Source organism: Mycolicibacterium sp. XJ879 (assembly GCF_053483935.1).
On sequence record NZ_JBEFTH010000010.1, the window covers coordinates 1 to 115343 of the forward strand.

Annotated in this window: 98 protein-coding genes, 4 tRNA genes and 3 pseudogenes (1 of these 105 running past the window's edge); 66 read left to right on the forward strand and 39 right to left on the reverse strand. The window is 64.1% G+C overall.

Features of this window, described 5'->3' with window-relative positions; genetic code table 11:
- Nucleotides 1-1388: 1388 nt before the first annotated feature.
- The 4 genes from ABQF13_RS19875 to ABQF13_RS19890 form a co-directional block, all read right to left on the reverse strand.
- Nucleotides 1389-2315: a hypothetical protein gene (locus ABQF13_RS19875; RefSeq protein ID WP_448394508.1), complete on the reverse strand. Its 927-nt coding sequence runs from the start codon at nucleotides 2313-2315 to the stop codon at nucleotides 1389-1391.
- Nucleotides 2316-2882: 567 nt separating this feature from the next.
- Entirely contained in the window at nucleotides 2883-3395 is a 513-nt protein-coding gene (locus ABQF13_RS19880) for an SHOCT domain-containing protein (RefSeq protein WP_448394670.1), read from the reverse strand.
- On the reverse strand, nucleotides 3299-3772 hold the full coding sequence (locus tag ABQF13_RS19885; protein ID WP_448394509.1) for a hypothetical protein: 474 nt from the start codon (nucleotides 3770-3772) through the stop codon (nucleotides 3299-3301). The genes ABQF13_RS19880 and ABQF13_RS19885 overlap by 97 nt, the downstream gene beginning before the upstream one ends.
- Before the next feature lie 22 nt (nucleotides 3773-3794).
- Nucleotides 3795-4292 (reverse strand): LppP/LprE family lipoprotein, encoded by a 498-nt coding sequence (locus tag ABQF13_RS19890; RefSeq protein WP_448394510.1) that lies wholly within the window; start codon nucleotides 4290-4292, stop codon nucleotides 3795-3797.
- A 525-nt stretch (nucleotides 4293-4817) separates the two neighbouring features.
- On the opposite strand from ABQF13_RS19890, the gene ABQF13_RS19895 reads away from it, so the two are divergent.
- The 6 genes from ABQF13_RS19895 to ABQF13_RS19920 all read left to right on the forward strand — a co-directional run bounded on the left by ABQF13_RS19895 (nucleotide 4818) and on the right by ABQF13_RS19920 (nucleotide 13368).
- Entirely contained in the window at nucleotides 4818-5123 is a 306-nt protein-coding gene (locus ABQF13_RS19895) for a DUF732 domain-containing protein (protein ID WP_448394511.1), read from the forward strand.
- Between the two features lie 460 nt (nucleotides 5124-5583).
- On the forward strand, nucleotides 5584-5964 hold the full coding sequence (locus ABQF13_RS19900) for a hypothetical protein (RefSeq protein WP_448394512.1): 381 nt from the start codon (nucleotides 5584-5586) through the stop codon (nucleotides 5962-5964).
- Between the two features lie 2016 nt (nucleotides 5965-7980).
- A complete protein-coding gene (locus ABQF13_RS19905; protein WP_448394513.1) occupies nucleotides 7981-8682 on the forward strand; it encodes a hypothetical protein in 702 nt (233 codons plus the stop codon).
- A gap of 1442 nt (nucleotides 8683-10124) precedes the next feature.
- Complete coding sequence (locus ABQF13_RS19910; protein ID WP_448394514.1) at nucleotides 10125-10334, forward strand: type II toxin-antitoxin system RelB family anti-toxin; 210 nt, start codon at nucleotides 10125-10127, stop codon at nucleotides 10332-10334.
- A gap of 386 nt (nucleotides 10335-10720) precedes the next feature.
- On the forward strand, nucleotides 10721-12631 hold the full coding sequence (locus tag ABQF13_RS19915) for an ATP-dependent nuclease (protein WP_448394515.1): 1911 nt from the start codon (nucleotides 10721-10723) through the stop codon (nucleotides 12629-12631).
- 185 nt (nucleotides 12632-12816) lie between these two features.
- Nucleotides 12817-13368, forward strand: coding sequence for a recombinase family protein (locus ABQF13_RS19920; protein ID WP_448394671.1), 552 nt, complete (start codon nucleotides 12817-12819; stop codon nucleotides 13366-13368).
- A gap of 67 nt (nucleotides 13369-13435) precedes the next feature.
- On the opposite strand, the gene ABQF13_RS19925 is transcribed toward ABQF13_RS19920, so the two are convergent.
- The 5 genes from ABQF13_RS19925 to orn form a co-directional block, all read right to left on the reverse strand.
- Nucleotides 13436-15352, reverse strand: coding sequence for an AAA family ATPase (locus ABQF13_RS19925; protein WP_448394516.1), 1917 nt, complete (start codon nucleotides 15350-15352; stop codon nucleotides 13436-13438).
- A 241-nt stretch (nucleotides 15353-15593) separates the two neighbouring features.
- Nucleotides 15594-16022 carry a hypothetical protein gene (locus tag ABQF13_RS19930; RefSeq protein WP_448394517.1) on the reverse strand — a complete coding sequence of 143 codons (429 nt, stop codon included), beginning with the start codon at nucleotides 16020-16022 and terminating at the stop codon, nucleotides 15594-15596.
- 89 nt (nucleotides 16023-16111) lie between these two features.
- Nucleotides 16112-16483: a hypothetical protein gene (locus tag ABQF13_RS19935; RefSeq protein ID WP_448394518.1), complete on the reverse strand. Its 372-nt coding sequence runs from the start codon at nucleotides 16481-16483 to the stop codon at nucleotides 16112-16114.
- A 231-nt stretch (nucleotides 16484-16714) separates the two neighbouring features.
- Nucleotides 16715-16787: transfer RNA gene (locus tag ABQF13_RS19940), tRNA-His, on the reverse strand.
- A gap of 34 nt (nucleotides 16788-16821) precedes the next feature.
- On the reverse strand, nucleotides 16822-17469 hold the full coding sequence (orn, locus tag ABQF13_RS19945) for an oligoribonuclease (protein WP_448394519.1): 648 nt from the start codon (nucleotides 17467-17469) through the stop codon (nucleotides 16822-16824).
- 25 nt (nucleotides 17470-17494) lie between these two features.
- On the opposite strand from orn, the gene ABQF13_RS19950 reads away from it, so the two are divergent.
- Entirely contained in the window at nucleotides 17495-19069 is a 1575-nt protein-coding gene (locus tag ABQF13_RS19950) for a helicase HerA-like domain-containing protein (RefSeq protein WP_448394520.1), read from the forward strand.
- Here the strand turns inward: ABQF13_RS19950 and cmrA are convergent.
- The gene (cmrA, locus tag ABQF13_RS19955) at nucleotides 19066-19872 is read right to left on the reverse strand and encodes a mycolate reductase (RefSeq protein ID WP_448394521.1); all 807 of its coding nucleotides are present in this window, start codon (nucleotides 19870-19872) and stop codon (nucleotides 19066-19068) included. The genes ABQF13_RS19950 and cmrA overlap by 4 nt on opposite strands.
- A 25-nt stretch (nucleotides 19873-19897) precedes the next feature.
- Here cmrA and ABQF13_RS19960 point away from each other — a divergent pair, with 25 nt between their 5' ends.
- The gene (locus ABQF13_RS19960) at nucleotides 19898-21223 is read left to right on the forward strand and encodes an MFS transporter (protein WP_448394522.1); all 1326 of its coding nucleotides are present in this window, start codon (nucleotides 19898-19900) and stop codon (nucleotides 21221-21223) included.
- Here ABQF13_RS19960 and ABQF13_RS19965 read toward each other — a convergent pair.
- The gene (locus tag ABQF13_RS19965) at nucleotides 21220-21981 is read right to left on the reverse strand and encodes an MmpS family transport accessory protein (protein WP_448394523.1); all 762 of its coding nucleotides are present in this window, start codon (nucleotides 21979-21981) and stop codon (nucleotides 21220-21222) included. The genes ABQF13_RS19960 and ABQF13_RS19965 overlap by 4 nt on opposite strands.
- 189 nt (nucleotides 21982-22170) lie before the next feature.
- On the opposite strand from ABQF13_RS19965, the gene ABQF13_RS19970 reads away from it, so the two are divergent.
- The 3 genes from ABQF13_RS19970 to ABQF13_RS19980 all read left to right on the forward strand — a co-directional run bounded on the left by ABQF13_RS19970 (nucleotide 22171) and on the right by ABQF13_RS19980 (nucleotide 24516).
- Nucleotides 22171-24012: an alpha/beta hydrolase family protein gene (locus ABQF13_RS19970; RefSeq protein WP_448394524.1), complete on the forward strand. Its 1842-nt coding sequence runs from the start codon at nucleotides 22171-22173 to the stop codon at nucleotides 24010-24012.
- Between the two features lie 92 nt (nucleotides 24013-24104).
- Entirely contained in the window at nucleotides 24105-24332 is a 228-nt protein-coding gene (locus ABQF13_RS19975) for a hypothetical protein (protein WP_163903270.1), read from the forward strand.
- A 31-nt stretch (nucleotides 24333-24363) separates the two neighbouring features.
- Complete coding sequence (locus tag ABQF13_RS19980) at nucleotides 24364-24516, forward strand: DUF6131 family protein (RefSeq protein WP_448394525.1); 153 nt, start codon at nucleotides 24364-24366, stop codon at nucleotides 24514-24516.
- Nucleotides 24517-24582: 66 nt separating this feature from the next.
- Here the strand turns inward: ABQF13_RS19980 and ABQF13_RS19985 are convergent, their stop codons facing one another.
- A complete protein-coding gene (locus ABQF13_RS19985; protein WP_448394526.1) occupies nucleotides 24583-25182 on the reverse strand; it encodes an SACE_7040 family transcriptional regulator in 600 nt (199 codons plus the stop codon).
- A 69-nt stretch (nucleotides 25183-25251) separates the two neighbouring features.
- On the opposite strand from ABQF13_RS19985, the gene ABQF13_RS19990 reads away from it, so the two are divergent.
- The 8 genes from ABQF13_RS19990 (at nucleotide 25252) to ABQF13_RS20025 (ending at nucleotide 34570) form a co-directional block, all read left to right on the forward strand.
- Complete coding sequence (locus ABQF13_RS19990) at nucleotides 25252-26802, forward strand: carboxyl transferase domain-containing protein (protein WP_448394527.1); 1551 nt, start codon at nucleotides 25252-25254, stop codon at nucleotides 26800-26802.
- A gap of 5 nt (nucleotides 26803-26807) precedes the next feature.
- Nucleotides 26808-28802 carry an acetyl/propionyl/methylcrotonyl-CoA carboxylase subunit alpha gene (locus ABQF13_RS19995; protein ID WP_448394528.1) on the forward strand — a complete coding sequence of 665 codons (1995 nt, stop codon included), beginning with the start codon at nucleotides 26808-26810 and terminating at the stop codon, nucleotides 28800-28802.
- A complete protein-coding gene (locus tag ABQF13_RS20000) occupies nucleotides 28799-29959 on the forward strand; it encodes an acyl-CoA dehydrogenase family protein (protein WP_448394529.1) in 1161 nt (386 codons plus the stop codon). Before ABQF13_RS19995 ends, ABQF13_RS20000 begins: the two co-directional genes overlap by 4 nt.
- Entirely contained in the window at nucleotides 29956-30444 is a 489-nt protein-coding gene (locus ABQF13_RS20005; RefSeq protein ID WP_448394530.1) for a MaoC family dehydratase, read from the forward strand. The genes ABQF13_RS20000 and ABQF13_RS20005 overlap by 4 nt, the downstream gene beginning before the upstream one ends.
- Nucleotides 30444-31262 carry an HpcH/HpaI aldolase/citrate lyase family protein gene (locus ABQF13_RS20010; RefSeq protein ID WP_448394531.1) on the forward strand — a complete coding sequence of 273 codons (819 nt, stop codon included), beginning with the start codon at nucleotides 30444-30446 and terminating at the stop codon, nucleotides 31260-31262. Before ABQF13_RS20005 ends, ABQF13_RS20010 begins: the two co-directional genes overlap by 1 nt.
- A 101-nt stretch (nucleotides 31263-31363) precedes the next feature.
- Nucleotides 31364-32431 carry a pyruvate dehydrogenase (acetyl-transferring) E1 component subunit alpha gene (pdhA, locus tag ABQF13_RS20015; RefSeq protein ID WP_448394532.1) on the forward strand — a complete coding sequence of 356 codons (1068 nt, stop codon included), beginning with the start codon at nucleotides 31364-31366 and terminating at the stop codon, nucleotides 32429-32431.
- A 1-nt stretch (nucleotide 32432) separates the two neighbouring features.
- Nucleotides 32433-33491, forward strand: coding sequence for an alpha-ketoacid dehydrogenase subunit beta (locus ABQF13_RS20020; RefSeq protein ID WP_448394533.1), 1059 nt, complete (start codon nucleotides 32433-32435; stop codon nucleotides 33489-33491).
- Nucleotides 33488-34570, forward strand: a complete 1083-nt coding sequence (locus tag ABQF13_RS20025) for a dihydrolipoamide acetyltransferase family protein (protein ID WP_448394534.1) — start codon at nucleotides 33488-33490, stop codon at nucleotides 34568-34570. The genes ABQF13_RS20020 and ABQF13_RS20025 overlap by 4 nt, the downstream gene beginning before the upstream one ends.
- 59 nt (nucleotides 34571-34629) lie before the next feature.
- Here the strand turns inward: ABQF13_RS20025 and ABQF13_RS20030 are convergent, their stop codons facing one another.
- From ABQF13_RS20030 to ABQF13_RS20045, 4 genes are all read right to left on the reverse strand, one after another.
- Nucleotides 34630-35382 carry an enoyl-CoA hydratase gene (locus tag ABQF13_RS20030; protein ID WP_448394535.1) on the reverse strand — a complete coding sequence of 251 codons (753 nt, stop codon included), beginning with the start codon at nucleotides 35380-35382 and terminating at the stop codon, nucleotides 34630-34632.
- 31 nt (nucleotides 35383-35413) lie between these two features.
- A complete protein-coding gene (locus ABQF13_RS20035; RefSeq protein WP_448394672.1) occupies nucleotides 35414-35764 on the reverse strand; it encodes a hypothetical protein in 351 nt (116 codons plus the stop codon).
- A gap of 70 nt (nucleotides 35765-35834) precedes the next feature.
- A complete protein-coding gene (locus tag ABQF13_RS20040) occupies nucleotides 35835-37307 on the reverse strand; it encodes a PE-PPE domain-containing protein (RefSeq protein ID WP_448394536.1) in 1473 nt (490 codons plus the stop codon).
- Nucleotides 37308-37346: 39 nt separating this feature from the next.
- Nucleotides 37347-37419: transfer RNA gene (locus tag ABQF13_RS20045), tRNA-Arg, on the reverse strand.
- 127 nt (nucleotides 37420-37546) lie between these two features.
- Here ABQF13_RS20045 and ABQF13_RS20050 point away from each other — a divergent pair.
- The 11 genes from ABQF13_RS20050 (at nucleotide 37547) to ABQF13_RS20100 (ending at nucleotide 56347) form a co-directional block, all read left to right on the forward strand.
- Entirely contained in the window at nucleotides 37547-39031 is a 1485-nt protein-coding gene (locus tag ABQF13_RS20050; protein ID WP_448394537.1) for a wax ester/triacylglycerol synthase family O-acyltransferase, read from the forward strand.
- Complete coding sequence (locus tag ABQF13_RS20055) at nucleotides 39028-40632, forward strand: HAD-IB family hydrolase (RefSeq protein WP_448394538.1); 1605 nt, start codon at nucleotides 39028-39030, stop codon at nucleotides 40630-40632. Before ABQF13_RS20050 ends, ABQF13_RS20055 begins: the two co-directional genes overlap by 4 nt.
- Nucleotides 40629-42977, forward strand: coding sequence for a glycerol-3-phosphate 1-O-acyltransferase (locus tag ABQF13_RS20060; protein WP_448394539.1), 2349 nt, complete (start codon nucleotides 40629-40631; stop codon nucleotides 42975-42977). Before ABQF13_RS20055 ends, ABQF13_RS20060 begins: the two co-directional genes overlap by 4 nt.
- A 22-nt stretch (nucleotides 42978-42999) precedes the next feature.
- Nucleotides 43000-45012 carry a bifunctional copper resistance protein CopD/cytochrome c oxidase assembly protein gene (locus ABQF13_RS20065; protein ID WP_448394540.1) on the forward strand — a complete coding sequence of 671 codons (2013 nt, stop codon included), beginning with the start codon at nucleotides 43000-43002 and terminating at the stop codon, nucleotides 45010-45012.
- Nucleotides 45013-45102: 90 nt separating this feature from the next.
- Nucleotides 45103-45960, forward strand: a complete 858-nt coding sequence (locus tag ABQF13_RS20070) for a type IV toxin-antitoxin system AbiEi family antitoxin (RefSeq protein ID WP_448394541.1) — start codon at nucleotides 45103-45105, stop codon at nucleotides 45958-45960.
- 247 nt (nucleotides 45961-46207) lie between these two features.
- Nucleotides 46208-46681, forward strand: coding sequence for a single-stranded DNA-binding protein (gene ssb, locus ABQF13_RS20075; RefSeq protein WP_448394542.1), 474 nt, complete (start codon nucleotides 46208-46210; stop codon nucleotides 46679-46681).
- Nucleotides 46682-46745: 64 nt separating this feature from the next.
- The gene (gene ettA / locus ABQF13_RS20080; protein ID WP_448394543.1) at nucleotides 46746-48419 is read left to right on the forward strand and encodes an energy-dependent translational throttle protein EttA; all 1674 of its coding nucleotides are present in this window, start codon (nucleotides 46746-46748) and stop codon (nucleotides 48417-48419) included.
- A gap of 122 nt (nucleotides 48420-48541) precedes the next feature.
- On the forward strand, nucleotides 48542-53404 hold the full coding sequence (locus ABQF13_RS20085; RefSeq protein WP_448394544.1) for an NAD-glutamate dehydrogenase: 4863 nt from the start codon (nucleotides 48542-48544) through the stop codon (nucleotides 53402-53404).
- 44 nt (nucleotides 53405-53448) lie between these two features.
- Complete coding sequence (locus ABQF13_RS20090) at nucleotides 53449-53811, forward strand: acyl-CoA thioesterase (RefSeq protein WP_448394673.1); 363 nt, start codon at nucleotides 53449-53451, stop codon at nucleotides 53809-53811.
- On the forward strand, nucleotides 53808-54458 hold the full coding sequence (locus ABQF13_RS20095; protein WP_448394545.1) for a DUF8010 domain-containing protein: 651 nt from the start codon (nucleotides 53808-53810) through the stop codon (nucleotides 54456-54458). The genes ABQF13_RS20090 and ABQF13_RS20095 overlap by 4 nt, the downstream gene beginning before the upstream one ends.
- 173 nt (nucleotides 54459-54631) lie before the next feature.
- Nucleotides 54632-56347, forward strand: a complete 1716-nt coding sequence (locus ABQF13_RS20100) for a flavin reductase (protein ID WP_448394546.1) — start codon at nucleotides 54632-54634, stop codon at nucleotides 56345-56347.
- Between the two features lie 20 nt (nucleotides 56348-56367).
- On the opposite strand, the gene ABQF13_RS20105 is transcribed toward ABQF13_RS20100, so the two are convergent.
- Nucleotides 56368-57474: an AraC family transcriptional regulator gene (locus ABQF13_RS20105; protein ID WP_448394547.1), complete on the reverse strand. Its 1107-nt coding sequence runs from the start codon at nucleotides 57472-57474 to the stop codon at nucleotides 56368-56370.
- Between the two features lie 118 nt (nucleotides 57475-57592).
- Here ABQF13_RS20105 and ABQF13_RS20110 point away from each other — a divergent pair, with 118 nt between their 5' ends.
- Nucleotides 57593-58369 carry an SDR family NAD(P)-dependent oxidoreductase gene (locus tag ABQF13_RS20110; protein ID WP_448394548.1) on the forward strand — a complete coding sequence of 259 codons (777 nt, stop codon included), beginning with the start codon at nucleotides 57593-57595 and terminating at the stop codon, nucleotides 58367-58369.
- Nucleotides 58370-58372: 3 nt separating this feature from the next.
- Here the strand turns inward: ABQF13_RS20110 and ABQF13_RS20115 are convergent, their stop codons facing one another.
- The 12 genes from ABQF13_RS20115 to ABQF13_RS20170 all read right to left on the reverse strand — a co-directional run bounded on the left by ABQF13_RS20115 (nucleotide 58373) and on the right by ABQF13_RS20170 (nucleotide 69422).
- Nucleotides 58373-59041, reverse strand: coding sequence for a GntR family transcriptional regulator (locus tag ABQF13_RS20115; RefSeq protein WP_448394549.1), 669 nt, complete (start codon nucleotides 59039-59041; stop codon nucleotides 58373-58375).
- A gap of 42 nt (nucleotides 59042-59083) precedes the next feature.
- Complete coding sequence (locus ABQF13_RS20120) at nucleotides 59084-59557, reverse strand: VOC family protein (protein WP_448394550.1); 474 nt, start codon at nucleotides 59555-59557, stop codon at nucleotides 59084-59086.
- On the reverse strand, nucleotides 59554-61161 hold the full coding sequence (locus tag ABQF13_RS20125; RefSeq protein WP_448394551.1) for an FAD-dependent monooxygenase: 1608 nt from the start codon (nucleotides 61159-61161) through the stop codon (nucleotides 59554-59556). Before ABQF13_RS20125 ends, ABQF13_RS20120 begins: the two co-directional genes overlap by 4 nt.
- A 39-nt stretch (nucleotides 61162-61200) precedes the next feature.
- Nucleotides 61201-62799, reverse strand: coding sequence for a phytoene desaturase family protein (locus tag ABQF13_RS20130; RefSeq protein WP_448394552.1), 1599 nt, complete (start codon nucleotides 62797-62799; stop codon nucleotides 61201-61203).
- A 22-nt stretch (nucleotides 62800-62821) separates the two neighbouring features.
- Nucleotides 62822-63268 (reverse strand): SRPBCC domain-containing protein, encoded by a 447-nt coding sequence (locus ABQF13_RS20135; protein WP_448394553.1) that lies wholly within the window; start codon nucleotides 63266-63268, stop codon nucleotides 62822-62824.
- On the reverse strand, nucleotides 63265-65730 hold the full coding sequence (locus ABQF13_RS20140) for a xanthine dehydrogenase family protein molybdopterin-binding subunit (RefSeq protein WP_448394554.1): 2466 nt from the start codon (nucleotides 65728-65730) through the stop codon (nucleotides 63265-63267). The genes ABQF13_RS20135 and ABQF13_RS20140 overlap by 4 nt, the downstream gene beginning before the upstream one ends.
- On the reverse strand, nucleotides 65723-66214 hold the full coding sequence (locus tag ABQF13_RS20145; protein WP_448394555.1) for a (2Fe-2S)-binding protein: 492 nt from the start codon (nucleotides 66212-66214) through the stop codon (nucleotides 65723-65725). The genes ABQF13_RS20140 and ABQF13_RS20145 overlap by 8 nt, the downstream gene beginning before the upstream one ends.
- Complete coding sequence (locus tag ABQF13_RS20150; protein ID WP_448394556.1) at nucleotides 66215-67036, reverse strand: FAD binding domain-containing protein; 822 nt, start codon at nucleotides 67034-67036, stop codon at nucleotides 66215-66217.
- 86 nt (nucleotides 67037-67122) lie between these two features.
- The gene (locus tag ABQF13_RS20155) at nucleotides 67123-67998 is read right to left on the reverse strand and encodes a fumarylacetoacetate hydrolase family protein (RefSeq protein ID WP_448394557.1); all 876 of its coding nucleotides are present in this window, start codon (nucleotides 67996-67998) and stop codon (nucleotides 67123-67125) included.
- Between the two features lies 1 nt (nucleotide 67999).
- A complete protein-coding gene (locus tag ABQF13_RS20160; RefSeq protein WP_448394558.1) occupies nucleotides 68000-68407 on the reverse strand; it encodes a RidA family protein in 408 nt (135 codons plus the stop codon).
- 2 nt (nucleotides 68408-68409) lie between these two features.
- Entirely contained in the window at nucleotides 68410-68796 is a 387-nt protein-coding gene (locus ABQF13_RS20165) for a cupin domain-containing protein (protein ID WP_448394559.1), read from the reverse strand.
- A complete protein-coding gene (locus tag ABQF13_RS20170) occupies nucleotides 68793-69422 on the reverse strand; it encodes a GntR family transcriptional regulator (RefSeq protein WP_448394560.1) in 630 nt (209 codons plus the stop codon). The genes ABQF13_RS20165 and ABQF13_RS20170 overlap by 4 nt, the downstream gene beginning before the upstream one ends.
- A 446-nt stretch (nucleotides 69423-69868) precedes the next feature.
- Here ABQF13_RS20170 and ABQF13_RS20175 point away from each other — a divergent pair, with 446 nt between their 5' ends.
- From ABQF13_RS20175 to ABQF13_RS20235, 13 genes are all read left to right on the forward strand, one after another.
- Nucleotides 69869-71140 carry a styrene monooxygenase/indole monooxygenase family protein gene (locus ABQF13_RS20175; protein ID WP_448394561.1) on the forward strand — a complete coding sequence of 424 codons (1272 nt, stop codon included), beginning with the start codon at nucleotides 69869-69871 and terminating at the stop codon, nucleotides 71138-71140.
- Between the two features lie 83 nt (nucleotides 71141-71223).
- Nucleotides 71224-72207, forward strand: a complete 984-nt coding sequence (locus ABQF13_RS20180) for an NAD(P)H-dependent flavin oxidoreductase (RefSeq protein ID WP_448394562.1) — start codon at nucleotides 71224-71226, stop codon at nucleotides 72205-72207.
- A gap of 257 nt (nucleotides 72208-72464) precedes the next feature.
- Nucleotides 72465-74210: a CocE/NonD family hydrolase gene (locus ABQF13_RS20185; RefSeq protein WP_448394563.1), complete on the forward strand. Its 1746-nt coding sequence runs from the start codon at nucleotides 72465-72467 to the stop codon at nucleotides 74208-74210.
- Nucleotides 74191-75072, forward strand: coding sequence for a VOC family protein (locus tag ABQF13_RS20190; RefSeq protein ID WP_448394564.1), 882 nt, complete (start codon nucleotides 74191-74193; stop codon nucleotides 75070-75072). The genes ABQF13_RS20185 and ABQF13_RS20190 overlap by 20 nt, the downstream gene beginning before the upstream one ends.
- 413 nt (nucleotides 75073-75485) lie before the next feature.
- Nucleotides 75486-77084, forward strand: a complete 1599-nt coding sequence (locus ABQF13_RS20195; protein ID WP_448394674.1) for an acyl-CoA synthetase — start codon at nucleotides 75486-75488, stop codon at nucleotides 77082-77084.
- Nucleotides 77085-77249: 165 nt separating this feature from the next.
- Complete coding sequence (locus ABQF13_RS20200; protein ID WP_448394565.1) at nucleotides 77250-77996, forward strand: MlaE family ABC transporter permease; 747 nt, start codon at nucleotides 77250-77252, stop codon at nucleotides 77994-77996.
- On the forward strand, nucleotides 77993-78850 hold the full coding sequence (locus ABQF13_RS20205) for an ABC transporter permease (RefSeq protein WP_448394566.1): 858 nt from the start codon (nucleotides 77993-77995) through the stop codon (nucleotides 78848-78850). The genes ABQF13_RS20200 and ABQF13_RS20205 overlap by 4 nt, the downstream gene beginning before the upstream one ends.
- Before the next feature lie 4 nt (nucleotides 78851-78854).
- A complete protein-coding gene (locus tag ABQF13_RS20210; protein WP_448394567.1) occupies nucleotides 78855-80225 on the forward strand; it encodes an MCE family protein in 1371 nt (456 codons plus the stop codon).
- 48 nt (nucleotides 80226-80273) lie between these two features.
- Nucleotides 80274-81302 carry an MCE family protein gene (locus ABQF13_RS20215; RefSeq protein WP_448394568.1) on the forward strand — a complete coding sequence of 343 codons (1029 nt, stop codon included), beginning with the start codon at nucleotides 80274-80276 and terminating at the stop codon, nucleotides 81300-81302.
- Entirely contained in the window at nucleotides 81299-82549 is a 1251-nt protein-coding gene (locus tag ABQF13_RS20220) for an MCE family protein (RefSeq protein ID WP_448394569.1), read from the forward strand. The genes ABQF13_RS20215 and ABQF13_RS20220 overlap by 4 nt, the downstream gene beginning before the upstream one ends.
- Nucleotides 82546-83874 (forward strand): MCE family protein, encoded by a 1329-nt coding sequence (locus ABQF13_RS20225; RefSeq protein ID WP_448394570.1) that lies wholly within the window; start codon nucleotides 82546-82548, stop codon nucleotides 83872-83874. The genes ABQF13_RS20220 and ABQF13_RS20225 overlap by 4 nt, the downstream gene beginning before the upstream one ends.
- Nucleotides 83871-85010 carry an MCE family protein gene (locus ABQF13_RS20230; protein WP_448394571.1) on the forward strand — a complete coding sequence of 380 codons (1140 nt, stop codon included), beginning with the start codon at nucleotides 83871-83873 and terminating at the stop codon, nucleotides 85008-85010. The genes ABQF13_RS20225 and ABQF13_RS20230 overlap by 4 nt, the downstream gene beginning before the upstream one ends.
- 1 nt (nucleotide 85011) lies before the next feature.
- Entirely contained in the window at nucleotides 85012-86439 is a 1428-nt protein-coding gene (locus ABQF13_RS20235) for an MCE family protein (RefSeq protein ID WP_448394572.1), read from the forward strand.
- A gap of 73 nt (nucleotides 86440-86512) precedes the next feature.
- On the opposite strand, the gene ABQF13_RS20240 is transcribed toward ABQF13_RS20235, so the two are convergent.
- Together ABQF13_RS20240 and ABQF13_RS20245 are read right to left on the reverse strand one after the other, a co-directional pair.
- Nucleotides 86513-88084, reverse strand: a complete 1572-nt coding sequence (locus tag ABQF13_RS20240; RefSeq protein ID WP_448394573.1) for a glycoside hydrolase family 13 protein — start codon at nucleotides 88082-88084, stop codon at nucleotides 86513-86515.
- Nucleotides 88084-88479 carry a globin gene (locus ABQF13_RS20245; RefSeq protein ID WP_448394574.1) on the reverse strand — a complete coding sequence of 132 codons (396 nt, stop codon included), beginning with the start codon at nucleotides 88477-88479 and terminating at the stop codon, nucleotides 88084-88086. The genes ABQF13_RS20240 and ABQF13_RS20245 overlap by 1 nt, the downstream gene beginning before the upstream one ends.
- Nucleotides 88480-88617: 138 nt before the next feature.
- Here ABQF13_RS20245 and ABQF13_RS20250 point away from each other — a divergent pair, with 138 nt between their 5' ends.
- The 3 genes and pseudogenes from ABQF13_RS20250 to ABQF13_RS20260 form a co-directional block, all read left to right on the forward strand.
- On the forward strand, nucleotides 88618-89259 hold the full coding sequence (locus tag ABQF13_RS20250) for an HNH endonuclease (RefSeq protein ID WP_448394575.1): 642 nt from the start codon (nucleotides 88618-88620) through the stop codon (nucleotides 89257-89259).
- A gap of 25 nt (nucleotides 89260-89284) precedes the next feature.
- Nucleotides 89285-89521: an aa3-type cytochrome oxidase subunit CtaJ gene (gene ctaJ, locus ABQF13_RS20255; protein WP_448394576.1), complete on the forward strand. Its 237-nt coding sequence runs from the start codon at nucleotides 89285-89287 to the stop codon at nucleotides 89519-89521.
- Nucleotides 89522-89606: 85 nt separating this feature from the next.
- Nucleotides 89607-89975, forward strand: a pseudogene (locus ABQF13_RS20260) (DUF5130 family protein); the annotation flags it as partial.
- 61 nt (nucleotides 89976-90036) lie between these two features.
- On the opposite strand, the gene ABQF13_RS20265 reads toward ABQF13_RS20260, so the two are convergent.
- The 3 genes from ABQF13_RS20265 to ABQF13_RS20275 all read right to left on the reverse strand — a co-directional run bounded on the left by ABQF13_RS20265 (nucleotide 90037) and on the right by ABQF13_RS20275 (nucleotide 93496).
- The gene (locus ABQF13_RS20265; RefSeq protein ID WP_448394577.1) at nucleotides 90037-90387 is read right to left on the reverse strand and encodes an HNH endonuclease; all 351 of its coding nucleotides are present in this window, start codon (nucleotides 90385-90387) and stop codon (nucleotides 90037-90039) included.
- Between the two features lie 91 nt (nucleotides 90388-90478).
- Nucleotides 90479-93070, reverse strand: coding sequence for an aminopeptidase N (pepN, locus tag ABQF13_RS20270; RefSeq protein WP_448394578.1), 2592 nt, complete (start codon nucleotides 93068-93070; stop codon nucleotides 90479-90481).
- A 42-nt stretch (nucleotides 93071-93112) separates the two neighbouring features.
- Nucleotides 93113-93496 carry a DUF732 domain-containing protein gene (locus ABQF13_RS20275; protein WP_448394579.1) on the reverse strand — a complete coding sequence of 128 codons (384 nt, stop codon included), beginning with the start codon at nucleotides 93494-93496 and terminating at the stop codon, nucleotides 93113-93115.
- Nucleotides 93497-93663: 167 nt separating this feature from the next.
- Between ABQF13_RS20275 and ABQF13_RS20280 the strand changes: the two genes are divergently transcribed.
- The 3 genes from ABQF13_RS20280 to ABQF13_RS20290 all read left to right on the forward strand — a co-directional run bounded on the left by ABQF13_RS20280 (nucleotide 93664) and on the right by ABQF13_RS20290 (nucleotide 95660).
- Nucleotides 93664-94284, forward strand: a complete 621-nt coding sequence (locus ABQF13_RS20280) for a mycothiol-dependent nitroreductase Rv2466c family protein (RefSeq protein ID WP_448394580.1) — start codon at nucleotides 93664-93666, stop codon at nucleotides 94282-94284.
- 105 nt (nucleotides 94285-94389) lie between these two features.
- Nucleotides 94390-94863, forward strand: a complete 474-nt coding sequence (locus ABQF13_RS20285) for a ribose-5-phosphate isomerase (RefSeq protein ID WP_448394581.1) — start codon at nucleotides 94390-94392, stop codon at nucleotides 94861-94863.
- A gap of 2 nt (nucleotides 94864-94865) precedes the next feature.
- Complete coding sequence (locus ABQF13_RS20290; RefSeq protein WP_448394582.1) at nucleotides 94866-95660, forward strand: Fpg/Nei family DNA glycosylase; 795 nt, start codon at nucleotides 94866-94868, stop codon at nucleotides 95658-95660.
- An 8-nt stretch (nucleotides 95661-95668) separates the two neighbouring features.
- On the opposite strand, the gene ABQF13_RS20295 is transcribed toward ABQF13_RS20290, so the two are convergent.
- Together ABQF13_RS20295 and ABQF13_RS20300 are read right to left on the reverse strand one after the other, a co-directional pair.
- Nucleotides 95669-96412, reverse strand: coding sequence for a DUF1542 domain-containing protein (locus tag ABQF13_RS20295; RefSeq protein WP_448394583.1), 744 nt, complete (start codon nucleotides 96410-96412; stop codon nucleotides 95669-95671).
- A 91-nt stretch (nucleotides 96413-96503) separates the two neighbouring features.
- Nucleotides 96504-96574 (reverse strand) — tRNA-Gly (locus ABQF13_RS20300).
- Between the two features lie 122 nt (nucleotides 96575-96696).
- Here ABQF13_RS20300 and ABQF13_RS20305 point away from each other — a divergent pair.
- From ABQF13_RS20305 to clpX, 6 genes and pseudogenes are all read left to right on the forward strand, one after another.
- Nucleotides 96697-96770 (forward strand) — tRNA-Pro (locus tag ABQF13_RS20305).
- Nucleotides 96771-96809: 39 nt separating this feature from the next.
- Entirely contained in the window at nucleotides 96810-98246 is a 1437-nt protein-coding gene (gene tig, locus ABQF13_RS20310; RefSeq protein ID WP_448394584.1) for a trigger factor, read from the forward strand.
- Between the two features lie 94 nt (nucleotides 98247-98340).
- Nucleotides 98341-98955: pseudogene (locus ABQF13_RS20315) on the forward strand (ATP-dependent Clp protease proteolytic subunit); the annotation flags it as partial.
- Nucleotides 98952-99611 (forward strand): ATP-dependent Clp protease proteolytic subunit, encoded by a 660-nt coding sequence (locus ABQF13_RS20320; RefSeq protein WP_448394585.1) that lies wholly within the window; start codon nucleotides 98952-98954, stop codon nucleotides 99609-99611. The pseudogene ABQF13_RS20315 and the gene ABQF13_RS20320, both read left to right, overlap by 4 nt.
- A 92-nt stretch (nucleotides 99612-99703) precedes the next feature.
- A complete protein-coding gene (locus ABQF13_RS20325; protein ID WP_448394586.1) occupies nucleotides 99704-100030 on the forward strand; it encodes a hypothetical protein in 327 nt (108 codons plus the stop codon).
- Between the two features lie 287 nt (nucleotides 100031-100317).
- Nucleotides 100318-101598: an ATP-dependent Clp protease ATP-binding subunit ClpX gene (gene clpX, locus ABQF13_RS20330; protein WP_448394587.1), complete on the forward strand. Its 1281-nt coding sequence runs from the start codon at nucleotides 100318-100320 to the stop codon at nucleotides 101596-101598.
- Nucleotides 101599-101611: 13 nt separating this feature from the next.
- Here clpX and fdhD read toward each other — a convergent pair whose 3' ends face one another.
- Complete coding sequence (fdhD, locus tag ABQF13_RS20335; RefSeq protein ID WP_448394588.1) at nucleotides 101612-102448, reverse strand: formate dehydrogenase accessory sulfurtransferase FdhD; 837 nt, start codon at nucleotides 102446-102448, stop codon at nucleotides 101612-101614.
- Between the two features lie 130 nt (nucleotides 102449-102578).
- Between fdhD and ABQF13_RS20340 the strand changes: the two genes are divergently transcribed.
- The 6 genes from ABQF13_RS20340 (at nucleotide 102579) to ABQF13_RS20365 (ending at nucleotide 108699) form a co-directional block, all read left to right on the forward strand.
- Entirely contained in the window at nucleotides 102579-102725 is a 147-nt protein-coding gene (locus ABQF13_RS20340; protein WP_448394589.1) for a hypothetical protein, read from the forward strand.
- A 331-nt stretch (nucleotides 102726-103056) separates the two neighbouring features.
- Nucleotides 103057-105012, forward strand: a complete 1956-nt coding sequence (locus ABQF13_RS20345; protein WP_448394590.1) for a 2-oxoacid:acceptor oxidoreductase subunit alpha — start codon at nucleotides 103057-103059, stop codon at nucleotides 105010-105012.
- The gene (locus ABQF13_RS20350) at nucleotides 105009-106079 is read left to right on the forward strand and encodes a 2-oxoacid:ferredoxin oxidoreductase subunit beta (protein WP_448394591.1); all 1071 of its coding nucleotides are present in this window, start codon (nucleotides 105009-105011) and stop codon (nucleotides 106077-106079) included. The genes ABQF13_RS20345 and ABQF13_RS20350 overlap by 4 nt, the downstream gene beginning before the upstream one ends.
- A gap of 10 nt (nucleotides 106080-106089) precedes the next feature.
- Entirely contained in the window at nucleotides 106090-106680 is a 591-nt protein-coding gene (gene mobA / locus ABQF13_RS20355) for a molybdenum cofactor guanylyltransferase (RefSeq protein WP_448394592.1), read from the forward strand.
- Between the two features lie 975 nt (nucleotides 106681-107655).
- Nucleotides 107656-107976 carry a transglycosylase family protein gene (locus tag ABQF13_RS20360; RefSeq protein WP_448394593.1) on the forward strand — a complete coding sequence of 107 codons (321 nt, stop codon included), beginning with the start codon at nucleotides 107656-107658 and terminating at the stop codon, nucleotides 107974-107976.
- Nucleotides 107977-108201: 225 nt separating this feature from the next.
- A complete protein-coding gene (locus tag ABQF13_RS20365; protein ID WP_448394594.1) occupies nucleotides 108202-108699 on the forward strand; it encodes a transglycosylase family protein in 498 nt (165 codons plus the stop codon).
- Here the strand turns inward: ABQF13_RS20365 and ABQF13_RS20370 are convergent.
- Both ABQF13_RS20370 and ABQF13_RS20375 read right to left on the reverse strand, forming a co-directional pair.
- On the reverse strand, nucleotides 108665-109276 hold the full coding sequence (locus tag ABQF13_RS20370) for a VOC family protein (RefSeq protein ID WP_448394595.1): 612 nt from the start codon (nucleotides 109274-109276) through the stop codon (nucleotides 108665-108667). The genes ABQF13_RS20365 and ABQF13_RS20370 overlap by 35 nt on opposite strands.
- The gene (locus tag ABQF13_RS20375) at nucleotides 109273-110424 is read right to left on the reverse strand and encodes an FAD-dependent oxidoreductase (RefSeq protein WP_448394596.1); all 1152 of its coding nucleotides are present in this window, start codon (nucleotides 110422-110424) and stop codon (nucleotides 109273-109275) included. The genes ABQF13_RS20370 and ABQF13_RS20375 overlap by 4 nt, the downstream gene beginning before the upstream one ends.
- A gap of 135 nt (nucleotides 110425-110559) precedes the next feature.
- On the opposite strand from ABQF13_RS20375, the gene ABQF13_RS20380 reads away from it, so the two are divergent.
- From ABQF13_RS20380 to ABQF13_RS20395, 4 genes and pseudogenes are all read left to right on the forward strand, one after another.
- A complete protein-coding gene (locus tag ABQF13_RS20380) occupies nucleotides 110560-112545 on the forward strand; it encodes a S9 family peptidase (protein WP_448394597.1) in 1986 nt (661 codons plus the stop codon).
- 10 nt (nucleotides 112546-112555) lie between these two features.
- Nucleotides 112556-113842, forward strand: coding sequence for a saccharopine dehydrogenase family protein (locus ABQF13_RS20385; RefSeq protein ID WP_448394598.1), 1287 nt, complete (start codon nucleotides 112556-112558; stop codon nucleotides 113840-113842).
- 260 nt (nucleotides 113843-114102) lie between these two features.
- A pseudogene (locus ABQF13_RS20390) lies at nucleotides 114103-114918 on the forward strand (RNA-guided endonuclease InsQ/TnpB family protein); the annotation flags it as partial.
- 73 nt (nucleotides 114919-114991) lie between these two features.
- Nucleotides 114992-115343, forward strand: partial view of a valine--tRNA ligase gene (locus ABQF13_RS20395; RefSeq protein ID WP_448394599.1) — the 5' end (the start) only. The gene runs 2312 nt beyond the window's last position; the window shows 352 of its 2664 coding nt (coding positions 1-352); its start codon is at nucleotides 114992-114994; its stop codon lies beyond the right edge, outside the window.

Below are 115343 nucleotides of genomic sequence, written 5' to 3' on the forward strand. Positions count from 1 at the left end.
CCACTCCGGCCAACTTCAAGACCGCATCAACGCACTCTGAATCAGGAAGAGCCAAGAGGGCACAACGTAGTCGAGGGTGTGGTGTCCGCCAGCACGGACGGGAAATAGGTGGTCGAGACACAGCTCGACTACTGGGATGTTGCCGCAAGCCATAGCGCGAAGGGCGTAGCTTCGTTCGCAATCGTACATAGACCGGCAAACACCACACATGTTCCGGCGACCATTTGGTCCATCAGTGTTCGGCGCAAACTTGGTCAGGGGCTTCCACTTTCCTCACCGATAACATTGCCTAGGTAAATCGAATGGCAGGATTCCGAGAGCATGGCCCAGCGGGAGAGCCGGATTGAGATTGCAGACGATGCCCGTCATCGGTCGCCAGCCTTGGTACACCCGTCCAGAGGCTCTCTGAAGCGGCTCATGTCGAAATCTTCACCGTGTTCAGGTATTTCGTGACAACGCACGGATTCTCTTTGACGCAGCCATTCCTCAAGAGACGACGCACGGTAATAGACCTTCGCACCAATCTTCAAGCTCGGAGGCCAGCACGGATTGTTCTTGCGATGACGCCGCTCAGTACTGTCCGATATCCCGCAGATGCGGAGGAATTCTGTACGGCTGAGTAATTCGGCAGTTTCTAGCATGTAGAGTCCTCAGAGCCACGAGATAGGCTGGCCCACAACCAGACGAGGATCTACTTCCCCATCTGCCCTTTATGAACTGCGGTGGCGCTGTTGACAGGACGAGAGTGGTGCTAACAGCCGCTGGGCGCGAGAGCTGCGCTTCGACGTATTACTTGTGGGGTGGTGTGAAACCCAATGATAGACTGAATGCTATTGCTACAAAGCATCGTTCGATGACGCTCGTCGATGGCCAGTACCGGTCGATCACGGCAGGTAAGTTCGATGAAATCCAACAAATTCGAGCGTAAGGAAGTCGAATAGGTCTCACGCCAAGCCTGGCGTAGTGGCAAGAGCCGACAAGAGGGATGACATAATCAACGTATGCCTGAGGCAGCCGAGGAGTCACCGCACAACGTGGCCGAGTATCAGGCTCCCGTGACACGGCTGAACCTGCGCTATCGGCATCTCAAAAACCGCCCTAGGGTCGGCGGGCGAGGTGATGAGATTCATTGTACGGCCGACAATACGGGTGAAACTATCCCGCTAAAAGTTGCCTCCCGATACACGTCGGGGCGACCACGCTAGCGCTACAGTCGTTGGCTGCATTCCGCTTCGTCATAGCCTTCCAGCGCCTGGTTTCACCCGAATACTCAGAATGACCTTTGGGATGCTCTTGGGAACTCCGGGGCTCACGCGGAGCGATTTGGGTGGCGATACCTCGGCGAGAACCGTTCTGGGGCGCTCCTACGAGGATCGGTCGGGACATGATCAGACCGGGTAGACGTTTTCGACGCTCACAAACATGCCTCTGCCACTTTGGTCGTTTGTTATGCGGGTGCCATCAATAGTCGGCCAGATCGTCCATCCGAGGAACTTGTAAGTCGTGCCGTAGTTGAGGACAACATCTCGCGCCATTGCCTCGCTGTCACCAGGAATGTTCCCGTTACGCCATTCAAAAGCCCCTACATCGGTGACCTTGGCGATATTCCAGTGGTATTGGCGGTCCCCGTACGTTTCGACGGGTGCCTGCGGGAAGCCCTGAGGGTACTGGCAGCTGACCGTCGCTTCCTCGATGATGCAACGGACCTTGCCAGATGCGGTTCGTACCAGCGCATTAGCAGGTGTGGTGACTCGGGGCAGCGAGTCTACTGGTGGCGGTGCTGTCCGAGGCGTGGGCATCGGCAATGCCGGAACTGTTGAAGGGGCTGTCGGGGTTCTGTATGGATTTGAAGACGTTATCGAGCATCGATATTCGGTGAGTGGCTGAAGTGCCTGGTCGGTGAGGCGAGTGGCGACCTCTTTATTTCCAAAGCCTGATACGTCCGACACAAAGACCGTGATGCTTCCGTCGCCTGCTGTGCACGACGCGTAGCTATACCTACCGGTCAGATACTGCGGGTACGCACGCATCTGGCTCTGCGAGGTGAACTGGAAGATAAAGAAGTGCGTCGAGAATCCACCGCCTTCGGGGTAGCCCCTGCACCCCCATTGAGGCACGGGGTATTCGAAAGCCTTCGTGAAGCCAACGCTGCAGACTGACCTAACCCAATCATTCATTGAGCCAATCGATGCCTGGATACTGTCATCGTCGGAAGCCCGCCGCTCATCAGAGGTGCCTGCGCTAGGAGAGCTTGAGCATCCCGCAACGAGCGCGACAAGAACGGCACCGGCGATCTCTTGGAGGATTGTCTTCACGTGGTCCGCCCTCAACTCTCACACACAAACGCGTTCACGTAGCCAACAAATGCGGCGGAACCTTCGTCCGTTATCGCCTGTGTCACGGTCTGGCTGCCGACGTCGTAATTCGCGCTCAAAGTCCAGATCAAGACCCAGCTTCTGGCACGTCGCAAGGGCGGTGGCTAGCAGTTGTGTGTCATCGCAGAAGTACGACGCTACGCCGTTTTCGTGCGCGGCCTGGATGAAGCCCATCTCGTCAGGCCCTGATGCCGCGGCCACTGAAATTGCGGTGTCGGTGCTCTCTTGTTGACTGCAACCGAGGGCCTGCCACACTGCGATGGCCTGACTAAAAGCATGCATGCGCTTCATCTAGCGACCCCGTTCATCCGCAGCACGACTGTACGAAAGCAGAAGTCCGTTGTCTCGCTTACATCAAATTTCCGAAGTTGGGAACCTCCAGGTGGTGGAAAGGCGCTGTACTCGACGGAGTACAGGCAGTTCTGTTCTGTGCGACATTGTGTGAACTCCGGCAGAAGCTTGGACTTACTCAAACCAAGGTGCCTAAGCGGATACAGGTGCCAGCAGTCAGGCAGATGTCAACACCAGGCGAATGGTGCTGCTGATCGCGGTGCTGAACCGTCCGGCAGGGGGCCACCACCCAAGTTCAATACTTTGAGGCCACCAGACAGGCTTGGTAAGGCCATTCGTTGGCCTGTTGTGTATGCGGCGGATTTCCTCCGCACTGGTGCCTGGGGGAATCGGTGCCCGCAGTTCGCCGACACGTGTGTCATCGACGATGACCGCCACATAGGTGCCGTCAGTCGGCTGAGGAGCCGAGCCTCGGCGTGCAGTCCTTGTCCCGTTAGCCCCTTGGCGGGCAAGGAGTCGAGCCTTCAAGTCTTGAAACTCCGTGTCGGTTAGGACGCCGCTGTCGCGAAGCTCGGCAAGCTTTTTCAGCTCGTCCGCGATGGCGCAGTGGCTACACTTCGCGAGTCGATCGCTTAAAAGGAGTAGACGTTTTCGATACTGACGAACATGCCGTGGCCGGTTTGGTCGTTGGTAAATCGCGTACCTTCGAACGCGGGTGTGATCGTCCAGCCGTTGACGTGGTAGGTCTGCCCGTAATGCAAGACGATGTCCTTGGACATCGCTTGGGTCGATCCTCCGATGTTTCCAACATCCCAGTTGAGCTGGCCGTTACCTCTGACTACTGCGAGGTTCCAGTGAATCCCCGTGCTCGGGGCGGGTGCTTGGGGAAAGCCGGGGTTGTACTCGCACACGACCAGCGGGCCGCCACCGTGGGCCGTGTCATTCGCGTAGACAAGGCAGCGCACCTTCCCCGACTGCGTTCGGACAGATTGGGCATCGTCGGCGCGTGCAGGCGCAACTACTCCAGGAAGCAAGGCAATCGCTGAGGTGGAAATGGCTAGCGCCACGAATGATCGGCAGGTCTTCAAAGGTGCGTTCCTGATCATCTGATGGAAAGTAATGCTGGAGTTACCACTTCGGCGGAGGAGCGTCGAGCATGGCGACATGATCGCCTTGCCACCGATAACGGACGTTGTTAATAGCTGCGGGCGGGCACGCGTTACATTGGCCCGGTGTTTTGTAGCTAAGCACCACGGTGTCGTCAGTGGTCTGCGCTGCATTTAGCGATGTGTAGCTGTATGCCTCTGATGTCGCTTTCCCGATGTAGGTCCCTTTGTGGAACATCAGCGCAGTAACTGGGGAGCCACCCGTCGCACCCTCGACGGTGACAAGTGCAGTCGACAGCGTTGCGCAGGGGCTGAAGTTGCCCTCCATTGTTCGTGGATCGGTGCTCCACCGCCACCCAGTGCCGGGGTAGGGCGGCAGTTGCGCGGTCGCCGCGATCACCTGGGGTGCGGACAAGTTGACCCCGCACTCACTTGGCGGCGCAGCGATTGCTGTCCCGCTAACGGCGACCCCAGTCCACAACACGGCACATGTAAGCGACGTTGCCGCCGGTCGCCGCATTTGACTGCCTCCTCAAGAAGTTTGGTTGATGACCAAGCACTAAGCGTCGGACGTTAGCATGGCGACAAGTAACTCTGCAGCGAAACTGGCAAATGCACTCTAGTATTTACGTTTACGTCAACACCTAGTCTCCGGCTATTTGTGAGGAGAAGTTGGTAAACTCAGCAACCATCGCGTAAGGGCCTATCGGGATGTGCAGCCCAGCAACGCGGGCCGCTCCGAACATTCGGAATCTGGGTTCAGTGTGCACGCAAGGAGTTAAAAATCGCCATGATGATTCGGTTGGGCGAGGTCATCCTCGCGGCAGTGTTGGGCATGATGCGGCAGCTCGGGTCGCAAGCGCGGATGAAAGCTTCTACCTCAATCAAAGCTCCTCCAACGCCGAGATGGAAACGCTGGCGCACGTGGCGGTCGACAACCTGCGCCCCGAGGTCGGTTACCCATTACTCAGCGACTCGCAGCGCGCCGCGACACGGGGGCTCGATATACGTGAGAATCCCCCTAACCGCACTCTTGGTAGCAGGAGTGTCCATACTCGCGGCTGCACCAGCATCCGCAGAATCCGATAGAGAGGGTTACGTTCGCGCGCTCGATGCAGCAGGCCTCATCGATCACGACGGTGATCCGTGCAACATTGTCAACGGGCTGTGCCACGGCCAGTTTCCGAATGCGGCGGCCTCAATTAAGACCGGGTTGTGGGTCTGTGGACAGGCCGCGAAGGGCAGGTCGCGTGCATCGATCGTGTACGACCTCAGCCACGGCGAAGGTTTGATGCCGTCGTCCTACAACGCGCCAATTATCCACGACGCCGCCATCACTTACCTCTGCTGACGACCCGACAGATTGGACGCAACTATGACTACGATCAGGATCTCCGTGGCGTGGCCGGGTTCTCAGGGAGGTTAGTGAATTTGAGGGTTTCTCTCCGTCCACTCGCGTTGCTATTCGCCGCCACGGGGGTTTCGATATGCGCATTAGCCTCACCCGCCGTCGGCTCGGCGCAGTCAGGTGGCTCCACAATCTCAGGGCCCGAGATAGAACAGCTGCTTCGCCGCGGCCTGGAGGCAACTCCCGGAAGTCCGGCGGATGCGAGCCAGATCCGCTGTCCGGTCACCCGCGAATACGGCGACGGCGATGTTGCCAGATGCACGGTGCCCGTAGGCGATGGGAACGTCGAGGTACTACTCGTAACCCTGTTCCAAGAGGGTGCCAAATGGCGATTCGCGATCGATATCCAATGAAGGTCGCCACCATCGGGTGTAGGCGCGTCGGACGGGAGGTAACCCACGGCATGAAGATCAAGTACGGCCTAACCGCCGGACTTTTCGTAGTGACGGCCTTCGTCAGTATGCCTGCCGCCTTCGCCGACAACGTGAACGATGAGGTGCGCCGCGCTGGTGCCGGGGTCTGCCCAGTGTTGGCAGAAGAGCCGTACATCAACGGATTTCGGACGTTAGCCGGGATCGCCGCCCAGTCTCCAAAGCTGACCAACGACCGCGAAGTGGTCCGATTCCTGGTCCAATCGGTGGACACATATTGCCCGCAGTACAACTACGTCGCGAACGCCTACCTCACAGCCGTTCTGAAGTACGGTCTGCCACCGGCCTGGTGCGTCCCCTCTACCGTAGAGCCGATCCCGCAGGTCGGCGGGCGGGTCATGGCATGCCCTTAGCGCCGAGATTGCCGTGCTGCTGCCCGAAGCGCAGCGGCCGACCTTGTCGAAATCCTTGAGTCTCATGTACGTGGGCTGCGTCGTGGGAACGGCAATAGGCAGATTCATCGACATGACGGAGTTAAAGCGTTGTCCGTGAGGAAGCTGAGCGCCTGTAGCCGTCGCACGTCCAGCCGGGGGAGGGATACTAATGGCGAGGAAGTCTGCAAGTAAGAGCAAGTGTCTCGACTGCGGAAAGATCGTCAGCTTCCAGGAGCGCGGCGACTTCCTTATGTGCACGTATTGCGGCTACAAATACCCAATCAAGACGGACCCAGCGTCAAGAGACAATGAAAATCACACGAAAAATCGCATCATCCACGTACCTTCGGCCGGTCTGACCAGGCACGTACTTGACGGCAAGAAAAAGCGCGCCACACCGGCATTACGCGCTGGCGGCGCGCGCCTTGTGGTGATGGAGGAACTTCCAGAGCTAGGACACTTGAACGTCAGGCGGCTTAAACAACTCTTCGGTACGCGGTCGATGTCTGCACGTTACTGTGGTAAGGATACCGTGACGTGGGAGCAATCGCATTCGGTAATCGTGACGACGAACTATCTTCCGCGGGTCGATGAGTCGGACGCGGGAACCTGGAGACGCTTGGCGCTAGTGGAGTTCAGATACCGCTTCTCTAAGGGGGAGGCGCGGGGACCTAATGAGCGCGTCGGAGATCCTAACCTCAGAACCCGCCTGCGTGACGGCGAAGATGGGCAGCACGAGGCGATCGTTGCTTGGTTAGTCGATGGTGCGCGTCGTTGGTACAAGTTGGATCGAGTGATGCCTGAGTTACCGCAAAGCGTCGAGACATCGACTGCCGACTGGCGCAAGCGGGCTGATCTTTTGTTGAGGTACATCGGTGATCGATTGGAATTCGATCCGTCGGCACACGTTTTGCGCACAGAACTATTCGCAGACTTCAGTGAGTGGCTAAAGACCACGGGGCACCGGTCCTGGAGTGACCAGACTTTCGGTGACCGTCTATTAGAGCAGCCCGACGTGAAAGCTCATGATGTTGTGAAGAAGCGAGTCACTAGGCGTGAAGGGCTCAGTCGGTCACCAGACGGTGGAGGTGCAGCAGCACCGGGTAAGTACATGGCGTACCTGGGGATCCGGTTCCAGAGGAGCCAGCTAGGCACAGGGTCGAGGTAGCTCTCGACAGGGAAGGACAGGGGAAAGCGTGGAGCTTGCTAGTGTTAGAGAAATTCTCGTTTTATATACCCTTGTCTACCTGTGCCATGGTATTAAACGACAAGTCAGACAATAAGTTTCAAATCGAGAACTCGATCACCGCGGTTGGTTTCAACCCTGTGGTCCCGCCTCGCGGGCGATCGCACGCCCTCAAACGGGACGAGCGTAGATGTCTTCGCGAGGGTCTCGGATCGAGGCGACCGAGCGGTCGATAAGTCGACATGTCTCGGTGGCGAGCAGCCCACGAAGCTACCAGCCGCTAGTCGATCCTTTGCGTAGATGTCTCGGCGTCGTGCTGAGATCGCCAAAACCCGCACAAAGGTTGAGGCAAACAGTGAGAATGGCATGCAAGTCCTAACGTAGTGCACTGAGGTTGAAGCGAAGGGCGCGGAAATGTGTAGGCCCAAATGGATTCGTAGCTTTGGTCGCCAAGTTGGTTTGTCCGGGGCCTTCGAACTGGTTGGCTTGCTAATCGTCGCAGGCAGCTTCTTCTTTACCGAAGACACTGACACCGGGTGGGCAGTGATCACCATTCGTGAACAGATAGGTGTGATCATTCTGGGAATCGGACTTATCGTTATTGGTATATCACTAGATGAACGCTGGTCTAAGGCTCCCAATAAATCCGAAGAGCGCACTTCGGGAAGACCAGAACGAGACCAACATAATCCTTCGGGTGGCCAAGATCCATGAGTCCACTCGCGCGACTGTTACCAAAGCGATCCCCACGTCCAAACCGATTCCCTAGTCGGTTCGTAGCCCGTTTTATACAAGGTGTCATCTTTGCATTGCTGATCGCAAGTGGCATCTACACATGGATCCTCTATACCAGCACGATCGACCGCGAAGCCTTGGATCTAGAATTCGTGAAGGCGCTGCTGACATTCATGACGATCACTGTGCTTGGTGGCGCAATTACTTTTCTTCTACACGACGGTGAAAAGCTACGTGACGTACGCGAGGCGCAACGGTCAGCCCGTGCACGAATGCGCGAAGATATTTTCAAGAAGCTCATGGAAGCGTATCACGAGTTGCATTTTTTTTGGAGCGAGTTGAATGCTGCAGGGCTAAACACTGAGACCAATTCGCATCCGTTTTTGAGTATAAAGCAACTGGCGGTACTCCAGACCGAGATGGGTAGGCTGCGAAGATATGTCTACTTGATGGACGATATCCGTCGCGAAGTTCATATCGAGGCTGGCGAAAGTGCTGACACGTTTGATCGCAAGAATAGCCAGATCATCGTCGGAGTTATGAAGTATTTTACGGAAGAGCTTCTTGGGCCAATCGTTAAGGAATGGCAGGAAAACGGCAACTACTTTTTTTATCGCGATAGGCCAGAAATGCCAACAAGTAGTCTCGATACACTATTGCCGAAGCTTCAAGAATATCTGAGAATGACAGCCGAAAGCGCGAAGGGCGAGGAGATGCTCGAAAAAATAGGGCAGTTGGAGGAGATTATATACCGCGAAATAGTTGATGGTAGGTGAGCGATTCCGCGCGGCCGTAACGTCGAATACATCAGACCATAGCGGGGCTCGCCTTCTTAGTGGAGAGTTCGGCGGGGGACCGCGCATCCCTTGCGAGGTAGAGAACGGAGCCCCGGATCACGCATACGCGTTGTGCTGCAATGCATTTCTCATGCCGTCGATCGCAGAGTTAGTGGCTCAGCTGACTTCGGCTAGCAGCGCAGATTCGACCTTCGCCGGTTGAATGGATCTAGACGCCCGTATCATGGCTGACGGAAAACTCTCAAATCGGAGGCCTGTAAGCATCGGCCTTTCGTCGGAGTATTAGCATCGCGGCGTCAGGCCACCGTGCAAATGCGCCGTTGGAAGGGCCGTGATTCCGGAAGAGCTGGCCAGCCACAGGGTAGGGGAAGGTTGGGCATTCGTGGACAGGGTTTATTCGCTATTTCTATATAGACCAATTACTCGTATGCATGAACAACCCCTGTCTTCCCTGTCGACTAACCCGTAAAATACCTGGAGAGCGTCTCTGCCCTGTGGCGTCGTTCAAGGAACTGACCCCTTGTTCGCGTGCGCCAGCCCGGACAATGAAGGCCAACACATTGGGTCCGAAAAGCGTTGTACTTGCGAATCATTCGCGCTCATAGCAGCAATCTGATGGGCAGGGTCCTGGGTGGGATTTCCCGCAGGTGTTGGAGGAATCCGGTACCACCGGAGCGATTTGCGTGGTCGATACCTCGACGAGAACCGTTCTGGGGCGCTCTTATGAGGGTCGGTCGGGACATGATCAGACCCGGGTACACCGCATTGCCCTTGCGGGCCACGGCGATGACGTCGGCGCGGAACTCGGCGGGAAACGGTGTCGGCACGAGGTTGATCCTTTCAGCAAGGACGAATCCTCACAGGTCAGGAGTCAACCAATCTGGGGGTGGACCCACACCTTGTCTCGTACGTGGAGATCATGGAGCTCTCCAAACGATGCTGGCTTACAAATTTGTCCGCATCATCGAGGAGTAACCCTTGGATCATTGAGAGCCAGTCGCCGCTAGTGACCTTCCCAAATTGCGGGTCCATTGGGTTGCGGATACCGAGGCACCAGCTCTGGATAACCCTCTAGACCTTGCTCGATCATTTGGTCCAACCGCCATCGGAACAGATTGCATACCCCTTCTTCTGGCTGAGTTTCGTCGTTAAGTTCAATCGACGTATCGCCGTCTGCGCGTTTTTGGCACTCTCGGTTGTTTAGCTCGGTGAGGCGCTGATTCCTCGCCTCTGGTGATTCGGATTCGCAAGCTGGAATGAGCGCAATGGCCGCAACGAGACCGATCTTTGCCATGCTTTGAAACGAAAAGCTATTCCACACACCCATCGCAGCCCCTTAGGTAGTGGCGGCCAGGTCGCACAACGTGGTTCCGCGAATATCCTAAATTGGGATTTTCGGAGGTGCAAGGTCCGCTAGTGCCGTGGAAGAGTCGCTGTACTCAACGGAGTACAGGCAGCTTTGTGCGCTATTGCGTCGGCTTCGCCTGCAACCTGGACTGACACAGTTCGAAGTGGCCGAGAGGCTAGATGTTTCGCAGTCGTTCGTCAGCAAGTACGAAAGCGGCGAACGACGGCGCGACGTGATCGAGCTTCGTCATGTCGCCGAAGCTATTGGGGCAACGCTAGAGTGATAAACTTCGCACCACCGTGCCCACCGGGATATAACGCAAGTCTCGGGATGCAACAGGGATATCCGCCCGAGTTCGTAAGGTGCAAGGCAATTGGATTGCTGAAGCTTCAACACATCGAGCTTATGTGTGGTGGCAGTTGGCGATCCGGTGGCATCACATGTTCTAGCGAACAGGTTGGCGTCACCTGCAGGGACGCGACGACCGGTCACTTCTTCAAATCGCGCGTGAGGCTTATCAACTGGGCTAGGGCACCGGCCCAGCCGATCCACTTGCAGTCTCAAATCAGACGACATGCGGGAGTCTCTAAACTGCGTGTTAGAGATGCCTGTCGCTACGATGGGCATCCTGGGCCAGTGGGGCAGTCGGTAGGAGTAACGTCGCTGCTCATGCGACTGCGCAAGGCAATTATTATGCGGTATCGCTCCGTGGAATATCTCGAAATCGAAATGGGGCCGCTGACGATCCTGTTTGGGCAGAACAATGTTGGCAAGACCAACATGCTCGAAGCCATCTATGGAATCCTCGCTCCCAACACCATGCCCGGCTACCCCGCGGCTGAGAACCTCGCCAGCGGCGTACGAGGCGGTGACACATTGGTCACATCGCTTCCGGTCGGAGCGGTCTACGCGGATCTGAAATCTGGTCTTCTCTTTGATGACGAGGCTCTGACACTAGCTCGCCGCGAGGGTCAGTGGCCTCCGTACGGTCGGTGGTTGCTGGCCGGTGACGCGGACATTGACGCAGACTTTGACGACGAGGGTTTTGAGGTTTTTGAATTCAAACCTCTGCCGCCCCGTCAGGTTTCGTTCGTGTCCGATTCCGTCAAATCAGGACTATGTGTTGCGGATCCACAGCCGGTCTTTGCGGACGTGGTCAACGAGAACCTAATCTACGACAAGTTCGATCTTGGACCGATTGAGCAATTCGTAGCGCACTGCTGTGTCGACGAACCCCGGTCACATCCGTTGTTCCTGGACTGGGAGTTCGCCGACCTCAGCAATAAGGTCACTCTAGAGATCCTTGAAAATGTCCACTGGCTGGAAGAAGTCCACGCTCAGGGGGATCCGGCGAACTCAACGGCAGATGACCGTCGCTGGCGCGTAAAGCCGGGAACTCGGAAAGTAATCGACATTGTCGCGGCGCTGGCATCCGTGCTTCTTCCCGATTTTCTTGGCGGGATGATCCGGGCGCGATTGGTGGTGCCGACCATGTGGGGAGAGGCGCCGCGCGTATTCGTGACCTATGAAGAGCAAGGTCCTGGACAGCATGGGCATCCGGTTTCGGATATCGGTCGCGGTGCTGCGCGCTGGATCGCTGCGTCTACGCAGATCGCTATGCACCTGATAAAGAATTCTTACGCAGACATCGGCGACCTACTAGAGGGCGACAAGCGGTCATTCAGTGGACATGTTCTCTTTATCGATGAGCCTGAAGCTCACCTTCACCACTTAGCGGTGGACAGCATCGTCCGCTGGTGCCAGCGGATGGTTAAGTCGGGATTCAACATCGTTGTGGCATCGCACCATGAGGCGTTCTTGCGCGCGTCCGGGGACGAGGTCCGGTTCATCAAAGTCAGCCGTGATTTCAAATTTCGCACACAGGCCCGAACTTTGCTCAGCACAGCCACCCCACTACTACAAGAACTCGCCACCGAAGTCGGCATGCACCCAGCCACAGTGCTATCGCTTTACCGGGCCATCCTGTTCGTTGAGGGACCGCTGGACAAGGCTGTACTCGATGAGTACGCCACTCCCCAACTCGATGCCGCCGGAGTACTCATCATTCCCATACACGGAACGAAGAACCTTGAGGGGCTGATCGATGGCGAGTTCACCACTCGTCTAGGCGTCAAGGCCGGTGTACTGACCGATAACACCATCACTACGACGATGTGGAACCGATCCGGCAAGAAGCGGACGGGCGAGGAGAAGAAGTTAGTTAAACTGATCAAGAGGTTTGAGGACCAAGGTCTTCCGCGCCCGGACTTATTCGGCGTACCTGAAGACGACCTGTTATTTGCGCTTCCGGTAGAAGCCATACGGCAGTACTTGAAAAGCCCGTTTCCGGGCTGGCACGAACTGCGAGACGAGTGCCGCGCAGCCGAGGGCCTTGGTCCGTCGGACTCTCCCGACTGGAAGTCTTACGCCGAGAACCGATATGGACTTCCTATCACCACGTCAGACGGAGTAAGGGCCGTCGTCCACGCGCTCGACTTGGCTGGTGTCGAATTGCCATCGATCCGGGTCGTCGTCGATGAGATCATCAATTGGGCCAAAGAACCGCACGCTCCAGATTGAGTTCCGTAGAACGTCTCGAAATAGACCTCATCTGAGACAACTCGGTGGGCCGTTAGGCTCGCCGCGTCATCCGAGGACGGCGTGTCGCAATAGTTAGTCTCAGAAATATCTGTCGCGTATGTAGCGTTGGAACCTTTGTGAGACAGACTGCGGCGCAGCCGAATAACGATACGTCGGGTCAACGCATCGGTTACACACGCACGTCCACCATCGCACAGACATTGGATCAGCAGGACGAGGCCCTTTCGGCTGTCGGTGTGACCAAGGTTTTCTCTGACGTCATCTCAGGCGCACGCGACGCCCGGCCAGGACTCGCCCAGCTCCTGGACTACGTTCGTGAGGGTGACCACGTAGTGGTCTGGAAGTTGGACCGACTAGGCCGAAACCTGATGCACATCCTCGACACGGTCAAGGCGCTAACAGATCGCGGCGTCACCCTGGTCTCGCTGTCGGATGGGATCGACTCGTCTACCGCTGCAGGAAGAATGATGATCGGCGTGCTTGGCTCCCTTGCGGAGTACGAGCGTGATCTCACGATCGAGCGAAATGCCCTTAAGAGAGCGAACTCTCGTGCAAACGGCGTCAAGTTCGGTAGGCCCAAGAAGGTCAGGGACACGGACCACATCGCCACGGCGAGACGGATGAAGGCAGATGGTCACACGGCGAAGGACGTCGCGAAGTACTTGGGTGTGTCACGGGCGACTTTGTATCGGTACTTAACGGACGCAGCCGCATAAATGACTTAGGCGATAGAACGACGTCTAGTGGGCAGTGGAGATCTCGTCACGTAAGACAGCCAGGGAGTCAACGCATGGGCGCTTCGAAGATCGCCGTCCACGCCTTGTGAAGATCTCGCAAGGCGTCACGTGCGTCGCGGGGAAGCTGAATGTCCTTTGTGTTGTTAACTAGTCCGTACGCGATCACAACATGGCCTGGAGTAGCGACGCCTTCGCGCTTCCCCCAATCTTCAAGAAGCTTCACTACCGGCTTGCCTGATCCTAAATCGGACTCCGTCAGTTGCTTATTGGATGACATCAAGGAATTGACCGTCTTTACAAAGGACGCACGGCTGACGAGGTCCTCGCTCGCCCAGCCGTCGGGAAGGGAAAAGATGTGCTCTTCATCGATGCCCGCCTCAGATAACTGCTCCGCGTACTTCCCGCCTTCGGGGTCGCCGTCTGTTAGATAAAGGACTCTTGCCGCAACGTCGGCGACGCGCATGTCAAACGCATGCGCGGCTGCAAGACCAGGCGCGATTTGGTAGCTCAAGTCTTTCAAGCCTGTTGCCTTGCGAATCAGTGTGGGCAACAGGATCATATCCGCTGCTCCCTCTGCGAGAATCGCATAACGGCATGCTGAGAACGCTGCCGCTGAGGCTCCCATCGCGTAGAGGAGCGGAGCGAAGCCAGGTTCCTCGTTGGTCCAGAAATCGTGCCGGATTTCACTGGCGTTGGCGCGATCAGGGTCCTTCCGCAGTAACCGGATGCCGGTCCCGAGGTCGGTCGGGAGGCATCCAGGTGAATGCGTCGTGTAGAACACTTGCGTCGCCTCAATCTGCTTAAGAAGAACCCCGACGAGGTCAGCTTGGGCGTCGAGGTGCAGATGCGTTTCAGCTTCGTCTATGAGAAGAATTGGTGGCACGGCCAGCGGCTGCGAGGCCAAGAACGCTGCAAGCGCCACGAACGTGCGGAGGCCGTCGCTGCGCTCTTCGATGTTGGTAACCGGGCCGCCCTTGCCTAACTCCTTCAACCACACTTCGATTGTGTTGTCGGTTACCTTAAGCCGGGCGGCTATGTCTGATTGATTCCAGGCTTGCGTAAAGAAGTCATGGAGCCTCTCGTTCGCTTCCTCTATGTAGGACTCACGACTGCTACCGTCGCCCTGCTCGATGAACTGCCACAAGCGGTTTAGATCCACGTCCGCGATCCGCAATAGATTCGCAAGCGCGGGCTGTGGCTTCTGCCGGTTGGCTTCCTCGTTGATCGGGTGAGTCGTAGCTAGTCTTCGGTCTGACTCGCGAAATTGCACGAACTTCGGGATACGATTACGCAACCGTTGGTTGGTCACGCTTTGTGGGTGCGTCGCTCTGGCGATTGCAGCGGCGTCTTGCAGTAGCTCCGCAGTCTTGGCGTCGCGGGGTTTACCAGCCTTGCTCGTGGGAGGTACCTCGTTGAGCCATCCGCACAACGATTGATTGGCAGCTGCGACCTCTTCCGACCACGACTGTTCAGGATCATGCAACGCTTCGGCCACAAGGCCAGCCCAGGATCCAGGTGTGTCGGCTGCTTCCTCGGCGTTTTCAGCTTCTGCGGCGAACTGAGAAGCGAGTCTCTTTTGAATTGATTCGAGGCGTGTCGCTGCTTCCTGGAATGGTCGTGGGTTTCGCAGCGGCGTTGGTATTGCGCCTGCTCTGATAGAGCCATCCGCATGCTTTTGGAATAGAAAAGTCCGCGGCGTTTCGGCGAGGTCCAAATCGGCCAAACTTGCAACATCTTCGTCACCAAGCTCAAACTCGGCTTCGACAACGAGGCTAGACGGCGGAGTGGTCCGGTTCGCGTACGAACTCGGGAGCGCGTCTTCTGCGCCGTTGGTGAGCCATGTCAGCGCTTCGAGCAGCGTTGACTTGCCTGATTCATTCGATCCGACGAACGCAAGTATGCGGCTATCTGTATTGCAACTGGTTCGAGCCAGCCGTTTGAATCCCTCGAATCGTATGTTCACGCAGTGCACTGGTTCTCATTTCTCGCTGGTCAAGCTGCGCCGTTCCACCAGGCGTCCCAGACGCGGTCTACCTTGCCTTTCAATTCGCCGGTAGTCACCGTGAGACCCCCAGTGTGCTAGCAAAGAGTTGAACGGAACTTTATACAGCACGAGACCGACAGCAACGGTGTTTGCGGCCCGATTTGCTACCTTCTGCAAAGTCCCGGGGCACCCGGGTGGTCTCGCAATGTGACGCGCAGGTTCACGGACCGGGGCCACTCGTTGTCACATCCGATTCGGATGTTTCCGCGTCGGGCCGACCGATCTTGAGGAACCGGAAACCGACTCGTTGGGCATCAGGGTTTTCGGGGTCCGCTTCGCCCTGAAAACTGTCTATCGCCGTGCCGTTGTCCGCAACCTGCGGTCCGAACTGCTTGAAGGTCCATCCCTCATCATCGAAGTAGCAGAAGTTAATTCCCGCCCCATCGAGAGTTGGCGCACCAAGGTTGGACATAATCGCTTGAACGTTCCGCTCGCGAGGAATGGCAACACACATCGCGTGCCTGCCGACGCCTGGGTTGTCGTCGGAGACTTCCCGCTGCACCTTGACCATGAGCTTGGCCGCGCGGGTGACTCCGTGTTCCTGCTTGAGAACTTTCGGAAAGTATCGGCCCAAGAGTTGCTCGTGCAAGGGCCGTGTAAGTCCTCCACCAGCGACGAGGAAGGCCGAGTTGTGGCCCGCTTTGCGACCGAGCAGGTGCGTGTCAAAGTGAGTCGGGTCTACTGGCATTGGGCCGCCCGTCGGAAGTTAGCGACATGAGCAACTTGGGGATCCTTGCGGTAGTCGAACCCCGCAATGACGATGGCAAGACGGCGGTCGGTGTACCAAGCGGGCAGGTTCCCGATCCGTTTCGAGGCTTCGGCCTGAAGCGTCTCGATGCCCGCTTCGAATGAATCGCAGTCCGCTAGCAGTTTCGCGATCCAGTCTGACGTCGGCTCCCGTTGTGCTCGGTCGATTCGGGCAAGCCCGGTAAATCCGACACTGAAGCAACTCCGCCAGCAGACAAGCTTCGTTGCGTGGTCGTCGTACAGTTCCCCGTTGGACTTCGTTAGTCGACGGTCGGCGACTTGGAGGACGAGGTCCTCAGTCATCAGTGTCTGAATTAGCGTCATGTTCGCGTGCCTGTCTGCCGCCAGATGGTTGAGTGGGGCAGTTCCACGCTATCGGCGACGTACGACAAAACTGCTATACGCGCAGTCGTCGCGGGGGTCACCAATCGGCGGGCTCACCGCTCTGCAAAGCTGCCCGAAGGTTGCAATAAGGGCGCAAGCACATCATGAATGCAGAAGGTGGGAGAGTCGAAAACCCTCTCCCACCTGCGGGGTGGCTGACGGGACTCGAACCCGCGACAGCCAGGATCACAACCTGGTGCTCTACCAACTGAACTACAGCCACCATCGCCGCAGCCGAAGCTGCAGCGCCGTCGATACTATCCGCTCGAACGCTGTCCGGCCGAATCGGTAACGCCCGAGTCGGCGCCATTCGTTCCCAACTCCGCGGCGATCGCCGCGATATCGCTGGTCGAAGGCCCGGGCGGGGCGACGAACGCGGTGCGGCGGTAGTAGCGCAACTCACGTATCGACTCGTGGATATCGGCCAGCGCGCGGTGGGCCAGGCCCTTTTCGGGCTGGCCGAAGTAGATCCTGGGATACCAACGACGGCACAGTTCCTTGATCGAGCTGACGTCGATCATCCGGTAATGCAGGAACTCGTCGAGCTTGGGCATGTCGCGGGCGATGAAGCCCCGGTCAGTGGCGATCGAGTTGCCGGCCAGCGGCGCGGTCTTGGCCTGTTTGACGTGCGTGCGGATGTATTCGAGGACCATCTCCTCCGCCGCGGCGACGTCCACGGACGAGGCCCGGACCTCCTCGATCAGCCCCGATTTGGTGTGCATCTCGGTGACCACGGGAATCATCGACGACAACGCCTCGTCGTCGGTGTGAATGACGACGTCGAGGCCCTCGCCCAGGATATTGAGGTCGGCGTCGGTGACCAGCACCGCGATCTCGATCAGCCGGTCGGTCGCCAGGTCCAGCCCCGTCATCTCACAGTCGATCCACACCAGTTCGTCGCGCACAGCGATCACAGTACTGTTTTCGACCATGACGACTGAGCCGACAGGCACACCCGCGCAGCAGATTGCCTCCGGTTACGGCGTCGAAGGCCAGGCTCTGGAGCTCGGCGCCGTCGTCGTGGACGGGGTATGTGACCGGTCGGCGCAGGTCCGCATTCCGCTGGCGACGGTCAACCGGCACGGGCTGGTCGCAGGCGCAACCGGCACCGGCAAGACCAAATCGCTGCAGCTGATCGCCGAACAGCTGTCCGCCGCCGGGGTGCCGTGCCTGATGGCCGATGTGAAGGGCGATCTGTCGGGGCTGTCGCGGCCGGGGGAGGCTGGCGACAAAATCGACCAGCGCGCCGCCGACACCGGCGACAGCTGGACGCCCACGGCGTACCCGGTCGAGTTCCTGACACTGGGCACCGACGGCATCGGTGTGCCGGTACGCGCCACGATATCCAGTTTCGGTCCGATCCTGCTGTCGAAAGTGCTGGGCCTCAACAAAACCCAGGAGTCCACGCTTGGGCTGATCTTCCACTGGGCCGATCAGCAGGGCCTGCCGCTTTTGGACCTCAAAGATCTGAGGTCGGTGATTCAATACCTCACCAGCGACGAGGGTAAGCCGCTGCTGAAGTCGCTGGGCGCGGTGTCGACGACGACGGCCGGGGTGATCCTGCGTGCCCTGGTGAACCTCGAGGCAGAGGGCGGTGACACGTTCTTCGGCGAACCCGAACTGGAGCCCCAAGACCTGCTGCGCTTCGACGATCAGGGCCGCGGTGTCATCACGCTGCTGGAACTGGGCAGCCAGGCCACCCGGCCGGTGATGTTCTCCACGTTCCTGATGTGGGTGCTGGCAGACCTGTTCACGTCGTTGCCCGAGGTCGGTGACCTCGACAAGCCCAAGCTCGTGTTCTTCTTCGACGAAGCACACCTGCTGTTCACCGATGCCTCCAAGGCGTTCCTCGAACAGGTCGAGCAGACCGTCAAGCTGATCCGGTCCAAGGGTGTCGGGGTGTTCTTCTGCACCCAGCTGCCCACCGACGTCCCCAACGACGTGCTGTCCCAACTCGGTGCACGCATCCAGCATGCGTTGCGCGCGTTCACACCCGATGACCAGAAGGCGCTGTCCAAGACGGTGCGTACCTATCCGAAAACCGATGTGTACGACCTGGAGTCGGCGTTGACATCGCTGGGTATCGGCGAGGCGATCGTCACGGTGCTCTCGGAGAAGGGCGCGCCGACGCCGGTGGCGTGGACGCGGATGCGCGCACCGCGCTCGCTGATGGACACCATCGGCGACGACGCGATCGCTGCGGCCGCCCAGGACAGCCCACTGCAGGCCGAATACGGCCAGACCGTGGACCGCGACTCGGCCTACGAGCGGCTGGCCGCCAAGCTCGCGCCCCCGCCCGACGTCACCGAGGTCGCGCCCCCGGAGGTGCCGCTGCCGCCACCACCGATGCCCGCATCGGCCCAGCCGCCCGACGAACCCGGCTTGATGGAGAAGGTGATGGACAGCCCCGCGTTCAAGAGCGCGATGCGCTCGGCGGGCACCGTCATCGGCCGCGAGATCACCCGCAGCATCTTCGGCACCGGCCGCCGCCGCCGGAAGCGCTAACCGCCGGCGAGCTTTTTGTACACTGCGCCGACGATCGGCGTCACGATCGCGCGCGGGCTGTAGCCGCTGGCGACCGACATCGCCTTCGACGTTACGCCGGGCACTACCCGCATCTTGTTGGCTGCCAAGCCATCCAGCGATAGCTTCGCGGTGTACTCGGTGGAGATCCACAGGAAGTCGGGGATCAACTTCTCCACCAGCGACTGCTCATCCTCGGAGGGAAGTGTCTCGCGCACCGGTCCCGGCGCCAGCAGCGTGACATGCACACCGACGCGTTTGAGCTCACCGCGCAGCGACTCGCTGAACGTGTTGACGAACGCCTTGCTCGCCGCGTAGGTCGCGTTGTTGGGGATCGGTGAATTACCCGCCGCCGAACCAGAAATCAGGATGCCGCCGGCCCGGCGCTGCGCCATCCCCGGCAGCACCGCGAGCACAAGGTCGTGCACGCCAAGCACATTCAGCTGCACCTGCGCCTTCTCGCCGGCCGGATCCAACCCGGCGACCGGACCGAACGTCGCCGTGCCCGCGTTCGCGCACAGGATCGAGACGTTGCGGGTGGCCAGCTCGTCGCAGAACTCGGTGCGCGCGGTCGGGTCGGCCAGGTCCACGGGGCGCACCTCAACTGTCACGCCGTAGCGCTCGGTGAGCCGGTCCGCCAACGCCGTGAGCACGTCCTCGCGGCGGGCGGTGACGATGAGGTGGTGTCCGCGGGCGGCGAGCTCGACGGCCAACGCTTCACCGATGTTCTGCGATGCGCCGGTGACGACGGCCCGGGCGTCCGCGGTGGGAGCGGGTACTGGCATGGGGCGGACTATATCGTGGGCACCCATGAGCGACACCCGCCCGGCGGCGGCGCTGCCGAGTGCGGCCAAACGGCAGGTGTTCGCATGGGCCCTGTGGGACTTCGGCGCGACCGGGCTCAACGCGATCGTCGTGACGTTCGTGTTCTCGGTCTATTTGACCAATGTCGTGGGCGACGACCTGCCCGGCAGCGCCAGCCCCGCGGGCCTGCTGGGCTGGGCGCTGGGTTTCGCGGGTCTGGTGGTCGCCCTGCTCGCGCCGGTCACCGGCGTGTGGGTCGACGCGCCGTGGCGGCGCCGACGCGTGCTGGGGGTGCTCAGCGGCTTTGCATTGCTACTCACCGCGGCGATGAGTTTGATCGGCGACGACCACCACCACCTGCTGCCCGGCCTGCTGCTGTTGGCAGGCGCGTCGGCCTGCAACGAGTTGGCGACGGTGCCCTACAACGCGATGCTGCGCCAGCTTTCCACACCGACGACGTCCGGGCAGATCTCCGGGCTGGGTCTGGGTCTTGGTTACTTCGGCAGTGTGGTGCTGCTGCTGATCGTGTACTTCGGCTTCGTCTCCGGCGACGGCGACACCCGCGGCTTATTGAGCTTGCCCATCGACGACGGCCAAAACATCCGCGCCGCAATGCTGTTGACCGCCATCTGGTTCGGGCTGTTCGCCTTGCCGGTCGTCATCGCGGTGCGCAGCCCCGTGCCGCGGCCTAAAGAGCCCATTGCCAGAGCGGGTTTCTTCAGCGGCTATCGCACCCTGTGGAAGGAGATCGTCAGCGAGTGGCGCCGCGACCGCAACGTGGTCTACTACCTGCTGGCCAGCGCGGTCTTTCGCGACGGGCTCACCGGGATCTTCGCGTTCGGCGCGGTGCTCGGCGTCAACGTCTACGGTGTCTCGGCCGCCGATGTGCTGCTGTTCGGGGTGAGCGCCAGCGTGGTGGCGGCCGTGGGCGCGGTCGCAGGCGGCCTGCTCGACGACAAGTTCGGCGCCAAGGCCGTGATCGTCACCTCGCTGACGGCGATGATCGCCGTCGGCGCCACGCTGATGGCACTGTCCGGGCCGTTGGCGTTCTGGATCTGTGGGTTGTTGCTGTGCCTGTTCATCGGGCCGACGCTGTCGGCCGCGCGCACGCTGCTGCTACGGATCTCAGCCGAGGGTAAAGAGGGCGTCGCGTTCGGCCTCTACACCACGACCGGACGGGCGGTGTCGTATCTGGCGCCGTTTCTGTTCTCCACCTTCATTGTCGTGTTCGGCGCCGACCGCGCCGGGATGGCAGGGCTGCTCGTGGTGCTGCTCGCCGGTCTGCTGGGGATGCTGGCCGTACGCGTACCCCGCCATGTCACGAGGGACTAGCCGAGCGCGGTGCAGATGGTCAGCCCCGCGCCGGTGCGCTGCTGCACCATCGCACCGTTGACGCTGATCGAGCAGGACACCTCGGGGCCGACGTTGATGATGCTGATACTGGCCGAACCCTCTGCGGGCCTCGACAACTCAACCTGTTTGCTCCACGGCAGCAGCACGTTGAACTCCGTCTGCAACAGCCCGCCGGAGTCCACGTAGGTGATGTTGATCGCCCGGCCGGTGCCGGTGACGTCGTAGACCACCGTTTCGGTCACCCCCGGGTTGGTGGTCGTGGTCCTCGGCGGCGTGCTGGGCACCGTCGGCGGCGGAACCACCGGGACCGTGGGCCGCCGCGTTGTCGTCGGCGACGGCGCGGTGAACCTCGGCTCCTGCATCGACGGCGGGGCGACGACGGTCTCCTGCCGGGACCGGTTCACGTTCACGATGACCAGGGCAACGACCAGGCCGACGACGGTCACCACCGCCACCCCGGACAACACCCACAGCCAGCGCGGCGTGCTCGGCTCCTCCGGCGGCGGTTCGTCGGGCGGCGGACCGGGCGGATATTGCTGGCCGTACTGGCCGGCCGCATAGGGGTCGTAGCCGTAGGGCGAATACCCCGTCAGCTGCTCCGTGGGCGCAGGCCCGGTGGGGGCCTGGTACGTGGGGCCGTAACCCGCCTGGCTCGCGTACGCCGGATCGGCATAGCCCGGGTAGCCGCTAGCCTGCGGTTGGGACGGGTCCGGCCCGTCGCGGCGTGAGTCGGTCATGCCCACCTCATGGCTGCGAGGGTACCTGTGCGGCCGCCCAAACCGCGCTCGTCGCGCCGCACAAGCCCCTGATCAGCCCCAAAGCCGCGGCCGTGACCTGGAACTTCCCCGGGCTGGGTCGCCGAGCGCCCGCGGCTATGGAGAATACGAGGGGTGGGGCAACAGGTACGCCGGGTCTACGGCGCGTCAATGTCGCCGGACGCGACCGCGTTCGCGCACCTTGTCGACGACGGCGGCTTTCCCCGCGCGGTGCAGCGCTTCCTGCGTGGTTGGCGGGCGACATCCTCCCGTGACGTCGAACTGCCTGTCGAGGGGCCCGTCACCCGGGTGATGCACTCGGCCGACGGGCACTGGCTGGCGTGTGAGGTATCCCCGGACGGCAGTACCCGCACCCAGATCTGGGTCGTGACAACCGATCCCGACGACCGCGACGCGCGGCGCATCGACTCGTGGCCTGACGGCAGCGGGGAGGGCACTGCCGAGCTGATCAACTGGGACGGCACCCTGGTGGCGGCCATCCTGACCGGTGACGACGGCGTCGGAAGTTCCTGCCTGATCGACCCCGCCACTGGCGAAACCACCGTGCTGGACCGCCGCTCGAGCGGCCGGTTGGTCGACGCCTGGGCCGGCGTGGCGCTGGTGCGCGTCGGCCCGCGTGGTTACCGGGATCTGATCATGCTGCGCGGCGGCATCGAGATGGTGCTGCTGCCATACGATCCCGGATCCACCACCGACACCGGTCTCATCCTCGACGACCACCTCCCGCGCCGGTTGCGCGCGGGCGTGGAGGGTGAGTTCACCGAGATGTACCAACCCACAACACACTTGGAAGACGACAGCACCGAGGGCTATGTGCGCGCCCTCATCCGCAGCGAGAACGGCGCCGAGTACGCGCGGCTGCTCGGTGTCACCGCGACCCCGGACGGGGTGTCCTATCACGTGGTCGCCGAGCGTCCCGGATTCGAACTCGACGAGTTCACCGTCAGCGACGACCTCTCGACCGTAGCCATGTTGTGGAACATCCACGGCGCCAGCGAATTACAGATTCTCGAGCTGACCGACAACACCCTGTACGACCCGATTCCGTTGCCCGGCATGGTGGCCAGTCAGCTCAGCATCAGCGCGGGCGGTTCGATGCTGGCGTTGACGGTCGAAGGACCGTCGCAGCCGCCCACAGTCGAGCTGGTCGACCCGCGCACCGGCGAATGGGAACTCGTCGACCGCGAGCCCAGCCTCGGGCCGGTGAGCACCGACCCGACGTTGGAGACCATCACCGCCCGCGACGGGCTGGTGTTCAGCGGTTGGTTGTTCCGGCCGCCCGAGGATGTCGAAACGATCGGCGCGATGCTTTTCCTGCACGGCGGGCCCGAGGGCCAAGGCCGGCCCGGCTACAACGAGTTCTTTCCGGCGTTGGTGGAAGCCGGAATCGCGGTGTTCCTGCCCAACGTGCGCGGATCCGGCGGGTTCGGGCGCAATTTCATGCATGCCGACGACAAGGAACGCCGGTTCGCGGCCATCGACGACGTCGCCGACTCCGTGAACTTTCTGGCCGAGAACAACTACGCGCCGGCAGATCGCATCGCCTGCTGCGGATGGTCCTACGGCGGCTATCTCACCCAGGCCGCGCTCACGTTCCACCCGGACCTGTTCGCGGCCGGCATCAGCATCTGCGGGATGAGCGATCTGAACACGTGGTATCGCAGCACCGAACCGTGGATTGCCGCGGCGGCTTATCCCAAGTACGGCCACCCCGTTGGCGACCGGGAGCTGCTGGCCCAGCTTTCACCCCTGCAGCGGGTGACGGACCTGACCGCTCCGCTGCTGCTGGTACACGGCGCCAACGACACCAATGTGCCGCCCAGCGAATCTCAGCAGATGTACGACGCATTGCGAAAGCTTGGCCGCACCGTGGAATACCTGGTGTTCGACGACGACGGTCACGAGATCGACCGGCGGGAGAACCGCGCCGTTCTGCTCAAGGCCATAAGCGAGTGGCTGTTCGCCGCGTTTTCACCGGCCACACCACTTTGATGCATTAGCTGCGCTTCATAGGTTTAACGCCATTGGCGCAAGGGTAATTCACTGCTACGTCAATGCGGTGTCCACAAGGACGGAGGCGCAGTATGCGAGGAGTTATCGGCGTCGTTGTACTCATTTGGTTGCTGATCGGAGTATTGGCCGCATATCAACGCGGTTATTTTCAGACCGGCGACGCGAACTGCGCCACAGCGGCTCGAGTCGCGTTGACGGTTCTCGTCGGGCCGCTCAACTATGCGGGCGTGAACCCCAAAGTTGATTGCAATATCCCGGAGCCCAGCGCGTCCGGGCTCTACCCGAAAGCCGTTGCCTGACAGCAGCGGCTACTAACGAAGGAGTGGCGTGATGATTGTGCTCGGAATCATCCTTGCGGTGTTGGGATATTTCCTGTGGACGCCGTTGATGTACATCGGCATCGCGTTGATCGTCATCGGCGCGGTGTTCTGGTTGCTGGGAAGCATGGGCCGTCCGGTGGGCGGCCGGCGTGCCTGGTATTGACCCCACCGACTTCTGCGGCGGTCACCCGTTTCGGGTGGCCGCCGTTGTCGTTTGCGCGACGACCGGTCAAGACAACGCCGCCATGGTCATCGTCCGCAGTACAGCGCGTGACCGTGACGGCTCGATTCCGTTGGCGCCGTGAGCTTTCAACGCATGCGGAGTGGAGTTCATCAAGCCGAACGCCGCATGGGACATCAGCCGGGCCTCCTTCTCCATGACGCCGCGGTGCAGTAGTTGATCCACCCAGATCTCCACGTACTGACGCTGGGCCTTGCGCACCTGACGCTTCGCAGACGCGGGTAGATGCGCCAGATCGCGGTCCTGGATGCGGATCAGGTCCGGTTCGCCGAGCGCAAAATCCAGGTGGAAGTCGACCAGGCCGTCCAGCGCCTCCTCTGGGTCGCCCGCCTGTTCGACGACCGCTTCCGCCCCCGCCAGCAGGCGCGTGCTGATACCCACCAGCAGTTCGACCAGCAGCGCTTCCTTGTTCGGGAAATGCCGGTAGATCGCCGGTCCGCTGACGCCGGCGGCCGCCCCGATGTCTTCGAGGCGCACCGCGAGATAGCCGCGGTCGGCGATCAGCCGCTCAGCGGCCGCCAGCAGCTTCCCGCGGCGGTCGGACTTGCGTCGACTGCGGGGTGTTTCAACGCGCGCGACGGTAGACATTTCGGTTAATGATAACTAACATCCCCCTCGGTTAGTCGTCATTAACTCAACTGAAACGGTTTTCTTTCGATGGCAACGCGGGTTTCACATCGCGAGAAGCATGTCGAGCTCGTCGAGCAACTGCGGGCCAAGTTGGCCGCCGCGGCACTCGGCGGTTCCGAACGTGCCCGCGAACGACATGTCAGCCGCGGCAAACTGCTGCCGCGCGACCGGGTCGACGGGCTGCTCGACCCGGGCAGCCCCTTCCTCGAGGTGGCGGCGCTGGCCGCCGACGGCATGTACGACGACGAATGCCCGGGCGCGGGCATGATCGCCGGCGTCGGGCGCATCTCCGGGCGCGAGTGCATGATCGTGGCCAACGACGCCACCGTGAAGGGCGGCACCTACTATCCGATTACCGTCAAGAAGCACCTGCGCGCTCAGGAGATCGCCGCACAGAACCGGCTGCCGTGCATCTACCTCGTCGACTCCGGCGGCGCGTTTCTGCCGCGCCAGGACGAGGTGTTCCCCGACCGCGACCACTTCGGCCGCATCTTCTACAACCAGGCCACATTGAGCGCGCAAGGCATCGCGCAGATCGCCGCGGTGCTCGGCTCCTGCACCGCGGGCGGCGCCTATGTGCCCGCGATGAGCGACGAAGCCGTCATCGTGCGCAACCAGGGGACGATTTTCCTGGGCGGCCCACCGCTGGTGAAGGCCGCAACCGGCGAGGTGGTGACCGCAGAAGAACTCGGCGGCGGTGACCTGCACTCCAAAACCTCCGGTGTGACCGATCACTTGGCGCATGACGACCGCGACGCGCTGCGCATCGTGCGGCGCATCGTGGCGACGTTGGGTCCCCGTGCCGAACCGCCGTGGGACATCGCACCGACGGTCGAGCCGGCGGCCGATCAGACCGAGCTCTACGACGTCGTTCCCGTCGACTCACGCGTTCCCTACGACGTGCACGAGGTGATCACCCGCATCGTCGACGGGGGAGAGTTCTCCGAGTTCAAGGCCGAGTACGGCGCCACGTTGGTCACCGGCTTCGCCCGCATCCACGGACATCCCGTTGGGATCGTCGCCAATAACGGTGTGCTGTTCAGCGAATCCGCATTGAAGGGCGCGCATTTCATCGAGCTGTGCGATAAGCGCGTGATCCCGCTGTTGTTTCTGCAGAACATCTCCGGCTTCATGGTGGGCCGCGACTACGAGGCAGGCGGTATCGCGAAACACGGCGCCAAGATGGTCACTGCGGTCGCGTGCGCCCGCGTGCCCAAGCTGACGGTCGTCATCGGCGGTTCCTACGGTGCAGGCAACTACTCGATGTGCGGTCGGGCCTACTCGCCGCGGTTTCTGTGGATGTGGCCCAACGCCCGCATCTCGGTGATGGGCGGTGAGCAGGCGGCGTCGGTGCTGGCGACAGTACGCGGTGAGATGACGCCCGAAGAAGAAGAGAACTTCAAGGCCCCCATCCGCCAGCAGTACGAGGACCAGGGTAACCCGTACTATTCGACGGCGCGGCTGTGGGACGATGGGGTCATCGATCCTGCTGACACCAGAACGGTGCTGGGCCTGGCACTTTCGATTGTCGGGCAGGCGCCGCTCGAGCCGGTCTCCTACGGCGTATTCCGGATGTGATGCAGATGCCTGCCACGAGCTTCCACACCGTGCTGGTCGCCAACCGCGGCGAGATTGCGGTGCGGGTCATCCGCACCCTTCACGCGATGGGCATCAGGGCGGTCGCGGTCTTCAGCGACGCCGACGCCGGCGCACGCCACGTCGCCGAAGCCGATACCGCCGTGCACATCGGCCCCGCTGCCGCGCGCGACAGCTACCTCAACATCGACGCCGTCGTCGCCGCGGCCACGCGCACCGGCGCCCAGGCCGTACACCCCGGTTACGGATTCCTCTCGGAGAACGCACAATTCGCGGCCGCACTGCACGACGCCGGCATCGTGTTCATCGGGCCGCCCGTCGCGGCGATCCAGACCATGGGCGACAAGATCGCGGCCAAGGCCGCGGTATCGGCGTTCGGTGTCCCCGTCGTGCCGGGAATATCGCGAGCCGGTCTCACCGACGCCGACCTGATCGCCGACGCCGACGACGTCGGATATCCGGTTCTGGTCAAACCGTCGGCCGGAGGTGGCGGCAAGGGCATGCGCGTCGTGCAGGAGGCGTCCGAACTACCCGCCGCGCTGACCAGCGCACGGCGTGAGGCCGGCGCCGCATTCGGCGACGACACCCTGTTCCTCGAACGGTATGTGCTCAACCCGCGCCACATCGAGGTGCAGGTGCTCGCCGACGGCTACGGCAACGTGGTGCACCTCGGGGAACGCGAATGCAGCCTGCAACGGCGGCACCAGAAGGTCATCGAAGAGGCGCCGTCCCCGCTGCTCGACGAGGCGACCCGGGCACGCATCGGCGCGGCCGCCTGCGACACCGCACGCAGTGTGGACTACACCGGTGCCGGCACCGTGGAGTTCATCGTGTCCGCCGACCGGCCCGACGAATTCTTTTTCATGGAGATGAACACTCGCCTGCAGGTCGAACATCCGGTGACCGAGCTGGTCACCGGCATCGACCTCGTCGAACAACAGCTGCGCATCGCCGCCGGCGAGAAGCTGCCGATCGCCCAGGACGACATCACCCTCACCGGCCACGCCATCGAGGCACGGGTGTACGCAGAAGACCCGGGCCGCGGCTTCCTGCCGACCGGCGGCGACGTACTCGACCTCGCCGAACCGCGCCGGCCCGGCATCCGGGTGGACTCCGGGCTGACCCGCGGCACGGTCATCGGCAGTGACTACGACCCCATGCTGGCCAAGGTGATCGCCCACGGCACCGACCGGTCCGACGCCATCCGCGCGCTCGACGCGGCGCTGGCCGATACCGCGGTGCTCGGGGTGATCACCAACATCGAGTTCTTGCGGTTTCTGCTGGCCGACGCCGACGTCGCCGCGGGGCGTCTGGACACCGGGTTGCTCGACCGCCGCGCGCCGGACTTCCAGCCCGCCGCGCCCGGCGACGACGCGTTGATCGCGGCCGCGGCCTACAAGTGGCTGCGCGGCTGGCGCAGCGCGACGCCCGACCTGTGGGCGATGCCGTCGGGCTGGCGGATCGGAGAACCGGCGCCGACGACGTTTCGGCTGAGCTCCGGCGCGCGCACCGACCACGTGTATCTCACCGGCACCCCCTCGGCCGCCCGCGCCGCCGTCGAACACGGCGAATCCCATTCGCTGACAGCCTCGTTGGCCGGTGACCGGCTGGCGATCACGCGCGACGGGTTGCGCACCGACTACCTCGTCGCCGCCACCGATGGTCAGATCTGGCTGTCCGGCGCCGGCCGCACCGCGATGGTCGAAGAGCTACGCGAAGCACCGGTGCGCGCCGACGACCAACTGTCCGGTGACGCCGAGCTGACCAGCCCGATGCCGGGCTCCGTTGTCGCCGTGGGTGTCTCGGACGGACAGCCGGTCGAAGCAGGCACCGTCGTCGTCACCGTCGAGGCGATGAAAATGGAACACGCGCTGGCCGCGCCGGTCGACGGTGTGGTGGAACTAATCGTCGCCGCGGGTGATCAGGTGAAGGTGGGCCAAGTTCTGGCCCGAATAACGGCAGGCAAGGAGCCGCAATCATGACCGACTTTCTGGCTACGGGCACCCTGCCCGACCACTACGCCCAACTGGCCAAGACCGTGCGCGACTTCGCGCAGTCGGTGGTGGCGCCGGTCTCGGCGAAACACGATGAGGAGCACTCGTTTCCCTACGAAGTCGTCGCGGGCATGGCCGACATGGGATTGTTCGGCCTTCCGTTCCCCGAGGAGTACGGCGGCATGGGCGGCGACTACTTCGCGCTGTGCCTGGCGCTCGAGGAACTCGGCAAGGTCGACCAGAGCGTGGCGATCACGCTCGAAGCCGGGGTGTCGCTGGGCGCGATGCCCGTCTACCGGTTCGGCAACGACGCCCAGAAGCAGGAGTGGCTACCACTGCTGGCCAGCGGCAAAGCCCTCGGCGCGTTCGGTCTGACCGAACCCGGCGGCGGCAGTGACGCCGGCGCGACCAAGACCACCGCCAAGTTGGACGACGGGCACTGGGTGATCAACGGCAGCAAGCAGTTCATCACCAACTCGGGCACCGACATCACCAAGCTGGTGACGGTCACCGCGGTCACCGGGGAAGCTGACGGCAAGAAGGAGATCAGCTCGATCCTGGTACCCGTTCCGACAACGGGTTTCACCGTCGAACCGGCCTATAACAAAGTGGGGTGGAACGCCTCGGACACCCATCCGTTGAGCTTCGACGATGTGCGGGTGCCCGAGGAGAGCCTGCTCGGCGAGCGGGGCCGCGGTTATGCGAACTTCTTGCGCATCCTCGACGAGGGCCGCATCGCCATCGCGGCGCTCTCGGTGGGCGCCGCGCAGGGCTGTGTGGACGAGAGCGTCAAGTACGCCAAGGAGCGTGAAGCGTTCGGTCGCCCGATCGGTGCCAACCAGGCGATCGCGTTCAAGATCGCGCGGATGGAAGCCAGGGCGCACACCGCACGCACGGCCTACTACGACGCGGCGGCGATGATGCTGTCGGGCAAGCCGTTCAAGAAGGCCGCGGCCATCGCCAAGATGGTGGCCAGCGAGGCCGCGATGGACAACGCCCGCGACGCCACCCAGATCTTCGGCGGCTACGGTTTTATGAACGAGTACCCGGTGGCCCGCCACTACCGCGACAGTAAGATCCTCGAAATCGGCGAGGGCACAACGGAAGTGCAGCTGATGCTGATCGGAAGGGAACTCGGGCTGTGAGCGAGAAACGCATAGTGGTCCAGCGTGGGCTGTGGTACGAGGAGTTCGAGACCGGTGTGCTCTATCAGCACCGGCCCGGCCGCACCCTCACCGAAGCCGACAACGTGTTGTTCACCACGCTGACGATGAACACTCAGGCGTTGCACCTCGATGCGGCGTTCTCCGATGCGCTGCCGCCGTTCAACCAGCGGCTGATCAACTCGATGTTCACGCTGTCGACGCTGGTCGGCCTATCGGTGGCCCAACTGACCCAGGGCACGATCGTCGGCAACCTCGGCTTCGGCGAGGTCGCGTTCCCCAAGCCGCTGTTTCACGGCGACACGCTGTACGCCGAAACCGAGGTCACCGAGAAGCGCGAGTCCAAGAGCCGCCCCGGCGAGGGCATCGTCACCTTCGCCCACACCGGACGCAACCAGCACGGTGATGTCGTCGCGCTGGCCTCGCGCAAGACGATGGTGCGGATGCGGCCGCAGGACGGCGCCTGATGGCGCTCGAGCAGCCCGGACCAGGCTGGCTGTTCTGCCCGGCCGACCGGCCCGAACGATTCGAAAAGGCCGCCGCGGCAGCCGATGTCGTCATCCTCGACCTCGAAGACGGCGTTTCGGCCAAAGATCGCGAGGCGGCCCGCCAGGCGCTGATCGACACACCGCTGGACCCCAGCCGCACCGTCGTCCGGGTCAATCCGGTCACCACGGCCGATCACGCGCTGGACGTAACGGCTTTGGCAGCAACGCAGTACACGACCGTGATGCTGGCCAAGACCGAGACCGCCGAGCAGGTGGCCTCGCTGGCACCGCTGGACGTGGTGGTGCTCGTCGAAACCCCGCTGGGCGCCCTCACCGTTACCGAATCGGCCCGTGTCGACAATGCGTTCGCGGTGATGTGGGGTGCCGAGGACCTGTTCGCGGTCACCGGCGGCACCGCCAACCGCTGGCCTGACGGCAGCTACCGCGATGTCGCCAAACACGTGCGCGCGCAGAGCCTGCTGGCGGCCAAGGCCTACGGTCGGCTGGCGCTGGACTCGGTGTATCTGGACATCAAGGACCTCGACGGGTTGCGCGCCGAAGCCGACGACGCGGTCGCGGTCGGGTTCGACGCCAAGGTGGCCATCCACCCCACCCAGGTGGCGGTGGTGCGGTCCGCCTACGCACCGACCGACGAACAGGTCGACTGGGCCCGCCGCGTGCTCGACACGGCCCGCGACCAACGGGGCGTCTTCCAGTTCGAGGGCATAATGGTAGATGCCCCAGTGCTGCGGCGAGCAGAGCGTATCGTCGCGTTGGCGCCACACCCCGGCAGCTGACGGACAGGCCTCTAATCAGGGGTTTTGCTCTGACCGCCGCCGTGCTGAGCACCTCAGTCGCCTGACGGCGCGATCCGCCGTCAGTGACCTTAGGAGGCGGTATGGCTGGTTTGTCGGAATTGGTCCAACTCGTGGCGCCGGACGGCACGCCGACCACCGAAACCCGATACCGCCGAGATCTGCCGCCCGAGACGCTGTCGTGGCTTTATGAGTCGATGGTCGTCACCCGTGAGCTCGACGTCGAGTTCGTCAACCTGCAGCGCCAGGGGGAGCTGGCGCTGTTCGCGTCGTGCCGCGGCCAGGAGGCCGCACAGATCGGTGCGACCGCGTGCCTGCGTAAAACCGACTGGCTGTTCCCGCAATACCGCGAGATCGGCGCGTTCCTCCTGCGCGGCATCACGCCAGCCCAGATGGCCGCCGTGTGGCGCGGCAAGTGGCACGGCGGACTCGGTTTCACCGAGAAGTGCGTCGCCCCCATCTCCATCCCGATCGGCACGCAGCCACTGCACGCCGTCGGCGCCGCGATGGCCGCGCAACGGCTGGGCGAGGATTCGGTCACGTTGACGTTTCTCGGTGACGGCGCGACCAGCACCGGCGATACGCACGAGGCGCTGAACTTCGCTGCGGTGTATCAGGCGCCGTGCGTGTTCGTCGTGCAGAACAACCAGTGGGCGATCTCGGTACCGGTCGAACGCCAGACCGCCGCGCCGTCGATCGCGCACCGCGCCATCGGCTATGGCATGCCGGGCATCCGCGTCGACGGCAACGACGTGCTGGCATGTTTCGCCGTGGTGGCCGAGGCCGCCGCACGGGCCCGCGACGGCGCGGGTCCGACGCTGATCGAGGCGGTGACCTACCGGATGGGCCCGCACACCACCTCCGACGACCCCACCCGGTACCGAGATCCCGACGAGGTGGCGCGCTGGGCCACAAAGGATCCGATCCAGCGCTACCGCACGTACTTGCGCGAGGAAGGTGTGTGGAGCGACCGGCTCGAAGAGCGCGTCGCGACCAAGGCGAACCGGTTGCGAGCCGAACTGCGCGATTCCGTCGTCGACGCCGACGATTTCGACGTCGGCGACATCTTCGACACCGTCTATTCCGACATCACCCCGGACCTGCACAACCAGCGGCGAACTCTATTGGCGGAACTGGCCAGGGAGGCGTGACATGACGCAGATCATCGAACGTCCCGCCGCGCACGGCGAGGACGAACCCCGCCGAACGATGCTGACCCCGGCGCCGATGGCGCCGACGCTGACGATGGTGCAGGCGATCAACCGAGCGCTGCACGACGCGATGGCCGCCGATGAGCGGGTGACGGTGTTCGGTGAGGACGTCGCGACGCTCGGCGGGGTGTTCCGTGTCACCGAAGGGCTGGCCGAAACGTTCGGGGCGCAGCGGTGTTTCGATACCCCACTGGCCGAATCGGCGATCGTCGGCATCGCGATCGGCATGGCGATCCGCGGCCTGGTGCCGGTGCCGGAGATCCAGTTCGACGGGTTCGCCGCCCCCGCGTTCGACCAGATCGTCAGCCACTTGGCGAAGTACCGAATGCGTACCCGCGGCGACGTCGCCATGCCGGTGACCATCCGCATCCCGTCGTTCGGCGGGATCGGCGCTGTCGAACACCATTCCGAGTCGACCGAGACCTACTGGCTGCACACCGCCGGGCTCAAAGTGGTGGTGCCGTCGACGCCGTCTGACGCATATTGGCTGCTGCGCCAGGCGATCGAGAGCTCCGACCCGGTCGTATACCTCGAACCCAAACGGCGGTATTGGGCGCGCGAACCCGTCGACACCGCCGTGCCCGGCCTGCCGATCGGCAGCGCTTCGGTGCGGCGCAGCGGCGACGACGCCACCGTCATCACCTACGGCCCACTGGTCGCCACCGCGATGAGCGCGGCCGAACTCGCTGCCGAACAACGAGGTTGGCGCATCGAGGTGATCGATTTGCGGTCGCTGAACCCGCTGGACTTCGACACGGTGGCTGATTCGGTGCGGCGCACCGGCCGCGCGGTGGTGATGCATGAGGGTCCGCGCACGCTGGGGTTCGGCGCCGAGCTTTCCGCGCGGCTGCAAGAGGAGTTGTTCTACGATTTGGAGGCACCGGTGTTGCGCGCCACCGGCTTTGACACACCGTATCCGCCTGCCCGGCTCGAGAAGCTGTGGCTGCCCGGCGTCGACCGGTTACTCGACTGCATCGAACGCACACTGGAGCAGCCATGACCGTGCAGGAGTTCCTGGTTCCCGACCTCGGCGAGGGCCTCGAAGACGCGACGATCACCGGATGGGCCGTCGCCGTCGGCGACGACGTCGAACTGAACCAAACGCTGTGCACCGTGGAGACCAACAAGGCCGAGGTCGAGATCCCGAGCCCGTACGCGGGCCGCATCGTCGAACTCGGTGGCGCCGAAGGCGATACGCTCGACGTCGGCGCGGTGTTGGTGCGTATCGAAACCGAGGCGAAGCGCAGACCGGTGCTGGTCGGCTACGGCGCCGACGATGACCTGGACGGCAGCAGACGCCGGCCCCGCGCCAAGCCGTCGGTGCGCAAGCTGGCCGCGCAATCAGGCGTCGACCTGACCGCCTTGACCCCCAGCGGCGCCGACGGGATCATCACCCGCGACGACGTGCTGGCCGCTGCGGACACGGTGGCGGTGCACGGCGTACACGCTGCGATGGCACAGCGAATGACGGTGTCGCGCCGAGAGATACCGGATGCGCACGCCGGTGTGGAGGTCGACGGCACCCGGCTGACCGGGCTCCCCGTTTCGCCGTTCGTGCTGACGCTGCGACTGTTGACGATCGCGTTGCGTCACCACCGCAACCTCAACGCCACCTGGCTCGACACGGCCGACGGCCCGCGGGTGCACCTGCACACCGCGGTGCATCTGGGCTTCGCCGTGGCCACCCCGCGCGGGCTGCTGGTGCCGGTGGTGCGCGATGCGCAGGGCAAGACGACCCGCGAACTGGCCGCCGTGGTGGACGAGTTGATCCGCAACGCCCGCGCGGGCACGCTGCGGCCGGCAGAACTGCAGGGGTCGACGTTCACGGTGTCCAACTTCGGCGCGCTGGGTCTGGACGACGGTGTGCCGGTCATCAACTATCCGGAGGCGGCCATCGTCGGGATGGGATCGCTGCGGCCGCGGCCCGTCGTCGTCGACGGTGAGGTGGTCGCGCGCCCGACGATGAAGCTCACCTGCGCGTTCGATCACCGCGTCGCCGACGGCGCCCAGGTCGCGGCGTTCCTCAACGAACTGCGCGACCTCGTCGAATCACCGGAGCTGGCGCTGCTCGACCTCTAGCCTCCGCGATTTGTGGAGTGTTAGCCGCGCTCACCGCGGTTGCGGCTCCACAAACCGCCCTATTTACGTTTGGCGGCGGCCAGGCGCTGGGCGAACTCCGGGGACAGGATCGACGTGGCCTGCGGCCCGAGCTCGGTGTCGACGGCGATGCGGTGCTGATCGGAGTCGACGACACCCGGATTGGCCGTGGCGCGCATGGACGCCTTGGTCGCCAGAACGACGTCGCGCGGTGCGGCGGCCGGGCCGGCGGCCAGCTCACGCGCCGCGGCCACCGGGTCGTCGGCCAGGCTCAGCGCGAGCCCGTAGCGCACCGCGGCCTCGGCGTCGAAGCGCATGCCGAACAGCAGCGACGCGCGGGCCGCCTGCGGGCCGACGGCGCGCTGCAGCATCCAGGTGGCGCCGCCACCGGGGTGGATGCCCAGCTTCTGGAAGCGGGAATCGAACAGCGCCGCGGGGCCCGCGATGCGCACGTCGGCGGCGAGCGCGAGGTTCAGGCCGGCGCCGACGGCCGCACCGTTGACCGCGGCGATGGTCGGCAGCGCGCAGTTGGCCACGGCGATAAAGCCGTCGTAGAGCTTGAGCAGCCCCTCGTCGGTCGCCTCGCCGAGCGCGCTGAGGTCGGCGCCGGCGCAGAACGCCTTACCGGCCCCGGTGACGACGACCGCGTGCACATCGGGGTTGGCTTCGGCGGCCTCGACGGCGCCACGAAGCTGGGCCGACATTTCGAACGTCACGGCGTTGCGACGGTCGGGATCGTTGACGGTGACGACGGCGACGCGGTCCTCGATGTGGACCAACACAAGATCAGACACGCTGCTCAGCGTAGAGCGGTCGCGTCGCGGCTCAGGGGGCGGCCGTCAACGTGACGTTGTGCAGGGCCACCGCGATGTCGCTGGGCAGCACGTCGACGAACGTCGGGACATCGCGGATCGCCGCACCGCTGGCGATGATGCTGCCCGGAAAGCTCGGGCTGCAGGGGAACGAGTGACACCGGTACCAGAAACCGGGCGCGCTCTGGTACGGCTCCATGCTCGGTGCCTGGTCGACGCGGTAGCGGCCCGGAGCGATGTAGGCCGTCGCCCAGCCCTCGGTGGGGTTGGTGGCGACGCCGAACACCCCGTTGCTTCCGTAGCTGGGTGGGCTGGCCTGCGCGGGGCCGGCGAGCGCGCCCGCGAGCAGGGCGCCGATCGCCATGACCGCGGCTGCGCCGCGTCGCGCGAGGTTCACGTCGCAAAGTGTATCGACCAGGGGACTTGTCCGGTACTCAGGCGGCTTCGCTGTCTTGGTCGGCGCTGTCGGCATCGGGGCCGTCGGCACTGTCGGACCCGTCGCTGTCGCCCTGCGTGTCGTCGGTGTCGTCGTCGCTGTCCTGCGGCGGTTCGCTCTCACTGTCGGGAAGCGAATCATCTTCGCTTTCAACGGGTTCCGAGTCCGTATCATCGGTACCGCCGGTGAGCGCGGCGAGGCCGGGTACGGCTTTGACGCTGGTGCGTACGACGTTGGTACGCGGTTTGGCCGTCTCGGAAACTTCGGAAACCTCCTCGTCGACCGACGACTGCCCGGGTTCGGGTGACCACGCGGACAATGCGCGTTTGACGACGGGGGACTGCTTCCAGGATGTTTTCTCGGCGGTGGGCTCGTCGGCCGCGTCCGAGATGTCGCTTTCGGATGTGGTGTTCGGCGTCGGCGCCTTCTTCGGGGGCGCCGTCGCGGCGTGCCAGCCCTCGGCGATGGCGCCGGGGATGCGGACCACAGTGTCGAGCACCCTCATGAGCGACGGGAACAGCGTCGCGGGCCGGTATGCGCTGGGATCGCTGGGAATCGGGTTGCCGCCATAGTACGCGGAGTCTACGAGCAGCGTCAGGAGCGGGTCGGTGAACGCGGCGACGCGGCGCCCGAACACGTCGCCGATCAGCCGGGTCAGCGGTAGCTCTTCGCTGGCGTAGGTCACGTACGTGGTGTTGTCACGGGTGGTGACGTAGGCCGTGATGCGGTCTTGGGGTGAGCTGCAGCGCGCGTCGGGGCAGTCCAGTACCGCGCCGCTGACGGTGATCGCGCAGGTGTTCGCGTCGCAGTGCACGGCCGGGGTGCCGTCGGCGTTGACCGGCAGGTCCAGCGAGGCCTGGTCGCGGTGCCGGTACAGATACCCGACCAGTGAGTTGACGGCCGCCAACGGGTTGAGAAGGACGGCGGGCGCATTGGAGTTGTAGTCGTACTGGTACCCGATGTTCACCGCGCGCAGGGCGGGCACCTCGCTGGGCGTGGGAAACGGGTTGACGCCGATCAACGCGAACCACGGGTATCTGGTGCCGAAGCCGCCGTCGGGGCGGGCGACGTCGTTGTCGAGGATCAACACCGTGTCGCTGAGGTTCGGTCGGTTTTTCAGCGCCAGCAGGCTCGCATTCGCCGCACCCCAGCCTGAGGCGATGATGGCGTTGCGTTCCCCGGAGTTGGCGTCAAGGGCCCGCTGGATGCCTTCGGTGCCGGACCAGAAGTTGACGTGGACGATGTCATCGCCGTCCGGGCCGGTGTACATCGGGTCGTTGAACTTGCCCTGGAAGAAGTTCTCGACTCCGGCGCCCGTCGGGTTGGTGGAGCTGCCGACGACGATAAGCGCGGCCAAATCGACAAGCGGTGCCGTGCTGGCGGCCGGCTGCATGGCGGCGACCCCCGCGACGCTGGTCGCGATGCCTGCAGCAGCGACGCTCAGCGCCACCTTGCTCGCGCGTCTCCCCATGCCTGATTCCATTCGACGGTGCCCCAGCAATGTATCGCGCGCCCCCGGCAGGGATCGAACCTGCGACCAACCGCTTAGAAGGCGGCTGCTCTATCCGCTGAGCTACGGAGGCAATGCGCCCCGGATTCTATCTTCCAGAGCTATCGACACCGGACAGCTACTAAAGCCCCTTCCCGCCACCGCGCGGCGGGCTAGCGTGGTGACAGCGCCATTCGGAGTCAGAAGGAGAGCGACGAGCTATGACGGATCTGCCGGACGTCGATGCGGCAGGGCTTCCTGAGGAACTCAATGCCCTGGACCAGATCCTGCATCGCGGTGAGGCCAATCCGCGCACTCGCTCGGGGATCATGACGCTGGAGATTCTCGACACCACACCCGATTGGGACCTGTTCCGCGCCAGGTTCGAACACACCTCCCGCAAGGTGCTGCGGCTGCGACAGAAGGTGGTGGCGCCGACGTTGCCCACCGTGGCGCCGCGCTGGGTGATCGACCCCGACTTCAACCTCGACTACCACGTCCGCCGCGTCCGTGTCCCCGAGCCGGGCACTTTCCGTCAGGTGTTGGACCTGGCCGAGGTCGCCGCGCAGTCGCCGCTCGACATCTCCCGGCCGCTGTGGACGGCGACGCTCGTCGAGGGGCTCGCCGACGGCCGTGCCGCGCTGGTGGTTCACCTCAGCCATGCCGTCACCGACGGCGTGGGCGGGGTGGAGATGTTTGCCAACCTCTACGACCTCGAACGCGAACCGCCGCAGCAGCCGCCACCGCCGTTGCCGATCCCGCAGGACCTTTCGCCCAATGATCTGATGCGCCAAGGGATCAGCCGGCTTCCCGGCACGGTGCTCGGCAGGTTTCGCGGAGTGTTGGCCGGCGCGGCGCACATCGTGGGTGAGGTGGTGCGTGACCCGTTTTCGCGGTTCGGTGACGCCGTCGAGTACGCGATGTCGGGTGCCCGTGTCGTCGGACCGGTCGCCGAGCCGTCGCCGGTGTTGCGGCGACGCAGCCTGGCCTCGCGAAGCGAGGCGATCGACATCGAGTTCGGCGACATTCATCGGGCCGCCAAGGCGGCGGGCGGATCGATCAACGATGCGTACCTGGCTGGGCTCTGCGGGGCGCTGCGCTTCTACCACCACGCGAAGGGGGTGCCGATCGACGAGCTGCCGATGGCGGTGCCGGTGAACCTTCGGTCCGATGCCGACCCGGCCGGTGGAAACCGGTTCGCCGGTGTGAATCTCGCGGCCCCGATCGGCCTGACGAATCCGCAGGTGCGCATCAAGAACATCCGGTCGCAGATGACCACCAAGCGTGAGGAACGGGCCATCGACATGGTCGGGGCGATCGCACCGGTGCTCGGCCTTCTGCCCGATAGCGTGCTCGAGTCGATGGCCGGGTCCATCGTCAACTCCGACGTGCAGGCCAGCAACGTGCCGGTGTACGCGGGCGACACCTTCATCGCCGGCGCGAAAGTATTGCGACAGTACGGTCTTGGCCCGCTTCCGGGGGTGGCGATGATGGTCGTGCTGATCTCGCGCAGCGGGTACTGCACGATCACGACGCGCTATGACCGTGCCGCGGTCACCGATCCGGGTCTGTGGGCGCGCTGCCTGTTGAAGGGTTTCGACGAGGTACTCGCTCTTGGTGGTGACGGCCGAGCGGTGCCCGCCTCGTTCGCGCTCGACGCGGTTTCATCCAATCCGGTCTCACCCAACGGGAGCACGTCGTCATGACTTCGGCAAACGGTCAGTCTGAGAGACGTATCGTGCGCCTGCCGGGTTCGGTCGCCGAGATCGAGGCCAGCCCGGCCGGTCCGGAGGTCGGCGCGTTCTTCGACCTCGACGGCACCTTGGTCGCCGGTTTCACCGGCGTGGTCATGACGCGAGACCGGCTGCGCCACAGACAGATGTCGGTTGGCGAGTTCATCGGCATGGTGCAGGCCGGGCTGAACCATCAGCTCGGGCGCTCCGAGTTCGAAGACCTGATCGGCAAGGGGGCCCGCATGTTGCGGGGTAACTCGCTCACCGACATCGACGAACTGGCCGAGCGGCTCTTCGTGCAGAAGATCGTCAGCCGCATCTATCCCGAGATGCGCGAGTTGGTGCGCGCCCACATGACGCGCGGCCACACCGTGGTGCTCAGCTCCTCGGCGCTGACGGTCCAGGTCGAGCCGGTCGCGCGGTTCCTCGGCATCGACAACGTGCTGAGCAACAAGTTCGAGATCGACGAGAACGGTCTGCTTACCGGCGAGGTGCGCAGGCCCGTCATCTGGGGGCCCGGAAAAGCCAGGGCGGTCCAGGCTTTCGCCGCCGACCACGGCGTGGATCTGTCCAAGAGTTACTTCTACGCCGACGGCGACGAAGACGTCGCGCTGATGTACCTCGTCGGCAACCCGCGGCCGACGAACCCCGCGGGAAAGCTGGCCGCCGTCGCCGCCAAACGCGGTTGGCCGGTGCTGCGGTTCAGCAGCCGCAGCGGAAGCAGCCCGGTTTCGCAGCTGCGCACCGCCGCCGGTATCGCCACGATGGTTCCGATCGCAGCCAGCGCGCTGGGCCTGGGGATGCTCACCCGCAGCAAGCGCACCGGGGTCAACTTCTTCACAGCGGCTTTCGGCCGGGCGTTGATGACAGCGATCGGCGTCAACATCAACGTGGTGGGCAAGGAGAACCTGACCGCGAAAAGACCGGCGGTGTTTATCTTCAACCACCGCAACCAGGCCGACCCGCTGATCGCGGGACGGCTGGTCGACACCGACTTCACGTCCGTCGGCAAGAAGGAGCTCGAAAAAGACCCCGTCGTCGGAACCCTCGGCAAGGTGATGGACGCGGCCTTCATCGACCGCGACGATCCACAGAAGGCGGTCGAAGGGCTCAAGAAGGTCGAGGAACTGGCGCGCAAGGGGTTGTCCATTCTGATCGCACCGGAGGGCACGCGGCTGGACACCACCGAGGTCGGCCCGTTCAAGAAGGGGCCGTTCCGCATCGCGATGTCGGCGGGAATACCGATCGTGCCCATCGTGATCCGCAACGCGGAGGTCATCGCCGCACGCGACTCGAGCACCTTCAACCCGGGCACCGTCGACGTTGTCGTGTATCCGCCGATACCCGTCGACGACTGGACACCCGACAACCTTTCCGAACGGATCGAAGAGATCCGCCAGCTCTACCTCGACACGCTCAGGGACTGGCCGCACGACACGCTGCCGACCCCCGAGCTGTACACCCGCTCGTCGACGAAGAAACCCGCCAAAAAGTCGACCAAGAAAGCCGCAGCCAAGAAAGCCCCCACGACGAAGTCGACGGCGAAAAACCCCGCCGGGGAGGGCCAATCGTGAAGACACCCGTCGACCACTACACGCCGTTCACCCCAACCGACGATGCGCTGGTGCTGGCGTCGGTGTCGTCACCGGCTGAGCAGGAACTGCTCGACGACTGGTTGGCGCAACAGCGCCTCGAGCACCCCGACACGACCGTCGAGGTGCTGCGCCTACCGCACAGCGACGATCCGCCACCCGGCGTGCTCGCCCAACTCGTCGAAAAACTTCAAGCCCACGAGGACCGGTCGGTGGTGCCGGTGCGGGTGTTCTGGGTCCCGGGCGGGCTGCCCACCCGATCCAAGATCGTCGCCCTGCTATCCGGGCGCGACACCTACCGTCCACCGGAGATCATCCAGCGCCGCATCCTGCGCAAAGATCCGTCGCGGGCCAGGGTGGTGGCCGGCGAGCCGGCCAAGGTCTCCGAGCTCCGCCAGCAGTGGGCGGATACGACCGTCGCCGAGAATGCCAGAGAGTTCGCCCGCTTCGTCATTCGCCGTGCCGCCCTGGCGATCGAACGGGTGGAGCTGCGCCTGCTCGGCCCGGAGTACAAGTCGCCGCGGCTGATCAAACCGGAGCTGCTGGCCTCGTCGCGGTTTCGGGAGGGGCTGGCGCAGATCCCGGGTGCGACGTTGGAACGCGCCGGCGAGATGCTCGATGAGCTCTCCACCGGTTGGAGCCGCTTTTCGGTCGATCTGATCCCGTCGCTGGGCCGGGCGATCTTCAGCCGCGGCTTCGACCCCCACATCGACTATGACCGGTCCGAGGTCGAAGTGATGCGGCGCAACCTGGAGAACCATCCGGCCGTGCTGCTGTTCTCGCACCGGTCCTACCTCGACGGCGTCATCGTGCCGGTTGCCATGCAGGAGAACCGGTTACCTCCTGTGCACACGTTCGCCGGTATCAACCTGTCGTTCGGCCTCATGGGCCCGTTGATGCGCCACTCCGGCGTCATCTTCCTTCGCCGCAAGCTCGACGATCCGCTCTACAAGTACGTGCTGCGCCAGTTCGTCGGCTACATCGTCGAAAAACGGTTCAACCTCAGCTGGTCGATCGAGGGCACCCGGTCGCGTACCGGAAAGATGCTGCCGCCCAAGCTCGGACTGCTCGCATACGTCGCCGACGCCTACCTCGACGGCCGCAGCGACGACATTCTCCTGCAACCCGTTTCGATCAGCTTCGACCAGCTACACGAGACCGCCGAATACGCCGCGTATGCGCGTGGCGGCGAGAAAACGCCCGAAAGCTTGTCGTGGATGTACAACTTCATCAAGGCGCAGGGCGAGCGAAACTACGGCAAGATCTACGTCCGGTTCCCCCAGGCCGTCTCGATGCGAGAGTACCTCGGCGAACCGCACGGGCCGATGAGCGCCGATGAAGCCGCCAAACGTCTTGCGCTGCAGAAGATGGCCTTCGAGGTGTCGTGGCGGATCCTGCGGGCGACGCCGGTCAACGCAACCGCGCTGGTTTCGGCGTTGCTGCTCACCACGCGGGGCGTAGCCCTGACGCTCGACCAGATCCACCACACGCTGCAGGACTCGCTGGATTATCTGGAACGTAAGCAGACCCCGATGACCAACAGCGCGTTGCGGTTACGCACCGCCGCCGGCGTCCGGTCGGCGCTCGATGCGCTGTCCAACAGCCATCCGGTCACCGCGGTCGAAGGCGGTAGGGAATGTGTTTGGCGGATCGCGCCCGAGGACGAGCACGAGGCGGCGTTCTACCGCAACACGCTCATCGACGCGTTCCTGGAGACCTCCATCGTCGAGCTGGCGCTGGCTTGCGCGGCGCGCGCCGACGGCGACCGGCTCGAGGCGTTCTGGAACCAGGCGATGCGGCTGCGCGACCTGTTGAAGTTCGACTTCTACTTCGCCGACTCCGCGGCCTTTCGTGAGCATATCGCCGAGGAGATGTCGTGGCACGAGGACTGGGAAGCCCACGTATCGGCCGGAGGTGAGCAGGTCGACGTGCTGTTGCGGGGTAAAAAGCCGTTGATCGCCGGTGCCATGCTGCGCCCGTTCTTCGAGGCCTATCAGATCGTCGCCGACGCGCTGCGCGACGCACCCGCCGAGGTCGGTGAGAAGGAACTGACGAAGCAGGCGCTCGGGCTCGGCAACCAGTACGTCGCGCAGGGGCGGATCCGCAGCAACGAGGCGGTCTCGGCGCTGCTGTTCACCACCGCCCGGCAAGTCGCCGCCGACCAAGACCTTCTGACGCCCGCCGCCGATCTCGAACAGCGGCGCGGCGCGTTTCGCGAAGAACTGCGCGCGATCCTGCGCGACATGGACAAAGTCGAGCAGATCTCGCGCTCCCAGTTCTTCGCCCGTGAAATGCAGCGACAGGCACTGCGCAGCGAACCCGCCTGAGCCTGCGCAATAGGCTGGGGCCATGACTATTCCCAGCCGGCAGGTCGCGGCGGGCGTACGCAGTAGCGCGGTATGGCCGGTGCTCGTCGGCGTGGGCCTGCTGGCCGGTGCCGTCGCGGCCGCCATCGGCGGGCTGTCGCTGGCCGATGCGCTGACGGCCACCGGTCTGCCCGACCCGGGCCCGGTGACGACGTACGGTCTGCCGTTCGTGCGAGCGGCGGGGGAGATCGCGGCCGTCGTCGCTGTCGGCGCCTTCCTGTTCGCGGCGTTTCTGACCCCGCCGCAGACCAGCGGCGTGCTCGACGCCGCCGGCTACCGGTCGCTGCGACTGGGCACCGCCGCGTCGGCGGTCTGGACGGTGTGCGCGGTGCTGTTGGTGCCGTTGACCGTGTCCGATGTCTCAGGTCAGCCGTTGCACGCCCTCGACCCGATCAGCGTGTGGTCGGTGGCCAGCATGATTGACGTCGCAGGGGCGTGGCGGTGGACGGCGTTTCTGGCGGCGGTGGTGACGGTGGCCAGCATGGGCGTGCTGCGGTGGACGTGGACGCCGATCCTGTTCGCCGGTGCGCTGCTGACATTGCTGCCGCTGGTGCTCACGGGGCATTCGGCCACCGGCGGTTCACACGATATGGCCACCAACAGCCTGCTGTTCCACATCTTCGCGGGCGCCCTCTGGGCCGGCGGCCTACTCGCGCTGCTGGTGCACGCGTTGCGCGACGGTTCGCACGCCGATCTGGCCGCGCGCCGGTTCTCGATGCTGGCGCTGTGGTGCTTTGTGGTGATGGCGGTCAGCGGGGTGGTCAACGCATTCGTGCGGATCGAGCCGGCCGACCTATTCACCACGCCCTACGGCGGCCTGGTCATCGCCAAGGTCCTCGCGCTGGCCGTCCTCGGCATGATCGGCTGGCAACAGCGCCGCAGCGGCGTCGCGGCATTGCAAAAGGATCCGGGGGAGCGCCGGCCGCTGATTCGGCTCGCTTTGGTCGAGGCCGTGGTGTTCGGTGCGACGTTCGGCATCGCCGTCGGGCTGGGCCGGACCCCGCCGCCGCCGCTGCCTGTGCAGCCCAGCGTGGTCGAGGTCGAGATCGGCTACCAGCTGGCGGGCCCGCCGACCTTCGAGCGGGTGCTGTTCGACTGGCGGTTCGACCTGATCTTCGGGACCGCCGCGATCGTCATGGCCGTGGTGTATCTACTGGGGGTACGCCGGCTGCGGCGCCGCGGGGACGCCTGGCCGGTCGGCAGGACCGCAGGCTGGCTGCTGGGATGCGCTGCGTTGCTGTTCGCGACCTCCTCGGGTCTGGGCCGCTACATGCCCGCAATGTTCTCGATGCACATGATCGCGCACATGGCGCTGTCGATGCTGGTGCCGATCCTGCTGGTGTTGGGCGCGCCGATGACTTTGGCGCTGCGCGCGCTGCCGTCGGCTGGCCGCGGGGAGCCGCCGGGGATGCGGGAATGGCTGCTCACCGGACTGCACTCGCGGGTCGCGCGCTTTTTCACCCATCCGATCGTGGCCACCGTGGTGTTCGTCGCGGGTTTCTACGCCCTGTATTTCGGTGGGCTCTACGACACCGCGGTCGACTACCACTTCGCGCACGTGCTGATGAACCTGCACTTCCTGCTCAGCGGCTACCTGTTCTATTGGGTGGTTATTGGTATCGACCCCGCGCCGCGGCAGCTTCCGCAGCTGGGCAAGGTTGCGATGGTGTTCGCGTCCCTACCGCTGCACGCGTTCTTCGGGGTGTTGTTGATGGGCTCGAAGACGATCCTGGCCGAGACGTTCTACCGCGGGCTGGACCTGAGTTGGAACACCGATCTGCTCAGCGACCAGCGCACCGGCGGTGGAATCGCCTGGGCCGCAGGTGAAGTCCCGCTCGTCGTGGTGATGATTGCCCTGCTCATCCAATGGCAGCGCAGCGACGAGCGCACCGCCAAGCGATTCGACCGTGCGGCCGACCGCGACCACGACGAGGAACTGGCCGCCTACAACAACATGCTGGCCGCACTGGCCCGTCGGGACGGTTCGTCCCACTAGCGCATCGAGACCGACGCCTTGGTCGATTTCCGGCCGGCGAATCGACCATTGCGTCGGTTTGGAGAGCGATGGGAGCCAAATCGGTCGCGTGTGCGTCCAATCAGTGTGGAGATCCCGTTCATCGGCAGCGACGCGGTGGCTGCCGGCCACCTCACCCGAGCCCATCTGCGCAGTCAGTACCGGCCGCTGTACCGCGGCATCTACGTCCCCCGCGGATACGAAGTATCGCTGCGCGAGCGGATCGCCGGGGTGTCGCTGGGCTCGCCCTCAGCGGTGATCGCCGGGGTCGCCGCATCCGCACTGCATGGAGCGAAATGGGTCGACGACGACATTCCGATCGAACTGGTCTCGGCGGCTCGACGCCAGCGCGGGCTGGTCGTCCGCGACGAGACCCTGGAGGAGGACGAGGTCACCACGATCGGGGGCATCCGGGCGACCGTGCCGGCCCGCACCGCATTCGACCTCGGCCGCCATCAGCCACGCGACCGGGCCGTCGCGCGCCTGGACGCGTTGATGAATGCCCGCCCGTTCGCTCCTGAGGATGTCGCGCTGCTGGCGAAACGTCATCGCGGTGTACGAGGTTTGCGACGACTACGGGTGGCGATGCCGCTCGTGGACGGCGGCGCCGAATCACCGAGAGAAACCGGCCTGCGGTTGCTTTTCATCGACGCCGGACTACCTGCGCCCACGACGCAATTCGTGATCTACGACGAGATGGGTAACTACGTCCGGCGCGTCGACATGGTTTGGGAGGACTTCAAGGTGGGCGCCGAATACGACGGCGAACAACACCTGACCAGCAGGCGACAATATGTCCTCGACGTTCAGGTCAACCGCGTGCTGCAGCGGCTTGACTGGCACGTCATCCACGCCATCAAAGAGGACCGCGGCGCCGACATCGTCGAGCAGGCGCGCACCGCATTGCTCTCGCGGGGCTGGCGCCCGTAGGTATCGCGGGCTTCGCATCGAAACCGACGCCTTGGTCGATTCGGCGGCCGCAAACCAGCCAAAGCGTCGGTGTCGAGCGGGTGGCCCGAGTGCGCGACCTCGCGGCGAACTATCCCCAACGGCGGATTCATCCACAACCACGCGGCGTGGCCCCGCCGGCGACTGCCCGCTGTCGGTGCGCTGACGGTCAATTGCGGTGTCACCGACGCGCCGAGCGGCCGTCGTCACGCAACAAGTTGGAGGAATCATGTTCGAGACACCGTTCACCATCGTCGGCAATATCGTCACCGACCCGATTCACCGCCGCGTCGGCGATCAGGAAATGGTCAGGTTCCGCGTCGCCAGCAACTCGCGGCGCCGTACGGCCGAGGGAACATGGGAGCCCGGCAACTCGTTGTTCGTGACGGTGATCTGCTGGGGGCGGGTGGTAACCGGTGCCAGCGCCGCCCTGGTGAAGGGCGATCCGGTGATCGTTGTCGGGCACGTCTATACGAGCGAGTACGACGACCGCGACGGCAACCGACGCTCATCGGTCGAGGTGCGCGCCACATCGGTCGGGCCCGATTTGGCCCGTTGTGTCGCGCGTATCGACCGAGGCAAGCAGCAGGAGGACCAGCGGTCGACAGATCGAGACGACGCGGGTTCCGACCAGGGCGCAGACGAGCCCGGTTCCGCTACCGACGCGGTGAGCTCAGACGACGAGCTGACACTGTCGGCTTAGCCGACCCAGGCCGCGCCTAGGATGGGGCCCAGATAGCCAAAGACTCAGGAGGCAACACCACGGCATGGCCGAATTCATCTATTCGATGCGGAAGGTCCGCAAGGCGCACGGCGACAAGGTCATCCTTGACGACGTCAGCCTGAATTTCCTGCCAGGCGCGAAAATCGGCGTCGTCGGCCCGAACGGTGCCGGAAAGTCGAGCGTCTTGCGGATCATGGCCGGTCTGGACACTCCCAACAACGGCGATGCGTTCCTGCAGCCGGGCGCGACCGTCGGCATCCTGCAGCAGGAACCGCCGCTGAACGAGGAGAAGACGGTCCGCGAGAACGTCGAAGAAGGGGTGGCGATCAAGGAAAAGCTCAACCGCTACAACGAAGTGGCTGAGCTGATGGCCACCGACTACTCCGACGAGTTGATGGCGGAGATGGGCCGGCTGCAGGAGGAACTCGACACCGCCGACGCCTGGGACATCGATTCCCAGCTCGAGCAGGCGATGGACGCGCTTCGCTGCCCGCCGCCCGACGAGCCCGTCACCCACCTGTCCGGCGGCGAGCGTCGCCGAGTGGCGCTGTGCAAGCTGCTGCTGTCCAAGCCCGACCTGCTGCTGCTCGACGAACCAACCAACCACCTCGACGCCGAAAGCGTGCTGTGGCTGGAACAGCACCTAGCCGAGTACAAGGGTGCGGTGCTCGCCGTCACCCACGACCGGTATTTCCTGGACAACGTCGCCGAGTGGATCCTGGAACTGGACCGCGGCCGGGCGTTCCCGTACGAGGGCAACTACTCCACCTATCTGGAGAAGAAGGCCGAGCGTCTCGCGGTGCAGGGCCGCAAGGACGCCAAGCTGCACAAGCGGCTCAAGGACGAGCTTGCGTGGGTGCGGTCGGGCGCCAAGGCGCGCCAGGCCAAGGGCAAGGCGCGGCTGCAGCGTTACGAGGAGATGGCTGCCGAGGCCGAGAAGAGCCGCAAGCTCGACTTCGAGGAGATCCAAATCCCGACGCCGCCCCGGCTGGGCAATGTCGTGGTCGAGGTGAAGAACCTGGACAAGGGCTTCGACGGTCGTCCGCTGATCAAGGATCTGTCGTTCACGCTGCCGCGTAACGGCATCGTCGGCGTAATAGGGCCCAACGGTGTTGGCAAGACGACGCTGTTCAAGACCATCGTGGGTCTGGAGGAGCCGGACAGCGGCACCGTCAAGATCGGTGACACCGTCAAGCTCAGCTACGTCGACCAGGGCCGGTCGCGCATCGACCCGAACAAGACGGTCTGGGAGGTCGTGTCCGACGGGCTGGACTACATCGAGGTCGGGCAGAACGAGATCCCGTCGCGCGCCTACGTGTCGGCGTTCGGCTTCAAGGGACCTGACCAGCAGAAGCCGGCCGGCGTGCTGTCCGGCGGTGAGCGCAACCGGCTCAACCTCGCACTGACCCTCAAGGAGGGCGGCAACCTGATCCTGCTCGACGAGCCGACCAACGACCTCGACGTGGAAACGCTGTCCTCGCTGGAGAACGCGCTGGAGAACTTCCCGGGCTGCGCGGTGGTGATCTCCCACGACCGCTGGTTCCTGGACCGCACCTGCACGCACATCCTGGCGTGGGAGGGCGACGAGGACAACGAGGCCAAATGGTTCTGGTTCGAAGGCAACTTCGCTGCCTACGAAGAGAACAAGGTGGAAAGGCTCGGCGCCGAAGCGGCACGTCCGCACAGGGTGACCCACAGGCGACTGACTCGCGACTGACACGCACGCTTAGCAGCGCCAGCGCGAACGTCCCGACCGGATCGGGCTAGGGAGGACTCTGCGGGACGATATCGTCGCACCTGCGGAGCGCGGAATCGTGTCGTCGAGGACAGGAGCGTCCTATGTCGGTGTATCCGAGATCCGGTGATGCCCCGCCGCCGTCACCGGAACTCAGTGAGGACGCCGCTGGGCAGGTGGCGAACGCCTACGTCGAGACCTACCGGGGTCCGCACGCCGACGCACCCGAATCCGCCATCGTCACATCGCCCGTGAGCCTTGCCGCCCACAAAGCGGTGTCACCGGAGTTGCTGGCCGCCCATCGCCGGCTCGGCAGACAGCGACCGGTCGGGAGCACCCGGGTGGCGGTGTATACCAGCGACGACGCGGGCGGCTTCGGTCCGGCGCTGCAGATCGTCACCGACCACACCGCGATGGTGATGGACTCGGTGACCGTATTGCTTCACCGGTGCGGCGTTGCGTACAGCGCGCTGATGAACCCGGTCTTCCAGGTCCGCCGCAGCCCGACGGGTGACCTGCTCGATCTGCGCCCGGCCACAGCGGCCGAGGACCTATCCGACGGCGTCGAGGAAGCGTGGATTCACGTTCAGCTGGCACCGACCGCGGACAACAAGGCGGTGGCCGTAGCAGCGCAATCGCTGCCGACCGTGCTCGACGACGCACGTCAGGTCGCGCTGGACACCGATGCGCTGGTCACCACGCTGGCTGACCTTGCCCACCAGGTCGACACCGACACCAGCGGACGGTTCCCCGGGCGGGACCGCAAAGATGTTGCCGCACTGCTGCGCTGGCTGGGCGACGGCTACTTCGTGCTGCTCGGCTACCAGCGCTGCCCGGTGCGCGACGGAAAATCCTCGGTCGACTCGTCGAGCCGGCTGGGCCTGCTGCGGTCCCGCCGCGACGTGCTTCAGGAGTTGACCGAACCCGGCGACCTGCTGGTGCTGGCCCAGGCGACCATTCCCAGCTACTTGCGGTACGGCGCCTACCCCTACATCGTCGTGGTGCGTGAGGAAACCGGTCATACCGCGGTCGAACACCGCTTCGTAGGGTTGTTCAGCGCCGCGGCGATGAACGCCAATGTGCTTGAGATCCCGTTGATCTCACGTCGTGTCCAGGATGCGTTGGCACAGTCGCAACGGGACCCCAACCATCCGGGCCGACTGCTTCTCGACATCATCCAGACCATCCCGCGGTCAGAGCTCTTCGCGCTGTCGGCCCCAGATCTGCTCGACATGGTCAAGGAGGTCGTCGAGCTGGGTTCGCGGCGACGCACCTTGTTGTTCCTGCGCGTCGATTCGCTCGCGCACTTCGTGTCATGTCTGGTGTACCTCCCGCGCGACCGCTACACAACCGCGGTACGGCTCGACATGCAAGAAATCCTGGTCCGTGAACTCAACGGTGTCAGCATCGACTACACCGCTCGGGTCAGCGAATCACCCTGGGCAGTAGTTCATTTCACGGTCCGGATGCCCGACCACGCCCGGCCCCAGGACATCGACACCTCGCCCGAGAACAAGAGCCGGATCCAGGGCCTGCTCACCGAGGCCGCCAGAACCTGGGGGGACCGGCTGATCGGCGCGGTGAGAACCGGTTCGATCGACCAGGCCCGTGCCGAGCATTACGCCACAGCGTTCAACGACTTCTACAAGGAAGCCGTCGAACCCTCCGACGCCATCGACGACATCGCGATCATCGAAGAGCTGCAGGACGATTCGATCAAGCCGGTCCTAATCGACCTGACCGACGAGGGCGCGGCGCAGCTGACCCTGTACCTGGGCGGTCGGTCGGCGTCGCTGAGCGACCTGCTGCCGATCCTGCAATCGATGGGCGTCGTCGTCCTCGAGGAACGGCCGTTCACGGTGGTGCGTCCCGACGGGCTGCAGGTCTGGATCTACCAGTTCAAAATCGTGCCGCACACGTCCATCCCCAGGCCGGCGTCCGGGCCCGAACGCGACAGCACCGCTGAACGGTTCGCCGACGCGGTCACCGCGATCTGGCACGGCCATGTGGAGGTCGACCGGTTCAACGAACTCGTGCTTCGCGCGGGCCTGAACTGGCAACAGGTCGCGGTCCTGCGCAGCTACGCAAAGTACCTGCGGCAGGCGGGGTTTCTCTACAGCCAGGCGCACATCGAGACGGTGCTCAACGACAACGCCAACACGGCGCGTTCCCTCGTCGAACTGTTCGAGGCACTGTTCCGCCCGGTTGACGAATCCGATGACGGCGCGGCCAAGCGCCGCAGTGCGCAGGCCGCCGCAGCGGCGGTGGCCGCCGGCATCGACGCGTTGGTCAGCCTGGACACCGACAGGGTGCTGCGCGCGTTCGCATCGATGATCCAGGCGACTTTGCGCACCAATTACTTCGTCACACGGCCCGACTCGGCGCGCCAGCACGACGCCCTGTCGTTCAAGCTGGACGCCGGTCTGATCGACGAATTGCCCTTGCCGCGACCGAAATTCGAGATCTTCGTGTATTCGCCTCGGGTGGAGGGTGTGCATCTGCGGTTCGGGCACGTCGCGCGCGGCGGGCTGCGCTGGTCAGACCGCCGTGAAGACTTCCGCACCGAGATCCTCGGGCTGGTCAAGGCGCAGGCGGTGAAGAACGCGGTCATCGTCCCCGTGGGCGCCAAGGGCGGATTCGTCGTCAAACGACCGCCGACGGCCACCGGCGACGAGGCCGCCGATCGCGAAACCCAACGCAACGAGGGTATCGCCTGCTACAAGCTGTTCATCTCCGGCCTGCTCGACGTCACCGACAACGTCGACAAGACCACCGGTGCCATCGTCCCGCCACCCGATGTGGTCCGGCGCGACGGCGACGACGCCTACCTGGTGGTCGCAGCCGACAAAGGCACCGCCACCTTCTCCGACATCGCCAACGACGTCGCGCAGTCCTACGGGTTCTGGCTGGGCGACGCCTTCGCCTCCGGCGGATCGGTCGGTTACGACCACAAGGCCATGGGCATCACGGCCAAGGGGGCGTGGGAAAGCGTCAAGCGGCACTTCCGCGAGATGGGCGTGGACACCCAGGCCGAGGACTTCACCGTCGTCGGCATCGGCGATATGAGCGGGGACGTGTTTGGCAACGGCATGCTGCTGTCCAAGCACATCCGCCTGCTCGCCGCATTCGACCACCGGCACATCTTCATCGACCCCGACCCCGACGCCGCGCGATCGTGGGACGAGCGCAAACGCCTGTTCGACCTGCCCCGATCCAGTTGGGAGAACTACGACACCTCGTTGATCAGCGAGGGCGGCGGCGTGTACACCAGACAACAGAAGTCGATCACGATCAGCCCGCAGGCGCGTGCCGCCCTCGGGATCGATGATTCCGTCGAGGAACTCACCCCGCCGAACCTCATCAAAGCCATCCTCAAGGCGCCCGCCGACCTGCTGTTCAACGGTGGAATCGGCACCTACATCAAGGCCGAGACCGAGTCGGATTCCGACGTCGGCGACCGTGCCAACGACCCCGTACGGGTGAACGGAAACCAGTTGCGCGCCAGAGTTGTCGGCGAAGGCGGCAACCTCGGGGTGACGCCGCTGGGGCGCATCGAGTTCGACCTTGCGGGCGGCCGGATCAACACCGACGCACTGGACAACTCCGCCGGTGTCGACTGCTCAGACCACGAGGTGAACATCAAGATCCTCATCGACTCTCTGGTGACCGCAGGTAAGGTCGACCCGCAGGACCGTGCCGAGTTGCTGTTGTCTATGACCGACGAAGTCGGCGAGATGGTCCTCAACGACAACAAGGACCAGAACGATCTCATGGGCACCAGCCGCGTCAACGCGGCCAGCCTGCTGTCGGTGCACGCCCGCATGATCAAGGATTTCGTCAGCGACCGCGGCTTGAACCGGGAACTGGAGGCGCTGCCCTCGGAGAAGGAGATCAATCGGCGCGCCGAAGCCGAACTCGGCTTGACCTCACCGGAACTCGCGACGTTGATGGCCCACGTCAAGCTGGCGCTCAAAGACGAAGTGCTGGCCAGCGACCTGCCCGATCAGGAGGCGTTCGCCTCGCGGCTGCCCTGGTACTTTCCGGTGAAGCTGCGCGAGCAGTTCAGCACCGAGATACGCGGACATGAGCTGCGCCGAGAGATAGTCACGACCATGCTCGTCAACGACGTCGTCGACGTCAGCGGCGTCACTTACGTCTACCGAATCAACGAGGACGTCGGTGTGGGACCGGTCGATGCCGTCCGCAGCTACGCCGCGGCCAACGCCATCTTCGGGATCAGCAAGCGGTGGAGGGAAATCCGGGCCACCGCGGATGACGGGGTCCCGGTGGCGGTGACCGACCGGATGACGTTGGATCTGCGCAGGCTCGTGGACCGCGCCGGTCGGTGGTTGCTCAACTACCGTCCGCAGCCGTTGGCGGTGGGCGCCGAGACCAACCGGTTCGCCGCGAACGTCGAAGCGCTGACCCCGCGGATGTCGGAATGGTTGCGTGGTGACGACAAGGCCATCGTCAGCAAGAACGCGGACGAGTTGACGAGCCAGGGGATACCGAGGGATCTCGCGTACGTCGCCGCCGCGGGGCTGTACCAGTTCAGTCTGCTCGACGTCATTGACATCGCCGACATCATCGAGAGGGACCCCGTCGAGGTCGCCGAAACCTATTTCGCGCTGATGGACCATCTCGCCACCGACGGGCTGCTCACCTCGGTGTCGCGGCTACCACGCGACGATCGGTGGCATTCGTTGGCCCGCTTGGCCATACGTGACGACATCTACGGCTCGTTGCGGACGCTGTGTCTTGACGTGCTGGCCGGCGGCGAACCGAACGAGAGCGGCGAGGAGAAGATCGCCGAGTGGGAGATGACGAACAGCTCGCGGGTCTCGCGGGCGCGGCGCACGCTCACCGAGATCTATGAAAGCGGCCAACACGACCTGGCGACGTTGTCGGTGGCGGCACGACAGATCCGCAGCATGACGCGCACAAGTGGAACGGGGGCCTCTGGGTGAATGGATTTGTGGCGCCGGTACATGTGCGCTGGTCAGACATCGACATGTACCAACACATCAACCACGCCACCATGGTGACTATTCTCGAAGAGGCCCGAATCCCGTTTCTGCGTGAACCGTTCGGGCCCGGGATCGAGACTATCGGTCTGTTGATCGCCGACGTGAACATCTCGTACAAGGCGCAACTGCGGCTGGTGGACTCGCCGCTGCAGGTGACCATGTGGTCGAAGCGGGTACGGGCAGTCGACTTCACCATCGGCTACGAGGTGAGGTCCGTCAACGCCTCGCCCGGCTCGAAACCGGCCGTCATCGCCGATACGCAACTGGCCGCCGTGCACATCAAAGAACAGCGATTGCACCGTCTTTCGCCCGTGCAGCAGGAGTATCTGCGGCATTGGTCGCGATGACCGAGCGCGAGCGCGGTATCTGGCTCGACGGTGCGACCCACCGCGACGATCTCGCCACGTTCACCGACCGCGTTCTGCGGCTCGACGACACCGCGGTGGTCAGGTTGCGGCAGCGCTCGGATGAGCACGTCGTCGCTTGGGCGGCAACCGGGTTCGACGTGCTGGCCAGTCGGGTGGTGCGCGGTCGGGTCAAACCGGCCGATCTGGCGGTCGGCGCCGACGCACTGGCCGCCGGCCTGGCCGCGATGGCGCCCGACGGTCACGTCGAGCCCGGCTTCACGATGGACTCCGCGTGGCGCGGCGCGCTACCGCCTGAGACGGGTTTCGTGCACCTCGACGATGTCCCGGCCGGCGCCGTGCTGGACCTGGCCGAGCAGGGCGGCGCACTGGCCAAAGAACATTCCAGCGCCCACGGACCGCCGGTATCCCTGCTGGATCAGGATGTGATGTCGGTCAGCGCAGGCGAGGACTGCGTCGCAATTCCTATGCGCTGCGTATTCGCCCTGACCGCAATGGGTTTTCTCCCGCAGACGCTGGCCGAGAGCGAGATGGTGCGGGTGCGGGCGCATCCGACGTGGTTGCGCATCGACGCGCGGTTCGGTTCGGTGTACCGGCGCCGCGGCGCCCCCGCCGTGGTGCTGCGGTAATGCCCCCGTCTGCCAGCGCCAGCGTGCGGGCCTGAGGCCGACACGCCGAAGTTGGGTCGAAGTTGGCGCACGCTCGCGATGCTTTACGGATAGTGGCGCGGCTAATCGGATAGCGGCGCTCAGCGCGGGCACGCTAACTTCTGACTCGTGATCTCAGCACACGAGGAGCCCAGTTGAGCACGCATGACCACATCACGATCGTTGGTGCCGGTCAGTCGGGCCTACAACTGGCCATCGGCTTGCTTGCACACAACTATCACGTCCGTGTGATCAGCGACCGCACTGCAGAGGAGATCGCGGGCGGCGCAGTGACATCGAGTCAGGGCATGTTCGGCCGTGCCCTACGCCACGAGCGGGCACTTGGGTTGGATCTGTGGCGGGAGGAGGCACCGTCGATCGGCGCCGTATCGATGACGATCGCGAACCAGCCGGGCGAACCGGTGCCATCCATCAGGTGGACGGGCCAACTCGGCGCCATCGCGCAGTCGGTGGATCAACGAGTCAAGATACCTCGATACATCTACGAATTCATCTGGCGTGGTGGAGAATTCGTCGTGGGCAGGGCCGACGTAGACGATATCGAGGCGTATGCCAGAGAGTCAGACCTCGTCGTGGTGGCGGCCGGCAAGGGCGATGTCGCAAACCTATTCACCCGCGACAGCGCGCGTTCCACGTACGATAAGCCGCAACGTGTCACCGCGCTGACCTACGTCCGCGGGATGAATCCGCAGCCGGCAGAGGTGTCCTACAACATCTTGCCGGGCGTAGGTGAGTACTTCGTCTTTCCCGCTCTGACGCTGAGCGGCCTCTGCAGCATCATGGTTTTTTCGGGGGTAATCGGCGGTCCGATGGACTGCTGGAACGATGTGAGGTCGGCATCCGAACACCTGGAGATTTCGAAGCGCATTCTGACCGAGTTCCTGCCGTGGGAGGCGGATCGATGCCACCACATCGCGCTGACCGACGAACAAGGGGTGATGTCGGGCCGTCTGACACCGGTGGTTCGGCATCCCGTGGCTGTGCTGCCCTCGGGAGCCGAGGTGCTCGGAATGGCTGATGTGGTGGTGCTCAACGATCCGCTGACCGGGCAGGGGTCGAACAACGCGAGCAAGAGCGCCGCCATCTATCTGGACGCGATCTCTGCGCACGACGGCCGCGCATTTGACCGGGCATTCATGCAGCGCACTTTCGAGCGCTACTGGGATTATGCGCAATACGTTACGAAGTGGACGAACGCGATGCTCGAGCCGCTGGAACCGTACGCCATCCAACTGCACATCGCTGCCACGCAGCACCCCGAGATCGGCGACCGCTTCGCCAACGGTCTTGACTACCCACCGGATTTCTTCTCGTGGTATCTGGACGCGGAGAACGCCGCGGCGTACTTGGCCAGCCTGAGCCGTCCCGAGTTTGACCCTCGTGATCTGCGACGTGCCCTCGGGCAGTTCGCGACCGGGGTCAACGTTGTGACGGCTCGAGACCTCGATGGCACACCCGTCGGGATGACCGTCAACTCCTTTTCCTCGGCATCCCTCGATCCGCCGATGGTGACTTGGTGTGTTCGTCGCGATGCACCGAGCGCGCGAGCGTTCACCACCGCATCGCATTTTGCTGTGCACGTACTGGATGCAGCACACGCGCACCTTGCCCACCAGTTCTCAAAACCCGCGCCGGACAAGTTCGCTGGAGTGGAGGTCGTCAACGGCCTTGGCGAAACGCCCGTGCTGGTGGGTGCGATCGCGCATTTCGAGTGCCGCAACGTCCGTACGGTTGATGTGGGCGACCACATCATGTTGATAGGTGAAATCGAGCGTTATGAGGCGCGCGGAGGTGAACCCTTGATCTTCCACTCGGGCGGCTTTCGGTGCCTATCCGCGATCGCAAACTGAAGGGGTGCGGCGTTCGCAGCTCAGCGGCGGAGGGTCGCGGATGGGGATTCGCCGAATCTGCGGCGGTATTCGACGGAGAAGCGGCCCAGGTGCATGAAACCGGCCTCCAACGCCACTTCGGTGACGGTGACATTCGACGCTGGGTCAGCGGCGAGGAGCGCATCCCGGGCCCGTTTCAGACGGACGTCGCGCAGATATTCCATGGGCGAACAACCGACGTGAACTTGAAAGCCACGTTGTAGCGCGCTTGCACTGACACCGGCGTGAGCAGCCAGGCGAGCGGTGGTGATCGCACGGTTGGGCGCTGTCTCAATGAATTCCACCGCGCTCCTGATGGCGCGTGGGTGTACGGCCCGCGCGTCGGAATGCAGGGCCGTCGAGTAATTATGAGGCTGCGCAGTCAGCAGACCGGTGAGGATCAGTGTTTCCAGTTCGGTAGCCATCAGCGACGAATGGACCAAGCTCTCGTCGCGGCGAAGCTCAGCCACCAGCAAGTCAATCGTCGCGCGCCAACTTCGCCCAGGGCCTGTGTCAAGCGGCATTCCGAGTGAGAACTGAATCGGAGCTTTGACTCGGCGTCCCAACAAGGACTCCAGGTGACGCTCTAGCACTTCGTCGTCGACACGCACGGCGACCTCCGAGCAGTCAGCTTGCCATCGCATCTCACAGCGCCGTCGTGAGTTCGCGACGGAGGCGACGTTCGGAGTCGAAACGAGTTCCTCGTCGGCTGTGGTGATGGCGGCGCAACCGTGTAATGGCATCTGCACCAAATGAAACGGCCTCGCCGATGGCACCACGTCAATGAGGACGGGTGCACCGTACTTGATCCAGACGAGTTGAATCCTGCCGATGGCATGGACACGTACAGCCGCATCGAGCGCCCAGCCGCGTTCGACATCAAGGGAATGCGGCGCGAGAAGGTCGGTCAGCAAGGCCTGGATCTGATCGTCGTCTTCGATCCGGTCGAGGTCGAGCAGCGAGGCGCCCTGCGTTTGACATGCCGACGTTCTGCCGGATCGAGCATCCGTCAGCGATGAAGGCCGTACCGGGCGGGCCACGTCTACAGGTAAGCACAAAGTCTGCGGCCATGTATCAAGTTTGATCAAAATAGTGTCCGTATTGGGCATAAGCGGCATTGACGGCGCCGATTTTGATCATATACGGTCATAGTGAATTTGCGGTGGAAACACGCACCGGGAGGTGCACCGCGGATCATCAAACCCAGTTACGGCGTGAGGAATTCACTTGAAACTCGACGGCAAGGTCGCGATCGTCACTGGCACCGGCGCCGGCATAGGTCGTGCGACAGCGCAGCGGTTGGCGGACGAAGGCTGTCGACTGGTCATCAACGACATCAGCGACGATTACTTGCGCGCGCTTGTCGAGACGCTGCCGCAGTCCACGGTGATGCCCGTCGTCGGCGACGCTTCGGTTGAGCAGACCGCCACCGCACTTGTGGCGCAGGCCCTCGATGCGTACGGACAAGTCGACATTCTGGTCAACGCTGTTGGCAACATGTTCATCAAGGACCCTGTCGATATCACCGTGGACGAGTGGGACCGGGTGATGGCGGTGAACGTGCGCAGCGCCTTCTTGTGTTGCAAGGCGGTGCTGCCAACGATGATCGCGCAGCGGGCTGGAGCGATCGTCAACCTCGCGTCGATCTCGTCGTATGTCGGTCAGGAGATCAACGGAGAAAGCACGATCGCGTACAACGTCACCAAGGCCGCGGTTCGCCAGCTGACCACGTCACTGGCGACGCGGTACGCGCGGGATGGGGTCCGGGTCAATTGCGTCGTCCCTGGACCGACTCGGACCATGGCCTTGCGGCACTTCTATGCCGGTATGCCACAGGAGCAATCGGACGCGGTCTTCCAGGCCGTCGGTGAAGAAACCACCGCCATCGGTCGAAGCGCCGAGCCGGAGGAGATCGCGGCCGCTATCGCGTTTCTGGTATCCGACGACGCGTCGTACATGGTGGGCACCGCGCTCACGGTGGACGGCGGCTTCCTTGCGCGCTAGCGCTTAGAACATGTCCTCGCCGCCGAGTTCACGGGCCACGAGATTGGCGGTATACGCCAAGTGCGTGCTGAGTTCGCGTGCAGCAACGCGAGGATTTCGCCGAGCACACGCGTCGATGATCCGCTCATGCTCGAGCCGACGGACCTCGCGGTCGCCTCGGTGCGGGATCGACACGAGTCGATAGCGCTCGCTATTGACCCACAGCGGCATGATGAGTTTCATCAACCACGGGGATTGCGCGGCCTCGTAGATCGCGAAGTGCAGCGCCGTGTGTGCTTCTCGCGACGCCATGGTGTTGGCTGCTGCGGCGGTGTGCTCGGCCAGCGCTTTGCGCGCTTTCTCCTCGTCCTCTTCGGTGAACCGGGCTGCAGCGCGCTCGACGGCGAGGACCTCGAGCGCAAGCCGGGCCTCATAGGTGTTGTAAAGGTCGTCGAGCGAGAAGCTGCCGACCCGCGCACCGCGGCGAGGGTCCTGTTCCACCAGCCCGAGCGACTCCAAGCTGAGCAGCGCGCCGCGCACCGGCATCATGCTCATCCCGAGCCGATCGGCGAGGGCTTTCAGCCGAAGTGGCGAGCCGGGAGGAAGCTTGCCGGTGACGATCTCTTCGCGAAGGATCTCGACCGCATCCTCGACCCTCGTCGTCGGCCTTGGCTTACTCGTTGTGCCGCTCAAAACTCCTTCTCCATCCGCAGTCCGCTCAGCGCGGCAAAACCATCACCTCACTATATGTCGCGAACCGTCGCCGAACCGTGTGGCGTCCTCCGGCGCTGCGGTGATATCCGGCTGCACGAGCTCGACCGGCAGCCCATCCGGGTCCAGCAGGAACACCCACGTCGCGGCGGCGGTGTCGCTGTGCCGTGGTGCGGACAGGAAACGGACACCTTCGGCGCTGAGCCTGCGATGCCAGCTCCAGATATCGTCGACCTGCAAGGCAATGTGAGCCGAACCGACATCGTGTTCTTCGGGCGCCGGCCGCCCGCCGCTGACACCGTACTCGCGGAGTTCGAGCCGCACCCCCGTCGCAGTCATGAAGGCGCAGCGCAGCCGCCCGCCGATACCCACGGCGTCGTCCACCACGATGATTCGTTCCGACGTAAAGCCCAGCGACCCGTAGAAACCTATCGAACGCCGCAGGTCGGTGACCGTGAAGGAGACGTGGTGCAACCCCGACAAGGCGCCAGCAGTCACGCGGGTTCCCTCGTTGCCGCCGTAAGGGCCGTGCCGACGGCCTTCGCATAGGCGGTCACGATCGCGGCGGGTTCCGCCGAGGTGATGTCTGCGGTGAAGTCATCGGGCCGTACGAGGTAGGTAGTTCCACTCTTCGCGCCGAAGCGCTTGGTCAGGGTGCCTCGGACGTCAAAGTAGGTCCGGCTGCGGGCCTCGGAGTCGAGGGGGGCGTCCCGGCAGCTGATCAGTACCTGCACGAGCCCGGGTGGGGAGTTTGTGAGCAACGGTGCCTCTGCGGGCCAGTCGACGAATGTCAGTGCCACGAAGTCGCGGCCGAGCAGGTTGTGCAGGCGCCGGGTCCGCCCGTCGGGACCGAAGATGCTGCCGTCGGGCACTCGGTCTCCGAGTGAGATCGGTGGCCGCAGAACCGGTTTTGTATCAGGCGCCTGCAGGTAATTAAGGCCAAGGAGCGACCCGCTATACGCCGCAGCCCAGCGGCGACGCGGGTCACGGAGATTGACCTGGCGCCGCACCGCGCTGACTGCATTGGCTAACCGACTGCGACTGACTTCCATGAAGCTGCGCTTGCGGTGCTGCATCGCCATGGCGGTGCCGGCGATGATGGGCTGACGTTCGTCGCTGTAGGTGTCCAAGAGTGCGGGACTTGCCCACCCCCGCAGCACCCAGGCCAGTTTCCAGCCGAAGTTGAAGGCATCCTCGAAACCGGTATTGAGGCCCAGGCCACCGATCGGCGTGACGAGATGTGCGGCGTCGCCGAGGAGGAACACCCGCCCGACCCGGAACTGATCCAGAACGCGCCCCTGGGATGAATACTGCGCCCAATCGAGTACCCGGAAAGGCTGGTCTGGTCCGAGTTCCTTTCGCAAGCGTTCCTCGATGTCCGCGTCGGTGAGTTCAGGGGCATCGGCTGGTGCCGCCCAGCCCAACCGCCAGAACTTCGGCAAGCGGATCCGGGTGAAAAACCCGTTTGCGTCGCAGAGATAGGACAGTGAGTCCGGGGGATGCCCGTCATTGCCGCGGACATCGGTTTCGGCGTTGACGACGATGAACTGCTCGGGCGGGGTGATTTCGCGGTACCGCAAGCCCAGCTGCCGACGGACAGTACTTTTTCCCCCGTCGCACCCGAGAACATAATCGGCCTCGTATTCCACAGTGCCGTCGTCGGTTTCCAAAGAGAGCACACAGCCGTCATCGCGTTGACTCAGGCCTACCAGGCGGTGGCCGAAGCGGATCTCAGCACCAAGCTGGACTGCACGTTGCAGCAGAATCGGCTCGAACTCATGTTGAGGCAGGTTCAAGAAGAACGGAAACGCGGTGTCCTGTTGGAGTTCGGTCATATCGACGCGCATCAACGGTGCTTCCGTTGTCCTCTTGATGAAGTCGACGCTCTCGATCCGAATGCCCGATTCGAGCACCTTGTCGATGACGCCGAGACGATCGAAGAACTCCAGCGCGCGCGGGACGACGGTGCCGGCTTTCGGCGCTGACGATGTCATGGCGTCGTCTTCGAACACCGTCACGGGGATGCCGTGGCAGGCCAGCCACGCGGCGGCGCTGAGGCCCACCGGCCCGGCACCGATAACCGCGATCCTGTGCTCAGTCAACGTGTCGTTCCCCTTCCGTCCTTGCTGAAAGATTCGGTCTCATCCGCGTCGGCGCGGGATGCGTGGAAGTCGTCGTCTGCGCAGAAGTGCATCTGCGGCAAGGACTCCCGACCCCGCGGACAATCCTGGTCCCGGGTGGGTGCTCGCACCGATGTGTAGCAGCCGGTCCACCACAGTTCGATGGCCGGCCCGGCCCGGCCGCGGCCGCAAGACGAGGCTCTGGTCGAGTTCCAACGACCCGCTGTAGCCGTCGCCGCCCACGTGATTGCGGTTGGCGGCGTAGAGGTCTGCGGGTGACAACACGGCGCGGCCCACCAGCGCCGAGTCCAGGTTGGTGATGTGCCGCGCGATGATCGCCTGGACCCGGTCGGCGAATGTCTCCCTGAGTTGCTCGGTCCACACACCGTCTCCGACATCGATCTCGCCCGCGGCGTCAGCGACAGGACTGGATGGCAACTCGAGGAGTTGGACCCACAGCGTGGCGCCGCCCTTCGGGGCGCGGGAGGGATCGGCGACCGTGTGCTGACCGATGGCGATCGTAGGTGATGCGGGAAGCAATCGTCGGGTCGCCTCGTTGACGGCCCGCGACACTCCGTCGAGACCTGATGCAAGATTCACCGACGCGGCTTGTTCCAGCCGGGAGTCGCCGCGCCAGCGCGGTGCCTCGCTCAGCGCCATGTGAATCTGCATGCCCGCGCGCCCATATCGGAATCGCCGAGCATCACTGGCAACAAGGGGTGAAATAGCTTCTTCCCGCAGGAGGTTCAGGTAAAGCTGCTGGGGCGTCACATTGGCGAGCACCGCACGGCGCGCCCGGTAGCGTTCGCCATCTGCGGTTTGTACCCCGGTCGCCGCTCCGCCCGACACCTCGATGCGGGTGACGTCACGATTGGTTCGGCACTCACCGCCGCCGTCGCGAATAATGCCGGCGAGGGCGTCGATGAGCTTTGCGCCGCCGCCCTTGGGAACCGGCATCCCAACCATCTCGATCGACAAGGCGACCATTTTCGCCATCAACGCAGAGGTGACGGACTCCGGTCCGAGACCACCGTGAAGGGGAAGCGGTGCGAAGAAGCCTCGGGCAGCCTCCGACTGGTAGTCCGCCGTTACCCAGTCACGGCAGCTTTCCAGAAGGTCGCTGGCGTATCGCAGGGTGCCGTCACGGCCTAGTCGGCGAAGAGTACTGGCGCCGAGTTTCAAGGTTCCCAACGACCAAAGCTCTTTCCCCATCAGGTGTGTGGTGAGCTGCTGATGTCGGCCGAACCAATCGGCGAGGCGTTCCCAGGCCGGGCCGTCCGCACGGTGGTGGCGCGCGAACTCGGCGACGTTCTGGTCGTGCGAGGACGTCAGCAGGACGGCGTCGTGGCGTGGGGATGTGTAGGCAGTCTGGACCGGGGCGAACGTGTATTGCAGCCCGCGGGCGTCGAGTTCGGGTTTGAGTCGCTGGTATGCCTCGCTCAGCAGGAACAGCACGTGGAATCCGGAGTAGACGTCGTGGATGTAGCCCGGCGTGGTGATTTCAGCGGTGTGTACAGCGCCGCCAAGGTGGTCGCTGCTCTCCAGAACGCACACGCCCCACCCGGCGCGGGTGAGTAGCGCACCGGCTACCAAGGAGTTGAGTCCACTCCCGACGATCACTGCATCAAAGTGTGACAATGGCTCAGGCCGAACCTAGGCGCAATGCGAAAGCCTCGAAGGCAGCGTCGATCTGCTGTGACACCAGCAACGGTGCGACGTGCTGAGCCATTCCGACGACCGGGCCTCGCAGTACGACGGATGCGGTCCAGCGCAGGGTCGTGGAGCTGGGATCGGGTGCGACGGCCAACTCAACTCTGTTGTCGAAGCTGACGTGAACGCCGTCTCCGAGTGCGGTGCCGGTAAAGCGTGCGCTTTCGCCCGGTGTACGTTCGATTGACTTCACCGTGGCGTTGAGTTGCAGCTTACCGAGACCGAGCGGAAATACGCAGCGCGCAAGGGTTTCACCGGATGGGCGCATGGAGACTTCTTCGACGGCGGGGATCAAGCTGAGGAAGGTTGCGGGCTCGGCGATCGCGTCCCAAGTCGTCTGTGGTGATGCCTGGACCAAGCGTGTTCCATCGAAGTTCATCGGGACTCCACTGTCACTCGGCGCTGGCTGACCTCGGGTTCCTGGATGAGCGACCATACGCGTTGTGGGTCGTTAAAGCTTTCGTGCACAACCGCTTTTATGCCTGCGGCCCGCAATGCATCTTGAACCGCCGCGCTGATGGTGTGCAGGGCAGCGCCGCCGCCCTCGCCCATTCCCTTCGCACCGACGGGTCCGAACGGTGACGGGGTGACGACCTCACCGGTGTGGAGATCTGGCATGTCGAGGGCAGTCGGTACGTGGTACTGGTAGAAGTTCGACGTCAGCAACTGCCCGTGCTCGTCGTATACGTAACTCTCGGTGAGCGCAGCGCCGAGCCCATGCGCAAGCGCGCCGTGCACCTGACCTTCCACGATCATCGGGTTGACCCGTACACCGCAATCGTCGACGGCGACATACCGAAGAATGTCGATCGCGCCGGTGTCCGGGTCGATCTCGATGACCGCCAGGTGGACTTGCGACGCATAGGTCAATGTCAAATTACCGAACTTTCGTTCCACATCTGGGAGCGTGAACGGCGGCCGGTACACGTAACGACAGTTGAGTGTCACGTCGAGGTCAGCCGGGTAGTCGAGGTTGTCGACGTTCACCAGGCTTGCGAGCTCGAAGAATGTGAGCGAACCGCCGTGGGGTGCCATGGCGGCTCCCTTGGCGAGAACGATCTCGGTGGCGGGCACCCCGAGCACTGCGCCGGCAAGGACACGGATTTCAGCGGCCAGCTTCTCTGCGGCACCCTTTGTCGCGCCGAGTCCGGTGACGGCGAATTGACTGGCGTTGGTTCCCGACCAACCGGTATGGGTGTTGCGGCGCGAATCGTGCCCGCTGTGGACGACCACGTCGTCTGGTGTCACACCGAGAATATCGGCCGCCACTTGAGCGGCGGTGGTCTCGTGTCCTTGGCCTTGTGGTGCCGAGCCGAGGGACAACACCACCTCGCCGGAAAGGTCGAGTTTGATGGTGGCCACCTGGTTGTTACCGGAGACCGGGATGTGCGGGTTCGCCAGGCGCACCTGCGCGTAATTCTGCGTTCCCGAGTCAAGTGTTGAGCCGATGCCGATACCGAGCAGTCTGCCGTTGTTTCGGATGCCACGTTGTGTCCGGAACTTGTCGTACTCTGCGAGTTCCAAAGCAATATCCAGGGACTGGGCGTAATCGCCCGAGTCGTAGATTCCGCCGCTCGGTGTTTCGTAGGGAAAAGCCGCTGCCGGAATGTAATTGCGCTTGCGGATCTCGACCGGATCAAAGCCGAGTTCGTGACTCACAATGTCGATGATTCGTTCGGTCAACCAGATGTGCTGCATCCGCGAGTAGCCACGGTTCGCCGAACTAGGCGTCTTATTGGTGATGACCTGTTTCATGTCGACGCGGATGTTTCGCCACAGGTAGCATCCGGGGGTCACCTGCGTCCAGAGCACAGCACCGGTTGGTTCGTAGCGGGGGAATGCGCCCACGTCGTCAATTGCTTTCGCCGAAAATCCCAGCAGGGTACCGTCTTTCGACACCGCAACAGCGATGTCCTGGAACCAACGGTCGGCGCCGTGTGCATTCGCGGTCTGCTGGTCGGTGCGCCACTCAGTCCACTTGACGGGACGGCCCAGCTTGCGAGCCAGTAGACATGCCGCGGTCACATAGGTGTAGCCGGTGAGCTTGTTTCCGAACCCGCCACCGATATCGCCGGTGATGAGGTGCAACTTGGCGGCGGGAACCCGCAGCGCGCCAGAGATCCACGTGATCGACGGGCCGGGCCCGTGGAGGTTGCAGGTGACCGTGAACTCTCCTGTGCCCGCGTCGAACTCCGCCACGGAGCCAGAGCATTCCAGCGGAGTCGAGGAGAACCTGTGAAAGTAGAGTTCTGAGATTCGAAGAACATGATCGGCATTCTGCAACGCCGCATCGACGTCGCCGTAGTCGAACCGCTCGGACAACACGACGTTGGTCCCGGCACCCTCGTGCACGATCGGCGCGACGGTCTCCGTCGCGCATCGGGCATCCATCAGCGGGTCAAGGGGCTCGTACTCTACTTCTACCAATTCAGCGGCGTCCCGGGCTATTTCGCGGGTGGACGCCACGACCGCAGCGACTGGGTGTCCCGCCCAGCACGCTTTGTCCACGGCAAGGCAGTATTCGGTAATCTCGCCCGCTGCGCCGGGTGCCACTTGCCAGTACGGATCGGTGATGCTCGCCGCCTCACGTCCGGTGAGGGTTCCATGCACGCCGGGAAGCGACTCTGCCCGCGACACATCCACAGAGCTGATGCGCGCATGTGCGTACGGGCTGCGGACGAAGTGCAGGTACCCCATACCGTAACGCTTGACATCATCGACGAACTTGCCGTGCCCCTTCAGCAGCCGCCGGTCTTCCTTGCGTCTGAGCCGTTGACCGGTCCAGGCGTCGGTGGCGTTGGTTTTGGAAGCTTCCGCGGCGTCGTGGGGGTCGCTAGTCACTCGTTCGCTCCTTCTGCGCGGCCGCCTCGATGGCGTCGATGATGTTCCAATAGCCGGTACAGCGGCAGATGTTGCCCTTCAGCGAACGCTTGATCTCGGTGCGTGTCGGGTTCGGATTGGACTGCAACAGGTACGTCGCGCTGATCAACATGCCGGGTGTGCAGTAGCCGCATTGGAGGGCGTGGTGGTCGGAAAACGCCTGTTGGAGATCGCTGAGGCCATCGTTCGGTGACATGCCTTCGACCGTGGTGATCTCGGCTCCGTCGGCCTGGATGGCGAGAACCGAGCACGACTTCGACGACTGGCCGTCGATGAGCACAGTGCATGCCCCGCACGTACCGGTGTCGCACCCGACATGTGTGCCGACGAGGTCAAGGTCGTCTCGGATGAGGTGGACAAGCAGTTTTCGGGCCTCCACCTCACAGTGGTATGCGCGGCCGTTCACCCGCAAGTCGATCGCCTTCACGTGGGTGGGCTCGCTCATCTACATGGCCTCCGTTTCGCTCAGGGCTTGCCGCGCGGCACGCAAACCGAGCACACCGGCGAGGTGCCGCTTGTACTGAGTCGTGGCGTGGACGTCTGACGGCGGAGAGAGGTTGGCGTGTGTGATGGCAGCTTGGATCTCGGCCGGATCTCCTGCAGATGTGACCGCAATGGGACGGGAAGCGACCCCTCCCAACGCAATCCGAACACTGTCGCCGAAGCGGGTTGCCGCCGCGTTCACGATGCCGGGGCCGTCGGCCCCGACACGCAGCGCCGCCCACCCGTCGCTTCGGCCGTGCGCTCTGGGCGGAATCGTGATCTGGGTAAGGAGTTCCCCGGGTGCCACCGCAGTCCAGAACGGCGCCATGAAAAACTCGTCGGCCGCGATTTGGCGCTCGCCGTCGGCCCCGACAATTGTCATTGACGCGCCGACGGCGAGCATGAGTGGTGGCAAATTGTTATTCACGTCGTTGTGACAGACATTGCCGCCGATGGTGGCGCGGTTGCGCACCTGCACATCTGCGAGGGTGGACGCCACATGACGCAGGATCGGGCGATACTGACGGACCGCCTCGGAGGCAATCATCTCTGTGAAGGTCACGCCGGCTCCGAGCTCGAGTGAACCGTCGTCGCCCACGACGATTTGCTTGAGGTCGGCAAGGTTGCCGACATCTACCAGCCTGCCGGGCGAAGCCACCCTGAGCTTCATCATGTTGATCAAGGTGGCCCCGCCCGCCAGGACGCGAGAATCCGGTGCGGAAAGCAGTTGGACCGCCTCGTCAACCGATCCGGGAACCGCGTATTCGAACGGTTTCAGCAACATCGCTTACTCCTTGTGGGTCGGCCCGGTGATGAGTTCCGTAGGTCCCTCAGGAAGTCTGCCTCGCGGGAGGGGCCGACGGTGGCGAGTTAGGTCAGTGCAATCTTCTCGACGCGATTGACGAGACGCCCGATCTCGGCGATCTCTACCTCCGTGACGTCACCCGGTTCGAGGAACAGCGGCGGGTCGTGGGCAAAGCCGACGCCGGATGGCGTGCCGGTGAGGATCACATCGCCCGGCTCAAGGGTCATCCCCAGCGAGAGCTGCTCGATGATCCGTTCGACGGAGTAGAACAGCGATCCCGTCGACGCCTCTTGGCGCACTTCCCCGTTGACCAGTGACCGAAGGGTCAGTGACCGTTCGTCAAGCGCATCCGCGGTGACGATCACCGGTCCCATCGGGCAGTAAGTGTCCATACCCTTGCCCTTTTGCCATTGGCCGCCGTGGCGACGCTGTATGTCACGCGCGGTGATGTCGTTGGCCAGGGTGTATCCGAATACGTGGTCCTTTGCGCATTCTTCAGAGATGGATCGGCCCCCGCGTCCGATGACGACAGCCAGTTCGCCCTCGTAGTCGAGCTTGGTCGTTACGGCCGCATCCCAGGCGATCGCATCGCCAGGGCCGATCACGCTGCCATTGGGCTTGGAAAAGAACGTCGCGAACTTTCGCTCATCGGTCTCCTGGCCGGCGCGTTTGCCGATGCCCTCCTCGTAGTGCTTTGGATAGTTCCAACCGACGCAATAGATGTGGCCCGGTCGCGGTATTGGGGCCAACAGTCGGACATCCGTGAGAAAGATGCTGGACTCGCTGGTTGCGGCGGCCCGTTTGGCTTCCTCGAAGAGCGTGGGGTCTGCGACGAGATCGAGGATCTCGCTGCAGATCGCGCTGAGGTCGACGACCTCGTCCCCACGTATGGCGCCTGGCTTGGCTTGCCCGCCGGGCAACTGGAAGGTGGCAAGCTGCATATCAGCGGCCTGACTGGCCGATCGCGGCGATGGCCTCGATCTCGATCAAGAGTTCTTTGTCCACCAACCTGGAGACTTCGAACATCGACGATGCCGGCAACGGTGCGGAAAAGTAGCGTCGGCGGACCTCATGGATTTCGGCGAACTGTTCCATATCACGAATGAAGACCGTGAGTTTGACGATGTCGGAAAGACTTCCGCCGGCCTCCTCGAGAATAGACTTCATGTTCTCGAGAATTGTTTCGGTCTGCACCTTGACGTCGCCGACGCCGACCACCTCGCCGGAAGGAGCGCGAGAGGTCAGCCCGCTGACGAACAGCAACTCTTTCGGATCGGTGACCTTAATTGCCTGAGAGAACACTCCCAAAGGGGTGTTCAACTTCTTGCTGTAGACCTCGGAAATGGACATGGTTACCTCGCATCTTCATCGTTGTCATACCAATCGGGACGTTGGGGATAATGCGGTCCGTCGTAGATCTCCAGGAAGACGGTGTCCTCCAGAGCCTCGGTCGGTCCGTGAAAGTTGCCGGCGGGATTGCAGTAGAAGGTGCCTGCCGTCAGGATCTCGCCGCTGTGCAGATACTTGTAGCTGCCCGCCAGCACGAACATGAATTGGTTCGAGGCGTGGCAGTGGTTCTGCGGAATCCCGCATCCCTTTTCGATCTTAATCTGCGCGATCGAAGCGCCGGAGTCTTCGTCACGCCACAGCATGCGTTCGGAAACCCCAGGCAATGATTTTGCACGCCACGGTATCTCGTCGGCACGAATGATGAGTTCCGTGAGATCAGGACTGTTCAAAACAGGGCTTCCTCTCCGAGCTGACGGGCCACCACATTGACCGTCTTGGCCAGGTGCTCATGCAGTTCACGCGACGCAACTCGTGGATTGCCACGGATACACGCCTCCAAGATCCGCTCGTGTTCGAGCCGGCGATCTTTCACTGCTCCTCGGTGGGGCAGGGACAGCATTCGATAGCGCTCGCTGTTCGCCCACAGCGGCGTGATCAGACGAATCAACCAGGTGGATCCGGCCGCTTCGTAGATCGAGAAGTGAAACGACGTGTGCGCCTTGCGCGACTCCTCGACCGCACCACGCGCGGCGGCGGCGCATTGCCGTTCGAGGTGAGCAAGCGCCACCTTTCCGTGCTCGGGCGTGAAACGTTCCGCGGCCAACTCGACAGCCAGGGTCTCGAGTCGGATGCGAGCCCGGTAGGTGTCCATCAGGTCGTGCACTGAGAACAGGCTCACGCGTGCTCCCCGCCTCGGCTGTTGCTCCACCAGGCCCAGGGATTCCAGTACTCGCAGCGCTTCCCGAACCGGCATCATGCTCATGCCCAATCGCTCGGCCAGCGGTGCAAGCCGAAGCGGGGCGCCGGGCTCTAGCGACCCCGAGACGATCAGATCTTGAATGGCGCCGACAGCCATATCGACGCGTGTCTGTGCAGTGCCCGTCGGCGATTCCTCGATGACGACCGCCGACGCCGTGCTTGCCGATGTCATTGCGATCTAAGGCCTCTCGTTAGTCGTTGCGCTTTGGTCTGAGCCGGTGATCCGACCTATGGGCCTGAACACTAACCCATAGTTTGATCAAAGAAAAGCTCAATGCAGCTGAAAATGGGGATAAAAGTAGACTTTGTGATCAAACACGCTTGACGCGGTCACAATCCGCGCCTTAGAGTCGCCCTACCGATAGAAGAGGTGCCGATGGCTCGCGAGGGTGCAGATCTCGCAGATCTCAGGGACGTCCCGAAGGATGTTCCCGCGAAGCCGATCTCCATGGCGCCGAACATGCCCGAGAAGGGCCGGCCCGATCCCATCGGATCCCAGTAAACCATTGTCTGTCAACATGTTTCGTGCGCAAAGGAAGTGCTATGAGAACGATCTCTATCATCGGTGCGGGTCACAGCGGGCTGCTGTTGGGGCTCGGCCTGCTTGAGCGCGGGTACGACGTGACGATCGTCTCCGACCGCACTCCGGGCCAGGTCCGTCGTGGCTTTGTGCCGTCGTCGGCGGGGATCTCGCCGGATGCCCAGGCTTTCGAACGGGAGCTCGGGGTCAACTTCTGGGACGACGTGTTGGTGCCGTCAGACGGCGTGCACTTCGAATTGATCGCTCCGGACGGAAATCTACTGCTATCGATTGACGGGCCGTGGAACCCTGAAAGAATTTCGTGGCAGGCAGTAGATCTGCGGCTGAAGTGCGCCCGGTGGGCTGAGGAGTTCCAACACCGCGGCGGCAACTTGGTGATACAGCAAGCCAGCCTGGAGAACATCGAGGCGTATGCGAGCGCGAGCGACCTGACCATCGTCGCCGCGGGAAAGGGCGAAATCAGCGGATTGTTCCAGCGTGATCCGGAGCGTTCGGTGTACACCGAAGCGCAGCGTCACCTGGCGATGGTCGTCGTTGACGGCCATCCTGCGTGGGCTGAGTCCGTCGGCTTCGAGTGCATGTATTTCGCAGCGCACGCAGGAGTGGGCGAGATATTCGGCACGCACTTCTTCAACACGACGGAACGCGACACGGTGTTCATGATCTTCGAGGCGGTGCCGGGTGGCCCGATCGACCGCTTCAATGATGTGACGGACCCCGAGGAGATCCTCGAGCGCTGCAAGGAGATTCTCGAGGATATCGCCCCGAACCAATACGCGCTGGCTCGCGCCGCCCGACTGGCGGACCCGGCCAGCGCCATCCGCGGACGTATCACCCCCGGGGTCCGCCGGCCGGTTGCCACACTGCCGTCGGGTGCACAGGTTTTGGGACTCGGCGACGTGCTCAGCCTGAAAGATCCGGTCAGCGGCCAGGGTTCCAACAGTGCCGCCAAAGGTGCGCGCCACTATCTGCACCGCATCGTTGAGCATGCAGGGCGACCGTTTGACGCGGAGTGGATGACGGATGTGTGGGAGACGTTCTGGCAAGACTACGAGCAGTATGCCTATACCTTCACCAACAGCCTCTTGGATCCGCCATCGCAGTCTCAACTGGCACTGTTCGCGGCTGCGCAAGGGCGAAAAGACTTGGCAGAGAGAATTTTCGGCAATTTCTCACATCCGCCGAACGCCTTTCCGTGGTTCTTCGATCCGGTCGAAGCCGGGCGAATCATCGACAGTCCGGATATCGCCCCCGCGGTCGGTGTAGGTGAATAGCGTCCGAACCCGATGAAGCGGGCAGTCGGTTGACGCGCGGAATGCCGCAGTCGACGACGCTCCCTAACAACGAAAGGAGGCCGATGCTCGTCACCCGGTTCACCGAAGCGTTCGGAGTCAAGCATCCCATCGTCTGCGGTGGTATGACCGCTGTGGGCACCGCAGAGTTGATCGCCGCGGTGGCGAATGCCGGTGCGTTGGGCTTTCTCACGGCGCTGACCCAGCCGACACCGGAGGCGCTGGCGAAAGAGATCCAGCGTACGTACGATCTCACCGACAAACCGTTCGGCGTCAACCTCACAATCCTACCCACGATCAACCCGGTGCCCTACGACGAATATCGCGAAGCGATCATCGACGGTGGGGTGAAAATCGTTGAGACAGCGGGTAACAACCCGGCGCCGCACCTACCGCGCTTCCAAAGCTCTGGCGTCAAGGTAGTCCACAAGGCGGTGGCTGTGCGTCATGCATTGAAAGCTGAGAAGCTTGGCGTCGACGCGGTCAGCATCGATGGATTCGAATGCGCCGGGCACCCCGGAGACGATGATGTACCCGGCCTCGTTCTCATCCCAGCCGCCGCCAAACGGCTTTCCATCCCCATCATCGCAAGTGGAGGTTTCGCCACGGGTGCAGGTCTGGCGGCTGCACTTGCGTTGGGTGCGTCGGCGATCAACATGGGCACCAGGTTCGTGGCGACGACCGAGGCCCCAGTGCACGAGAACGTGAAGAAGCAGATAGTGATGAACGACGAACGCGCGACGGTGATTGTCTTCCGGAAGTTCCGCAATACCGCTCGGGTGGCACGCAACACCGTCTCTGAAGAGATCGTCACCATCTCGGCACGGGACGGTTCGGGCTTCGGAGATATCGCACACCTTGCCTCAGGTGCGCGAGGCCGCACGGAAGTGCTCCAGAAGGGTGACGTGGAGGGCGGCATGTGGTGGGCCGGTCAGTCACAAGGACTGATCGACGAAATCGCGAGTTGTGCTGAAGTAGTCGACCAAATAGTGCGCGATGCGCACGAACTGATCGACAAGCGGTTACCTGCTTTGATCGCGACGCACTGAATGCGCCTGTGCGCGGGGTTGCTCGCCGCGAGACTGTGGAGATGGCAGGCCTTCTCCACGGTCGAGTCTCCGCTGATCGACGGCGCGGTCGCACTCGCGCACTCCACCGACGCGGAGCATGGGGCGCGCCGGACAAATGTGATCAAAAAAGGGCACAATTTACGGATTAGACGCCCTGATCGCCGAATTTGTGATCAAATGACGACAACCCCCGCCGGCCGCAGCCTAACCGCGCAGCCGGCAGAAAGATGGTGGTGATGGCCTACGGCAGCGAAGATATGCAGATTGACTGGGATGTCGAGATTGAAGCTGACGACGGCCTTTCCCTTCGCGCCGACGTATATCGCCCCACGGCGGGCCGACATCCCGTACTGCTCTGCTACACGCCGTACGGAAAAGGGCTGAACTTCGCCGAAGGCCGGCCGGATCAATGGAATGCGCTGTGCACCGAACATCCCGATGTGCCCGCGGGTTCCAGTAATCGTTACGCCAATTGGGAGGCGATCGACCCGGAGAAGTGGGTTCCGCACGGGTACGCGGTGGTGCGTGTCGACTCCCGCGGTATGGGACGCAGCCCCGGATATGTGGACCACTGGTCTCCCCGTGAGACGCAAGATTATTACGACTGCATCGAATGGGCTGGAACCCAGCCCTGGAGCAACGGGCGAGTCGGGCTCATCGGGATCTCCTACCTTGCAATGAACCAGTGGCAAGTAGCTGCACGGCGGCCACCGCATTTGACGGCCATCTGCCCCTGGGAGGGCTGCTCCGATCACTATCGCGACGCGCGACGCCACGGCGGAATCTTGTCGACGTTCATCCCGCGCTGGTATCGCAACCGGATCGACAAGGCGCAGTACGGCGTCGGTGAGCGTGGCCGGCGGAACCCTGTCACCGGTGTTCCGGTCTTTGGAGACGAAACCTTGCCGGACGAGGTGCGCGCGCAGAATCGTGCCGACTTGATCTCGGAGCTCTACGACCATCCCACCTTCGATGAGTACTTCACGGTGCTTAACGCTGACCTGTCTGCCATCGAGGTCCCGCTACTGTCTGCGGCCAACATCGGTGGGCAGGGGCTTCACCTGCGGGGCAACGTTGAGGGCTTTGTGCGTGCGGGATCGCGGCAGAAGTGGCTCGAACTGCACGACCTCGAGCACTGGACACACTTTTACACCGACTACGGCCGGGAGTTGCAGAAGCGCTTTTTTGATCACTTTCTCAAGGACGAACCGAACGGTTGGGACGATGTCCCGCCAGTGATCCTGAATGTTCGGCACGTCGATGGGACGACGTCGCTTCGGTACGAACAGGATTGGCCCCTTCCGGGCACCGACTGGGAAAAGCTGTACCTGAATCATTCCGACCTAGAGCTTGACCGGGTGCCGTTGGCCGGTGAAAGGCAGGCGAGCTACCGAGCATTGAATGGCGGCCTGACCTACCGGATGGTTGTCGACGTCGATACCGAGATCACAGGGCCCGCAGCCGCGAAGTTGTTCGTCTCGTCATCCACCCCCGATGTCGACCTCTTTCTGGTACTGCGCGTCTTCGACCCCGTTGGCAACGAGATCACCTTTACCGGTGCGAACGATCCGCACACTCCCGTCTCGCAGGGATGGCTGCGCGGATCTCACCGCAAGCTTGATCCCGATCAGAGCACGCCATACCGCCCATACCACACGCACGACGATCCGGATCCCCTTGTGCCAGGGGAGGTTTATGAACTCGACGTCGAGATCTGGCCGACGTCCATCGTCGTTCCAGGCGGGTACACGCTTGCGCTCACCATTCAAGGGCACGACTATCAACACGAGTCGTCCGACAGTCAACCCTCGGTGGACTGGTATAACCCTGCCGATGCCATGCATGGAGACCCTCGGGACCGGCCCCGGGACGTCTTTGGGGGGACGGTCACCCTGCACTCGTCCGATCGTCAACCGCCTTATCTCATCCTGCCCGTCATACCAGCCGACCCTCGGAGGAACAGTGGGAATTCAGTCGATTGAACACCTCGAGCTCTATGTCAACGACGTCGACTCGACTGTCAGTTTCTACCAGGAAGTCATCGGCCTCGTAGAAATCGCGCGCACCGGTGACGCGGTGTATCTCGGCTGCGGGTTCGACGGCAACTGGGATGTCGCCTTCAGAGAAGGGCCGACCGGAGTCAGTCGTGTCGCGTTCCGCGCTGACGACCTGGCCGAGATCGAAGATGCCGAACGTGCTTTGAAGCAAGCGGGATTGAGCACGACTCGTACCGACGGAGCGCACCCGAACCAAGCCGAGGGAATGCAATGGGTCCTTGACTCCGGTCTCGCGGTGGACTACGTGCTGGTCGCTGACAATCGTTACCACGTCCTCGCAGAGCCGACTATGGCGTCACGTCGTGGCTTTCAGCCATTGGATCTGGACCACATCGCAATCCAGTCCACCGACGTCAAGGCAACGTCGAAGTTGTTCGTCGATGTGCTCAAGTGGCGCGAGACCGAGCACATTGAGCTGGATCCCAATTCCGGCATGTGGCATGGCAGCTTCATCCGCAAGGGTCTGCTGCATCACGACGTCGCGGTGACGATGGGGGAAACGCGCATGCACCACTGGGCACTGGCGATGTCGAGTATCGACCACGTGAAGATGGCGATTGACGTTCTCGCGGCGGCTGACACACATCTTGAACTCGGGGTGAGCCGTCATAGAGCGGGCGGCAATATCTTTGCCTACTTCATCATGCCCGACGGGCACAGGCTCGAACTGTCTTGTGAGATGTCGGTCGTCAACCATGACACCCCTGCGCGAACCTGGTCCGATCGTGCCGGATTCGACGCGTGGGGCAATCTTTATCCCACCCAGGACTTCCTCAAGGGGACGTGAAGTGGGGGTTCTGCTGGCCGTAATCGTCGTTGCCGCAGTGGTTGTGAGTGGACTGCTGGTGATGTGCTGGCAGGGATTGCGCAGCGACCTTTTCATCCATTTCGCCAGAGAACACGACGTCGCTGCCCATCGGCGATGCTCCCACGACCCGGTGGAGGACTGATGAACCTGCGCTCGAGCCTGTGCGGTCTTCGGGCGGCAGCTGAAGGCCACCCGGGTGCGACCGGATTTGATCACATCATCTGTATATTCCGCATAAAAGACGCAGAAAACCCTTTGTTTTGATCAAACTATAGGCTACTCTTCGATTCGGTGGGCACGCTGCGACACACAGGTTCGACCCGCCGGCGAGGCCATCGATACACAAGGCGTCTGCCGTGAGCACTGTCCGAAACCCGGAGGGGATGGTCATGATGAGCACTGCTTCATCTGTAGCGACTGCGGCCAGTGTGACCCGCGCCCGCCAACACGGCTTAGGCGACCTCCTGCGCCGCACGGCACTTCGGTACCCAGCCAAGGTCGCCGTCATTGCTGACCACCGCCGAGTGACTTTCCGTGAGTTCGATGCTGCAGTGAATCGATGCGCGAACAATCTCACGGCAAGGGGCTTGGTCAAAGGCGACCGGCTCGCCATTTTGTCCCATAACTGTTGGCAGTTCGCCGTTTTGGCATTCGCAACCGCACGAGTCGGTGTGGTGTTGGTGCCGATCAACTTCATGCTCAACGCCGACGAGGTCGCGTTCATCCTCGCCCATGCGGGCGCCAAGAGCCTGGTCGTCGAGGATGCGTTGACTCCGGTTGCCGAGCAGGCGCTGTCATCGGCGAAGATCACCGACGCTGTGCTGGGCTGGATTCGGCTGGCCGACACACCGCCGGCTGGCAACTGGGAAGACGTCGATGGCTGGATTGATGCCGGTGACGCCACGTCGCCGGATGTGTTGATCGAAGACGACGACCCGCTGCGCCTGATGTACACCTCCGGGACCGAGTCTCGCCCCAAAGGGGTTGTCCTCACCTCACGTTCGTTGATCAGCCAGTACGTCTCGTGTGCTGTGGATGGAGGCATGAGTTCGGACGACATCGAGTTGCACAGTCTGCCGATGTATCACTGTGCGCAGCTCGACTGCTTTTTCTCGGTCGATGTCTATCTCGGTGCAACCAGCATTATCTTGCCGCGTCCAGACGCCGAAGCGTTGCTTGAAACGATTGAGCGGGAGAAGGTCACAAAGCTGTTCTGTCCACCCACCGTGTGGATCTCCCTACTGCGGCATCCCGATTTCGACGTGCGAGACTTGTCCAGCCTCGCCAAGGGGTACTACGGCGCATCGCCGATGCCCGTGGAGGTACTCAAGGAACTTTCCCGGCGCTTGCCGAACGTGCGGTTCTGGAATTTCTACGGACAAACCGAGATGGCCCCGCTAGCCACGATCTTGCGCCCGGAAGAACAGCTTTCCCGTGCTGGTTCGGCAGGACGACCATCGCTGAATGTGGAGACCCGGGTGGTCGACGAGGACGATGTCGACGTTGCCTGTGGCGAAGTGGGCGAGATCGTGCATCGCTCACCGCACGCCACGCTTGGTTACTACAACGACGAAGAGAAGACGGCCAACGCTTTCCGCAGTGGGTGGTTTCATTCAGGCGATCTTGGCGTGATCGATGAGGACGGCTATCTCACCGTGGTCGACCGCAAGAAAGACATGATCAAGACCGGAGGAGAAAATGTTGCCTCCCGGGAAGTGGAGGAAGCGCTCTACCTGCTCGACGGTGTCGCGGAGGTCGCCGTTTTCGGCGTACCGCATCCGCACTGGATCGAAGCAGTCACCGCAGCAGTGGTTCCCAAACAAGGTGCGAGGCTTACCTCCGAAGACGTCGACAAGCATGCTCGGCAGGTGTTGGGCGGTTACAAACGACCAAAATTCCTCGTCTTCGTCGAGTCACTACCGAAGAACCCGAGCGGCAAGATCCTCAAGAAAGAACTCCGTGCCACGTATTCACACCTGGCCAAGGCATGAGGCTCGTGGTGACCCCCGGAACCGCGAACGAGAATCGCCGTCACCCAGATCCTTCACCTACCGCGACCGTGAGCAGGTGAACACGTGGCCGTCAACCACGTCGAAACGGCGGCGAAGAGTACCGGACGTGCCGAGAAAGCCCCCGGGTCACCGCGCACCACCTTCTTGAAGCCGCTGCGCAACGTCGGTGACTTCTGCGCCTTTTCCCTCGATGCGTTCGTCACGCTGTTCAAACCACCGTTCGCGTGGCGCGAGTTCTTGGAGCAAACCTGGTTTGTGGCCAGGGTGTCGCTCATTCCGACGCTGATGCTGTCCATTCCATTGGTTGTCATGACCGTCTTCACGTTCAATGTGCTGCTCATGGAATTCGGAGCCGCCGACTTCTCCGGCACCGGCGCCGCGATCGGGGCAGTCAACCAGATCGGCCCCTTCGTGACCGTGCTTGTCGTTGCCGGTGCAGGTGCGGCGGCCATGTGTGCCGACCTAGGGGCACGCACCATCCGTGAAGAGCTCGACGCGCTGCGAGTCATGGGCATTGACCCGATGCAGGCCCTGGTTGCGCCGCGGGTGCTCGCTGCCACCGTGGTGGCGTTGCTGCTGTCTTCCCTGGTGACGCTCACGGGGCTGACAGGCGGCTTCTTGTTCTCGGTGTTCTTCCAACACGTCACGCCCGGCGCATTCGTGGCGGGCATGACATTCATCACTGGGCTGAGCGACGTGTTGATATCCATGGTGAAGGCAACACTGTTCGGCCTGGCGGCTGGTCTGATCGCCTGTTACCAGGGCACCACGGTCGGTGGCGGACCGGCGGGAGTGGGCAACGCGGTCAACGAAACGGTGGTGTTCTCGTTCGTTCTGCTTTTCGTCATCAATATCGTCGTCACCGCGATCGGGTTCGAGGTCACCAAATGAGCGCGGGTGTCGTTCTCCGACAACGTCTACCGCGGACCATGATCGCGGTAGACGGGGCGAGGTCCGGCTGGCGACAAATCGGCGATCAAACCCGGTTCTACGGCCAGACAATCATTTCGATCGTCGACGTCCTCATCCGGTACAAGTCCGAGTTGTTGCGACAGGTCGCGGCGATGAGCCTCGGAACCGGTGCGCTCGCGGTGATCGGAGGCACGGTCGCTGTCGTCGCCTTCCTGACCATGTCGACAGGTGGGCTCATTGCGGCGCAGGGCTACAACCAGTTGTCCCAGGTCGGAGTGGACGCCCTGGTCGGCTTCGCGTCGGCCTTTCTCAACACTCGACTGATCACGCCGTCCACAGCGGGAATCGCGATGGCCGCCACGATAGGTGCCGGAGCCACCGCACAGTTGGGCGCCATGCGGATCAACGAAGAGATCGACGCATTGGAGGTCATGGGTATCCGCTCGATTGCTTACCTGGCCTCAACACGAGTGGCGGCAGGGGTGATTGTCGTCCTTCCCCTCTACTCCGTCGCGCTACTGATGGCCTATACCGCTGCCCGGTTCGGCACGACGGTGTTCTACGGCCAGTCGGCCGGGGTGTACAACCACTACTTCAACACATTCCTGGTTCCCGGCGATGTATTGCGATCGTTCGCCGTCACAATCATGCAAGCCGTGGTGATCATGCTGATTCACACCTATTACGGTTACACGGCTAGCGGTGGTCCTGTCGGGGTGGGGGAGGCAGTCGGGCGCGCCACCCGTACCTCACTGGTTGCGTCGAGCTTCCTGATTCTGTTCGTCACTCTCGCCATCTACGGCCAGACCGGCATCTTCAACTTCTCCGGGTAGTGCGATGTCGTCCAGAGTGGGTAATCCGCGAATCGCATCCGAGTGGTGGGCTGCGTTCCTGGTTGTCGGATTGACCGTCGCAGTAGCTGTCTGTATGGGTGCGTTTAACCGGTCATTCACGCCGACGGTGCCCGTCACATTGACTTCGGAGCGCGCGGGCCTAGTGATGGAACCGTACGCAAAGGTGAAGATGCGTGGGGTTCAGGTCGGGCGGGTCGCCATGATCTCCGGTGCGTCCGACTCGGTGACCCTTCGACTAGAGATCGACCCCGATCAGGTCCAGTACATCCCGGCCAACGTCGAAGCCCGTATCGACGCGACTTCGCTGTTCGGGGCGAAGTTTGTTGACCTGGTGTATCCCAGAGATCCGGATCCGCAACGACTTTCCGCCGGTGCGGTGCTGGAGTCGAAGAACGTCTCCGTCGAGGTGAACACCGTCTTCCAAAACCTGGTGGAGTTGATCAACCAGATCGATCCGGCGAAGTTGAACGCGATTCTGGCGGCGTTCGCCGAAGGTGTGCGCGGCCAGGGTGAACGCATGGGCGAGGCTACGACAGCCGCAAATGACGTTCTGATCGCGCTGAATTCGCGATCCGAGACAATGCGTGCGAACTGGCGCGCAATCGAAAAGGTCAGCGAGACCTACAGCGTCGCCGCGCAGGACATCATCGATACCCTTGGCGCCGCGACCACCACGAGCGTGACGCTGACTGACCAGGCGGGGCAGCTCGACGCACTACTGCTTGGTGTTGTGGGCCTATCGCGCAGCGGGATAAACGTTCTGGGCGCGAGCAAGGACAATTTGATCAGAGCCATCAATCTGATCGAGCCGACGACGAACCTGTTGATGAAATACAACCCGACACTGACCTGTCTTCTCGTCGGCGCTCAGAACACCCTCGACCACGGGTTGCGGCACTACGCCGGTGGTGGCAACGGCAAGTCGCTCATCATGGACGCGGCCTTGCTCATGGGCGATGATCCGTACCGGTATCCACAGAACCTACCCGTCATCGCCGCCAAGGGCGGTCCCGGCGGCAAGCCCGGTTGTGGTTCGCTACCCGACGTCGCGAAGAGCTGGCCTGTCCGTTACCTGGTGGCCAACACCGGGTTCGGGTCCGGCCTCGACGTCCGTCCCAACCCCGGGATCGGTTTCCCCGGTTGGGCCAACTACCTGCCAGTCACTCGGGCGGTGCCCGAGCCGCCGAGCATCCGCTATCCGGGCGGTCCGGCTCCCGGTCCATTTCCATACTTCGGTGCGCCGCCCTACGGTGCCCCGCAATACGGATCCGACGGCACACCGCTGTACCCGGGTGTTCCACCGCCACCGCCACCTGGGTCAGGGCCCGCCGAGGAAGCGCCGCCGTCATCGTGATCGCATCAACGCCCGTCAGCCAGCACCATATGGAGGAGGTGAATTACCTTGCGACGTAATCTGCGGGGACTCCTGATCCGCCTGGGGATCTTCTTCGTGGTGTGTGCGCTGGGTGCATTCGGACTGATCGCCATCTTCGCGCAGCTGAGATTCCAGGAGGAGACCACCTACAACGCCGCCTTCAGCACGGTGACCGGGTTGGAGAACGGCAACTTCGTCCGTATCGCCGGCGTTGAGGTTGGCAAAGTGAAACACATAGCGATCCAAGATGATTCCACCGCGTTGGTCGAATTCAGTGCCGATGACTCCGTGATCTTGACGGAAGGCAGCAGAGCGGTTATTCGATACGACGACCTGATCGGAGGTCGCTATCTGTCATTGGAGGACGGCGCCGGTGGAACCGAAAAGCTCGTCGCGGGTGACACGATTCCGATGACCCAAACCGCGCCGGCACTCGACCTCGACGCGCTGATCGGCGGATTCCGGCCACTGTTTCGTGCGTTGGAACCCGATCAAGTAAATGCGTTGGCGGGGCAGCTGATCTCGGCGTTTCAAGGCCAGGGACCCACGATCGGGTCGATCCTCACCCAGACCGCTGCGCTGACCAACACGCTGGCCGACAGGGACGAACTGATTGGGCAGGTCGTGGTCAACCTGAATACGGTACTGGCCTCGCTCGGCGATCACACCGACAAATTCGACAAGGCCGTCGACTCGCTATCGGAGCTTGTCCATGGGCTCGAGAAGCGCAAGCAAGACCTCAGCACTGGTGTGGCGCACGCCAACGAAGCCGCCAGCAGCATCGCCGGTCTGCTCACTGAGACCCGCGAGCCGCTAAAGAAGGTGGTTGCCGAAACCGACCGTGCTGCAGGAACCGTGCTTGCCGATCACGAGTACTTCGACGACCTGCTCACGACACTGCCGGACGCTTACCGCGTGCTGGGAAGACAGGCAATCTATGGCGACTTCTTCAGCTTCTACATGTGCGATGTGGTGCTGAAGTTGAACGGTAAAGGCGGCCAGCCTGTTTACGTCAAAGTCGCCGGTCAATCCACAGGCAGGTGCACCCCACGATGAAGCCCTTCAGAGAACGCAACCCCATCATCATCGGAGCCATCGCGCTAACAGCGGTTGCGGTGATTACTGTGGGCGCCTTCAACTTCACCAAGGTACCGTTCTTCGCCTCCGATACGACGTATTCCGCGTACTTCGACGAAGCGGGCGGTCTGACGACCGGCGCCCCAGTGCAGGTATCGGGCTTTCGTGCCGGACAGGTGCGCAGTATCGACCTCGAACCCGAGGGGGTGTTGGTCACCTTCTCGGTCGCTGACGATGTTCGTCTAGGGGAACGAACCGAAGCCGCCATCAAGACCGTCGGCCTCCTGGGTAACAAGGTTGTGGGTATTACGCCGCGCGGGCAGGGGCGGTTGTCGGGCACCATCCCGATCGAGCGGACCACGTCTCCCTACCAGCTTCCCGACGCCATCGGCGACCTGACGGCGACCATCAGCGGACTGGACACCGGCCAGTTATCCGACTCGCTGCGAACGCTGAGCGAGACGCTACGCGACACCCCACCTCAGCTGAAGGTCGCGGTCGACGGCGTCGCCCGCTTCTCCGAAACCATCAGCCGACGTGACACAGAGTTGCGTCAGCTGCTGGCGAACGCCCGGAAAGCAACGGGAGTCTTGGCCGGGCGTACCGACCAAATCGTACGGCTCATCTCCGACACCAACGCCATGCTCGCACAACTGCAAAGCCAAAGTGTTGCACTGGACCAGATCTCGGGCAACATCTCGGCATTGGCCAAGCAGATCCTCGGGTTCATCGCGGAGAACCGGTCGACCATGAAACCTGCGCTCGACAAGTTGAACGGGGTGCTTGCAACGATCGACAACCGCAAAGCCGAAGTGCGGGAAGCCTTCCGCGGCCTATCTGCGTACGTGATGGCCCTGAGCGAATCGGTGAGCTCCGGGCCGTTCTTCAACGCATACGTCGCCAACCTGTTGCCCGGTCAGTTCGTGCAACCGTTCGTCGATGCCGCCTTCTCCGACTTGGGTTTGGATCCGAATGTGCTCGCCCCCTCGGAGCGTACCGATCCGCAAGTCGGCCAGCCCGGCACACCCGCGATGCCGGTGCCCTTTCCGCGCACCGGGCAGGGTGGCGAGCCAAGGTTGAAGCTGCCCGACGCCATCACCGGCAAGCCCGGTGATCCGCGCTATCCGTACCGTGAACCCCTGCCACCACCACCGCCGGGCGGACCGCCACCAGGGCCTCCGGCGCAGCCGTCGGCCGAACACGCTTCCGGGCAGGGTGACCGATGAGCAGGGCACACACGCGTATCGGCGTATTCATGGCCTTGATTGTTTGCCTGGTCGGCGCGGCGGCCCTGTTGATTGGGTCCGCGCGCGAGACGAACCGCACCCGTGTGGTGGCGTTCTTCCAGAACAGCAACGGCGTCTTCGTCGGCGACGACGTCCGGATCCGAGGCGTCACTGTCGGCAAGATCGACGCTATCGAACCGCAACCCACGACGGTGAAGATCACGTTCTGGGTCGACGGTTCCTATTCCGTTCCGGCCGACGTCAAGGCAGTGATTCTGTCGCCGACACTGGTGACAGCGAGGTCAATTCAGCTCACCCCGCCGTATCGGTCAGGCCCGACCCTGCCCGACGATGCGGTGATCGGTGAAGACCGCACTGCGGTACCGATGGAGTGGGACGACTTCCGCGGTCAACTCGAGCGGCTCACCGAGGCGCTACAGCCCACTGAAACAGGCGGCGTCAGCACCCTGGGCTCCTTCGTCAACACCACGGCTGAGAACCTGCGGGGGCAGGGACCGGCGATTCGCGATGCGATCATCGAACTCTCGCAGGCGCTGTCGTCTCTCGGTGATCACAGCGACGACATGTTCACCAGCGTCAAGAATCTGTCTTCGCTGGTGTCGGCGTTGCAGGACAGTACGGTGCTGATACGACAGCTCAACAGCAACCTCGCGTCTGTCACGGGACTGCTGGCCGACGAACCCGGCGAAGTGGCGCACGCCATCGAGGACCTGAATTCCGTCGTGGGTGAAGTGAAAACGTTCGTTGCGGACAACCGCGAAAGCATAGGTACGACGTCAGACAGGCTGGCGTCCGTCGCCCAGATCTTGGTCGACAGCATCGACGACATCAAGCAGTTCCTGCACGCCGCTCCCACGGGACAGGCCAACCTGATCAACTCGTATCAACCCGCCCAGGGCACCCTCAGCGGAGCGTTGTCGGCCAACAACTTCAGCGATCCCATCACCTTTCTGTGCGGCGCGATACAGGCCGCATCACGGCTGAACGCAGAACAGTCGTCCAAACTGTGTGTGCAGTATCTGGCGCCGATCGTGAAGAACCGCCAGTACAACTTTCTGCCGCTCGGGCTCAACCCATTCGTCGGCGCCAGCGTACGTCCCAACGAAGTCACCTACAGCGAGGACTGGATGCGGCCGGATTACGTTCCACCCCAACCGATACCGCAGGTGGATCACTCCTCGACCCTGCCCGCCGAGGTCCCTTTGCCTGATGCGGCGATACCGGGCGCGGAGCAACCGGGGCGGCAAACCGATCCGGGCGCCGGGTTACCCGGAATGATGGTTCCGCCCGAGGCGGCACCATGACGCGGACACGCCGGTGGCGAACCGCCGGTGTGGCGGCAGCGATGGTGTTGAGCACAGTGTTGTCCGGGTGCGGTTGGCGCGGATTGAACGCCCTTCCACTGCCCGGCACTCAAGGTCGTGGCCCGGGCGCCTTCACGATCCAGGCGCAGATGCCCGATGTGCACAACATTCAGCAGAACTCCCGCGTCCGCGTCGGCGATGTGAACGTGGGCACCGTTACCACGATCGAACGGCAGGCGTGGCACGCACTGGTGACGATCAGGCTCAACGGTGACGTCAACGTACCTGCCAACGCCACGATCTCGGTCGGGCAGACCAGCCTGCTGGGATCGCTGCACCTCGAACTCGCACCGCCGACCGACACACCACCACAGGGCAGGCTCCGCCAAGGCTCCTTGATTCCATTGTCGTCCGGCCGCGCTTACCCATCGACTGAACAGACGCTCGCCGCGGCGTCACTGCTGCTCAACGGGGGTGGAATCGGGCAGGTTCACGACATCACCAAGGCGTTGAGCACCGCATTCGCCGGCCGCGAAGATGACCTGCGGAGCCTGCTGAGGCAGCTGGACACCTTCATGGCCCGAACCAACGATCAAACCGACGACATCATTTCCGCGACCGAAAGTTTCAACCGGCTCGTCGAACAGTTCGCTGCTCAGAAACCTGTGGTCGACGAGGCTCTCGAAGCGATCCCAGATGGCCTGGCAGTCCTGAACAGCCAGCGCGACAACCTTGTCGAGGTATTCGACCAGTTGGGTAAGTTCGGCGCACTGGCGTCCGACTCGGTCCACCAGACCCGGGGCGCGCTGGTTCAGGAACTCAAAGACCTCGGCCCGGTGCTCGAGTCGCTTGCGAACGCCGGACCCGCCTTGACACGTTCGCTCGGCCTGCTGACCACCTACCCCTTCCCGAAGGAAACCCTGACCAATTGGATGCGCGGCGACTACGCCAACGTCACCGTCGTCGCGGACCTGACCCTCAGCCGGATGGACTCGGCACTGTTCACCGGAACTCGTTGGGAGGGCGACCTTACGGAGTTGGAGCTGCAATGGGGTCGCACCATCGGTCAGCTGCCCAGCCCCTACACCGCAAGTAACCCGCTGATGGCGCCTTACCGCTGGGATCAGGGGCCGTAACATGCATCTCAACAGACGAGTCCAGTTGCAGCTGGTGTTCTTCGCCGTGATCTCCCTGCTCGCCGGCGGCGCCATGGCATTGACGTATCTCAGAGTGCCGAATCTTCTTTTCGGCGCGGGCCAGTACCAGGTCACCGTGAACCTGCCCGTCGCCGCCGGGCTCTACTCCAATGCCAACGTCACCTACCGCGGAACCGAGGTCGGCCTCGTCAAGGATGTGCGGTTGAGCCCGACCGGAGTGGATGCCGTTCTCACCATGCAGACCGGCATCGACATACCCGCCGACCTGGATGCGCACGTACACAGCCAGACGGCGCTGGGCGAACAGTTCATCGCGCTCGTGCCGCGCAGCGATGGTGGCCCGATGCTGAAGAACGGCGACGTGATACCCGCTGACCGCACAACGGTCCCTGCCGACATCAACGCGCTTCTGAGCGCGACTAACCGGGGCTTGCAAGCGATTCCGCACGACAACCTGAAGACGGCCATTGATGAAGCGTTCACCGCCGTGGGCGGTCTGGGTCCCGAACTGTCACGGATTGTCAGATCCAGCACCACACTGGCCATCGATGCGCGCGACAATCTAGACGCGTTGACCACCCTGATCGACGAGTCTCAGCCGATTCTGGACACCCAGATCGACACCTCCGACTCGATTCAAGCTTGGGCCGCCAACACCGCGCAGATCACCCGCCAGGTGCAGGAAAAGGACACGGCGCTGCGGGGCATTTTGGACACCGGTCCGGACGCCGCGGAGGAGGTTCGCAGCATGTTCGATCGTGTGCAACCGACACTGCCGATTTTGATGGCGAACCTGGTCAGCGTCGCCGACGTGGCCGTCACCTACCAACCCAACTTGGAACAACTCCTGGTGCTGACTCCACCGGGGCTGGAGATCCTGCAAGGCGCGGGCCTGGCGAACCGCGACACGAAACAGGACTACCGCGGCCTTTACCTGTCGTTCAATCTGAACCTCAACCTCCCGCCACCCTGTATGACCGGATATCTACCGGCTCAACAGCGACGAGCACCAAGCGAGGTCGACTATCCCGACCGTCCCGCCGGTGACCTGTACTGCCGGGTGCCGCAGGACTCGCAGTTCAACGTGCGCGGCCTGCGCAACCTGCCCTGCGCCGCCCGCCCCGGCAAGCGCGCTCCGACGGCCAAAATGTGTGAGAGCGAAGAGAATTACGTGCCTCTCAACGACGGCTACAACTGGAAGGGCGACCCCAACGCGACCTTGTCCGGGCAGTCCGTTCCGCAACTTCGACCCGAAACGCCACCGCCGGCAGCGATTGCACAGTACGACCCGAACTCCGGCGCCTATGTCGGACCCGACGGCCGCAAATACACGCAAGCTAACCTCGCGAGCGACGCGCCGGAAGGTCAGACATGGCAGCAGATGCTGCTCCCTCCCACGGCTCCGTGATCCCAATTCCGGCGAGCAGACGCAAAGGGTTGTTCCTGAGCGCGTTTTCACACGCTTCTGCATCTGCTCGCGGTTAAGACCGGGAGAGCCAGGCGGCGGTGTTCGGGGGCAGCTTGCCGTCAACCAGTGGGGCGCTGGCCAACAGCAACTCGCCGTCAGGCAGCGCGATGGCGGTGTCACCGGTATTGAGCGCACACACCAAGCCACCGTCGCGCGCGAACACCACACTGTCGCCGGGGGAGTCCAGCCATAAGACCGCTCGGCCGTCAAATTCATCGCGGGTGCAGCGCAATTCGATGGCGCGACGGAACAACGACAGTGTGGAATCGGGGTCGTCGACCTGCTTCTCGACCGTCAGCGCCGCCCACTCGGGCGGAACCGGCAGCCACGTGTCGGGATTGGTGGAGAACCCGAACGGCGGCGCGTCACCATCCCAGGGCATCGGCACCCGGCATGCGTCGCGTCCGCGCTGTGTGCGTCCCGACCGCTCCCAGATCGGGTCACGCAGTGCCTCGTTGGGCAGGTCGACGTTGGGCAACCCGAGTTCCTCGCCGTTGTAGACGAACACCGCCCCGGGCAACGCCAACATCACCAGCGTCATCGCCAACGCCCGCGACAGCCCGAGCTGCCCGCCGCCGTACCGGGTCGGCGGGCGGTCGACATCGTGGTTGGACAGCGTCCAGGTGGGCGTGGCGTCCACCAGATCCGCAGCGGCCATGGAGTTTTCGATCGCTTCGCGTATGCCGGCCGCGTCGAACCGGGCCCGCAGCAGCCGGAAGTTGAAGCCCAGGTGCAGCTCGTCGGGGCGCACGTAGCGGGAGAACTGCTCGTTGTCGTAGACCCAGACTTCCCCGATCGCGACGGCGTGCGCGAAATCGTCGAACACACGCCGGATCTGGCGGTGGATGTCGTGGACACCGTCGTTGTTGAACCGGGGATCCTTGTCCATATCGGCCAACAGCATCTCGGCCCTGGCGACCTCCATGTCCGGCAGCCCCGGCGGCTTGGCCATCCCGTGGGCGACGTCGATGCGGAACCCGTCGACGCCGCGTTCCATCCAGAACCTCAGCGTCTTCTCGAGATCCTCGAACACCTCCGGGTTGTCCCAGTTGAGGTCGGGTTGCTCGGCATCGAACAGGTGCAGGTACCACTGCCCGGGTGCGCCGTCGGGTTCGACTACGCGTGTCCACGCGGGGCCGCCGAAGATCGACACCCAGTTGTTCGGCGGTTGGCTGCCGTCCGGCCCGGCGCCGTCGCGGAAGATGTAGCGCTCACGCTCGACGCTGCCCGGGCCGGCCCGCAGCGCCGACTGAAACCACGGATGCTGTGAGCTGGTGTGGTTGGGTACCAGGTCCATGGTGATCTTGATGCCGCGCCGGTGGGCGGCCTCGATGAGCCGGTCCAGCGCGCCAAGGCCGCCGAACAGCGGATCCACGTCGCGCGCGTCGGCCACGTCGTAGCCGTGGTCGGCCATCGGCGACACCATCACCGGGTTGAGCCAGATCGCGTCGACGCCAAGCCAATGCAGATGGTCCAGCCGGGCCGTGACGCCGTCGAGGTCGCCGACACCGTCGCCGTCGCTGTCACGGAACGACCGTGGATACACCTGATAGAAGACGGCCGAAGACCACCAGCGCGCGGGCATCAGAACGGCGCGTTGACCAGCGAGTCGGCCGCCATTTCCAGATAGCCCAGCAGCTGCTTGCGGTGGACGTCGTCAAGCGTCTCGGAGTCGATCTCCGCGATCGCGGTGTGCATGCAGCGCAGCCAGGCGTCGCGCTCGAGGTAGCCGATGCGGTAGGGGACGTGGCGCATCCGCAGCCGAGGATGGCCGCGCCGCTCGGAGTAGGTGTGCGGTCCACCCCAGTACTGCTCGAGGAACATCCGCAGCCGCTCCTCGGCGCCGTCCAGGTCGTTTTCCGGGTAGAGCGGGTAGAGGATCTCGTCGTCGCGCACGAGTTGGTAGAAGCGCGACACGATCGCGCGGAACGTCTCGTGGCCACCGACCTCGTCGTAGAACGATCGTTGGGACTGGGTCACGCCCCCATTGTGTCTTGTCGCCCGATGTGGCTGGTCAGACGGTCGGCCACCGGTTGTTCATCGGACTGACCTGCGAACACGGGGAGAAAGACCGTGCGATCGGCGCGAAACAAGGGTTTACTGTCCGTCGGAGGACGTATGGCGCATCGCAAGAAAGGCCCGTCCAGAAGAGCGGGCTTGTCCGGGGCCGCGGCATCGCGCGCCCAGACGCGTGTTCTGCACAGCGTCGAAACCCATCCACCAAGTAGCAGCGACGGCTCCTTTTGGGGGCGTCGCCGAGTCCTTCTGCTGAACGCCACCTACGAACCGTTGACCGCTCTGCCCATGCGGCGGGCGGTCATCATGCTGATGTGCGGAAAAGCCGACGTCGTGCACGACGACCCGGCCGGGCCGGTCATCCACTCCGCCACCCGGTCCATCGTCGTGCCCTCGGTGATCCGGCTGAAGGCTTACGTGCGGGTGCCCTACCGGGCCCGCATCCCGATGACCCGGGCGGCGTTGATGCATCGCGACCGGTTTCGCTGCGCCTACTGCGGAGGTAAGGCCGACACCGTCGACCACGTGGTGCCGCGCAGCCGCGGCGGCGACCACTCCTGGGAGAACTGCGTGGCCGCGTGTTCGACGTGCAATCACCGCAAGGCCGACCGGTTGCTCGGCGAGCTGGGCTGGACGCTGCGTTCGGTTCCGCTGCCGCCGAAGGGACAGCACTGGCGGCTGCTGTCATCGGTGAAGGACCTCGATCCGTCATGGGTGCGATACCTGGGCGAAGGCGCGGCATGATCGCGGCTGGTATACGGTTTGCGACGTGAGCGACGCAACTTCATACGCGATAGTGATCCTGGTGCCGCTGGCGCTGACCGCTGTGCTTGCTGCGCTGGTCTGGGGGCGGGGCAAGAAGGCGCACCTGGAGACTTACGAGATGTCCGAGAACTGGACGCACGAACCGATCCTGTGGGCGTCCGATGAACCCGCTGTCCATGGCCATGGCGGCCATGAGTCACACCCGTTCACCGTAGGAGGCGGCGCCAGTGGCAAGTGGTGAAGTTACGACAATCGAATCGGCGGACCTGCCGCTCGGTTGGGTCGTCACGAGCAGCGGACGGATCTCTGGGGTCAAGGAACCCGACGAGCCGTCGCTTTCCTACCCGTTTCCCGTCAAGGACCTGGTCTTCCTCGACGAGGCGCTGAAGTACGGCTCCCGCGCCGCCCAGGCACGCTTCGCGGTGTACGTCGGCGATCTTGGCGCTGACACCGCCGCGGGTGCCCGCGAGATCCTGGCTACGGTGCCCACGCCCGACAATGCGGTGCTGCTCGCGGTCTCGCCCAACCAGCGCGCGATCGAGGTGGCGTACGGCAACGACGTCAAGGGACGCGGTATCGAGGACTCCGCGCCCAAAGGGGTGTCGGCCGCCGCAGCAGCGTTCAAGGACGGCAAGCTGATCGACGGCCTGATCGAGGCCGTCGAGGTGATGAGCGCGGGCGTCTCACCGCGCTGACCCCTCGCTTAGGGCGCGAGCGTGCGTGTTTGCACACGACACGCCGCGTTGTCGCCGAACTTTACGCACGCTGGTCGGCGAACGTGGCCCGGATTTCGACGTAGCGGGTCAGGAACTTACGTTCGTCGAGGCGCTTGCGGCGCATCCAGCCGGTGACCTCTTCGTTGCACTTGCTGGTATTGCACGACGCGCACGCCGGGACCACGTTGTCGATGGTGTAGCGCCCGCCCCGCGAAATCGCCATCACGCAGTCGCGTTGCAGCGGGCTCTCGTTCGCGCCGCAGTAGGCGCAACCGTTCCACGCGGCTTTGATCGCCGCCCACTGTTCGGCCGTGAGGTCGTTGTCGACGGCGTCGAGTCGACGTTTGCGCTTGCGCGCAGCGCGTGCCCGACGGCTCCGATTGACTGCCACCTCACGAGGATGCCGCGTGAGCGTGCGTAAACTCCCGCGAAACCTCGGCGTGTCGGGCGCGAACACGCACGCTCGCGCCCCGAACCGGACGCTAGCCGGAGTCGAACCGGCGTGCCCGCAGCGCGCGCTCCACGCCGGCGCGACCCTCGACGACAAGCCGGCGCAGCGGCGGCGGTAGGTCGGGGTCGGCAAGGAACCGGTCGGCGGCCTCCAGCCCCTCCTGGCTGACATCCCAGGACGGGTACAGCCCGATGACGACGGTCTGCGCGACCTCGCTGGAACGTCGCTGCCACACCCCGGATATCGCGCCGAAGTACTTGTCCCGGAACGGTTGCAGCAGCTCCTGTTGACCGGGCTGCACGAACCCGCCGACGATCGATCGTGCGGTGACGTTGGCCAGCGTGTCGTCCTCGATGACCTGCTCCCAGGCCGCTTCCTTGACCGCCAGCTCGGGACGGGCCGCCGCGGCGGCCAGCGCGTGGCGCTGTCCGGCCGCCGTCGGATCACGTTGCGCCTCGGCGTCGATGAACGGCGTCGCCATCCCGTCGCTGTCGATCCCACCGGCCGCGGCCAGCGCGGTGACGATGCGCCAACGCAGGTCGGTATCCACGTTCAGCCCGGGCAGTCCCTTGTCGGCCGGGTCGCTGTCCAGCAGCGCCGACAGCACCTCGATGTGGCGCGGGCTGAGCACCGAGCTGCACAATGCGTTGACGAAGGCCAATTGGTGATCCGAGCCGGGCGCGGCGTTGCGGGCCGATTCCAGCACCAGGTCGGCGAACTCGGGCCAGCCCTCGTCGCCGGCCCACTGTGGGTCGGCATAGGAGTTCAGCGCGGTCTGCGCCTGCAGCAACAGCCGTTGCGCCACACCGACTTCGGTCTCTGCGTGCACACCGCCGCAGACCAGCGCCACGAAATCACGGGCCGTCAGCTCCGCATCGCGGGTCATCTCCCAGGCCGCCGACCACACCAGCGTGCGGGGGAGTGGCTCGGCGATGTCGGCGATGCGGGTCAGCACCGTCTGCAACGAATCGGGGTCCAGACGCAGCGAGCAGTACGTAAGGTCGTCGTCGTTGACCAGAATGAACTTCCCGCGCGAAACCCCTTGCAGCGCTGGCACTTCGGTCAATGACCCTTCGACGTCGAGCTCCTCGCGGTGCACGCGCACTAGTTTGCCGGTGCTGGCCGGGTCGTCGTCGTAGATCCCGACCGCCAGCCGGTGCACCCGCGTCTCACCGGCACCGGGCTGCGCGCCGCTCTGGCTGATCGCGAACCGGGTGAACCGGCCGTCGGCGTCCAGGTCGAAGTCCGGTCGCAGCGTGTTGAGCCCGGTGGTCTTGAGCCACTGCTGCCCCCAACCCGACAGGTCGCGCCCCGAGGCCTTCTCCAGCGCGCCGAGCAGATCCGAGAAGGTGGCGTTGCCGAACGCGTGGTCGCGGAAGTAATTCCGCAGCCCGGCCAGAAACTCGTCCTCGCCGACGTAGGCGACGAGCTGTTTGAGCACGCTGGCGCCCTTGGCGTAGGTGATGCCGTCGAAGTTGACCTCGACGGCGGCGAGGTCGGGGATGTCGGCGGCCACCGGATGCGTCGACGGCAGCTGATCTTGGCGGTACGCCCACGATTTCTCGACGTTGGCGAATGTGGTCCACGCTTCGGTGTACTCGGTGGCCTGGGCCTGGCACAGCACCGAGGCGAACGTCGCGAAGGATTCGTTGAGCCACAGATCATCCCACCAAACCATGGTGACCAGGTCACCGAACCACATGTGCGCCATCTCGTGCAGCAGTGTTTCTGCGCGACGCTCGTAGGACGCCCGGGTCACCTTGCTACGAAAGACGTAGTCCTCCAAGAACGTTACGGCGCCCGCGTTCTCCATCGCTCCGGCGTTGAACTCCGGCACGAACAGCTGATCGTACTTGCCGAACGCGTAAGGGATGCCGAAATTGCGGTGGTAGAAGTCGAATCCCTGCTTGGTTTCGCTGAACAGCCGGTCGGCGTCCATGAACTCGGCCAGCGACTTGCGGCAGAACAGGCCGAGCGGGATGTCACCGTGCTCGTCGGAGTAGGTGTCATCCCAGCGCGCGTACGGTCCGGCGATCAACGCCACCAGGTAGGTGCTCATCCGCGGCGTCACAGTAAAGCTGTGCCGCTTGGCTTTTCCGTCGTTCTCGATGCCCAGGGTGGCGCCGTTGGACACCACTTCCCAGTGCGATGGGGCGGTGACGGCGATGTCGAAGGCGGCTTTGAGGTCGGGTTGGTCGAAACACGCGAACATCCGCTTGGCGTCGGCGGTTTCGAACTGCGAGTACAGGTACACCTCATCGTCGACCGGGTCGACGAAGCGGTGCAGACCCTCACCGGTGTTGGAGTAGCGGCAGTCCGCTTCGACGACGAGCACGTTGTGCTTGGCAAGCCCGGTCAGCGGGATGCCGGTGGATTCGTCGTACCCGGAGACGTCGATGGGGCGGTCGTTGAGCGTCGCGCGGTGAATGGTGTCGGCTGCGAGGTCGATGTAGGTGTCGGCGCCGGGCAGCGCGTCGAACTCGACGGTGGTGGTGGAGCGGAAGGTGCGTTCGCCGGGGTTACCGTCACCGTCGGTGACGTCTAGGGCGATGCGGTAGCTGTCGACGGTGATGAGCGCAGCGCGCTCGACGGCTTGGTCGCGGGTCAGGTTGGGTAAGGCCACCCAACCAACTTATCGGCTGGCGCGGCGTCGCCCGCCGCTGCGCTAGATGCCCGGGATCGCCCGTGCCGCGGGCAGCCAGTCCAGCACCGTGCCGTTACCGACCGAAGCCAGCATCTGCGGGCAGTACGACGAGATCGCGACGCCCGTGAAGAACGCGACGATGCCCGGCGGGACACCGCTGTCGGTCACCCGCGCGTACACCTTCGCGAGGTCCTTGCCGGGTTCGACGAGCAGCGGGCATACCGATTCGCCGAGGGCGACCATGTCCACCGGATTGACGACGGTCATGCCCGCGCCGCGAAGCGCGGCCAGAAACGCGTCATCGACCGGGTCGGCGTGGGCGGGTGCCGCGAGCAGGGCCGCGGCGGCGGTCGCGCCGATGAGCAGCGCGAACGTCTGGGCGGTTCGATTAACATGTTTATTCACTTTGGTAACGATTCTTTACAGCAGTCACATCGGAAACACGGTTTGATAACTGTTTGCACACTAAGGCGTTTCTAATGTGGCTCCGATTGGTCCGTCATGCTTGGGGAACACGTTTCACATCTACGCAGTTGTGCTGAACGGATCACAGTCAACGAGAGGACGCCCTGATGGCCGAGAAGTCCAGCCAAAAATCATCGGCCGGTTTTTGGTTCGATCCGCTGTGCCCGTGGTGCTGGATCACCTCGCGCTGGATCCTCGAGGTCGAGAAGGTCCGCGATATCGAGGTGAACTTCCGTGTAATGAGCCTCGCGGTGCTCAACGAGGGCCGCGATGTGCCCGAGGATTACCAGGAGGCGATGAAGAAGGCGTGGGGCCCGGTGCGTGTCGCGATCGCAGCCGAGCAGGCCAAGGGTCGGGAGGTTCTCGAACCGCTGTATACCGCAATGGGAACCCGGATCCACAACCAGGACAACAAGGACTTTGATGCCGTCATCAAGGAGTCCCTGGCCGAGGTGGGTCTGCCTGCCGAACTGGCCGAAGCCGCCGACACCGACAAGTACGACGAGGCGTTGCGCAAGAGCCACCACGAGGGCATGGACGCCGTCGGCGAGGATGTCGGCACGCCGACGATCCACGTCAACGGGGTCGCCTTTTTCGGCCCGGTGCTCTCGAAGATCCCGCGTGGTGAGGAAGCCGGCAAGCTGTGGGACGCGTCGGTGACGTTCGCGTCGTACCCGCACTTCTGGGAACTCAAGCGCAGCCGCACCGAGGAGCCGAGCTTCGACTGACCTTTCCGCGCGCGACGTTTCGCGAGACGTACACCGGGGTCGTTGGGAAGCGGGAAGGCGCGACCCTCATGTTCACTTCGCGAACACCGAAGTAGGGTGACCGCCATGCGCGTCTACCTGGGAGCCGACCACGCGGGCTTCGAGTTCAAGCAGCGGATCATCGAGCACCTGAAGGCCAACGGGCATGAGCCGGTGGACTGCGGGGCCTACACCTACGACGCCGTCGACGACTACCCGGCGTTCTGCATCGCGGCCGCCGAGAAGACGGTCGCCGACCCGGGCAGCCTGGGCATCGTGCTCGGCGGTTCGGGCAACGGCGAGCAGATCGCGGCCAACAAGGTTCCCGGGATCAGGTGCGCGCTGGGCTGGAGCGTCGAGACGGCCAAGCTCGCGCGCGAGCACAACAACGCGCAGATGATCGGCATCGGCGGGCGCATGCACACCGAAGACGAGATGCTCGCGATCGTCGACGCGTTCCTCAGCACACCGTGGTCGCAGGCCGAACGCCACCAACGGCGTATCGACATCCTGTCCGAGTACGAGCGCACCCACGTCGCGCCGCCTGTGCCCGGCGCCTAGGAATGCCAGAAGGCCACACCCTGCACCGGCTGGCCCGGTTACATCAGCGCCGCTACGCCAGGGCGCCGGTGCTGGTGTCCAGCCCGCAGGGCAGGTTCGCCGACGGGGCCGCCGCGGTGAACGGGCGGGTGATGCGCAAAGCGACCGCGTGGGGCAAGCATCTGTTTCACCACTACGAAGGCGGTCGGGTGGTGCACGTGCACCTTGGGCTGTACGGAACCTTCACCGAGATGCGGCTGCCGATGCCGCTGCCGGTCGGGCAGGTGCGGATGCGGATGATCGGCGAGGAATACGGCACCGATCTGCGTGGGCCGACGGTGTGCGAGGTGATCGAAGAAGCCGAGATCGACGACGTGATCGCGCGGCTGGGTCCCGATCCGTTGCGCCGCGACGCCGACGGCTCGCTGGCGTGGGAGCGAATCCGCAAGTCGCGCAGGGCGATTGGCTCGCTGCTGATGGACCAGACGGTGATCGCCGGGGTGGGCAACGTGTATCGCAACGAGTTGCTGTACCGCCACCGCATCGACCCGTACCGCCCGGGCACGCAGATCGACGAGGCCGAGTTCGACGCGATGTGGACCGATCTCGTCGCGCTGATGAAGGTCGGTTTGCGCCGCGGCAAGATCATCGTGATGCGTGCGGAGGACGACCATGGCGCGCCCGCGTACGGTCCGGACCGGCCCCGCACCTATGTCTACCGCCGCGCCGGCGAGCCGTGCCGCATCTGTGGGACCGAGATCCGGACCGCGGTGATGGAGGGGCGCAACGTGTTCTGGTGCCCTACCTGCCAGACGTAAGCGCCGGACTAGAAGCCGCCGAAATCGCCGAAGTCCCCGCCGAAATCGAAGCCGCCACCCTCAGCGGCGCCGGTGTCTCCGCCCATCCCCTGATCGAAACCCTGGTCATAGCCTTGGGCGAAGCCCTGTTCATACCCGGTGCCGTGCATACCGGAGAACAGCGCGTTGAACAGCAGCATCGAGCCCACACCCCACGCGCCGGCGACCAGCGCCGGTTTCCACCATGGTTCGGAGTACCAACCGGCAGGCACCGGGCGTCCGGCGACCTGGCCGCCGGGATAGTAGTTGGGGGTGCGCTCCGACGGCATCGGCGACGCCTCGATCTCGCGGCCCTCGAAGTTGACGCGACGGTCCTCGGTCACGGTGCCCGCCGACCGCTGACCCGCTAGCGTTTCCAACTCGGGTCCCGGGTCCATGCCCATCGCGATGCGCGCGGCGCGTACGTAGTACATGCCTTCGAGCGCGCTTTCCTTGGCAAGCGCGGCCTGTCGCACCGTGTTGGCTTGCTCGATCTGCGAGCCCGCGGCGGTGTAACGCTCTGATGCGTCGGCCATGGCCTGCTTGGACGCCTCGTCGGTGCCGGTCAGGTTGATCACCTGGCCGCCGAGGCGCTCGATGACCCGACGCGCGTCGGCCTTGGCATCGTCCAGCGCCGCCGCGCCGCGCTTGTCGGAGGCCTTCATCGCCGCGTAGACGAGCACCCCGAACGCGACGATGACGAGCACGACCAGCACCATCAGTACGGCGTTCATGGTGTTCAGCCTACCGAGGGAAAACGCCACAATAAGGCCGCTGCGCCGCGCGGAATTGCGCTCTCAGCGAGCGCGCGAAAGCCGGTATCGGAGCGGGCGACGGGAATCGAACCCGCGTCGCTAGTTTGGAAGACTAGGGCTCTACCATTGAGCTACGCCCGCGTGTGCAGCACCAGCAGACTGTACCGGCGGCACCGGAACCAAATCCAATTAAAGGCATCGCGTGTCCAGCCCGTAGTATCTCGCGTGGTCGTTCTGTGTTTTCCGGACGGCCGAGCAGAAGACGGGGTGTAGCGCAGCTTGGTAGCGCATCCGCTTTGGGAGCGGAAGGCCGCAGGTTCAAATCCTGTCACCCCGACTGCAACACGGACCACACCAGAAAACGAGGAGCATGAACGTGAAGAGCACCGTCGAGAAGTTGAGCCCGACCCGGGTTCGCATCAACGTGGAGGTGCCCTTCACTGAGCTCGAGCCCGAGTTCGACCGCGCGTTCAAGCAGCTCGCCAAGCAGGTGCGGCTGCCCGGCTTCCGCCCCGGTAAGGCGCCCCGCAAGCTGCTCGAAGCCCGCGTCGGCCGCGAAGCGATGCTGGACCAGGTGGTCAGCGACGCGGTGCCCGGCCGCTACACCGAGGCGGTGACCACGACGCAGGTGAACCCGATCGGGCAGCCCGAGATCGAGATCACCAAGAAGGCGTACGGCGAGGACCTGGTCTTCACCGCCGAGGTCGACGTCCGTCCCGACATCGAGCTGCCCGACCTGACCGCGCTGACGATCACCGTCGACCCCATCGAGGTCACCGACGAGGAAGTCGACGCCGAACTGCAGTCGTTGCGCGCCCGCTTCGGCACGCTGACCGGGGTAGACCGCGCCGCGCAGAACGGCGACTTCGTCTCCATCGATCTGTCGGGGTCGATCGACGGCGAGGAGCTGCCCGAGGCCGCGACCGAAGGCCTGTCGCACGAGGTCGGTTCCGGACAGCTGATCGAAGGCCTCGACGAGGCGATCGTCGGGCTCAAGGAAGGCGAGAGCCGAGTCTTCACCACCAAGCTGGCCGCGGGCGAGCACGCCGGCAAGGACGCTCAGGTCACCGTCACCGTCAAATCGGTCAAGGAACGCGAACTGCCCGAGCCCGATGACGACTTCGCCCAGCTGGCAAGCGAATTCGACACGATCGAGGAGCTGCGTGCCAGCCTGCGGGAGCAGGTGCAGCGCACCAAGCGGGTGCAGCAGGCCGAGCAGATTCGCGACAAGACGCTGGAGACCCTGCTCGAGCAGGTCGAGGTGCCGCTGCCGGAGAACGTCGTTCAGGCTCAGGTTGACGACACCCTGCACAGCGCGATCCACAACCTCGACCACGACGAGGACCGCTTCGCCGAAGCGCTGGAGGCCCAAGGGACCAGCCGCGAAGAGTTCGACGCCGACAACCGCACCAACGCGGAGAAGGCGATCAAGACGCAGCTGCTGGTGGACGCGATCGCCGACAAACTCGAGGTCCAGGTCGGCCAGAACGACATCACCGAACGCCTGGTGCTGATGTCACAGCAGTACGGCATGGAGCCACAGCAGCTGCTGCAGGCATTGCAGCAGAACAACCAGCTGCCGGCGATGTTCGCCGATGTGCGACGCGGGCTGGCGGTGGCCGCCGTCGTGCAGGGCGCCACCGTCACCGACACCGACGGCACCGAGATCGACACCACGGAGTTCTTCGGCCGCACCGGTGAGCAGGCGGAGACGGAAGCCGCCGACGAAGAACCCGAAGCCGACGCACCCGAAGCCGACGCAACCGAAGCCGACGCAACCGAAGCCGACGAGGAACCCGCCGACGCCAAGTGACGCTGTGAGCGAACGCGGCCCCTCTGAGGACTGCGCAACGGCGTCTGTTGGTTAGTGTCGGTGAGAACGAGACTTTGACAGAAAGCAGGTACCAGTCGTGACTGACATGCGGTCGAACGGCCACGGGCTCAACCTGGTCGACTCGGTGTATGAGCGGTTGCTGTCCGAGCGGATCATCTTTCTGGGTTCGCAGGTGGACGACGACATCGCCAACCGGCTGTGCGCGCAGATTCTGCTGCTGGCCGCCGAGGACCCCACCAAGGACATTTCGCTCTACATCAACTCACCGGGCGGCTCTATCAGCGCCGGCATGGCGATCTACGACACCATGGTGCTCGCGCCGTGCGACATCGCCACCTACGGCATGGGCATGGCCGCGTCGATGGCGCAGTTTCTGCTCGCCGCCGGAACCAAGGGCAAGCGTTTCGCCCTGCCGCATGCGCGCATCCTGATGCACCAGCCGCTCGGCGGTGTGACGGGCAGCGCCTCCGACATCGCCATCCAGGCTGAGCAGTTCGCGGTCATCAAGAAGGAGATGTTCCGGCTCAACGCCGAGTTCACCGGGCAGACCGTCGAACGCATCGAGGCCGACTCCGACCGTGACCGCTGGTTCACCGCACAGGAAGCGCTGGAGTACGGGTTCGTCGACCACATCATCACCAGCGCGTCAGTCAACGGCCAAGGACCGGGAGCAGGACTAGACAAATGACCGATCACATCCATCCGTCTCTTGATCCCCGCCTTGCGCCGCAGGCCCGCTACATCCTGCCGTCGTTCATCGAGCACTCGAGCTTCGGCGTCAAAGAGTCCAACCCGTACAACAAGCTCTTCGAAGAGCGCATCATCTTCCTCGGCGTGCAGGTCGACGACGCGTCGGCCAACGACATCATGGCCCAGCTGCTGGTGCTGGAGTCGCTGGATCCCGACCGCGACATCACCATGTACATCAACTCACCCGGTGGCTCGTTCACCTCGTTGATGGCGATTTACGACACCATGCAGTACGTGCGCGCCGACATCCAAACCGTGTGCCTCGGGCAGGCGGCGTCGGCCGCGGCTGTGCTGTTGGCCGCAGGCACGAAGGGTAAGCGCATGGCATTGCCCAACGCCCGCGTCCTGATCCACCAGCCGGCGCTGTCGGGCGTCATCCAAGGCCAGTTCTCCGACCTGGAGATCCAGGCCGCCGAGGTGGAGCGGATGCGGACGTTGATGGAGACGACGCTGGCCCGTCACACCGACAAGACGCCGGAGCAGATCCGCAAGGACACCGACCGCGACAAGATCCTCACGGCCGAGGACGCCAAGGAGTACGGGATCATCGACACGGTGCTGGAGTACCGCAAGCTCTCGGCGCAGACCGCCTGAGTTTCAATCGCGTCGTTTACCTTCGTCGCGGACCCGCCGTGTGGCACTCTTTTCCGGCAGCCATCCGGGGGATCAGACGGCAGGAGAGCGTGATGCAGGTGGGGACACGACTCGGCGGCGCCATGGCCGCGTGTGCCGTGGGTTTGGCGCTTCACGTAGCGTCGCCGGCGGCGAGCCACGCCCAAGAAGAACCCTGCCCGGCGGGGACGTACTGGGACGTCTACACCAACCAGTGCATCCCGTATTCGGCCGTCGACGTATATCTGAACCCGACACCGATCTACGGCCCGAACCCCGTTTTGGGCCCGGCAGGCCCGGTCGGCGTCGGGGGAGTGGTCGGCCCGGTTGGCCCCGGGCCGGTGGGACCAGGCCCGGTGGGTCCCGGCCCGGTTGGTCCGGGAGGCCCGGGCAGGCGCTGAGCCCGCGCGCTGGATATCTGCTCGCCGACGGGTACTTTGGTGTCGGACGGCTCCCGAAGCGATAACGGCGGCGACACGCCAGGGACACAGTGTGCGTTCCGGTCGGCGATCGGCGGCCTCAGACGATATGTTGGCGCGACACAGCTAAATACCAACCACGCGATTCGGCTTTATCGGTCGCACCGTGCGGGAACAAACGGGTAGCGTCGAGTCAACTCCCCAGAAAGCTCGGCGACAACCACAAGAAGATTCAGTACCGACTGCGAGGAAAGTAGGATCCCACCACCATGGCGCGCATCGGAGACGGCGGTGACCTGCTGAAGTGCTCGTTCTGCGGCAAAAGCCAAAAGCAGGTCAAGAAACTCATTGCGGGACCAGGGGTCTACATTTGCGATGAGTGTATTGACCTCTGCAACGAGATCATCGAAGAGGAACTCGCCGACGCCGACGACGTAAAGCTCGACGAGCTTCCCAAGCCGGCTGAAATCCGCGACTTCCTCGAGGGCTACGTCATCGGCCAGGACACCGCGAAGCGCACCCTGGCCGTAGCGGTCTACAACCACTACAAGCGCATCCAGGCCTCCGAGAAGACTCGTGACTCCCGCTCCGAGCCGGTCGAGTTGGCCAAGTCCAACATCCTGATGCTGGGCCCCACCGGCTGCGGCAAGACGTACCTAGCGCAGACGCTGGCCAAGATGCTCAACGTTCCGTTCGCCATCGCCGACGCCACGGCGTTGACCGAAGCCGGCTACGTCGGCGAGGACGTCGAGAACATCCTGCTCAAGCTGATCCAGGCCGCCGACTATGACGTCAAGCGCGCCGAGACCGGGATCATCTACATCGACGAGGTCGACAAGATCGCCCGCAAGAGCGAGAACCCGTCGATTACCCGCGACGTCTCCGGTGAGGGTGTGCAGCAGGCGCTGCTGAAGATCCTCGAGGGCACGCAGGCGTCGGTGCCGCCGCAGGGCGGACGCAAGCATCCGCATCAGGAGTTCATCCAGATCGACACCACCAACGTGTTGTTCATCGTGGCGGGTGCGTTCGCCGGGTTGGAGAAGATCGTCTCCGACCGCGTCGGCAAGCGCGGGCTGGGCTTCGGCGCCGAGGTGCACTCGAAGGCCGAGATCGACACCCAGGACCACTTCGCCGAAGTGATGCCCGAGGACCTGATCAAGTTCGGTCTGATCCCGGAGTTCATCGGGCGGCTGCCGGTCGTGGCCTCGGTCACCAACCTGGACAAGGATTCGCTGGTGCAGATCCTGTCTCAGCCCAAGAACGCGTTGGTCAAGCAGTACACCCGGCTGTTCGAGATGGACGGCGTGGAGCTGGAGTTCACCGACGACGCGCTGGAGGCCATCGCCGATCAGGCCATCCTGCGCGGCACCGGCGCCCGTGGGCTGCGCGCGATCATGGAGGAAGTGCTGCTGCCGGTGATGTACGACATCCCCAGCCGCGACGATGTCGCCAAGGTCGTCGTCACCAAGGAGACGGTTCAGGACAACGTGCTGCCGACCATCGTGCCGCGCAAGCCGTCCCGTAACGAACGCCGCGACAAGAGCGCCTAGTCCGTTTAACCCCTTAGCGCAGGACCCGGTCCGGCCGGGTGTAGACGTTCATCGAGTCGCCGCGCAGGAAAGCCACCAGCGTCAGCCCGGACTGGCTGGCCAAATCCACCGCCAGCGACGACGGTGCCGACACCGCGGCCAGCACCGGGACACCGGCCATCACCGCCTTCTGCGTCAGCTCGAACGATGCGCGTCCGCTGACTAGCAGCACCGTGCCGCCGAGCGGAATCCGGTCGTGCTCCAGCGCCCACCCGAGCACCTTGTCGACGGCGTTGTGGCGGCCGATGTCTTCCCGGACCGCGAGCGTGGCGCCATCGGTGTCGAACAGCGCGGCGCCGTGCAGGCCGCCGGTGCTGGCGAATACCTTCTGCGCGTCGCGCAGCAGGGCGGGCAGGCTCGTCAGGGTCCGCGCGGTGACGGTCGACGGGTCGTCGCCGGGGCAGTGTCGGCTGCTCAACTGCACCGCTTCCAGCGAGGCCTTACCGCACACCCCGCATGAGGAGGTGGTGTAGAAGTTGCGGGTCACATCGACGTCAGGCATCGCGACGTCGGGCGCCAGCGTGACGTCGAGCACGTTGTAGGTGTTGGCCGCGACTCCGGACTCATCCGGGCTGGTGCCCCTGCAGTAGCGCACGGTCAGCACGTCCTCGCGATGCGCGATCACCCCTTCGGTGAGCAGAAAGCCCTGCGCCAGTTCGATATCGGAGCCGGGTGTGCGCATGGTGACGGTGATCGGGGTGCCGTTGACCCGGATCTCCAGCGGCTCTTCGACCACCAGCGTGTCCGGTCGGGCGATGGCGTCCGCCGCGGTCACGTGCTGAACCCGGCGCCGCGCGGTGACCCGGCCCATTACGCCCGCTCCCGCCCGATCACGGCGCCAGCGTCGGCGCGTCCTCTGCTCGACGGCATGTGTCCAGCCTAGGACGCAGCCCACACCTGTTGGACTCGCCGCTGTCGCAGCGAACCGGCACAATGGATTCGTGGATCTTGAAACCGCATCGAAGGCTCGTACGCGCGCGTGGCGTGATCCGCTTTCGGCCGGGTTCCGCGCGCACCAGAACCTGCTGCTCCTGCGTCTGCGCTGGCATGAGCGGCGCGCCGCGGCGGTAGCCGAGCGGCTCGCGTAGCGAAGCGCCGCGCCGGTCGTCGACCCGAAGGCGGCGTGCTAGCCAGCTGCTACTGCCCGGTAACCATTTCCTTAGAAATGGCGGCGCCTCACGGGGTGACGAAAAGCACAGTTTTGTCTCACGAGAGCACCCCCCACACATGTGAGCAGCGCGTTTGGGCTACCCTGGTCCGAGTGTCCCCCGCGAGTCCGGTGTAGGCCTACCTAAGGAAAGTGCAATAATCGGTACTGGCAGTGACATAAAAAATTTTGGGTGAACGTCTGACGGCGCGGGTCATGCTGACGGCGACGCAAACGACGTTCGTCGGTCCACAAACAAGAGAGGCAGGCGAGTGGGGGCCAACGGCAACAGCGCCAGTCCAGGAACTCGGCAGAAGCTAGAGAAAGTCGTCATCCGGTTCGCCGGTGACTCCGGCGACGGTATGCAGCTCACCGGTGACCGATTCACCACCGAGGCCGCGCTGTTCGGCAACGACCTTGCCACGCAACCGAATTACCCTGCCGAGATCCGAGCCCCCCAGGGCACGCTGCCCGGGGTTTCGTCGTTCCAGATCCAGATCGCCGACTACGACATCCTCACCGCCGGCGACCGCCCGGACGTGCTGGTTGCGATGAACCCCGCCGCGCTCAAAGCGAACGTTTCCGACCTTCCCCGCGGTGGCCTGATCATTGCCAACTCCGATGAGTTCACCAAGCGCAACCTCGCCAAGGTCGGCTACGAGTCCAACCCGCTCGAAAGCGACGAACTGTCCGACTACGTCGTCCAGCCCGTTGCGATGACCACGCTGACCCTCGGCGCGGTGGAGTCCATCGGCGCGTCGAAGAAGGATGGCCAGCGCGCCAAGAACATGTTCGCGCTCGGCTTGCTGTCGTGGATGTACGGCCGCGAGCTGTCGCACAGCGAGGCCTTCATCCGCGAGAAGTTCGCCCGCAAGCCCGACATCGCCGAAGCCAACGTGCTGGCGCTGAAGGCGGGCTGGAACTACGGTGAGACCACCGAGGCGTTCGCCAGCACCTACGAGGTGGCGCCCGCCAAGCTGAAATCCGGTGAGTACCGCCAGATTTCGGGGAACACCGCGCTGGCGTACGGCATCGTCACCGCCGGCCAGCTGGCCGACGTACAGGTCGTGCTCGGCACGTATCCGATCACCCCGGCGTCCGACATCCTCCACGAGCTGTCCAAGCACAAGAACTTCAACGTGCTGACCTTCCAGGCCGAAGACGAGATCGCCGGGATCGGTGCGGCAATCGGCGCCTCCTACGGTGGCGCGCTCGGCGTCACCAGCACGTCGGGACCGGGGATCTCGCTGAAGTCCGAAGCCATCGGCCTGGCGGTGATGACCGAACTACCGCTGATCGTGATCGACGTGCAGCGCGGTGGCCCGTCCACCGGCCTGCCGACCAAGACCGAGCAGGCCGACCTGCTGCAGGCGATGTTCGGGCGTAACGGTGAGTCGCCGGTTGCGATCGTCGCGCCGCGCTCGCCGTCCGACTGCTTCGAGGTGGCCATGGAGGCCGTCCGCATCGCGGTCACCTATCACACGCCGGTGATGATCCTGTCCGACGGCGCGATCGCCAACGGCTCTGAGCCATGGCGCATTCCAGACGTCAACACGTACCCGGCGATCGAGCACACCTTCGCCAAATCCGGTGAGCCGTTCCAACCGTACGCACGCGATCCGGAGACCCTGGCACGTCAGTTCGCCGTCCCCGGTACGCCCGGTCTGGAACACCGCATCGGCGGGCTGGAGGCGGCCAACGGCTCGGGGAACATCTCCTACGAGCCGAAGAACCACGATCTGATGGTGCGGCTGCGGCAGGCCAAGGTGGACGGCATCAAGGTGCCCGACATCGAGGTCGATGACCCGACCGGTGATGCCGAACTGCTGATGCTGGGCTGGGGCAGCAGCTACGGCCCCATCGGCGAGGCGTGCCGGCGCGCCCGGCGCCGCGGGATCAAGGTCGCGCAGGCGCACCTGCGCAACCTGAACCCGCTACCGGCCAACCTGGGTGAGGTGCTGCGACGCTACCCCGAGGTCGTGCTGCCGGAGATGAACCTTGGCCAACTGGCGCTGCTGCTGCGCGGCAAGTTCCTGGTCGACATCCAGTCGGTGACCAAGGTGGAAGGTATGGCGTTCCTGGCCGACGAGGTGGAAGGCATCATCGACGCCGCGCTCGAGGGAACACTGGGCGACAAGGAAACTGACAAGACCAAGTTCGCGCGGCTGGCGGCGGCCACCATCGAGGCCGAAGCAGCCGACGCGACTGGTGTGGGAGCGAACGCATGACAGATCTGGTTGGAGCTGATCTCGGCCTGACATCGGGCACCAGTGGGGTGCCCACGACCGACCAGCCGCAGAAGGGCAAGGATTTCACCAGCGACCAGGAGGTTCGCTGGTGCCCGGGCTGCGGTGACTACGTCATCCTCAACACCATCCGCAACTTCCTGCCCGAGCTGGGTCTGCGGCGCGAGAACATCGCGTTCGTCAGCGGTATCGGCTGCTCGAGTCGCTTCCCGTACTACCTGGAGACGTACGGTTTCCACTCCATCCACGGCCGCGCGCCCACCATCGCGACCGGGCTGGCGCTGGCGCGCGAGGACCTTTCGGTGTGGGTGGTCACCGGCGACGGCGACGCGCTCTCGATCGGTGGCAACCATCTGATCCATGCGCTGCGCCGCAACGTCAACCTTACGATTCTGCTGTTCAACAACCGGATCTACGGGCTGACCAAGGGCCAGTACTCGCCGACGTCGGAGGTCGGCAAGATCACGAAGTCCACCCCGATGGGCTCGCTGGACTACCCGTTCAACCCGGTGTCGCTGGCGCTGGGCGCCGACGCCACGTTCGTCGGCCGCGCGCTGGACTCCGACCGCAAGGGCCTCACCGAGGTGCTGCGTGCTGCGGCCGCGCACCGCGGCGCCGCGCTGGTCGAGATCCTGCAGGATTGCCCGATCTTCAACGACGGCTCGTTCGACGCGCTGCGCAAGGAGGGTGCTGAAGAGCGCCTGATCAACCTCACCCACGGTGAGCCGGTGGTCTTCGGCGCCGACGGCGAGTACTGCGTGGTGAAGTCCGGCTACGGCCTCGAGGTCGCCAAGACCGCCGATGTGTCGGCCGAGGAGATCGTCGTGCACGACGCGCACAACCAGGACTCGGCGTATGCGTTCGCGCTGTCGCGACTTTCCGAGCAGAACCTCGAACACATGGTGATGGGCGTGTTCCGACAGGTCCACAGGCCGACCTACGACGACGCTGCCCGCCAGCAGGTCGTCGCGGCCAGGGAAGGCCAACCGCACGACACGACCGCGTTGCAGTCGCTGCTTCGGGGTAAAGACACCTGGATGGTCGACTAACGTCTGAGCCATGACGACCACCGTGGGCCTTGCCGCGATCATTTTGGCGGGCGGGGCTTCTCGCCGTATGGGCCGGGACAAGGCCACGCTTCCCTATGCGGGCAGCACCCTCGTCGAGCACATGGTGGCCATTCTCAAGCGCCGCTGTGCGCCGGTTTTCGTAGTGGCCGCACCGGGGCAGGCGCTTCCTGCACTCGACGCCGAGGTGCTGCGCGACGAGGTCCGCGGCGTCGGTCCACTCTTGGCGACCGGGCGCGGTCTGCACGCCGCCGCGGAGGCCGGTCATGAGCTGGCATTCGTCTCGGCGGTGGACATGCCGCTGCTGACGGTCCAACTCATCGACCAACTCGTGGGTCCCGCCGTGGCGCTCAACGCCGACGTGGTGCTGCCCTGGGATGGACGCGACCACTACCTGGCCGGTGTATACCGGACGTCGCTGGCCGATCGGGTGGACGACCTGGTGGCGGCCGGACAGCGCAGCATGCGCGCGTTGGTGGAGACCGTCGACACGCAGCGCATCGTGCTGCCCGAGCAGGCCGCGTTGACCAACGTCAACACCGCCGAGGACTTGGCCGCGGTGCGCTCTCTGCAAATTGCCTAGCAAATTCACTTTTGAATAATCCGCTATTTGTAGCGGATGGAATTCAATTCTGTTGCATGAATTGTGTTCGTTATAAACGTCAGCAATAGCACCCCGCCGCCTATTCCATTTCGGTTAGCCGCTGCCGATAAAGCGCGGATCCGCTTCCGCCGCATGTGGTTTCGAATCGTCCAACCAACAATGTGAACCAATTCGAGCCATGGAATGTGCTCTGCGACAACGGTGCGACTGATCCCGGAAGCGATGATTCGGTCAGGTGCGCGGATGTTGACGCGGCACGGATGTGCGCGCCGTGCAGCCTACGACCTCTCAATCACGAGAACAGCTGTATACCAATGATTCTGAGGTCTTGGGCCGGCTGTCGCGGCCAGTTGCTGTTGAGCGCCAAATTTTGCCGGAGGCAGTGAAATATGCTCGGATACAGGGCAATCCGTCGTACCGAGGCGCTGACCGGCGAGGCGCCAAGCCAGCGAACTTCACCTGCTGTGGGCGGCGATTCTTGCGCCGGAAGTGCGGTTTCGCCCTCCGTGTGCCCGGAAAATACGTTCCTACACGTGGGCCACCTCACAAAATTGCCGTGATTTGGCTCACCGATGTGCGTCGACCCCATCTTTTTGCGCTGTAGTCGAAGTCGCCAGTGACCTGCACGGACGCTTGTAAAGCGCGGCCGTGATCTGTCCGTGATCATTCCGCGACACGTTCTTCACCGATATGACTTCCGCCGTTTGGGTTTGTACGGTCCAAAACGGCTTCTGCGGGAGCAAACAACTGCAAACCCACGAACCTGCGTGTGAGTGGGGCTGTCGGGGGAGATATACCTCCGGTGGCCGCTGGACGGTGATGTCCGGCGAGGTTTCGGCCTTCCGCTGTCGCACCCGACCGAGACGGTGCGGCCCAACCCCTGTCGCCTGACCAGGCACCTACACCTGCGTAGCCGCGGGTGCTTGTTGGCGCGCGCTTGGCGAAAGGATCGAAGTGAAGAACATCCGCAAGACGTTTGGCCTGGCGGCCTTCGCAGGCGCACTCGCCGTGGCTCCGATGGCCTTGGCGGGCACCGCCAGTGCGGACAGCGTGAACTGGGACGCCGTCGCGGCCTGCGAGTCCGGCGGCAACTGGTCGATCAACACAGGTAACGGCTACTACGGCGGTCTGCAGTTCGCCCTGGGCACCTGGCGGTCCAACGGCGGGTCGGGCATGCCCCACCAGGCCAGCAGGTCTGAGCAGATCCGCGTCGCGGAAAACGTGCTGCAGACGCAGGGCATCGGCGCATGGCCGACCTGCGGCGGGCGCGGCTAGGACCGGATCCTGCCAGCAGGGCTAGACAGCGTAGAGGGCGGCGCCGCCGATGGGCGGCGCCGCCTCTTCTTTCTCAGAAGCCTCTTACACCAGTTAAGTAACGAATAAAACTTTTGACACTCACGTAACAGGTGACGTTCCTCACCCGACAGACCGGATGACCGCAACGGAGAGCAGCTCTTCACGCGGACCTTGTTTTCAACCGGTCGGGGAAGGACCGCAACGATGAACATTCGTAAGGCAGTCACCAAGGGCCTGTGGGCCACCGCAATCGCCGGCGCTCTGGCGCTCGTGCCGATGGCCGTATCAACGCCCACCGCACAAGCCGAGTCGGTCAACTGGGACGCCATCGCCGAATGCGAGTCGGGCGGCAACTGGAACATCAACACCGGCAACGGTCACTACGGCGGTCTGCAGTTCAAGCAGGCGACCTGGAGCGCCAACGGCGGCGTCGGCAATCCCGCGCACGCATCGCGCTCCGAGCAGATCCGCGTTGCCGAGAACGTGCTGCGCACCCAGGGTCTGAAGGCCTGGCCCAAGTGCGGCCCCCGCGGCGCGACACCTGCCGTGTGGACCAATGCCGGTACGCCCGCGGCGCCGTCGGCTCCCGCCGCCACCGGCTGCTCGGCGATGCCGACCCGGGCCCTGCTCGGCTTCGTCAACCCGCGCCAGATGTGCACGGCCCTGCTCAACCCGCTGGGCACCCTGGGCGCCACAGGCTGAACTCGTTGCCCTGCGGATCGACGAGAACGCCGCCGGGACCGCGCGCCACGGCCACCGCGGGCTCACCCTGAAGCGTCCACTGCCACCTATTGGGCACCACCCGCTCGTCGGCGACGCGGACAAACTTCCAGATCAACGTCTCCCAGCCGGCCGCGCCGTACAGCCAGCGCGGGGTGCCGTCGGGACCGTTTCGGACGTCGGCGCCCACCAGGGCCGCCCACCACGCGGCGAGTTCCTCGGGGCGGTTGCTGTCGGTGCACACCGCAAAGACCCGCGCGATGGCCTCACCTGCCGGTGCGGGATCGGGAAAGGCGCAGAACTCGTTGCCCTCGACGTCGGCCAGGGTCACCCAGCCGGAATGCTCGCCCAGCATCCGGGCTCCGGTGTCCAACAACGCCGTGACGTCGCGGGTGTAGAGGTCCAGATGCACGCGGTTCTTCACGGTCTTGGGCCGCTGCTGGCGACGAAACGCCAACAGCGCCTGCTGGGCGTCGCGACCCAGCACGTCGGCCCAGAACTTCTGCATTGCCTGCGGTTCGGCGGCCTCGACCGATAAGGCGCCCAGTGCGGTGCTCACGTGCCGGGCAACCGAAACGCCGACCGTGCCGCGACGGTGGCCAGGTGCCGCGTCAGCGCCCACTCGGGCACCAGCACCGTGGCGCGGCTGGCCAGTGTGCTCAGCAGCGCCGGACGCAGGTTGACGACAGCGCCGATCAGCCAGGATTCGCGCACCACCGACCGCACCCGCGGGCGGCGGAAGGCCACGAACCGCGCGAACGCCCCGGGCAGGTCGGCGCCGTCGCCGACGAACGCCGCGAGGATCGCCGCATCCTCGATGCCCTGGCAGCCGCCCTGGCCCAGATGTGGCCGCATCGGGTGCGCGGCGTCGCCGACCACCAGCACCGGTCCGCGCGACCACTGCCGCGCCTCGTCGCGGTCGTAGAGGTCGTTGCGCAGCGTCAAGCGCGGATCAGTGGTGGCCAGCACCTGCGGAATCGGTTCGGCCCACGTGGCGAACCGCGACTGCAGGTAGGCCAGTTCACCCTGCGGGGCCCGTCCACCCTCGGGGGTGCGTTCGGTGGCGAACCAGTAGGTGTGGTCGGGCCCGAGCGGAACGTGGCCGAACTCGACGGCGGGTCCGAGAACCTCACCGGCGACGTCCGGATCGATCGGGCACGCGGCGACCCCGCGCCACGCCGTGTAGCCGACGTAGCGGTTGTGCAGCGTGCCGTTGAGGTGGCGCGCCACCATCGAATGCGTACCGTCGGCGCCGATCACGGCGTGCGCGGTCAGCGTCGACGAGTCCGACAGCGTCACCCGCACACCGTCGCCGTAGGGCACCAGCGCGGTCGCCGCCACACCGGTGCGCAACGTGGCGTCGGCGAGCGCGTCGGCCAACACCGCGGTCAACGCCGAGCGGCGGATCACCACCAGCGGTTCGCCGAGTGCCTTGACGATCCGTTGCGGCGACGGATGCCGCAGCCAGGCGCCGTCGCGCCAGCGCAGCGCTCCCGCAGTCACCCGGCCGCCGGCGTCACGCACCGCGTCTCCGACGCCCAACTCGTCGAGCGCGGCCAGCGCGTTGGGCCAGATGCTGATGCCCGCACCCGAGGACGCGTCGGTGCGCTCCTCGACGAGCGTGACGTCGTGACCGCGTCGCTGCAGCGCGACGGCGGTCGCCAAGCCGCTGATGCCGGCCCCGACCACCACGATCCGCTTCGGCATCCGTCGAACGTAGCGCGTGCCCCCGGCCGGGGCGTCGCCGGTTTCTGCGCGGCGGTCGTTCTCGTGCCCCCGGGACCACAGCCGTGGCGCAGAATCGGGGCGAGAACCGAACCGGGGCTGTGCTACCAACAGGGCATGACCGCGACGCCGTTCGACGACCTCGACGACTACATCGCGCTGCCGCGCGTCTCCGGGCTGGCGGTATCGCCGGACGGCACCAGGGTGGTGACGACCATCGCCGAACTCAACGACAAGCGCACCGAATTCATCACCGCGGTGTGGGAACTCGACCCGGCGGGCAGCCGGCCCGCGCGACGGCTGACCCGCGGCGCAAAAGGGGAGTCGTCACCCGTCTTCGCCGCCGACGGTGACCTGCTGTTTCTCGCCGCGCGCCCCGCCGACGACGACGACAAACCGCCGGCGGCGCTGTGGCGTCTGCCCGCCGCGGGCGGGGAAGCCTACGAGGAGCTGGCGCTGCCGGGCGGGGTGGAGGCCGCCCGCACGGCACGTGAGGCGGACGTGACGGTGATCCGCGCGCCGATGCTGCCGTCGGCGAACACCGTCGACGACGACCGCCGGCTGCGCGACCTCCGCAAGGACAACACGATCACCGCGGTTTTGCACACCGGCTACCCGATCCGACGCTGGGACAAAGACATTGGGCTCAGCCATCCGCATCTGTTCGGACTCGGAACCGGTGAGGGCCAACCGACCGACCTCACCGTGTCACCGGCAGGCGCGCTACGCGACGCGCAGTTCGACGTCAGCGCCGACGGCCGGTTCGTGGTGACCACCTGGCAGCAGCCCGCACCGGGCGCCGCGCAGCACTCGGTGTTGATGCGCATCGACACCGACACCGGCGAACGCACCGTGATCGCCGACGAACCCGACGCCGACCTGTGGAGCCCGGCGATCGCGCCGGACGGCTCAGCGGTCGCCTATCTGCATGAGTCCTATTCGACGCCGGACAAGGCGCCCCGAATCACGCTACGCTGCTTGCGTTTCCACGGACAGTCCGAAACCGTGGCAGCCGAGTGGGACCGCTGGCCGGCGTCGGTGACGTGGGCACGCGACGGGTCGGCATTGATTGTTTCCGCCGATCAGGACGGGCGCAGCCCGATGTTCTCGATCGGTCTGGCCGACGGCGCGGTGACCCAGCTGACTTACGACGACTACGCCTACACCGATGTGACGGCCGCGCCTGACGGTGTCCTCTATGCGTTGCGCAGCTCGTACGCCGCGCCGCCGCATCCGGTGCGCATCGACGCCGACGGCGCAGTGACGGAGCTGCCGTGCGTGCAGGCCCCGCAGCTGCCGGGCGCGCTGACCGAGCTGGAGGCGACGGCGGCCGACGGCGCCAAGGTGCGGTCCTGGTTGGTGCTGCCCGATGGTGACGGGCAGGCGCCGCTGCTGCTGTGGATCCACGGCGGACCGCTGGCCAGCTGGAACTGCTGGTCGTGGCGCTGGAACCCGTGGTTGCTGGCCGCACGCGGATACGCGGTGCTGCTGCCCGATCCGGGCCTGTCCACTGGCTACGGCCAGGACTTCATCACCCGCGGCTGGGGCGCGTGGGGCGGCGCGCCGTTCGAGGACCTGATGGCGGCCACCGACGCCGCATGCGAGCACCCCCGCGTCGACGCCGGGCGGACCGCGGCGATGGGTGGATCCTTCGGCGGCTACATGGCCAACTGGGTCGCTGGCCACACCGACCGGTTCGACGCCATCGTCACGCACGCCAGCCTGTGGGCGCTCGACCAGTTCGGCGGCACCACGGACTCGTCCTATTTCTGGGTGCGCGAGATGACCCGGGAGATGGGCGCGACGTACTCACCGCACCGCTTTGTTGACCAGATCCGCACCCCCATGCTGGTCATCCACGGCGACAAGGACTACCGGGTGCCGATCGGGGAAGCCCTGCGGCTGTGGTACGAGTTGCTCACCGACTCCGGCCTGCCCGCCGGTGCGGACGGCACCAGCGCACACCAGTTCTTGTACTTTCCCTCCGAGAACCACTGGGTGCTCACCCCGCAACACGCCAAGATCTGGTACCAGGTGGTCACCGCGTTTCTGGCCCGCCATGTGCTCGGTGAAGACATCGAGCTTCCCGAAACCCTCGGGTAGCGTCGCCCTCATGAGCGCAGCGGAGCCGGGAGACCGGCGACATTCAACCCCGCAACGGGAATTCGACATCGTCGTATACGGGGCAACCGGATTCGTCGGCAAGCTGACGGCCGACTACCTGGCCAGAGCCGCCGGAGACGCCCGCATCGCGCTGGCGGGCCGCTCGCAGGACAAGCTGCTCGCCGTGCGCGACGAACTGCCGGCGTCGGCGCAATCCTGGCCGCTGATCACCGCCGACGCATCGCAGCCGTCGTCGCTGAACGCCATGGCGGCGCGCACCCAGGTGGTGGTGACCACCGTGGGCCCCTACATCAAGTACGGGTTGCCGTTGGTGGCCGCGTGCGCGGCCTCCGGCACCGACTACGCAGACCTGACCGGTGAGCCGATGTTCATCCGCCAAAGCATCGACCTCTATCACAAACAGGCGATCGACACCGGCGCGCGCATCGTGCACTCGTGCGGATTCGATTCCATCCCTTCCGATCTCACGGTGTTCGCGCTGTACCGCAGGACACAGGAGGATCAGGCGGGACAGCTCACCGACACCAACCTCGTGGTGCGCAAGTTCGCCGGCGGGGTGTCGGGGGGCACGGTGGCCTCGATGCTGGAGGTGATGCACACCGCCTCCACCGATTCGGAAGCCAGGCGGTTGATGGAGGACCCCTACACCCTGTCCGAGGATCGCAGCGCCGAGCCGGAGTTCGGGGCGCAACCCGATATGAGGTGGCGCCGCGGCGCCGAGATCGCGCCGGAGCTGAAGGGATACTGGACCGGCCCGTTCGTCATGGCCACCGTCAACACCCGGATCGTGCGGCGCAGCAACGCATTACTCGACTACGGCTACGGCAGGCGGTTCGAATACGGTGAGCAGATGAGCGTGGGCCGCTCGGTCCTCGCGCCGGTGGCCGCGGCCGTCTCGGCAGCCGGCAACACCGCCACCCTGGCTCTGGGCAGTCGGTTCTTCCACCGGTTGCCACGCAAGCTCGTCGAACGCGTGGTGCCCAAGCCGGGCGCCGGCCCCAGCGAGCGCACTCGCGAAAGCGGGCACTACACCGTCGAGACCTACACCACCACGACGACGGGCGCCCGGTACAAGGCCACGATGTCGCAGCAGGGAGACCCCGGCTACAAGGCCACCTCGGTGTTGCTCGGCGAGAGCGGTCTGGCGCTCGCCCTCGACCGGGACCGGCTGTCGGACCTACGCGGGGTGCTCACCCCGGCCGCGGCGATGGGCGACGCGTTGCTGGCGCGGTTCCCGGCCGCGGGCGTGTCATTGGAGACGTCCCGACTGATCTGATCCGCCGTGCCAAACACGTCCGCCACCAAGACCGATTGGATTACTGTCGTCGCGTAGCGGTTGCGCACAATTCCTGCGACGAAGGGTGGGCAGTCAGGCTGGTCTCGACGAACTCTTCAACCAGATCCCACCCAGGGATCGCTTCAACAGGTTGGGCGTCGACCACAACGAGGTGAACGACGCCATCCGGATCCTGGTGCCCGTCCTCGTCGGCGGATTGCAGCAGAACACGCCTAGGACGCCGGAACCGCGTCAAATACGGGGGCCGATGGTGGATATCGCTGAACGTCGAGGCTGCCGATATGCACCCGAATCTGCAACATCCGGCCCGTCGTCCGGAAGACAACACCGGCTGGGTGGGTGTGGATCGCGGCCTGTCGGCGTTTGTGGTCGCCGCCACCGCGGAGGGCACTGAGGTCGCCCGGATGGGCGACGCGCCCAAAGCGTTGGCCGCCGGGCTCAAACAGCAACGTTGTCTTTCGAAATCGTTATCGCGCAAGAAGAAAGGATCGCAGAACCGTAAGGATGCCGCCGCTAGATTGGGCCGGCATCATCGTCGTGTGGCCAATATGCGTCGCCATTTCCAGCATCAGGTTGCCAATAAGTTGGTCAAGACTCACGACCGGCTCGTCATCGAGAATCTGAACGTGGCCGGAATGTTGGCCAATCGCCGGCTGGCTCTCGCGATCTCGGATGCTGGCTGGGCCGAGTTCGCTCGCCTGCTCAAATACAAGCAGGCGTGGCGCGGCGGCCACCTTGTCGAAGCCGACCGCTGGCATCCATCGACGCGCCTATGCCCCCAATGCGGGGTAGTCAATCGTTCGATGACGCTGTCCGATCGGGTGTTCGCCTGTGGTTGCGGCTATTACGCTGACCGTGATCTCAACGCGGCGGTGAACCTGGCCCGCTGGGGCCGGGCCGACCATGACGATAACGTTCATCGATCCCCGGACCCCCAAGCAGGAGGCCGGGCCACCAATGCCCGCCGACGGGACGGCGCTGGCCAACACCCTCGTGTCGGTGAAACCAGCCCGGATGACGCGGGAACCGGCGATCACACCGCACCCGCGGCCTGAAACCAACCGGATGCCCGAGAAGGGCGGTGTCGACCACTCAACCGAGTTTTTCGACACGCTTTAGAATTGCCGGGTGACCTCAACCCCCCGCCGCGCCGCCGATCCCGGCGTTGAAGCATTGCCCAAGTCGTGGGACCCGGGCGCGGCGGAGGCCGACCTCTACGAGGGCTGGGTGGCCGCCGGCTACTTCACCGCCGACGTCACCAGCACCAAACCCGCCTACTCGATCGTGCTGCCGCCGCCGAACGTGACCGGCAGCCTGCACATGGGCCACGCGCTCGATCACACGCTGATGGATGCGCTGACCCGGCGCAGGCGGATGCAGGGCTACGAGGTGCTGTGGCTGCCCGGGATGGACCACGCCGGAATCGCCACCCAGTCGGTGGTCGAAAAGCAACTCGCCGTCGACGGCAAGACCAAAGAGG

Bases quoted from the DNA above. Each gene is read 5' to 3' on its own strand.
- ABQF13_RS20135 (WP_448394553.1), bottom strand. From the start codon at position 63,268: ATGAACTTCGATGGAACACGCTTGGTCCAGGCATCACCACAGACGACT.
- ABQF13_RS19935 (WP_448394518.1), bottom strand. From the start codon at position 16,483: ATGACTGAGGACCTCGTCCTCCAAGTCGCCGACCGTCGACTAACGAAG.
- ABQF13_RS20050 (WP_448394537.1), top strand. From the start codon at position 37,547: ATGACGGATCTGCCGGACGTCGATGCGGCAGGGCTTCCTGAGGAACTC.
- ettA (WP_448394543.1), top strand. From the start codon at position 46,746: ATGGCCGAATTCATCTATTCGATGCGGAAGGTCCGCAAGGCGCACGGC.
- ABQF13_RS20225 (WP_448394570.1), top strand. From the start codon at position 82,546: ATGAGCAGGGCACACACGCGTATCGGCGTATTCATGGCCTTGATTGTT.
- ABQF13_RS20085 (WP_448394544.1), top strand. From the start codon at position 48,542: ATGTCGGTGTATCCGAGATCCGGTGATGCCCCGCCGCCGTCACCGGAA.
- ABQF13_RS19965 (WP_448394523.1), bottom strand. From the start codon at position 21,981: ATGACCGACTCACGCCGCGACGGGCCGGACCCGTCCCAACCGCAGGCT.
- ABQF13_RS20250 (WP_448394575.1), top strand. From the start codon at position 88,618: ATGGCGCATCGCAAGAAAGGCCCGTCCAGAAGAGCGGGCTTGTCCGGG.
- ABQF13_RS20295 (WP_448394583.1), bottom strand. From the start codon at position 96,412: ATGAACGCCGTACTGATGGTGCTGGTCGTGCTCGTCATCGTCGCGTTC.
- ABQF13_RS20055 (WP_448394538.1), top strand. From the start codon at position 39,028: ATGACTTCGGCAAACGGTCAGTCTGAGAGACGTATCGTGCGCCTGCCG.
- ABQF13_RS19980 (WP_448394525.1), top strand. From the start codon at position 24,364: ATGATTGTGCTCGGAATCATCCTTGCGGTGTTGGGATATTTCCTGTGG.
- clpX (WP_448394587.1), top strand. From the start codon at position 100,318: ATGGCGCGCATCGGAGACGGCGGTGACCTGCTGAAGTGCTCGTTCTGC.
- ABQF13_RS19885 (WP_448394509.1), bottom strand. From the start codon at position 3,772: ATGATCAGGAACGCACCTTTGAAGACCTGCCGATCATTCGTGGCGCTA.
- ABQF13_RS20175 (WP_448394561.1), top strand. From the start codon at position 69,869: ATGAGAACGATCTCTATCATCGGTGCGGGTCACAGCGGGCTGCTGTTG.
- ABQF13_RS20325 (WP_448394586.1), top strand. From the start codon at position 99,704: ATGCAGGTGGGGACACGACTCGGCGGCGCCATGGCCGCGTGTGCCGTG.
- ABQF13_RS20170 (WP_448394560.1), bottom strand. From the start codon at position 69,422: ATGGCTGTCGGCGCCATTCAAGATCTGATCGTCTCGGGGTCGCTAGAG.
- cmrA (WP_448394521.1), bottom strand. From the start codon at position 19,872: ATGCCAGTACCCGCTCCCACCGCGGACGCCCGGGCCGTCGTCACCGGC.
- ABQF13_RS20375 (WP_448394596.1), bottom strand. From the start codon at position 110,424: ATGCCGAAGCGGATCGTGGTGGTCGGGGCCGGCATCAGCGGCTTGGCG.
- ABQF13_RS20365 (WP_448394594.1), top strand. From the start codon at position 108,202: ATGAACATTCGTAAGGCAGTCACCAAGGGCCTGTGGGCCACCGCAATC.
- ABQF13_RS20095 (WP_448394545.1), top strand. From the start codon at position 53,808: ATGACCGAGCGCGAGCGCGGTATCTGGCTCGACGGTGCGACCCACCGC.
- pdhA (WP_448394532.1), top strand. From the start codon at position 31,364: ATGGCTGGTTTGTCGGAATTGGTCCAACTCGTGGCGCCGGACGGCACG.
- ABQF13_RS19990 (WP_448394527.1), top strand. From the start codon at position 25,252: ATGGCAACGCGGGTTTCACATCGCGAGAAGCATGTCGAGCTCGTCGAG.
- ABQF13_RS20150 (WP_448394556.1), bottom strand. From the start codon at position 67,036: ATGTTGCTGAAACCGTTCGAATACGCGGTTCCCGGATCGGTTGACGAG.
- ABQF13_RS20040 (WP_448394536.1), bottom strand. From the start codon at position 37,307: ATGGGGAGACGCGCGAGCAAGGTGGCGCTGAGCGTCGCTGCTGCAGGC.
- ABQF13_RS20280 (WP_448394580.1), top strand. From the start codon at position 93,664: ATGGCCGAGAAGTCCAGCCAAAAATCATCGGCCGGTTTTTGGTTCGAT.
- ABQF13_RS19970 (WP_448394524.1), top strand. From the start codon at position 22,171: ATGTCGCCGGACGCGACCGCGTTCGCGCACCTTGTCGACGACGGCGGC.
- ABQF13_RS19915 (WP_448394515.1), top strand. From the start codon at position 10,721: ATGCGACTGCGCAAGGCAATTATTATGCGGTATCGCTCCGTGGAATAT.
- ABQF13_RS19995 (WP_448394528.1), top strand. From the start codon at position 26,808: ATGCCTGCCACGAGCTTCCACACCGTGCTGGTCGCCAACCGCGGCGAG.
- fdhD (WP_448394588.1), bottom strand. From the start codon at position 102,448: ATGGGCCGGGTCACCGCGCGGCGCCGGGTTCAGCACGTGACCGCGGCG.
- ABQF13_RS20240 (WP_448394573.1), bottom strand. From the start codon at position 88,084: ATGCCCGCGCGCTGGTGGTCTTCGGCCGTCTTCTATCAGGTGTATCCA.
- ABQF13_RS20145 (WP_448394555.1), bottom strand. From the start codon at position 66,214: ATGAGCGAGCCCACCCACGTGAAGGCGATCGACTTGCGGGTGAACGGC.
- ABQF13_RS20020 (WP_448394533.1), top strand. From the start codon at position 32,433: ATGACGCAGATCATCGAACGTCCCGCCGCGCACGGCGAGGACGAACCC.
- ABQF13_RS20205 (WP_448394566.1), top strand. From the start codon at position 77,993: ATGAGCGCGGGTGTCGTTCTCCGACAACGTCTACCGCGGACCATGATC.
- ABQF13_RS19900 (WP_448394512.1), top strand. From the start codon at position 5,584: ATGAAGATCAAGTACGGCCTAACCGCCGGACTTTTCGTAGTGACGGCC.
- ABQF13_RS20185 (WP_448394563.1), top strand. From the start codon at position 72,465: ATGGCCTACGGCAGCGAAGATATGCAGATTGACTGGGATGTCGAGATT.
- ABQF13_RS19890 (WP_448394510.1), bottom strand. From the start codon at position 4,292: ATGCGGCGACCGGCGGCAACGTCGCTTACATGTGCCGTGTTGTGGACT.
- ABQF13_RS19960 (WP_448394522.1), top strand. From the start codon at position 19,898: ATGAGCGACACCCGCCCGGCGGCGGCGCTGCCGAGTGCGGCCAAACGG.
- ABQF13_RS19950 (WP_448394520.1), top strand. From the start codon at position 17,495: ATGACGACTGAGCCGACAGGCACACCCGCGCAGCAGATTGCCTCCGGT.
- ABQF13_RS20105 (WP_448394547.1), bottom strand. From the start codon at position 57,474: ATGCCCAATACGGACACTATTTTGATCAAACTTGATACATGGCCGCAG.
- ABQF13_RS20210 (WP_448394567.1), top strand. From the start codon at position 78,855: ATGTCGTCCAGAGTGGGTAATCCGCGAATCGCATCCGAGTGGTGGGCT.
- ABQF13_RS20000 (WP_448394529.1), top strand. From the start codon at position 28,799: ATGACCGACTTTCTGGCTACGGGCACCCTGCCCGACCACTACGCCCAA.
- ssb (WP_448394542.1), top strand. From the start codon at position 46,208: ATGTTCGAGACACCGTTCACCATCGTCGGCAATATCGTCACCGACCCG.
- mobA (WP_448394592.1), top strand. From the start codon at position 106,090: ATGACGACCACCGTGGGCCTTGCCGCGATCATTTTGGCGGGCGGGGCT.
- ABQF13_RS20285 (WP_448394581.1), top strand. From the start codon at position 94,390: ATGCGCGTCTACCTGGGAGCCGACCACGCGGGCTTCGAGTTCAAGCAG.
- ABQF13_RS20035 (WP_448394672.1), bottom strand. From the start codon at position 35,764: ATGGCGATCGGCGCCCTGCTCGCGGGCGCGCTCGCCGGCCCCGCGCAG.
- ABQF13_RS20195 (WP_448394674.1), top strand. From the start codon at position 75,486: ATGAGCACTGCTTCATCTGTAGCGACTGCGGCCAGTGTGACCCGCGCC.
- ABQF13_RS20290 (WP_448394582.1), top strand. From the start codon at position 94,866: ATGCCAGAAGGCCACACCCTGCACCGGCTGGCCCGGTTACATCAGCGC.
- ABQF13_RS20065 (WP_448394540.1), top strand. From the start codon at position 43,000: ATGACTATTCCCAGCCGGCAGGTCGCGGCGGGCGTACGCAGTAGCGCG.
- ABQF13_RS20220 (WP_448394569.1), top strand. From the start codon at position 81,299: ATGAAGCCCTTCAGAGAACGCAACCCCATCATCATCGGAGCCATCGCG.
- ABQF13_RS20350 (WP_448394591.1), top strand. From the start codon at position 105,009: ATGACAGATCTGGTTGGAGCTGATCTCGGCCTGACATCGGGCACCAGT.
- ABQF13_RS20230 (WP_448394571.1), top strand. From the start codon at position 83,871: ATGACGCGGACACGCCGGTGGCGAACCGCCGGTGTGGCGGCAGCGATG.
- ABQF13_RS20180 (WP_448394562.1), top strand. From the start codon at position 71,224: ATGCTCGTCACCCGGTTCACCGAAGCGTTCGGAGTCAAGCATCCCATC.
- ABQF13_RS20160 (WP_448394558.1), bottom strand. From the start codon at position 68,407: ATGTCCATTTCCGAGGTCTACAGCAAGAAGTTGAACACCCCTTTGGGA.
- ABQF13_RS20010 (WP_448394531.1), top strand. From the start codon at position 30,444: ATGGCGCTCGAGCAGCCCGGACCAGGCTGGCTGTTCTGCCCGGCCGAC.
- ABQF13_RS20235 (WP_448394572.1), top strand. From the start codon at position 85,012: ATGCATCTCAACAGACGAGTCCAGTTGCAGCTGGTGTTCTTCGCCGTG.
- ABQF13_RS20025 (WP_448394534.1), top strand. From the start codon at position 33,488: ATGACCGTGCAGGAGTTCCTGGTTCCCGACCTCGGCGAGGGCCTCGAA.
- ABQF13_RS20320 (WP_448394585.1), top strand. From the start codon at position 98,952: ATGACCGATCACATCCATCCGTCTCTTGATCCCCGCCTTGCGCCGCAG.
- ABQF13_RS19975 (WP_163903270.1), top strand. From the start codon at position 24,105: ATGCGAGGAGTTATCGGCGTCGTTGTACTCATTTGGTTGCTGATCGGA.
- ABQF13_RS19985 (WP_448394526.1), bottom strand. From the start codon at position 25,182: ATGTCTACCGTCGCGCGCGTTGAAACACCCCGCAGTCGACGCAAGTCC.
- ABQF13_RS20385 (WP_448394598.1), top strand. From the start codon at position 112,556: ATGAGCGCAGCGGAGCCGGGAGACCGGCGACATTCAACCCCGCAACGG.
- ABQF13_RS20380 (WP_448394597.1), top strand. From the start codon at position 110,560: ATGACCGCGACGCCGTTCGACGACCTCGACGACTACATCGCGCTGCCG.
- ABQF13_RS20155 (WP_448394557.1), bottom strand. From the start codon at position 67,998: ATGCAGCTTGCCACCTTCCAGTTGCCCGGCGGGCAAGCCAAGCCAGGC.
- ABQF13_RS20090 (WP_448394673.1), top strand. From the start codon at position 53,449: ATGTACCAACACATCAACCACGCCACCATGGTGACTATTCTCGAAGAG.